Origin of the sequence: Rubrivivax sp. JA1026, from assembly GCF_011065555.1 — a bacterium.
Classification (GTDB): Bacteria; Pseudomonadota; Gammaproteobacteria; order Burkholderiales; family Burkholderiaceae_C; genus Rubrivivax; species Rubrivivax benzoatilyticus.
The window spans coordinates 1-111,545 of sequence record NZ_JAALCQ010000011.1; the positions used below are offsets into that span (position 1 = coordinate 1).

Consider the following 111,545-nt stretch of genomic DNA (forward strand, 5'->3'; position numbering starts at 1 on the left):
ACGGTGAGCGCCGACGACAAGTCCAAGATCGCCGGTGAACGCGACCCGGTGCTGAGCTACACCATCGACATCGGCCAGCTGCATTACACCGACACCGTGGCGGTCGTCAGCGGGGTGCAACTCACCGCGCCGGGCGGCGCCGGGCTGACGCCGGGGCAGTACGCCATCGTCGCCTCCGGTGGCAGCGCGGACAACTACGCGCTGCAGTACGTCGACGGCACGTTGACGGTCAAGCCGTCGTCCAACGTCAACTCCGAGAAGCTGACCGACCAGGTGGCACCGGAGGCCGGCACCGGCTCGGCGCCGATCACGACGCTGCCGCCCGTGGGTGGTGCGCCGGCCCCGGCGATCGGTCAGCCTGGCTCGCTGGTCGTCGTCGGCGGCGGTGTCTCCGGTGGCGGCGACGCTCTCGGTGGCCCGGCTCCGGGCGGCTCGCCTGCCGCCGGCACTGGCACCGGCACTGGCACTGGCACTGGCACTGGCACTGGCACTGGCACTGGCACTGGCACTGGCACCGGCTCCGGCACCAGCACCGGCACCGGCACCGGCACCGGCACCGGCACCGGCACCGGCACCGGCACCGGCACCGGTACCGGCACCAGCGACTCCGGCACCGGCGTTTCGGGCTCGTCCGGCAGCACCTCGTCGGCGGGCGCGGCGCCGTCGTCCGCCGGCACGTCCTCTCTGCTCGTCGTCGAGCCGCAGAGCCAGGTGCGTGTGGCGCCGGAGACCGGCTTCCGCTTCGACGCCAGCACCAGCTTCGAGACCCCGCCCGACACGCGGCTGAGCTATAGCGCGCGGCTGGCCGACGGTTCGCCGCTGCCGCCGTGGATGTCGCTGGACACCGCCACCGGCGTGCTCAGCGGCATCGCCCCGGCCGGTGCGCCGGCGATGCTGGAGGTGGTGGTGACCGCGCAGACCGAGGCCGGCGATTCGGCGTCGACAGTCGTGCGCGTCGAGGCGGGGCGCTGAGCCTGCGCCCGTCGCGGCCCGGTGCCGCGGCGGGTGAGGGCGCGTTCAGCCGGCGAGCAACTGGCGCAGCACGTACGGCAGGATGCCGCCGTGGCGCCAGTACTCGACCTCGATCGGCGTGTCGACGCGCAGCGTCACCGCGAGCTCGCGGCGTGTGCCGTCGGCGGCGGTGACGACCAGCGTCGCGTCCGACAGCGGCTGCACCGGCACCGCCAGCCGCACGTCGACGGTCTCGTCGCCGGTCAGTCCCAGGCTCTGCCAGGACTCGCCGGGCTTGAACTGCAGCGGCAGCACGCCCATGCCGATCAGGTTGCTGCGGTGGATGCGTTCGAAGCTGCGTGCGACGACGGCCTTGATGCCCAGCAGCATCGTGCCCTTGGCCGCCCAGTCGCGGCTGGAGCCGGTGCCGTACTCCTCGCCAGCGAAGACCACCGTCGGCACGCCGGCGGCGACGTAGCGCATCGCGGCGTCGTAGATCGGCAGCAGTTCCTTCGTGCCGCGGCCGTCGCGGTACAGCGTGTAGCCGCCTTCGACACGTGAGCCGTCGTCGCGCGGCGGGATCATCAGGTTCTGGATGCGCACGTTGGCGAAGGTGCCGCGCATCATCACCTCGTGATTGCCGCGGCGCGCGCCGTAGCTGTTGAAGTCCGCCGGCAGCACGCCCTGCTCGAGCAGGTAGCGCCCGGCGGGCGTCGTCTCGCGGAAGCTGCCGGCCGGCGAGATGTGGTCGGTGGTGATCGAGTCGCCGAACAGGCCGATGATGCGGGCGCCCTGCACGCCGGGCTGCACCGGCGGTGGCACCAGCGTGAAGTCGCGGAAGAACGGCGGCTCGGCGATGTAGCTGCTCTTCGGCCAGCCGTAGACCTCGCCGCCGGCGCCGGCGATCTGCTGCCACAGCGCGCCGGGGTCGGTCTGCACGCGGGCGTAGTTCTCGCGGTAGGTCGGGCCGTCCATCGCGCTGCGCATCAGCGCCGCGACCTCGTCGCTGGACGGCCAGATGTCGCCCAGCCAGACCTCTCGCCCGTCGTGGCCGCGGCCCACCGGCTCCGTCGTCAGGTCGCGCCGCACCGTGCCGGCGATCGCGTAGGCGACCACCAGCGGCGGGCTGGCGAGGAAGTTGGCCTTCAGGTTGGGGTGGATGCGCGCCTCGAAGTTGCGGTTGCCCGACAGCACCGCGGCGCAGACCAGATCGTTGGCCGTGATGGCTTCGTTGATCTCCGGCGCCAGGTCGCCGGCATTGCCGATGCAGGTCGTGCAGCCGTAGGCGGCGACGGCGAAGCCCAGCCGTTCCAGATACGGCAGCAGCCCGGTCTTCGTCAGGTAGTCGGTGACGATGCGCGAGCCCGGCGCCAGCGAGGTCTTGACGTGCGGTTTGACCGCCAGCCCGGCCTCGACGGCCTTCTTCGCCAGCAGGCCGGCGGCCAGCATCACGCCGGGGTTGCTGGTGTTGGTGCAGCTGGTGATCGCGGCGATCAGCACGTCGCCGTCGCGCAGTTCCAGGCCGTCCTTCGTCTTCACCGCCTGGCCCAGGCGGGCGGCCGGCTGGTTGAAGCCGTTGGCCGCCACCGGCGCCGAGAACAGCTCGCCGAAGCGAGCCTTGACGTCGCCGAGCTCGATGCGGTCCTGCGGCCGCTTCGGCCCGGCCAGGCTGGGCGCGACGCTCGCCAGGTCCAGCCGGATCAGCGTGCTGTAGTCGATCGCGCCGGCCGCCGGCACGCCGAACAGGCCCTGGGCGCGGAAGTAGGCCTCGAAGGCCTCGATCTCGGCCGCCGTGCGCCCGGTGCCGGCGAAGTAGTCGACGGTCTTCTCGTCGACCGGGAAGAAACCCATCGTCGCGCCGTACTCGGGCGCCATGTTGGCGATCGTCGCGCGGTCGGGCACCGACAGCGAACGTGTGCCTTCGCCGCAGAACTCGACGAACTTGCCGACCACCTTCTCGCGCCGCAGGATCTCGGTGATCGTCAGCACCAGGTCGGTGGCGGTGACGCCTTCGCGCAGCCGGCCGGTCAGCTCGAAGCCGACGACGTCGGGCGTCAGCAGGTAGACCGGCTGGTCGAGCATCGCCGCCTCGGCCTCGATGCCGCCGACGCCCCAGCCGACGACGCCGACGCCGTTGATCATCGTCGTGTGGCTGTCGGTGCCGACCAGCGTGTCGGGGTAGAAGACGCCGTCGGCGCCGCGGTGCACGCCGCGCGCCAGGTACTCCAGGTTCACCTGGTGCACGATGCCGAAGCCCGGCGGCACGACGCCGAAAGTGCTGAACGCGCCCATGCCCCACTTCATGAACTGGTAGCGCTCGCGGTTGCGCCTGAACTCCAGCTGCATGTTCAGGTCCAGCGCCTTGGGGCTGCCGTAGTGGTCGACCATCACGCTGTGGTCGACGACCAGGTCCACCGGCACCAGCGGCTCGATGGTCTTCGGGTCGCGCCCCAGGCGCTGGGCGACGTTGCGCATCGCCGCCAGGTCGGCGAGCAACGGCACGCCGGTGAAGTCCTGCAGCACGACACGCGCGACGACGAAGGGGATCTCCTCGGTTCGCTGCGCGTTCGGCGCCCAGCCCGCGAGCTGCTCGACGTGTTCGGCCGTGACCTTGCGGCCGTCGCAGTGGCGCAGCACGCTTTCCAGCACGATGCGCAGCGACACCGGCAGCCGGGCGACACCCGGAAAACGTTCGGCCAGCGCCGGCAGCGAGAACAGGTTGCCTGCGTCGCCCGACGCCGTCTCGAAGCGGCGGATCGTCTCGGCGAACGGGTGGGCGGCGGTGCGGGGCATGCGGTTCCTCCGGTGGCGTGGACCGCAGCCATTGTCGGCACGACGGGGAGGGCGGCAGGGCGGTGGGGCGATAGACGCCCGCGCCCGCCCGGCCGGTCAGGCCAGCGCTTCCATCTCCCGCCGCAGCCGCCACGCCGGCAGTTCCGGCCGGGCGACGACGTCGTCCCAGCACAGCATCTGCCCGGCGGCGACCGGGCGCTTCAGCACCAGATCGTGCGCCAGCCCCAGCGGCAGGCCGCCATGGAAGCGCGACGCTTCGGCCGGCTGCAGGCGGCCGACCACCGTGTAGCCGCCTTCGCCGTCCAGCCGCTCGCCGACCTGCAGGTCGCGCTTGGCGGTGGCGACGACGTCGGCCACCCAGGCGGTGGCGGCGCCGGTGGCCTCGCCACGCAGCGCGACGCTGGCCACCGACCAGCCGACCTCCAGCCCGATCAGGTGCCAGCGTTTGTAGAGCGTGAAGTAGCGCCCGCTCGGGTCGGTCTTGGCGCCGTACTCCTCGAAGCAGTGGCGCACGTAGTCGGCCTCGCCTTCGACCGTCACCCAGACGCCCATGCGGATGTCGTAGTCGATCGGCGTGCCGTCGCGGCGCAGCGAGGAGATGACCTCGACCATGCCTTTGCGCTCCAGCACGCCGCCTTCGGCCTGCGGCCGCGTGACGCCGGGGATCTCGTCGATCGCCGCCGGCGGGTACAGCAGGCCGCCCGAAGGCACCGCCAGCCCGGTGGCGTTGGCCACCGCGGCGCATTCGATCGCCGGCTTGGAGCCGTCGAGGAAGCTGTTGAACATCTTCGGGTTCAGCCCGCCGCGGTCGGCCTGTTCGGGCGTCAGGCCGTAGTGGCCCCAGACGGTCTCCGGCGTCGACTGCGCGAAGTGCGGCAGCCACTTGTGGCCGCGCCCGGCGGCGACGACCGGGAAGCCGCAGGTGCGCGCCCAGTCGACGAGGTCGCAGATCAGCGCCGGTTGGTCGCCGAAGGCCAGCGAGTAGACGACGCCGGCCTCGGCCGCACGCCGCGCCAGCAGCGGGCCGCAGAAGGCGTCGGCCTCGACCGTCACGTTGACGACGTGTTTGCCCTCGGCGAACGCGGCCAGGCAGTGCTCGACCGCGGCCACCGGGTGGCCGGTGCATTCGACGATGAGGTCGATCGCCGGGTGTTGCACCAGCGCCTGCCAGTCCTCGCCGACGTGGGTGCGGCCGTCGGCCAGCGCGGCGTCCAAGCTGGGCGCGGTGGCGCGTGCCGGGTCCCAGCCGACACGCTCGAGGTTGCGGCGCGCGCCGTCCGGCGACAGGTCGGCGATGCCGGCCAGGTGCACGCCCGGCGTGTTGGGCACCTGGGCCAGGTACATCGAGCCGAACTTGCCGGCGCCGATCAGGCCGACGCGGATCGGCCGGCCTTCGACGGCGCGCTGGCGCAGCTGGGTGTGCAGGCCGGTCTTCATGCCGGGCGGCGCACGCGGCGCGCGAGGGGGCAAGACAGCATCGGGATCCTTGTTGTGGTGGCAGACGGCTTGACAAGTGTCATGTCCGGCGCGGAGTGGCGCGCTACGGGTCATCCCGGGCGGGTGCGGGAGGAGGGCGTGTTAGCACGCCCGTCTCCGCTGCGGGCTTTGGCATGGCCAAGGGCGCAAGACTGGCGTCTCGTTCGGTCTGCCATTCCGGCCTTGCACTTGATGCGTAGGTCAGGAATATTCCTTCGGTTTCGCGCACCGGCCGCCGGAGTGCGCCATGGGGCCGACGGATGTTGGCCATCGAGGAGGTTGCGGAGCTGATGCACGACCCTGGAGAGCGATGGAAGCGCAAGCCGCTGCTGGAAGAAAACCCCTGGTCTCTTCTCAGGCCTGTCGGCCTTGCCCGACGCACGGCGCTAGTCGTCATGGCGGGCTGGGTCATCGCGGCCGCCGCTGCGCTCTCGATGCATGAACCTTTCGAATGGGGCTACGCCGTCGTCGGGTTCCTCGGCCTGCTGATGCTCCGCTACGTCCTCCAGCGACTTCGGGGCGTTCCGGCCGAGTTCATCGGCCCGGGCGATGCCGTCACGGAAGACTGGGCTTTCCAGATCCGCCTCTTCACCGACATCGTTGCGCTGCTCTTGCTGGCCTGGTCCGGTGCAACGCTTGTTCTCGGCTTCGAAGCTCTACGCGCCTTGCTGGCATAGTGCCGGCGGGCCACCACAGCTGGAACGACAACTCCCATGAGCAGTGCCGCGCCGCAGTCCGAAGTCTTCGTCATGCGTTCGCTCACGCCCGCCGAGGTGGACCATCTCGCGACCCTCAGTGCGATCAGCCTTGTCGTCGGGGCGCTGGTGCAGTCCATGGGTGGCGATCTCGAAGCGACCTTCGGCCCCGTGGCGCTGCTGGTGACCTACACGGTCTGCTCGCTGTTCGCCGTGGTCTTCGCGTTCGGGTACTGGCGCATGTGCTTCGCTGTCTTCAAACAACGCGCCGCCCCGGCTGCAGACCGTGAGGTCTGATCCCTTGCCGGAAAGAGCCTCGGTCGACCGGCCGTGCTGCGGTGGTCGGTCCCCGGCGCCGCGCGTGTCATGGCGTCTGCAGTCGCTGCGCCGAGACGTTCGGCCATGAGTCCGGCCAACACACGAGCCGTGGTGCTTGCGGGCATAGGTTCGGCGGGACTCGTGCTCCTGGGCTTCCGGGCTGCACTGGAAGGCGCCGGCCCCTACCAGACGCTGCCCGGGCTGGAGACGGCTCTCGCCGCCGGATTGGGACTCGGCAAATTCCTGGTGCTGACCGTCGTCGGCCTGGCCGCATGTCGGGTCGGCAGCATCGGCCACGCGGTGCGGCGCCGGGCGGCTTTCGTCGGTCTGGTCATCGTGGCCGCAGGTGCCACCCTGGCCGCGCCTCTGCTGGCATCGTCGGCACTTGCAAGCCTCTGCGTGCGTCCGTCTCTCTGTCCGGACATCGGCAACCCTCTGCTGTGGGCTTACCTGCGAGGCTTCACCGCTCTTCCATGGGCGCCGATGCTCGTCGGGCCTCTGGTGGCCTCGGCGATGTATGTCCGCACGAGGCGTACGGTAGGCCACCTCGGGGACTCTTGACGCCAGTTTCCGCGGCGAACTCGGGAGGACCCGGGCGGATCCCGATACGAGTCCATCCCGTTTGGGATAAACTGTCGTCTCAAATGAGACGAGGTGTGGCGATGAGCGTGATGGAGAACAGGGTTCGCAGCGAGGCCGCCGCATCCGCCTCCGGCCGGCGCGCCCCGCTGCGCTCGGCGTCGTCGACGGGTGACGACTTGCTGAGCCGCCTGCTTCAGGCCGATCCGAGCCAGGAGCCCGGCTTGTTGCAGCGACTGGATGCCTTGTCGCCGCTGCAGACGGTCACGCTCGTCAAGACCGGCGTGCGCGCCGGGTGGGTGCCGCCGCTGGCCAGCAGCCTGGGCATGAGCCGCGACCGGCTCTATGCGACGCTGGGGCTGCCGCGCGCGACGATGGAGCGGCGCCTGGCCAAGGACGAGCCGCTGTCGGCCGAGCAGAGTTCACGCGTGCTCGGCATCGCGCGCCTGATCGGCCAGGTGCAGGCCATGCTGGACGAGTCGGGCACGCCCGCCGGTTTCGACGCCGGTGCCTGGGTCGGCCGCTGGCTCGGCGAGCCCGTGCCGGCGCTCGGCGGCCGCTGCCCGGCCGAGCTGATGGACACCGCCGAGGGCCAGATGATGGTCGCCAACCTGCTGGCGCGCGCCCAAAGCGGCGCCTACGCCTGAATGATCGTCTGGCGCATCGCCAGCGACACCCGCGACTTCCTCGCCGAGGACCTGTCGGGGCGCGGCGCGGAGAAGACCGGCGGCCGCTGGAACCGTGCCGGAAGCCCCGTCGTCTACTGCGCCGGCTCGATCGCACTGGCCTGCCTGGAGACCGTCGTGCATCTGCAGGTCGCCGGCCTGCCGCTGAACCGCTTCCTGGTGCGGGTCGACATCCCCGACGAAGTCTGGGCCCGCCGCCAGACGCTGCAGGCGGCCTCGCTGCCGGTCGGCTGGAGCGCGATCCCCGAAGGCCTGGTGTCGGTCGAACTCGGCCAGCGCTGGCTGGCGTCGATGGCGTCGGCGGTGCTCGAACTGCCGTCGGTCATCGTGCCCGAGGAGAACAACTGCCTGATCAACCCGCGCCATCCGGACGCGGCGGGCATCACGGCCTTGAAGCTCAGGAGCTGGAGTTATGACGGGCGGTTCGATCGCAGGGCTTAGGCGCCACCGAAGGCACGCTGGTGCGTCGGCCGGAAGCTGTTCTTCGCGGGCCATGGCGCCTGCGACTCGTCGCGTATGAAGGCCCCCACCTTGTTGGAGCTGGCCGGCCCGCGGGGTGGCACCGTGGCCGATGCACAGAGGATCCTGCGAAGCCTGCCGCGCTGGTTCGGCGTCGACTCGGCTCTCCTCCGGTACGCGCAGGACACGCAGCGATTCCCCACCTTCTGGGCTGCCGAGCGCGGCTGCGCGATCGCCTTCATGACATTGCGGGAGCATTTCCCGGCGTCATGGGAGGTCCATTGCATGGCGGTGCAAGCCGACGCACGCGCGAAAGGCGTCGGGCGACAGCTGCACCGGCACGTCGAGCACTGGCTGCTCGCGCACGGTGCGCGCCACCTGCAGGTCAAGACGGTGGCCGCCGGGTATCCGAGTCCCGAGTACGCCGAGACACGTTCCTTCTACAAGGCTCTGGGTTATGACGAGCTGGAGGTGTTTTCCGACTTATGGCGGCCGGGGCTGCCCGTTCTGCAACTGATCAAGGCCTTGCACGGCGCGGCTTGAAACTAGTCAGACCTGGAGTCCGGCATGACGTGCCCGGGTGCTGCTTTCAATCCGGTGCGCCGAACAGCGATTGAAGCAATGCCTGGGCTTTCTCCTTGCCCTGTGCCGTGAACACTACCGACCGGGCCTTTCCGGCCGGGTCGGAGATCAGACCCTTGGCGTGCAGCCGGTCCAGGGCGTCCCAGTCGAAGGACTTCCAGGCGCGCTCGCCTTCATGCAGCCCCAGCAACAGCAGAGCGAGAACGGCGTCGTCGATGCGGTCGGTGTCGAGTTTCATGGTCTCGATGTTCGCGGCATCGGTGCGTCGAACGCAAACGAGGCGCCTGCTTCGCTCGCGGGGCACGGGCTGGGGAATGTGAAGCGGCGCGGCCTTCCGTCCCGGTTGTGGCAAGCTACGCCAGTGAAGCATCCCCCGCGAGGCGCCCATGTCGAGCAAGCTTGAAGTCCTGCAGGCCGAAGTGCTCCGCCTGTCGCCCGCCGACCGCGCCCGCCTGCTCGACCGGCTGATCGCGAGCCTGGACGTGGACGCCAAGGCCGAGGCGGTGTGGGATGAACTGGCAGATCGTCGCGAAATCGAGCTCGCTGCTGGCGAGGTGGCGGCCGTTTCCCTGGACATCGCCGTCGCGCGGCTGGAGGCTCGCTTTCCGGGATGAAGGTCGTTCTTCATCCAGCGGCCGAACAAGACCTGCTGGACGCGGCCGCCTTCTACGAGCGCGAAGGGTCTCCGGCACTGGCGGCGCGTTTCGTCGCCGAGTTCAAGCGGACGGGCGCTCTGCTGGCCCGCCAGCCCGAGATTGGGACTCCCCGCAGCCGGGGACGCCGGGGATTGGCGATGACCGTCTTCCCGTACACGCTGATCTATCGCGTCGACGGCGACTTGCTCAAGATCCTCGTCGTCAAGCACGACAGCCGGCGACCCGGCTACGGCGGCTCCCGGTCCTAGGAGTCCAGCAGGAACGTCCTGCGTCCCGTCGCGCGATGCTCCCGGCGAGGCCCGCCTTCGCTCAGCTTTCGGTCCAGATCTCCGCCATCACCGCCTCGAACCGCGCCTGGATCGCCGCACGATCCGGCGCCGTCCAGCGCCCGGCCACCAGCGTGCGGCGGAACGGCGCCGCCGGTGTCCCGAACACCAGCCCGTCGAGGCGGTGACCCGGTGGCAGGCCCGCCAGCGCCGGTTCGGCCGGGTCGAGTTCGACCAGATCGGCCCGCGCGCCGACCTCCAGCCCCCAGCGCGCGAAACCCGCGGCCGTGCCGCCGCCGGCGCGCAAGCGCTCGAAGAGTCGCGCCGCGCTCGATGGTTCGACTCCGGGGGCTGCCGAGACGTTGCGCCGCCGGTGCAGCAGCCGCTGCCCCCATTCCAGCCAGCGCAGCTCCTCGGGCCAGGCGCGCACGACCTGGCTGTCCGAGCCGACCGCCAGCGGCACGCCGGCGTCCAGCCAGCGCGGCAGGTCGCAGAAACCGTCGCCGAGGTCGGCTTCGGTCGCCGGGCAGATGACGACACCCGCGCCGGACGCTGCGACGGCCTCGATCTCCCCGGGCGTCGCATGCGTCGCGTGCACCAGCTGCCAGCGCGCGTCCAGGCCGGCGTGGCGCGCCAGCCATTCGATCGGCCGGCAGCCGGTGGCCGCCAGGCAGTCGTCGACCTCGGCGGTCTGCTCGGCGACGTGCACGTGCAGCGGGCCGTCGCAGGCCGCGGCCAGTTCGGCGATCGACGCCGGCCGTGCGGCGCGCAGCGAGTGCACCGCGGCACCGACCGTCACGCCGGGGCGGCCGCGCAGCGTCGAGGCGATGTCCAGCACTTGCTGCGGCGTCGTCGCGAAACGGCGCTGGTCGGGGCGCAGTGTCTCGGCCTGGAAGCCGGCGCGTTCGTACAGCACCGGCAGCAGCGTCAGGCCGATGCCGGCGTCCTGCGCCGCGTCGGCCAGCGCCAACGACATCGCCGCCGGCTCGGCATAGGGCTGGCCGTCGAGATCGTGGTGCAGGTAGTGGAACTCGCAGACCTGGCTGTAGCCGCCGGCCAGCAGCTCGGCGTAGAGATGGGCGGCGACGGCGCGCAGCTGCTCGGGCCGCAGCTTCGCCGCGACGCCGTACATGCGGTCGCGCCAGGACCAGAAGTCGTCGTGCGCGTCGTCGCGGCGTTCGGACAGGCCGACGAAAGCGCGCTGGAAGGCGTGGCTGTGGGCGTCGACCAGCGCCGGCAACACCTCGCCGGCCAGGCGTTCGGCGCCGGGGGGCGGCGCGACGCCGCAGTCGACGGCCGCCCAGCAGCCGTCGGCGCCGACGGCCAGCCGCACCTGCTCGCGCCAGCACCCGCCGACCCAGGCGCGGGGCGCCCAGAGCTCGGTGATCACGGCCGCCATGCGAGCATCGTCTCGGCCAGCGTGCGCAGCACGGCGCGCGCGTCGGCGGCGCGTGCCGCGTCCCAGACCGGCGGCATCGCCTCGGCCAGGTAACACGGCCAGGTCATCTCCATCTGCACCGCGTGCACGCCGTCGTGCGGACGTCCGTAGTGGCGCGTGATGTAGCCGCCCTTGAAACGCCCGTCGACGACGTGGCCGAAGCGGCTCTGCGCCGCCAGCACCGCGGCCAGGCGCTCGCGCAGCGCCGGCGCGCAGGCGCTGCCGGCGGCCGTGCCGAGGTTCAGGTCGGGCAGCCGGCCTTCGAACAGCCAGGGCAGCTCGGCGGCGATGCTGTGGCCGTCGAACAGCACGACGTGGCCGTGTTCGGCCTGCAGCCGCGCCAGCTCGCCTTGCAGCGCTGCGTGGTACGGCCGCCAGTAGGTGGCGACACGGCGCTGCACCTCGGCCTCGTCGGGCGCCCGGCCCTCGCGGTACAGCGGCTCGCCGCTGAAGAAACGTGTCGGGCAGAGCTCGGTGTTGTTCTGGCCCGGGTACATCGGCGTGTTCTCGGGCGGGCGGTTCAGGTCGACGACGTAGCGGGCGTAACGCGGCACGATCAGGCTGGCGCCGAGTTCGGCCGCGAAGTCGTAGAGCCGGTCCAGGTGCCAGTCGCAGTCCTCGACGGCCAGCGCACGCGGCAGCAGCGTGGCGGCGACTTCGGGCGCGATCTCGGTGCCGGCGTGCGGCACGCTGATGACCAGCGGGCGCGTGCCGCGGTGCAGGGTGTAGGTCTCGTTCATCGTGCGATGCCTCCGACGACGGTGCCGCGGCAGGGCGCGCGGCCCATCCAGTAGGCGAGTTCGGCCGGGTGGCCCAGGTCCCAGACGGCGAGGTCGGCGCGTTGGCCGACGGCAAGCCGGCCGCGGTCGGCCAGGCCCAGCGCGCGCGCGGCGTTGACGGTGAAGCCGCGCAGCGCTTCTTCGGGCGTCATGCGGAACAGCGTGCAGGCCTGGTTCATCACCAGCGTCGGCGACAGGATCGGCGAGGTGCCCGGGTTGTGGTCGGTGGCCAGCGCGACGGGCACGCCGGCCTCGCGCAGCGCGGCCAGCGGCGGCAGCTTGGTCTCGCGCAGGCAGTAGAAGGCGCCGGGCAGCAGCATCGCGACGCTGCCGGCGGCGGCCATCGCACGCACGCCGGCCGGCGACAGCCACTCCAGGTGGTCGCAGGACAGCGCGCCTTGGCGCGCCGCCAGCGCCGCGCCGCCCTGGTCGCTGAGCTGCTCGGCGTGCAGCTTGACCGGCAGGCCCAGCCTGCGCGCGGCGGTAAAGAAACGGTCGACCTGCGCCGGCGTGAAGGCGATCGTCTCGCAGAAGGCGTCGACGGCGTCGACCAGGCCTTGCGCGTGCAGCGCCGGCAGCCAGCCGATCGCGGCGGTGACGTAGTCGTCGGCGCGGCCTTCGTGTTCGGGCGGCAGCGCGTGCAGGCCGAGGAAGCTGGTGCGCACCGTCAGCCCGGTCTCGGCGCCGAGCCGGCGCGCGACGCGCAGGCAGCGTGCCTCGGCCTCCAGCTCCAGCCCGTAGCCGGACTTGATCTCCAGCGTCGTCACGCCGTCGGCGGCCAGCGCGCGGGCGCGGGGCAGCGCGGCGGCGAACAGCGCCGCGTCGTCGGCGGCGCGTGTCGCCGCCACCGTCGAGCGGATGCCGCCGCCGGCGCGTGCGATGTCTTCGTAGCTCGCGCCCTGCAGCCGCAGCTCGAACTCGCGCGCGCGGTCGCCGCCGTAGACGAGGTGGGTGTGGCCGTCGATCAGGCCCGGCGTGACGAGTGCGCCGCCGAGGCGGTGCTCGGCCTCGGGTGCCAGCCCGGCGGGCAGTTCGGCCTCGGGGCCGGCCCAGGCGATCGTGTCGCCGTCGGCGAGCAGCGCGCCGTGGTCGATCAGGCCCCAGCCGGTGTCGCCGGCCAGCGTCACCAGGCGCGCGTCGCGCCAGAGCGTCAGCGCCATCTCAGTTCTCCCGGTTCGATGCCGACCCAGACGCCGGCCGGCGCCGCCGGCGTGTCGTCCAGGTCCCAGAACAGCGTCTGCGTGGCGGGCTCGTACAGCGCCTGCAGCGGCGCGGTGCCGCGGTCCAGCGCCAGGCTGCCGTGCAGATCACGCAGCATCAGGTTCAGCGCACGCGCCCGGCCGCCGTGCACGCGGCAGTGCGGCGGCAGCGCGCCGTCGAAGGCCAGCGGCGGGTCGCCGGGCCGCAGCGCCAGCACACGGTTGCCGAACGCCAGCTCGACCGCGTCGCCTTCGACCAGCGCCAGCCAGCGCCACACGCCGGGCAGCGCCGAGAACGGCCCGTCGGTCTCCAGCTCGGCCAGGCTCAGCCGCCAGCGCCAGTGGCCGCCACGCGGGCCGGCGACCAGCTCGCGTGTGCGCCCGCCGCCGTTGGCCCAGGGCCGCGGCGCGACCTCGGCGGCGTGCACGGTGATCACGGCCGGAACCCGCCTTCGAGGTGGTAGCGCCGGCCCGGGTGCACCAGGCGCGCGATCGTGATCGGGCCGTCGAGACGGCGTGTGCGGCGCACGACGACGAGGCAGGGGTCGCCTTCGGCGATCGCCAGCTGCCGGGCTTCGTCGGCGCTCGCGGCGCTGGCCTCGACGCTGTACTCGGCTTCCCACAGCGGCGCCACCTGCAGCAGGTAGTGCGTCGGTGTCGTCGTCGCGAAATCGACGTCCAGGTAGCCGGGCGCCGCCGCCGGGTTGACGTAGCGGTCTTCCAGCTGCAGCGGCACGCCGTCGGCGCGGTGCACGATGACGGTGTGGAACACCGGCGCGCCCGGCGCCAGGCCCAGGCGTTCGGCCAGCGCCGGCGGCGCCGATTCCTCGGCCTTCAGCAGGACTTCGGCATCATGCTGCTGGCCGCGCGCCGCCAGCTCCTCGTGCAGGTCGCGGATCGTCAGCGTCGACGCCAGCCGGTGGCGCTGCGCGGCGAAGGTGCCGACACCCTGCGACCGTTCGACCAGGCCTTCGCCCTGCAGCTCGCGCAGCGCGCGGTTGACGGTCATGCGGCTGACGCCGAAACGCGCGACGAGCTCGGCTTCGGACGGCATCAGCGCGCCCGGCGGCCACTCGCCGCGTTCGAGTCCGTCCTTCAGGAAGCGCTTGACCCGCGCGTACGGGGCCTCGGCCGTGTCCGGGGAAACCATGGCCGGATGGTAGTTGCGACGACTTGTCTAGACAAGTACAGTGCAACCCTGATCCGACCCTCCCGCGTCGCCCAGGAGCCGCCCATGTCCGAGTCTTCCGCCCGTCCTGCCGGCCCGCGCCCGGTGCGCTCGCCGCGCGGCGCCACGCTGCACTGCGCCAACTGGCTGATCGAGGCCGCCTGGCGCATGCTGCAGAACAACCTCGACCCCGAGGTGGCCGAGAACCCCGACGCGCTCGTCGTCTACGGCGGCATCGGCAAGGCGGCGCGCAACTGGCGTGCGTTCGAGACGCTGCTCTCGACGCTGGAGCGGCTGAAGCCCGACGAGACGCTGCTCGTGCAGTCGGGCCAGCCGGCGGGTGTGTTCCGCACCCATGAAGACGCGCCGCGGGTGCTGATCGCCAACTCCAACCTCGTGCCGCGCTGGGCGACCTGGGAGCACTTCGACCGCCTCGACCGCGCCGGGCTGATGATGTATGGCCAGATGACCGCCGGCTCGTGGATCTACATCGGCAGCCAGGGCATCGTGCAGGGCACCTACGAGACTTTTGCCGAAGCCGGCCGCAAGCACTACGGCGGCAGCCTCGCCGGGCGCTGGATCCTTACCGCCGGCCTGGGCGGCATGGGCGGCGCGCAGCCGCTGGCCGCCAGCTTCGCCGGCGCCAGCTCGCTGACCGTCGAGTGCCAGCAGAGCCGCATCGACTTCCGCCTGCGCAGCCGCTACCTCGACGAGCAGGCCGCCGACCTCGACGACGCGCTGGCGCGCATCGCGCGCTACACGGCCGAAGGCCGCGCGGTGTCGATCGGCCTGCTCGGCAACGCCGCCGAGGTGCTGCCCGAACTCGTGCGCCGCGGCGTGCGCCCGGACCTCGTCACCGACCAGACCAGCGCCCACGACCTGGTCAACGGCTATCTGCCGGCCGGCTGGACGGTCGAGCGCTGGCGCGCCGCGCAGGCCGACCCGGCCTTGCACGCCGAGCTGCGCGCCGCGGCGGCCGCCAGCTGCGCCGCGCACGTCAAGGCGATGCTCGCCTTCCACGCGATGGGCGTGCCGACGGTCGACTACGGCAACAACATCCGTCAGGTCGCACTCGACCAGGGTGTCGCCGACGCCTTCGCCTTCCCCGGCTTCGTGCCGGCCTACGTGCGGCCGCTGTTCTGCCGCGGCAAGGGGCCGTTCCGCTGGGCGGCGCTGTCGGGCGACCCGGAGGACATCCGCCGCACCGACGCCAAGCTGAAGCAGCTGTTCCCCGAGGACGCGCACCTGCACCGCTGGCTGGACATGGCCGGCGAGCGCATCGCCTTCCAGGGCCTGCCGGCGCGCATCTGCTGGCTGGGCCTGGGTGAGCGCCACCGCGCCGGCCTGGCCTTCAACGAGATGGTGCGCACGGGCGAGCTGAAGGCGCCGATCGTCATCGGGCGCGACCACCTGGACAGCGGCTCGGTCGCCAGCCCGAACCGCGAGACCGAGGCGATGAAGGACGGCAGCGACGCCGTCAGCGACTGGCCGCTGCTCAACGCGCTGCTCAACACCGCCGGCGGCGCCACCTGGGTCAGCCTGCACCACGGCGGCGGCGTCGGCATGGGCTACTCGCAGCATTCGGGCGTGGTCATCGTCTGCGACGGCAGCGAAGCCGCCGACCGCCGCCTGGAACGCGTGCTCTGGAACGACCCGGCCACCGGCGTGATGCGCCACGCCGACGCCGGCTACGAGGAGGCGCAGGCCTGTGCCCGCGAACAAGGTCTGGACCTGCCGATGCAGGCACTAGGAGTCTGACGATGCTGCTGCGACCCGGAGAACTCTCGCTCGAACAACTGCAGGCGATCCACGCCGGCGGCCACCCACTGATGATCGACCCGCAGGCGCTGCCCGGGCTGCGCGCCAGCGCCGCCGTCGTGCACGCCGCGGCCACCGGCGAGGCGCCGGTCTACGGCGTCAACACCGGCTTCGGCAAGCTGGCCAGCACGCGCATCGGCGAGGCCGACCTGGACACGCTGCAGCGCAACCTGATCCGCTCGCACAGCGTCGGCGTCGGCGAGCCGCTGCCGGCGCCGGTGGTGCGGCTGATGCTGGCGCTGAAGGCGGCCAGCCTGGCGCGCGGCTTCTCCGGCGTGCGCCCGGTGGTCGTCGACACGCTGTTGGCGGTGCACGACGCCGGTCTCGTGCCCTGGGTGCCGGCGCAAGGCTCGGTCGGCGCCTCGGGCGACCTGGCGCCGCTGGCGCACATGACGCTGGCGCTGCTCGGCGAAGGCGAGTTCCTCGTCGACGAAGGCGGCCGCGCCCTGCGCCGCCCGGCCGCCGAGGTGCTGGCCGCGGCCGGCATCACGCCGCTGACGCTGGCCGCCAAGGAAGGCCTGGCGCTGATCAACGGCACGCAGACCAGCACCGCGCTGGCGCTGCACGCACTGTTCTCGTTCGAGCCGGTGCTGGAGTCGGCGCTGGTGATCGGCGCGCTGACGGTCGACGCCGCGCGCGGCAGCGACGGCCCGTTCGACCCGCGCATCCACGCGCTGCGCGGCCAGCCGGGCCAGATCGACGTCGCCGAGGTCTACCGCCGGCTGCTCGCCGGCAGCGGCATCCGCGCCAGCCATGTCGACGGCGACGACCGGGTTCAGGATCCCTATTGCCTGCGCTGCCAGCCCCAGGTCGTCGGCGCCTGCCTGGACCAGCTGCGCCACGCCGCGCTGGTGCTGCTGCGCGAAGCCAATGCCGTGACCGACAACCCGCTCGTGTTCGCCGAAGACGGCGCGCTGGTCTCGGGCGGCAACTTCCACGCCGAGCCGGTGGCGCTGGCCGCCGACGCGATGGCCACCGCGATCGCCGAGGTCGGCGCCATCGCCGAGCGCCGCATCGCGATGCTGATCGACGCCAACGTCTCGCGCCTGCCGCCGTTCCTGGCGCGCGAGCCGGGGCTCAACAGCGGTTTCATGATCGCCCACGTCACCGCCGCAGCGCTGGCCTCGGAGAACAAGTCGCTGGCCCACCCGGCCAGCGTCGACAGCCTGCCGACCAGCGCCAACCAGGAGGACCACGTCTCGATGGCGACCTTCGCGGCGCGCCGGCTGCAGCCGATGATCGCCAACGTCGCACGCATCCTCGGCATCGAGTGGCTGGCCGCGGCGCAGGGCATCGAGTTCCTGCGCCCGCTGTCCAGCTCCGAGCCGCTGGAGGCCGCGCACGCGCTGCTGCGCGCCGGCTGCCCGTCGATCGACGTCGACCGCTACCTGGCGCCCGACATCGAGCACGCCAGCGCGCTGGTCGCCGAAGGCGCGCTGGGCCGCATCCTGCACACGCTGCGCGGCCTGCCGCCGCTGTGGACGCCGGCCTGAGCCCGGCGCCCGGCCGCGGCTCAACGTTCGTCCTTGGCGGCCGATAACCTGGGGTAATGCCGGCTGCCCGGCGGGTGGCGGCGTGCCCCCCGCGGCGGCTCGCGCCCGGAGACCCGTACCCGTGTCCCAGCCACGCCGCCTCTCGTTGTCGCCCGGTGCCCGCTCGCCGGGGCGTCAGCGTTCGCCGGGCTGTCCTTACCCGGACACGCCTTGCGCGCCGGCCTCGCTGGAGCCGCTGGACCTGCTGCGGGCGCCGGTCTGGATCTTCGACATCGACCACCGCCGCGTCGTCTGGGCCAACCGGGCGGCGCTGGAGGTCTGGCGCGCCGACAGTCGCGAGGCCCTGGCCGCGCGCGACCTGAGCCGCGACATGTCGGCCACCGTGGCCGCGCGGCTGGCGCAGTACCAGGCCGACTTCGTGGCGCACGGCGCGGTCTTCAACGAGCAGTGGACGCTGTTCCCCGACGGCCAGCCAGTGCCCTTGCAGATGCAGCTCAGCGGCTGGCGCCTGCCCGACGGCCGCATGGCGATGCTCTGCGAAGGCCGGCCGATCGAGCACACGACGCCCGAGTCGCTGCGTGCCGTCGACGCGCTGCTGCACACGCCGATGATGATCTCGCTGCACGCGCTGGACGGGCGGGCGCTGTACCGCAACCCGGCGGCGCGTGCCTCGGTGCGCCGCCACGACGAGCCCCTGTGTGAACGTTTCGCCGATGCCGAGGCGCTGGCGGCGCTGCAGTGCCAGCTCGAGTGTGACGGCGAGGCGACGCTGACGATGGCCGTGCACACCGCCGCCGGGCCGCGCTGGCACGAGGTCTCGGCGCGCCGCCGCCGCGACGCCGTCACCGGCGCCGAGGTGCTGCTGCTCGGCGAGACCGACGTCACGCCGCTCAAGCAGAGCGAGGCCCAGGCGCGTTTCCTGTCCGAGCACGACGGCCTGACCCGGCTGCCCAACCGCGCCGCGGCCGAGGCCCACTTCCGCCGCCTGGCCGACGCCGTGCGGCAGGCCCCGCCGGAGCGGCCGCTGAAGGCCGCCGTCGTGCTGATCGACCTGGACCACTTCAAGGACGTCAACGACTCCTGGGGCCACGCCGCCGGCGACGAGCTGCTGGTGCAGGTGGCCGAACGTTTTGCCGGCGCGGTGCGCCGCGACGACCTCGTCGCGCGTTTCGGCGGCGACGAGTTCCTGATCCTGCTGGCCGCCCCCGACCCGCGGCGCGAGGTGGCGCGCATCCACGCCCGGCTGCGCGAGCGCCTGGCGCGGCCGTTCGAGCTGGGCAGCGTGCAGGCGCGTGTCGCGGCCACCGTCGGCGCCAGCGTCTTCCCCGACGACGGCGAGGACTTCGAGCGCCTGCTGCAGCACGCCGACCTGGCGATGTACCGCGGCAAGGCCGAGGGCCGCGACGCGCTCGCGTTCTACGACGCCGGCATGAGCGTGACGCTGCAGGCGCGCACGCGGCTGGAGCAGGAGCTGCGCCCGGCGCTGGCGCGCCACGAGTTCGAGCTGTTCTACCAGCCGCGTGTCAGCGCCGGCGTGCCGCGCATCGTCGGTGCCGAGGCGCTGCTGCGCTGGCGCCATCCGGCGCGTGGCTGGGTGATGCCGGGCGAGTTCATCCCGGTGTGCGAGGCCACCGGGATGATGCGCGAGCTGGGCCGCCGGGCCTTCGAGATGGCTGCGCGCCAGCAGGCCGGCTGGTGGGCGGCGGGGCGGCGGCTGAAGCTGTCGGTCAACCTGTCGCCGTGCGAGTTCGAGGACCCGTGGCTGCTGGAGGAGATCGAGGCCGTGCTGCGCGGCACCGGCTGCCCGCCGCAGGCGCTGGAGATCGAGGTCACCGAGTCGATGCTGGTCGCCGAGGGCGAACGCACGACGCGGGTCGTCGAGGGGCTGCGTGCGCTCGGGCTGTCGGTCGCGCTGGACGACTTCGGCATCGGCTACTCGCACCTGGCCTATCTGCAGCGGCTGCCGTTCACGTCGCTGAAGATCGACCGGCGTTTCGTGCAGGCGCCGCTGCAGGAGCGGCCGGTGGCCGAGGCCATCGTCGGGCTGTGCCGGGCGATGAAGCTGCACCCGGTGGCCGAGGGCGTCGAGACCGAGGCCCAGCGGCGCTGGCTGGAGGAGCTCGGCGTGGCCGAGTTCCAGGGCTGGCTGTTTGCGCCGGCGCTGCCGCGCGAACGTTTCGAGGCGCTGCTCGACGGCGGCACGCTGTCGCCCGGCGCTTCCCCCGCGGACCCGGTGTAACCGCCAGGCGGTTTGCTTCGTATGGCAGGGAGCGCCGCTTCGGCGCCCCGTGCCAACCCCCGACGAAGGAGACCCGATGAACCCGACCGTTTCGCTGCCCGCCGCCACGCTCGCCCTCGCGCTGGGCGCCGCGCTGACCCTCGCCGCCGCCCCGGCCCAGGCCGCCGAGGCCGGCGCCAAGGAGAAGTGCTACGGCGTCGCGATGAAGGGCCACAACGACTGCGCCGCCGGCCCCGGCACCACCTGCGCCGGCACCTCGCGCACCGAGCACCAGGGCAACGCCTGGTCCTACGTGCCTGCCGGCACCTGCGAGAAGACGGTCTCCAAGACCTCGCCCACCGGGTTCGGCCAGACCCTGCCGTTCAAGGAGAAGGCCAAGGAGATGGGCAAGGCCTGAACGCGCCATGCCCGCCCGCCTGGCCGGCCTCGGCTTCAAGCCCCAGCACGCCGACGCGCTGCTGGCCGGCGAGGCCGTGGTCGACTTCCTCGAGGTGCACGCCGAGAACTACCTGGTCGACGGCGGCCCGCGGCTGCGCCTGCTCGAGCGCCTGCGCGAGCGCTGGCCGCTGTCGGTCCACGGTGTCGGGCTGTCGCTGGGCGGGCTGCAGCCGCCCGATGCGGCGCACCTGGCGCGGCTGGCGGCGCTGGTGCGGCGTTTCGAGCCGCGCTGGGTGTCCGAACACCTGGCGTGGTCGGCGCACGGCGGCACCTGTTTCCCCGACCTGCTGCCGCTGGTCTACGACGAGGTCGCGCTGGCGCGGGTCGCCGCGCACGTCGACCGGCTGCAGCAGGCGCTCGGCCGGCAGGTGCTGATCGAGAACCCGAGCACCTATCTGGAGTTCGAGGCCAGCGCCATCGGCGAAGGCGAGTTCCTCGCCGAGCTCGTGCGGCGCACCGGCTGCGCGCTGCTGCTGGACCTGAACAACGCCTGGGTCAGCGCCGTCAACCACGGCCGCGACGCGTGGGCGCTGGTGGCCGCGCTGCCGCCGGCGGCGGTCGGCGAGATCCACCTCGCCGGCTGCAGCCGGCAGCACGACGCCGCCGGCGCGCCGCTGCTGATCGACGACCACGGGTCGGCCGTCGCCGATCCGGTCTGGGCGCTGTACCGGCGCACGCTGCAGCGCCTGGGGCCGGTGCCGACGCTGATCGAACGTGACCACGACGTGCCGCCGCTGGTGGTGCTGGCGGACGAACTGCTGCCTGTGCGCCGTGCGCTGGCCGAGGCACCGGTGGCGCCTGCGGTGGACGCCGGCGCACCACGCCGCCTGGCGATGCCGGCCACGGCACCGGCCGACCGGCCGCAGCCGGCCATCGCCGCCGCGCTGCTGGACCCGGCTGCGCCGGTGCCGCCGGGCCTGCGGGCCGGGAACGGTTCGGACCCCGCGGCGCGCCTGGCGGTGCACCGCCACAACGTCGATGCCGCCTGGGCGAGGGCGCTGGCCGACGGTTTCCCGGTCGTGCGCCGCCTCGTCGGCGAGGCCTTCTTCGACACGATGGCGCTGGCCTTCGCGCGCCGCCAGCCGCCGCGCGGCCCGGTGCTGGGCGACTGGGGCGACGGCTTCGCCGCGGCGATCGCCGGCTACGCCCCGGCGCGCGGGCTGCCCTGGCTGGCCGAGGTCGCGCGGCTGGAGCGCGCGCGGGTGCGCGCCGCGCTGGCCGCCGACGCCACGCCGCTGGACGCCGCCGCCGTGCAGTCGCACCTGGTGCCCCCGCAGCGGCTGCCCGGCGCCCGGCTGCGTCTGCATCCGTCGCTGGCCGCGCTGAGCTTCGAGCATGCGGCGCTGTCGATCTGGGCCGCGCACCAGCTCGACGAGCTGCCGGCCACTCTCGCGACCGACGGCGCCGAGGCGGCGCTGGTGCTGCGCGATGCCGGCGACGCGGTGCTGACGCTGGCCGTCGACCGGCCGACCGCCGCCTTCTGCGCCGCCCTGGCCGCCGGCCGGCCGCTGGGCGCCGCGGCGGCCGAGGCCGGCGAAGGCCTGGACCTGGCGGCGGCGCTGGCGCTGCTGCTGCGCCACGGCGCGCTGGTCGGCTGGGAGCCGGCGCTGGAGGCCGCATGACCCCCCGCGAAGCGGCCGAGGCCGCGCTGCAGCTGCTGGCGCGGGTCGCGCTCGCCGGCCTGTTCTGGCGCTCGGGCCAGACCAAGGTGGAGGGCTTCGCGCTCGACCTGGCCGAGGGCCGCGTCGAGCTCGGCTGGCCGCGGCTGGCGCCGCAGGCCGTCGACCTGTTCCGCGACGAGTACCGGCTGCCGCTGCTGCCGCCCGAGGCGGCGGCGGTGCTCGCCGCCGGCGCCGAGCACCTGCTGCCGCTGCTGCTGCTGTTCGGGCTGGGCACACGCGGCGCGGCGCTGGGGCTGCTGGTGATGACCGTGGTGATCCAGGTCTTCGTCTATCCGGGGGCCTGGCCGACGCACGGCACCTGGGCCGCGGCGCTGGGCGGGCTGCTGCTGCGCGGCGGCGGCCCCTGGTCGCTGGACGCCTGGCTCGTGCGGCGCGGGCCGGCCGCCGGCCGGGAGGTGCCCCGGTGAGCGCGTCCGACCTGATGCATCCGGGCTGGCCCGGCACCGAGAATCGCGCCGTGTCGCCGTCCGCCGATCCGCCTGCCGATGCCGCCGCGCCGCCCGACGACGAGTTCGAGCGCCGCATCGCGCCGCCGTGGCGGCGTGCGCACGACGGCGACGAGGCCGCCTACCGCGAGGCGCTGACGCTGGCCGCGGCGCGGCTGCGGGCCTATCTGCGCCGGCGGCTGGCGGCGCGGCCCGACGAGGTCGAGGACCTGGTGCAGGACACGCTGCTGGCGCTGCACCTGCACCGCGGCACCTGGGACCCGACGCTGCCGGTCGCGGCCTGGATGCTGGCCATCGCGCGCCACAAGCTGATCGACCACCTGCGCCGTCGCGGCCGGCGCGAGGCGCTGCACGAGCCGCTGGACGAGGTCGGAGACGAGCGGCTGGCGGCGCCGGACGCCGAGGCCGGCACCGCGCGCGACCTGCAGCGGCTGCTGCAGGCGTTGCCTGCGGCGCAGCGCTCGGCGATCGTGCTGACGCGGCTCGAGGGGCTGTCGGTGAACGAGGCGGCGCAGCGCACCGGCGCCAGCGAGTCGGCGATCAAGGTTCAGGTGCACCGCGGGCTCAAGCGGCTCGCGGCGCTGGTGAGGAGAACGGGATGAAGACCGAGCAGTGGATCGAGCTGCTGGCGAGCTCGGCCGGGCCGGCGCCGCGGGCGGTCGCGGCGCGGCGGCTGGCGGTGGCGCTGGGCGCCGGCCTGGTGGCCAGCGTCGCCGTCGCCGTGCTGGGGTTGGGCCTCGTGCCGGGCGCGATGTTCGCGACGCCGGCGCCCTGGTTCAAGCTGAGTTATGCCGCGGCGCTGGCCGCGGCGGCGGCCTGGCTGGCCGCGAAGCTGGGGCGGCCGCTGGCCACGGGCCTGCACACGCCGGCCATGGCGGTGGCGGCCGTGGTGGCGGCGGCGGGCATGGCGGGGCTGGTGAACTGGTTCGACACGCCGGTGGCAGCGCGCCTGCCGGCCTTGTTCGGCCACTCGTCGTGGTCGTGCCCGGCGGCGGTGCTGGGGCTGTCGTTGCCGGCGCTGGGCGCCGTGCTGTGGGCCTTGCGAGGGCTGGCGCCGACGCGGCCACGGGCCGCGGGCGCCGCAGCCGGCCTCGCGGCCGGGGCCGCGGGCGCGTTCGGCTACGCGCTGTCGTGCACCGAGGCGGCGATTTCGTTCTCGGCGCTGTGGTACACGCTGGGCATTGCGGCCAGCGCCGCGCTGGGTGCGCTGGTGGGCGCGCGCGCGCTGCGCTGGTGAGGCCGCCGCCGGGAGGCGGCGGCGTTCAGGCCGTCAGATGGCGCGGATGCGCGAGGCTTGCGGGCCCTTCTGGCCCTGCGTCACCTCGAACTCGACGCGCTGGTTCTCGGCCAGGGTCTTGAAGCCCGTGCCCTGGATTTCCTTGAAGTGGGCGAACAGGTCCTTGCCGCCGGCGTCCGGCGTGATGAAGCCGTAGCCCTTGCTCTCGTTGAACCACTTCACGGTTCCGGTTTCGGTCGTCATGTCTTCAGTCCTTTCGGTTGGTCAATGCAGACGGGGCGCGCTCAGCGACGCGACCCGTGATTCTGGGAAGGGGCCGGGGCCGGGGTCGTGCGCCGCTCGAGGTGGCGGAACGTGATGCGGCCCTTGCTGAGGTCGTAGGGCGAGAGTTCCAGCGACACGCTGTCTCCCGCGAGGATGCGGATATGGTGCTTGCGCATCTTGCCGCCGGTGTAGGCCACGAGGCGGTGGCCGTTGTCCAGCGTCACGCGAAATCGCGAGTCCGGGAGGATCTCGTCGACCACGCCGCGCATCTCGATCAGTTCTTCCTTGGCCATGGGTGCTCCTGTTCCGTGTCGATGGCGGCGTTCCGGCCCTCGGTCCGGGCCACCCAGGCCAGGCCTTCGGTGGTCGCGTGGCGGGCGGCAGCGTCGCGTGTGGTGAATCGGGGCAGCAGTCGCAGCACGCGGTCATGCGTGGCGCGGCCGATGCCGCTTCGGATGGACACCGAAGCGGCAAAGCCGTCGGTGTCGTGGCGGGTCAGGGGCGACACGGTGTATCGCCCGACCTGGATCGGTGTGTGGATGAAGGTCCTTCGGTGGGGCGGGAGGTGCCGCCCCGGGTATTGCAGATGCCGCGCAAGGCGCGCGACGACGAACGATCGGGGGTGAGCTTGCAGGGGTGTTCGCTGCGTGCTCGGCGCGGTCCGCGGGGGACTCGGCGGCGGGAGGAGGATCAGGCCTCGGTCTCGGCGCAGCGTGTCGGCTTCGGGGAAGCAGGAACACGTTGGGGCGAGGCGCACCCGGCATTGTCGCATACCTGGGAACCGGGCGTGGCATCCATCGTCCACCGAGCTCCGGGGTGTGTGCGCCGGGCGCCACGGCAGGGCCGCGGCGTGACGCAGTTCACGGCGCTGCGCTGAAGCCGCCGGGCCCCGGGGCCGAAAACAGGCTTTACGGCGTGGAGTGCATGCGCCGGCCATGCCGCTGCCTCCGATGCCCGCCGATCCACCTGTCCACTCGAGCTACCGTGCCGGCGCTCTCGCCGCGGTGCGCGACGCCTACGTGGTGCTGCTGCCGATCACGCTGTTCGGTGTCGCGGCGACGCTGCTCGGCAACTTCCCGATCCCGGCCGGCCGCGCCTGGCTGGAGGCACGTTTCGGCCTGGGCTGGGCCGACGCGGCCGAGGCCGTGGTGCAGTCCACCTGGGGCGTGCTCGGCCTGGCGCTGGCGGTGACGATCGCGTCGATGGTGGCCCAGCGAGCCCCTCGAGGCACGTCGCGCGAGCCGCTGCCGCCGATCTGGGTCGCGATCGGGGCGATGGTGAACTTCACGCTCTGCGCCAGCGCCACCGGGCCGGTCACGCTGCAGTCCTTCGGAACGGGCTCGATGCTGACCGGCATCGTCGTCGGGCTGGCGACGCCCGCGCTGCTGCGTCCGCTGGCCGACTGGGCGCCGATGCGCCGCCTGGCGATCGGCTACGACAGCAACCCGGTCTTCTATCACGCGACCCGGCTGACGCTGCCGCTGGTGCTGCTGGGGCTGCTGTCCAAGGCCGTCGCCGAGCTGGTGTGGCGCCTGCCGCGCCCGGACGCCCAATGGCTAGCCGAGGCCGGCGCCCGGCTCGACGCCGAGTGGCTGCTGACGCCGCTGGCCGTCGCCGTCAACCAGTGCCTGTGGTTCTTCGGCGTGCACGGCGGCAAGGTGCTGGACGCTCACTTCGGCTTCCTGTTCACGCTGGCCGGCGAGCCGGCCGTGCCGGGCCGCGTTCCGCGTGTGCTGGTCGACAACTTCGTGCACCTGGGCGGCTCGGGGGCGACGCTGGGGCTGCTCGTCGCGCTGTTCATCGTGGCGCGCCACGGGCAGAACCGGCGCCTGGCGCAGCTGTCGTGGCTGCCGGCGCTGTTCAACGTCAACGAGCTGCTGCTGTTCGGGCTGCCGCTGGTGCTGAACCCGCGTTTCCTGCTGCCCTTCCTGCTCGGGCCGCTGGTGCTGGTGCTGCCGCCGCTGCTGGCGCTGCACCTGGGCTGGATCGAGCTGCTGCCGGTGCAGATCCCCTGGACGACACCGGTGCTGCTGTCGGGCTGGTGGCTGACCGGGTCCTGGGTCGGCGCCGCGCTGCAGGCGCTGGGGCTCGTGATCTCGACCGCGATCTACCTGCCCTTCGTGCGCCGCCACGAAGCCGAGCGCCGCGCCGAGCGCCTGAGCGCCTTCCAGCACGCCAGCGCGGTCATCGTCAGCGAGGCGCCGCGCAGCGACACGCCGCTGCGCCGCAGCGACCACGTCGGCGTCATCGCTCGTGGCCTGCTGCACGATCTGGAGCGTGCGATCGGCACGCCGGCGCTGGCGCTGGTCTACCAGCCGCAGCACCGGGCCGACGGCGCGGTGGTCGGCGTCGAGGCGCTGCTGCGCTGGCAGCACGCGGGCTATGGCGCGGTGCGCACCGACGTCGCGATCGCGCTGGCCGAACAGGGCGCGGTGATCGCGCCGCTGGGCGCCTGGGTCATCGACCGGGCCTGCGCGTGCAAGGCGCAATGGAACACGCAGGGCCTGGGCGCGCTGACGATGTCGGTCAACGTCTCGCCGCTGCAGCTGTCGCAGCCGGGGCTGCACCTCGTCGTGGCGCAGGCGCTGCACCGCCACGGCCTGCGCCCCGACGAGCTGGAGCTGGAGATCACCGAGAGCCGCGGCATCCCGGTCGGCGAGGTTGCCGACGCCAACCTGGCGCGCCTTGACGCGCTCGGCGTCGGCCTGGCGATGGACGACTTCGGCATGGGGCACGCCTCGCTGCTGCACCTGCGGCGATTTCGGGTCGCGGCGATCAAGGTCGACGGCTCGCTGAGCCGCGACGTGATGACGCATCCGGTGAGTGCCGACATCATCCGCGCCATCGCGACGCTGGGGCATGCCGGCGGGGCCCGCGTCATCGCCGAGTTCGTCGAGACGCGCGAGCAGCGCGACCTGCTCGCGACCCTGGGCTGCAACGTGTTCCAGGGTTACCTCTACAGCCGAGCACTGCCGGCTTCCGAGTGCCTGGAGTACCTGCTGCAGGCCCGGGGGGCGGTCGCCGAGGCGGCCGCCGCCGAGCTCAGATGAACATGCCGCCCGAGGCCTCGATGCGCTGCCCGGTGACCCAGCCGGACTCGTCGGCCAGCAGCGCGGCGACCGCGCCGCCGATGTCCTCGGGCCGACCGACGCGTCCCAGTGCCGTCTGCGCCGCGACGTAGGCGTTGAGCCGGGTGTCGTCGCGCACCGCGCCGCCGCCGAAGTCGGTCTCGATCGCCCCCGGCGCCAGCGTGTTGACGCGGATGCCGCGTGCGCCCAGTTCCTTGGCCAGGTAGCGCGTCAGCACCTCGACCGCGCCCTTCATCGTCGCGTAGGCGGCGTAGCCGGGCAGGCTGAAACGTGTCAGCCCGCTGGAGACGTGCAGGATGCGCGCGCCGTCGGCCAGCAGCGGTAGCAGCGCCTGCGTCAGGAAGAACGGGCCCTTCAGGTGCACGTTCATCAGCGCGTCGAAGTCGGCTTGCGTTGTCTCGGCGAAGGCCGCGTGCACGCCGAAGCCGGCGTTGTGCACGACGGCGTCCAGCGCCGGCCGGCCGATACCGTCGGCGAGCGCGCCGCGCAGCGCCTCGACGAAGGCCGGGATGGAGGCGACCGCGCCGGCGTCGAACTGCAGCGCCACCGCACGCCGGCCCAGCGCACGCACCTGCGCGGCCACCGCCTCGGCCTCGGCGGCGCGGCTGTGGAAGGTGAAGACCAGATCCCAGCCGGCTCGGGCCAGGTGCAGCACCGCGTCGCGGCCGAGGCCGCGGCTGCCGCCGGTGACGAGGGCGGTACGGGGGGGGGCGAGCGTGTTCATCGGATCGTCCTGTTTCGTGGAAGCGGCATGGCGCCGCGGTGCAGGCACTTTAGGAGTTCGGCCTGGCTGGATAAACGGGGCTGATTCGGCAACACTGGTCGACGTTTTCGATCAATCGAGCCACCATGTCCCCCGAAGACCTGCGCATCGTGCTGCGTGTCGCCGAGCTCGGCAGCTTCACCGAGGCCGCCCAGCGCCTGGGCCTGCCACGTGCCACCGTGTCGACCGCGGTGCGGCGGCTGGAGGAGCGTCTGGGCGCGCGACTGCTGCAGCGCACGACGCGGCGCGTCAGCCTCACCGACGACGGCCGGCTGTTCGTCGAACGCTGCCAGGACGTGCTCGCCGACCTGGACGAACTGCGCACGATGTTCCAGCAGCAGCCGCAGGCGCTGACCGGGCGGCTGCGTGTGGACATGCCGCTGGCGATGGCGCGTGCGCTGGTGCTGCCGCGGCTGCCCGAGTTCCTGGCGCTGCACCCGGGGCTCGCGGTCGAGATCGGCGCCGCCGACCGCCGCGTCGACCCGGTGCGCGAAGGCTACGACGCGGTGATCCGTGTCGGTGCCGTCGTCGCCGAGCAGCTCGTCGGCCGGCCGCTGGGTGCGTACACGATGGTCAACGTCGCCAGCCCGGGCTACGTCGCGCGCCACGGCGAGCCACGCTCGGTCGAGGACCTGGCGGCGCACCGGCTGGTGCACTACCAGCCCAATCTGGGCGACCGGCCGGCGGGCTTCGAGTACCTGGCGGCCGACGGCTCGCTGCGCAGCGTGACGATGGCCGGTGTCGTCACCGTCAATGCGACCGACGCCTACCTCGCTGCCTGCGAGGCCGGGCTGGGCATCATCCAGATTCCCGAGGCCAGTGCACGCCCCGGCCTGAACGCCGGGCGACTGGTGGCGCTCTTGCCGGCTTTCGTGCCGCCGCCGATGCCGGTGACGCTGCTGCTGCCGCACCGGCGCCACCTGCCGCGGCGCGTGCGCGCCTTCGCCGACTGGGTGGCGACGCTGTTTCCTGCACCGCGCTGACGCCGGCCGGCGGCACCGGGCCGCCGCCGGCAGCGACAATGCGGGCCGAGACGGCACGACATGCCGTCCAGATCGAGGGGTGGGGAATGCAAGCCGGGGGAAGAAGGACGCCCGGCGGGATGCCGCGACCCGGGGTCGTGGCGCTCGCGATGGCGCTCGCGCTGGGCCTGGGCGTCGTCGCGGCGTCTGCCGAGCCGCGCCTGCCGCCTGAAGGCCGTGTCGGCCCCGAGGAGCGTGTGCTCGACGAGCTGCTGCGCGCCGACATCGCCCGTGCGCCCGCGCTGCGCATCGAGCGCATCGACGCCTTGCGCGCCGACCCGCGCTGGGCTGCGCCACCATGGCAGGCGCTGCTGGCCGTCGAGCGCTGCGCCGCGTCGCAGGGCGCGAGCCCGGCGCTGCTCGCCACGCTGGAGACGCGCGCCGGCGACAGCGCCGATCCCCACCTGCAGGTCGCCCTGCTGAAATGCCGCCAGTGGGCCGCCGATCACGCCGGCAACCCGAGCGACAACTATCGCTACGCGCGCCAGGCCTGGGGCCTGATCGACCGCCTCCGGCTGCCGACGCTGGCCTTCCGCGTCGCCCGCGACTACGCCGACGAAGCCACCTACGCCGGCGCCGTCGACGACGGCCTGACGGCGATCGGCCGTGCGCTGGAGATCGCGCGCCTGGCCGGCGACGCGCCGCGCGAGGCCGACGCGCTGACGACGCTGGCCATGATCCAGGGAGAACTCGGCCAGCACGCCGATGCGCTGCGCAACAGCGACCGCGCGCTGCAGCTCGACCCCGAGATCTCGCGCAGCGACGACAAGCTGCTCGCGCGCAGCGCGCTGCAGATCGGTGCCGGCCAGTACGACGCCGCCCGGGCGACGCTGCTGCGGGCGCTCGAGCTGGCCGAGCGCGAGGGCGACGCGGAGACGCGGCTGGCGGTGCGCATCAACCTCGCCGACGTCTACTACCGCACCCGCCGCGTGCAGCAGACGCTGGACCTCACCGCCGAGCTCGTCGTCGAGGCCGACCGCATGGGCATCGAGTACCTGAAGGCCTACGCCTGGATCGGGCGCGGCTTCGCGCTCGCGGCGGCGGGCCAGATGCAGGCCGGGACCGAGGCCTTCGACCGCGGCCGCGTCTGGTTCGAGCGCGGCGGCCAGGTCGGCGAGGTCGCGCGGGCGCTGCGCGACTGGGCGGCCATGATGGCCCGCGCCGGGCGCTGGGAGCAGGCCTACCAGGCCTCCGAGCGGGCCGCCGAGCTGCGCGAGCGCACCCAGCGCGAGGCGCGCGAGAAGAACGCCAGCTTCCTGGCCGCGGTGCTGGAGAGCAGCCGCAAGGACCTGGACATCGAGCGCCTGCGCCACCAGAGCCAGACCGCCGAGCTGCAGCTCGAGGCCGAGCGCCTGCACCGGCGCACGACGATCGCCGTGGCCGCCGCGGTGCTGCTGTCGACGGCCTCGCTGCTGTTCGTGCATCTGCGCACCCGCCGCGTGAACCACCAGCTGCGCGACGCCAACGCCGCGCTCGACTACGAGAGCACGCACGACCCGCTGACCGGCGCCTACAACCGCCGCCACTTCGAGCGTTTCTTCGCCCAGCGCCTGGCGCGCGGCGGCGGCCGCGTGCTGCTGGTGCTGCTGGACATCGACCACTTCAAGGCCATCAACGACCGCCACGGCCATGCCTGCGGCGACCGCGCGCTGCGCGAGACCAGCCGCCGCCTGGCCGACTGCGTGCGCAGCGACGACTGCATCGTGCGCTGGGGTGGCGAGGAGTTCCTGCTCTTCATCGACGACCCCGACGATGCCGAGGCCGAACGCGGCTTCGTGCTGCGCCTGCTCGATGCCGTCGGCGCGCGGCCCATCGAGCTGGACACGGCCCGCCGGCAGGTGACGGCCTCGATCGGCTTCGCGTCGATCGAGCTCGTGCCCGACTTCGACCTGGACGCCGCGCTGGCCGACATCGACTCGATGCTCTACCGCGCCAAGACCGGCGGCCGCCACCGCGCGGTGGGCCGGCTGAACGGCGGCGACGAGCCGGTCGTGCTGCTGCCGACGCCGCCGACGCCGGTGGCCGGGGCCGTGCCGGCCTGACGTTCAGGCGCTGGCGCGTGTCGCCGGCACCATGCCCGACAGCGTCGGCATCGCCGCTCGCATCGCGGCGATGAAGGCGCGCAGCCGCGCCGGCTGCAGCCGCGCCGGCGGGTGCAGCAGGACCACCGGCAGCGGGGCCGCGCGCCAGTCGGGCGCCAGATGCACCAGCCGGCCGGCGGCCAGGTCTTCGGCCACCAGCCACGACGAGATGATCGCCGCGCCGGCGCCGCCGCGGGCCGCTTCGCGCAGCGCGTACAGGCTGTCGGTCGTCAGCCGCGGCTGGATCGCCAGGCGCCGCCATTCGCCGCTGCGGCGGTCCTGCAGTTCGATCTCGTCGCGGTAGAAGCTGCCGGCGGCCAGCCAGGGCAGGGCGGCCAGCGCCTCGGGTTCGGCCGGCGGCGGGCCGTCGCCCCAGAGGCCCGGCGCGGCGACGACTAGGCGCGGCACCTCGGCCAGCCGCACCGCCACCAGCCCCGGCTCGTCGACCGCGCCGACGCGGATCGCGCAGTCCACGCCCTGGCCGATGAAGTCGGGCAGGCGGTCGTGCAGCAGCCATTCGACCGAGACCTCGGGGTGGCGGCGCAGGAAATCCAGCAGCGGCACGACCAGCTGCTGCTGGCCGAAGGCGTGCGGCACGACGACACGCAGCCGGCCGCGCGGCAGCTCCTGCACGCCGCGCAGGTCGGCCTCGGCGGCGTCCCAGCGTTCGAGCAGCGAACGCGCGTGTTCGTAGCAGCGCTGGCCGTCTTCGGTCGGCGCCATCGAATGCGTCGAGCGCTGCAGCAGGGTCAGGCCCAGCGAACGTTCCAGCTGCTGCAGCCGGCGGCTGATCGTCGGCTGCGTGGTGCCCAGCGCGATGGCGGCCGCCGACAGGCTGCCGGCGTCGACGATGCGCACGAAGGTCTGCAGCAGTTCTAGGCGGTCGGTGCCGGCAAAGGCTTTGGTCATGCGCTGAGCGTATGACAGATGTGAATCCGGCGCTACTACAACGCCTGTCGATGCGCTGGAAGAATTTCAGACATCGAATCCCACGCTGGAGTCCACGATGTCCGCCCTTCCCGCTCCCGCTCCGCTGTCGCCGCTGCCCACCGCCTCGCGCCCCGCCTCGCCGCCGGTCGTGCTGATGGCCGCCGGCGCCGGTTTCGCCGTCGCCTCGATCTACTACGCCCAGCCGCTGCTGGCCGCGCTCGGTGCCGACCTCGGCGCCGGCGCCGCCGGCGTCGGCCTGGTGCCGACACTGACCCAGTTCGGCTACGCCGCCGGCCTGCTGCTGCTGGCGCCGCTGGGCGACCGCAGCGACCGGCGCACGCTGATCACCGCCAAGGCCGCACTGCTGACGCTGGCGCTGCTGGCCGCGGGCCTGGCGGCCGGGCTGCCGGCGCTGCTGGCGGCCAGCCTGGTCATCGGCCTGGCGGCGACGATGGCCCAGGACCTGGTGCCCGCCGCCGCCGCGCTGTCGGCGCCTGAACGGCGCGGCGCCACCGTCGGCAGCGTGATGACCGGCCTGCTGCTCGGCATCCTGCTGTCGCGTGTCGCCAGCGGCCTGCTGGCGGCGGCGTGGGGCTGGCGCAGCGTGTTCTTCGCCGCCGCCGCGGCGGTCGCGGTGATCGGCCTGGCGGTCTGGCGCGGCCTGCCGCACATCGCGCCGACGACGCGCCTGGGCTACGGCGCGCTGCTGGCGTCGATGGTCTCGCTGTGGCGGCGCCACGCGGCGCTGCGCCGCGCGGCGGCCGTGCAGGCGCTGCTGTCGGTGGCTTTCAGCGCCTTCTGGTCGACGCTGGCGCTGGCGCTGCAGGCCCGCCACGGCCTGGGCGCGGCGGCGGCCGGGGCCTTCGGCCTGGCCGGGGCCGCCGGGGCGCTGGCCGCGCCGCTGGCCGGCCGCCTGGCCGACCGCCGCGGGCCGGTCTTCGTCACCCGCCTGGCGGCGGCGCTGGCGGTGGTCTCGTTCGCCGTGCTCGCGGCCGAGCCGCTGCTGCCGACGGTGGCGGCGCTGGCGCTGATCGCAGTCGCCGCGGTCGGCTTCGACTTCGCGATCCAGGCTTCGCTGGTCTCGCACCAGACCCTGGTCTACGGCCTGGAGCCCGAGGCGCGCAGCCGGCTCAACGCGCTGCTGTTCACGACGATCTTCGTCGGCATGGCGGCCGGTTCGGCGCTCGGCGGCCTGGCGCTGACGCACGGCGGCTGGCTGGGCATGGTCGCGCTGGCGAGCGCCGCTTCGCTGGGTGCGCTGGTGCTGCGCCTGCGCCCGCTGCGCTGAGTCAGCGCAGCAGCCGCGCGCCGGCGCCCAGCGCCAGCGCCGCGGCGACCAGCGTCGCCATCGCCAGGTTCAGCGAGCTCGCATGGGCGATGGCGCCGACCAGCGGCGGCCCGGCGAGCAGGCCGACGTAACCCAGCGAGGACACCGCGGCGATGCCGTCGGCCGGCGTCACACCCGGCTGGCGGCCACCGGCGACGAACAGGATGGGCACGACGTTGGCGAGCCCGGCGCCGACCAGCGCCATCGACGCAATGCCGACCACCGGGTGGTGCAGCAGCAGCGCCGCGCTCATCGCCAGCGCCGCCAGCCCGGCGCTGGCGGCCAGCAGCGTGGCGGCGTGGAAGCGGCTGCGCAGCGCATCGCCGCCGAAACGCGAGGCCGCCATCGCCGCCGCGAAGGCCGCGTAACCCAGGCCGCCGACGGCCTGCGTCTGGCCCAGCGAATCGGTGAACCAGAGCACGCTCCAGTCGTAGATCACGCCTTCGGCCAGCAGGCCCAGCGCCGCCAGCGTGCCCAGCAGCAGCAGGCGCGGCGGCGGCAGCCGCCAGCGCCGCGGGCCGTCGGGCACCGGCGGGTGGTCGGGCAGCAGCGAACGCGCGGCGACCAGCGACAACGCCAGCACCACGATCGCCAGCGCACCGAGCTGCCAGGCGGCCGGCACGCCGGCGGCGAGCAGCGCCGAGCAGCCGCCGGCGCCGGTCATCGCGCCCAGGCTCCACATGCCGTGAAAGCCACTGACGACCTTGAAGCCGCTGCGTTCCTCCAGCAGCGTGCCTTCGGCGTTGATCGAGACGTCGTAGAACGCGCCGGCGGCACCGAACACGAGCATCGTCGCCACCAGCGCGGCGAAGCCGCCGTGCAGCAGCAGCGTGCCCAGCGCCGCGGCGATGACGACCGCGGCCACCGGCACGACACGCCGCGGGCCGTGCTCGCCGATGACGCGCCCGGCGACGAGCAGCGCGCCGACGGCACCGACCGCCGCCGCCAGCAGCGCCAGCGAGAGTTGCGCTTCGTCCAGCCCGTAGCGCGCCTTGGCGCTGGGCACGTGCGCGCCCCAGGCGCCGGTGACGGTGCCGAAGGCGAAGAAGAGGGAGCGGACGGCGAAACGCGCCGGGCGCAGCGCCCGGGCGGGAGCAGGGGACATCGGGATCATCGGCGGCAGGCACCGGATGATGCCCGCCCTTGTTTCAGCTCGCCCAGCGCAGCCGGCCGACGTCGAGGCCGTTCCAGTTGGCCAGCGGCTGGTCGGCGAAGGCGTGCACGAAGCCGCGTTCGGCCTCGTCCAGGCGCACGAAACGCTCGATCAGCGCCGCCATCACGACTTCGCAGGCGCGCGAGGCGCCGTCGTCCATCTTCACCGCGACGCCCAGCCCGGCCTTCGGGAACGCGGCGCAGAACACGCCTTCGGCGCCGACCTTGCAGAACACCCGTTCGCCCAGGCGCTCGATGATGCGGGTGTCGAAGCGCCCGCTGCCGCCGACCATGAAGGGCTCGGCGGTGACCGCGGCCATCAGCCGCTTCGCGGCGCGCGCGCGGCCTTCACGCAGGCCGATGCCGCTGCCGGCGCGTGCGAAGGCCAGCGCCAGGTGGCGCAGCGGGATCGCGTAGGTCGGGATCGAGCAGCCGTCGGTGCCGCGCGGCGTGTCGGCCAGGCGCCAGCCGGTCGCGGCTTCGATCGCGTCGCCGACTTCGCGCATCACCGGGTGCTCGGGTTTGACGTAGCCCGAGAGGAAGGCGCGTTTGTCGGCGTCGCCGGCGAGCAGGCAGCCCAGGCAGACGAAGCCGGCGTGTTTGCCCGAGCAGTTGTTGTGCAGCGCGCCCGGCGTCTGGCCGGCGGCGGCCATCTCGCGCTGCACGAGGTCGCGGTAGGGCCAGTGCGCGCCGCACTCCAGCGCTGTTTCGTCGACGCCGGCGGCGGCCAGCATCGAGGCCGCGACGGCGACGTGGCGCGGCTCGCCGTTGTGCGAGGCGCAGGCGATCGCCAGCTGTTCGTCGTTCAGGCCATAACGTTCGGCGGCGCCACTCTCGACCAGCGGCAGTGCCTGCAGCAGCTTGACCGCCGAACGCGGGAAGATCGGCCGGTCGATGTCGCCGGCCGAGGCGACGACGTCGCCGTCGGCGTCGACGACGGCCCAGGCGCCGCGGTGGGTGGATTCGACGGCGCCGCCACGCAGCGCCTCGACGAGGGTCGGATTGGCAGTCATGCGCCGACTGTAGCGGCGGCCCCGCGACAATCGCCGCGATGACCCCGACCGCTTCTTCGCTGCCGCTGCTCGGCGTGGACTTCAGCTGCGCGCCGTCGCGGCGCAAGCCGATCACCGTCGCACGCGGCACGCTGCACGGCGCCGTGCTGCGTCTCGAACGGGTGGACGAGCTGCCGACGCTCGCCGGCTTCGAGGCCGTGCTCGCCGAACATCCCTGGTTCGGCGGCTTCGACTTCCCGTTCGGCCTGCCGCGCGCCTTCGTCGAGGCGCAGGGCCTGGGCACGAGTGCTGCCGAAGTCGTCGCCGAACTGCGCCGGCGCTGCCCGGCGCGCATGGACTTCCGCGCGCTGGTCGACGCCTGGGGCAACGGCCGCCCGGCCGGCCAGCGCCTGGTGCACCGCCGCACCGACGTCTCGCTGCCCGGCACGACGAGTTCCAGCCCGCTGCAGACGCGCTACGTGCCGGTCGGCTTCATGTACTACGAAGGTTTTTCCCGCCTGGTCGCGGCCGGCGTGCAGGTGCCGGGGCTGGTGGCCGGCGACGCCGAGCGCCGCGCCGTCGAGGCCTATCCCGGCCTGCTGGCCGCCGAGATCCTGGGCCGGCGTTCGTACAAGAACAGCGAGGCCGCCGACCGCCTCATCGCACGCAAGGACCTCGTCGACGCGCTGGAGCAGGGCCGCACGCGGCTGGGGCTGCGGCTCAAGCTGACACACGCCCAGCGCGACGCGCTGGTCGCCGACGCCTCGGGCGACCGGCTCGACGCCGCGCTGTGCCTGCTGCAGGCCGGCTGGGCCAGCTTGCGCGACGGCGCCGGCATCCCGGCCGACGTCGACCCGGTCGAAGGCTGGATCGTCACCGCATGATCGAGGTGGCCGGCCTCGTGCACGCCGAATCCTGGTTCGGCGCACGCGGCTGGTTGCCGTTCGAGTTCCAGCGCGCCGTCTGGGCGGCGATGGCCGGCGGCGACAGCGGCCTGCTGCACGCCACCACCGGCAGCGGCAAGACCTACGCCGTCTGGTTCGGCGCGCTGGCGCGTGCGGCGCCGCGGCGCGGGCTGCAGGTGTTGTGGCTGACGCCGATGCGCGCGCTTGCCGCCGACACCACGCGCGCGCTGCAGGCCGCCGCGCCGCCGGGCTGGGACGTCGCCCAGCGCACCGGCGACACCGGCAGCGCCGAACGTGCGCGCCAGGACCGGCGCCTGCCCGAGACGCTGGTGACGACGCCCGAGTCGCTGTCGCTGCTGCTGACACGCGACTCGGCACGTGCCGAACTGGCCGGCGTGCAGACCGTCATCGTCGACGAATGGCACGAGCTGATCGGCAGCAAACGCGGCGTGCAGGTGCAGCTGGCGCTGGCGCGGCTCAAGCGCTGGAACCCGCAGCTCGCCGTCTGGGGGCTGTCGGCGACGATCGGCAACCTGGCCGAGGCGATGGCGACGCTGGTCGGCCACGAACACGGCCGGCTGGTGCAGGGCCGCATCGAGAAGCGCCTGGTCGTCGACACGCTGCTGCCGCACGAACCGGGGCGTTTCTCCTGGGGCGGCCACCTCGGCGCGCAGATGCTGCAGCCGGTGCTCGACGAGATCGAGTCCTCGTCGACCTCGCTGGTGTTCACCAACGTGCGCTCGCAGGCCGAGATCTGGTACCGGCTGATCCTCGACGCGCGGCCCGACTGGGCCGGCCTCGTGGCGCTGCACCACGGCTCGCTGGACCGCAGCGTGCGCGACTGGGTCGAGGCCGGGCTGAAGGACGGGCGGCTGAAGGCGGTGGTCGCGACGTCCAGCCTGGACCTGGGCGTCGACTTCCTGCCGGTCGAACGTGTGCTGCAGATCGGCAGCGCCAAAGGCGTCGCGCGCCTGCTGCAGCGCGCCGGCCGCAGCGGCCACGCACCCGGCCGCGCCAGCCGCGTGACCCTGGTGCCGACGAACACGCTGGAGTTGGTGGAGGCCGCGGCGGCGCGGCGTGCGGCGCTGGCCGGGCGCGTGGAGTCGCGGCGCACACCCGACAAGCCGCTGGACGTGCTGGTGCAGCACCTCGTGACGGTGGCGCTGGGCGGCGGGTTCGAGGCCGACGCGCTGTACGACGAAGTGCGCAGCGCGCCCGCCTACCGCGGGCTGAGCCGCACCGAGTTCGACTGGGCGCTGGCCTTCGTCGAACGCGGCGGCGACAGCCTCGGCGCCTACCCCGAGTACCACCGCGTGCAGTGTGTCGACGGCGTCTGGCGCGTCGTCGACCGCGGCATCGCACGCCGCCACCGGCTGCAGGTCGGCACCATCGTCGCCGACGCGACGATGCAGGTGAAATGGCTGTCGGGCGGCACGATCGGCAGCGTCGAGGAAGGGTTCATCGCGCGGCTCAAACCCGGCGACGTCTTCGTCTTCGCCGGCCGGCTGCTGGAGTACGTGCGCACCCAGGACCTGGCGGCCTACGTGCGCAAGGCGACGAAGCCCAAAGGCCTGGTGCCGGCCTGGAACGGCAGCCGCATGCCGCTGTCCTCGGAGCTGGCCGACGCGGTGCAGGCGCTGCTCGACGAGGTCGCGGCCGGCGTTTTCGCCGAACCCGAGCTCGAAGCCGCGCGGCCGATGCTGGAGGCCCAGAGGCGGCTGTCGCGGCTGCCGCAGCGTGGCCGGCTGTTGGTCGAGCGGCTGCGCACGCGTGAAGGCTGGCACCTCTTCCTGTACCCGTTCGCCGGCCGCAACGTGCACGTCGGCCTGGCCCAGCTGCTGGCCTGGCGGCTGGCGCAGGCGCGGCCCAACACCTTCTCGCTGTGTGTCAACGACTACGGCCTGGAGATCCTGGCCGCCGAGGCGCCGGATCTCGCGCTGCTGGAGGACAAACGCCTGTTCGCCACCGACACGCTGCTGGCCGACGTGCTGGCCAGCCTGAACTCGGGCGAACTGGCGCAGCGGCGTTTCCGCGAGATCGCGCGCATCGCCGGGCTGGTGTTCGGCGGCTACCCCGGCGCGCCGAAGAGCCTGCGCCAGCTGCAGGCGTCGAGTTCCCTGTTCTGGGGCGTGTTCCGGCGCTACGACGCCGGCAACCGCCTGCTGGCGCAGGCCGAACGCGAGGTGCTGGCGCAGGAGCTGGAAATCGGCCGCCTCGCCACCACCTTGCAGCAGATGGACACCCTGGACCTGGAGATCGTCGAGCTGAAGGCCGCGAGCCCGTTCGCGCTGCCGCTGCTCGTCGAACGGCTGCGCGAGCGCCTGTCGACCGAGCAGATGAAGGACCGGCTCGAACGCCTGCTGGCGTCGTCGAACGCGGCGCTCGACAAGCCGGCGCCCCAGCGCCGCCGCGCGGCGTCATGAAGCGCGTTCGCCGCCTCTTCGCCGCCGGCAACGCCGCGCGCCTGGGCACCTACCTGCTCGCGCTGTGGAAGCTGTTCAAGCACCGCGACACGCCGCGTGCGGTGCGCTGGATCGCCATCGCGGTGCTGGCCTACGCGCTGTCGCCGATCGACCTGATCCCGGACTTCATCCCGGTGCTGGGCCTGCTCGACGACCTGATCCTGGTGCCGCTGGGCATCGCGCTGGTCGTCAAGCTGACACCGCCCGAACTCTGGCAGGCGCGGCTGCGCGAAGCCGAGGCCGGGCGCGAGCAGCTGCCTCGGCTGGTCTGGGGCGCGGTGCTGGTCGTCGCACTCTGGCTTTTGTTGCTGGCGGGCTTTGTCGCGGGGATCATCGCGCTGGCGTTCTGACACTGTTCCCGCACGACATGAAGACACTCCCGGGCCTGGCGCTCGCACTGCTGGCCGGCGCCGCGTTCGCCGCGCCGCCCAAAACGCCGATCGAAGGCCGCGTCACCCAGGTCATTGACGGCAACACCGTCGTCGTCACGCCGGCCGACGGCGCCCCGGTGCGTGTGCGCCTGGCCGGCGCCGATGCGCCGCTGGCCTGCCAGGACTGGGGGCCCGAGTCGCGCCGTGAACTCGCCGAACGGGCCCAGGGCCATCTCGTCACCGTCACCCGGCCGGTGAGCGGCCGCGACGGTGTCGTCACCGGCTCGGTGCTGCTCGACGGCCAGGATCTGGCGCGGCACATGGTGTCCGAGGGCCACGCCTGGAGCTCGCGTGTGAAGTGGGACCGCGGCCCCTTCGTCAAGGAGGAGCGTGTCGCGCACGCGCTGCAGCGCGGGTTGCACGCGGCGCGTGGCGCGCTGCGGCCGGCCGACTTCCGCCGCCAGCACGGCCCCTGCTGATCAGCGCTTGCGTTCGCGCGCCGCGGCCAGGAAGTCGGCCAGCAGCCGCGAGTCGTCGAAGGTCGCCGGGTCGCCCGGCACGTGGAACTCGGGGTGCCACTGCACCGCGGAGATCCAGGCCGGGCCCTCGTGGCGCACGGCCTCGATGGTGCCGTCGTCCGGGCATCGCGCCTCGACGGCGAAGCCCGGCGCCAGGCGCTCCACCGCCTGGTGGTGGATGCTGTTGACGGTGGCGCGCGCCAGCCCGCCGTAGAGCTGCGCCAGGCGTGTGCCGGGCACGATCTCGACGTCGTGGAAATGGCGCTCGTAGTTCGAGCTGTCGCGGTGCGCACGCGCCGCCGGCCGCTGCGTCGGGATGTCCTGCACCAGCGTGCCGCCGTACATCACGTTGAGCAGCTGCATCCCGCGGCAGATGCCGAACACCGGCTTGCCGGCGGTGACGAAGGCGTCGACGAGCTCGATCTCGTAGAGGTCGCGCACGCGGTCGCCGTGCCAGTCGGGGTGCAGCGGCGTCTGGCCGTAGGTCTCGGGCGCGACGTCGTTGCCGCCCTGCAGCACCAGGCCGTCGAGCGCGTCGGCGTAGTGGCGCAGGTTCAGGTCGCCGCGCGTGACGACGCTGTCGGCGGTGACCGCCGGCACCATCAGCGCCACCGCGCCGCCGCGCAGCACCCAGTGCGCGACCGACTGCTCCAGGTAGTGCAGCGTGCGCGTCCAGACACCGTCGAGGTGGATGCCCGGCGTGCCGGGCGTGTAGATGCGAGCCGAGAAGCCGATCAGCAGCGGGGACTGCGGCGGGGATGCTCCTGCCATGGTGCCCATGCTATGCAAGAACGGTTCCCCCCGGGTGCCGCGGGGCGCTGATACGCTCGGCGGATGACGTTGCAAAGGAGTGCACGCGCGCCGTGGGCGCGCTGGCTGGGGCCGTGGGTCGAGGACGTGAACCGCACGAGCCTGCGCGCCGATGCCGCCGCCGGGCTGCTGGGCGCGGTGCTGGCGCTGCCGCAGGCCATCGCCTTCGCGGCGCTGGCCGGGCTGCCGCCGACCTGGGGCCTGTACACCGCGATCGTGCCCTGCATCGTCGCCGCGCTGGCCGGCTCCAGCCGGCTGGTGGCCACCGGGCCGACGAACGCCGTGTCGCTGGCGCTGGCGGCGATGCTCGCGCCGCTGGCGTTGCCGGGCAGCCCCGAGTACCTGCGGCTGGCGCTGGTCGCGACGCTGGGGGTCGGGTTGATGCAGACCGCGATCGCGCTGCTGCGGCTGGGCTCGCTGGCGCACTTCATCTCGCCGTCGGTGCTGCTGGGCTTCACCAGCGGCGCGGCGCTGCTGATCGCCTGGCACGCGCTGGAGTCGGTCGTCGGCGACCTGCCCGGCATCGTGCTCGCCTGCGGCACGCTGGTCGTCGCCTGGGCGCTGCGCCAGGTCTGGCGGCGCGGGCCCTTCCTGCTGGCGACGCTGGCGCTGGCCGCGCTGGCGGCCTGGCTGGCGATGCGTGAAGGCGTGGCGCTGGACTTCGTCGGCGAGCAGCGCATCGACCATCTCTCGTGGGGCCCGCCGCCGCTGGCCTGGGCCGACCTGCCGCGGCTGGCCGGCGTCTCGCTGGCGCTGACCGTCGTCGCGACCGGCCAGAGCATCGCCATCGCCAAGGCGCTGGCCGCGCGCACCGACCAGCCGCTGGACGTCAACCGCGAGTGCCTCGGCCAGGGTCTGGCCAACCTGGCCGGCGCCTGCAGCTCGGGTTTCGTCGCCAGCGGTTCGCTGAACCGTTCGATGCCCAACCTGGAAGCCGGCGCGCGCACGCCGCTGGCGGCGGTGTTCTCGGGCCTGTTCGTGCTGCTGCTGGCGCTGCTGGCGGCGCCGGCCATCGCCTGGATCCCGACGGCGGCCATCGCCGGCCTGCTGCTGTGGGTGGCGGCGACGCTGATCGACCGCGAGCAGTGGCGCGAGCGCCTGCAACAGGACCGCGCCGAAGCCGCGGTGGCGGCGGCGACCCTGGCCGCGACGCTGGCCTTGCCGCTGGAGCAGGCCATCGTCGGCGGCGTCGGGCTGTCGCTGGTGGTCTACCTCTACCGCACCTCGCGCCCGGCGCTGCGCACGATGGGCTTCGACCGGCCGCCGCCCGACCGCGCGATGGTCGTCGTCGACGACGCGCCCGGCGCCGAGTGCCCGCAGCTGAAGATGCTGCGCATGGAAGGTTCGGTCTGGTTCGGCGCCGTGGCCCACGTCGGCGAGCGGCTGCAGGCGCTGCGCGCCGCGCCCGGCGCCCCGAAGCACCTGCTGGTGATGGCCAAGAGCATGAACTTCATCGACCACGCCGGCGCCGCGCTCTGGGAGCAGGAGCACACGCGGCGGCTGGCGCTCGGCGGCGACCTGTACTTCCACCGCCCGCGCCCCGAGGTGCTGCAGACCTGGCAGCAGCGCCGGTTCCTGGACCGCCTGGGCGAGGACCATGTCTTCGCCGACAAACACAGCGCGCTGGCCACCATCGTGCCGCGCCTGGACCCGGCGGTGTGCGCCGGCTGCCGCGTGCGGCTGTACGCGGAGTGCGCGAGCCGGCCGGGGCCGCCCCCGGCTGGCGCCTAGCCTCGCAGCCTGGCCGGCGACATCGCGCCCGGCTCGACGCCTTCGCGCGCCAGCGCCTCGGGCAGCGGCGCCTCGAGGATCAGCGACTCGGCCAGCAGCGCCGCGCCCGGGGCGCTCTGCACGCCGTAGCCGCCTTGGCCGGCGAGCCAGAAGAAGCCGTCGGCGGTCTCGTCGAAGCCGATGACCAGCTCGCCGTCGGGCGCGAAGGTGCGCAGGCCGGCCCAGGTGTGCCGCGGCCGGCGGATGGTCATCGTCGTGCGCTCCTCGATCGCGGCGATGCCGGTCGCCACGTCGAGCTCCTCGGCGACGACGTCGTGCGCCGGCACCGGGTCGGCGTTGCACGGCGAGCCCAGCAGCTGGCCGGCGTCGGGCTTGATGTAGAAGCTCTCGTCGGCGGCGGCCACCAGCGGCCAGCCGCGGTGCTCGACGCCGGCCGGCGCATCGAAGGTGAAGGCGCTGCGGCGCTTGGGCTGCAGGCCCAGCGGCGCGATGCCGGCGCGCTCGGCGACCCGGTCGGCCCAGGCGCCGGCCGCGTTCACGAGCACCCGGGTGTTCGCCGTGCGGCCGTCGGCCAGCGTGAGCTGCCAGGTGTCGGCCTCGCGGCGCGCCGACGCCAGCTCGGCGCCCGTCCACAGCGCGGCGCCTTGAGCGCGCGCCACCGCCAGCCAGCCCTGCAGCGCGGCGTGCACGTCGATGTCCATCGCGTCGGGTTCGGCCACCGAGCCGATCAGGCCCTCGGCGCGCAGCACCGGCACACGGGCCAGCGTCTGCGCGGCGTCCAGGCGTTCGGTCCCCGGGCCGGCCAGCGCGTCGAGCAGCGCCTGCTGGCCCTGCCAGGCGACGTAGAGCACGCCGCGCGGCGACAGGATCGGCACGATCGACGGCGCGGCGTAGCTGGCGCGGCTGGCGCGGGTCAGCGCACGCGCCTGCGGCGGGCCGTAGCTCTCCATGAACATCGCCGCGCTGCGGCCGCTGGACTGCGTGCCGGGCTGGCTCTCGCGTTCGAGCAGCAGCACGCGGCCGTGGCCGGCCAGGCGTGCGGCAAGCGAGACGCCGGCGATGCCGGCGCCGACGATGGCGACGTCGAAGGCGGTGTCGGATGTCATGGCGATCAGCGCGGTGCGCGCATCAGCGTGCTCTTGCCGAACAGGCTCTCGATCAGGTCGACGGCGAGCACGGCGGTCTTGTTGCGCACGTCCAGCGCCGGGTTCAGCTCCATCACGTCGAGGCTGGCCAGGCGGCCGGTGTCGGCGATCATCTCCATGCAGAGCTGGGCTTCGCGGTAGGTCGGGCCGCCCGGGATCGTGGTGCCGACGCCGGGCGCGATCTCGGGGTCGAGGAAGTCGACGTCGAAGCTGACGTGCAGATGGGTGTTGGCGTCCAGCGTCGCCAGCGCCAGCTCCATCGTGTGGCGCATGCCCATCTCGTCGATGTAGCGCATGTCGAAGACCTCGAGCCCGACCTCGTGCACGAAACGTTTTTCGCCCGGGTCGACGCTGCGGATGCCGATCTGGCGCACCCATTTCGGGTTCAGCGCCGGCACCTGGCCGCCGATCTCGACGAGATCCTTCGGGCCGTGGCCGCAGAGGCAGGCCACCGGCATGCCGTGGATGTTGCCGCTGGGTGTCAGCAGGCTGGTGTTGAAGTCGGCGTGGGCGTCGAGCCAGAGCACGCGCAGGCGTTTGCCGGCTTCGCGGCAGTGGCGCGCGACGGCGCTGATCGAGCCGATCGCCAGGCAGTGGTCGCCGCCGAGCAGGATCGGCATGCGGCCGTCGGCCAGCTCGGCGTGCACCGCGTCGTGCACGGCCCGGTTCCAGGCGACGACCTGCTCCAGGTGGCGGTAGCCCTCGACCGGCGGCAGCCACGGGTTGGACGGGCCGCCGAGGTTGCCGCGGTCCAGCACCTCGACCTCGTGCGACTCCAGCGTCGTCTGCAGGCCGGCGACACGCATCGCCTCGGGGCCCATGCTGGCGCCGCGTGCGCCGGCGCCGATGTCGGTGGGCGCGCCGATCAGGCTGACGCGGCGGACGGGGTCAGACATCGCGGGTCTCCTCGTTCGGGAGGGTGTCGAAGCCGTAGAACGAAGCCAGGTGGTCCCAGGCCTCCTCGGCGGTCTCGACGAAGCGGAACAGGTTCAGGTCGCCGGCACCGATCATGCCGGTCTCGACCAGGTGCTCGAAGTTGATCAGCTTCTCCCAGAACGCGCGCCCGAACAGCAGGATCGGCCGCGGCCGGCTCTTGCCGGTCTGGATCAGCGTCATCGTCTCGAAGAGTTCGTCCAGCGTGCCGAAGCCGCCGGGGAAACACACCAGCGCCTTGCTGCGCATCACGAAGTGCATCTTGCGCAGCGCGAAGTAGTGGAACTGGAAACACAGCTCCGGCGTGATGTACGGGTTGGGCGCCTGCTCGTGCGGCAGCACGATGTTCAGGCCCAGACTCTTGCCGCCGACCTCGAAGGCGCCGCGGTTGCCCGCCTCCATGATGCCGGGGCCGCCGCCGGTGACGACGTAGATCGGCGCGGCCAGCTTCGCCGAACGTTCGGTGACGATGGCCGCGAAACGCCGCGCCTGCTCGTAGTAGGCGCTCATCGCCAGCGCCGCCTCGGCGCGGGCGACGGCCGTGGTGTCGCCGGTCGCACGCGCGGCGTCCAGGCGCTGGCGGGCGACGTCCTCGGGCAGGATGCGGGCGCTGCCGAAGATGACGATCGTCGACTCGATGCCCTGTTCCTGCTGCACCAGCTCGGGCTTGAGCAGCTCCAGCTGCATGCGCACCGGGCGCAGCTCCTCGCGCAGCAGGAAGTTGGTGTCGGTGAAGGCCAGTCGATAGGCGCTCTCGGGGCCGGCGTAGCGCTGGCCCTCCATCGTGCGCGCGTCCTCCTCGGCGGTCGGGAAGTTGCGGGTCGAGAGGATCGGGTGGCGGGGATCGTTCATGGTGGCGAGCTTAAACGGCAGACGGGGCAGGCTTCGGCGCGCGCGACGCGGATCTCGTCGAAGCGCATGCCCATCGCGTCGACCAGCAGCAGCCGCCCGGCGAGCGGCTCGCCGATGCCGGCGAGCAACTTCAGTGCCTCGGCGGCCTGGGCGCTGCCGACCAGGCCGACCAGCGGCGCGAACACGCCCATCGTCGCGCAGGCCGCGTCCTCGTGGCCGGCATCGGGCGGGAACAGGCAGGCGTAACACGGGGCGTCGTCGCGGCGGGGGTCGAACACCGAGACCTGGCCGTCGAAGCCGATCGCCGCACCCGAGACCAGCGGCCGGCGGTGCTGCACGCAGGCGGCGTTGACGGCGTGGCGGGTGCGGAAGTTGTCGCTGCAGTCGAGCACGACGTCGGCCTGCGGCACCAGTTCGTCGAGCAGCGCGGCGTCGGCGCGCTGCACACGCACGTCCAGCTGCACGTCGGGGTTCAGCGCCGCGATGCCGGCGGCCAGCGACGCGGCCTTCGGCGTGCCGATGCGGTCGAGCCGGTGGGCGATCTGGCGCTGCAGGTTGGTGGCGTCGACCGTGTCGTCGTCGACGACGGTGATGCGGCCGACGCCGGCGCTGCCCAGGTACAGCCCGACCGGCGAACCCAGGCCGCCGGCGCCGATGACGAGGGCGTGCGCGGCCAGCAGCCGCTGCTGGCCCTCGATGCCCAGCGCGTCGAGCAGGATGTGGCGCGAGTAGCGCAGCAGCTGCTCGTCGTTCACGTGATCGTCCTGGCGGCGCGCGTGCCGGCGGGCACGCGCGTCAGGCTCACTGCTTGTCGTCGGCCGCCTCGGCCTGGCGCTCGACAGCGGTCTTGCTGACGATCACCGGCTTGCCGCGCAGCTGGTTGAAGGCCTGCACCAGCGGGAAGTCCTCGGCGCTGCCGAACTCGGGCAGCGGCTTGGGCGTCTCCTTGTTCTTGGCGAACTGCTCCTCGAGCTTCTGGCGCGCTTCCTCGCGCGCCTTCTCGCGTGCGTCGTCCTTCTTCTCGTCGGCACCTTGCAGGTGCTTCTCGAGGTCGGCCTCGCGCATGCGCAGCGCGGCGAAGACGTTGCCTTCGGCGGTCTCGTCGAGCCAGATGTCGGGCACGATGCCCTTGGCCTGGATCGAGCGGCCCGACGGCGTGTAGTAGCGCGCCGTCGTGATCTTCAGCGCGGTGTCGGCCGACAGCGGGCGCACGGTCTGCACCGAGCCCTTGCCGAAGGTCTGCGCGCCCATCACGGTGGCGCGCTTGTGGTCCTGCAGCGCGCCGGCGACGATCTCGCTGGCCGAGGCCGAGCCTTCGTTGACCAGCACCACCAGCGGCACCGTCTTCAGCGCCGCCGGCAGCTTGCGCAGCGGGTCGGCGCCGGCGCGGCGCAGGTAGTACTCGGGCGCGGCCTTGAAGGTCGCCTTGGAGTCGGCGATCTGGCCGTTGGTCGAGACGACGACGACGTCCGGCGGCAGGAAGGCCGAGGCGATCGCCACCGCACCGTCGAGCAGGCCGCCCGGGTCGTTGCGCAGGTCGAGCACGATGCCCTTGATGTTCGGGTCCTGCTTGTACAGCTCCTCGACCTTGCGCGCGAAGTCGTCGACGGTGCGGTCCTGGAACTGGCTGACACGGACCCAGGCGTAACCCGGCTCGAACATCTTCGCGCGCACGCTCTGCACGCGGATCTCCTCGCGCGTGATCGTCACCGGGAAGCTGCGGTTCTCGCTCTTGCGCAGCACCGTCAGGCTGACCTTGGTGTTGGGTTCGCCGCGCATGCGCTTGACGGCCTGGTCGACCGTCAGGCCCTTGACCGCGGTGTCGTCGATGCGCGTGATCAGGTCACCCGGCTTCAGCCCGGCACGGAAGGCCGGCGAGCCCTCGATCGGCGAGACGACCTTCACGAGGCCGTCTTCCATGCCCATCTCGATGCCGATGCCGACGAACTTGCCGCCGGTGCTCTCGCGGAATTCCTTGAAGCTCTTCTTGTCGAAGTACTGCGAATGCGGGTCCAGCCCGGCGACCATGCCGCCGATGGCGTCGGAGATCAGCTTCTTCTCGTCGACCGGCTCGACGTAGTCGCTCTTGATCATGCCGAACACCGCGGCGAGCTGCTGCAGCTCTTCCAGCGGCAGCGGCGCGAGCGTCTCGCGCGCGTTGGCCTGCAGCTGCAGCGTCGTCATCGCGCCCGCGAGGGCCCCCACCGCCAGCAGCCCGGCAACTCTCAGTTTTGCACCCATGACGTCCTGCTCCGAAGCCGACTTTCTACTGCGGCGCAGTATAGGGTGCGGGGTTGTGCTGCCACGGGGCAGGGGGATGGGTGAGGACCCTCACCCGGCGTGGCGTGCTGCACGGCGACGGCCACGGCGGCGGGCCGGACATGTCTGGCGCATCCGATCAAGCTTCCCGCCACGGCCCGGCTTTGCCGGTCCGTTGGCGGACGGCCCCCTCGGGGGTAGCGAGCGTCAGCGAGCTTGGGGGCGCGCAAAGGTCACGACGTGGTCGACCTCGGCGCGGATGCCGATCCATTCGCCGATCTGGTGGTCGTGATGCGAGGGCACGTGCGCCAGCAGGCGCTCGCCGCCGGGCAGGCGCAGCGTGTAGAGGAACTCCGAGCCGCGGAAGGCCTTGCGCTCGATGCAGGCCTTCACCGGGCTCGTGTCGTCGTGCACGACGTCGTCGGCGCGCAGCAGCACCTCGCACTCGTCTCCGGGGTAGGCGCCCGGCAGCGGGCATTCGGCGACGTCGGCCAGCGCGCCCAGCGGCGTGTGCACCGCCGGCGTGCCGCCGTCGGCGGCGATGCGCGCCGGCGCGAACACGCCGTGGCCGATGAAGCCGGCGACGAAACGGCTCGCCGGGCGGTGGTACAGCGTGTAGGGCTCGTCCCACTGCTCGAGCCGGCCGTCGTGCATCACGCCGACGACGTCGCCCAGCGCGAAGGCCTCGAGCTGGTCGTGCGTGACCAGCAGCGCCGTCGTGCCGCTGTCCTTGAGGATCGCGCGCAGCTCCTGCGCCAGCGACTCGCGCAGGTCGGCGTCCAGGCTGGAGAAGGGCTCGTCGAGCAGCAGCAGCTCGGGCCTCGGCGCCAGCGCCCGCGCCAGCGCGATGCGCTGCTGCTGGCCGCCCGACAGCTGGTGCGGCGCGCGGCGCGCCGCGTGGCCCAGGCCGACGAGGTCCAGCATCGCCGCCACGCGCGCCTCGCGCTCGGCGCGCGCCAGCGCCTTCAGCCCGAAACCGACGTTCTCGGCCACCGTCAGGTGCGGGAACAGCGCGTAGTCCTGGAACACCATGCCGACGCGCCGCGCCTCCGGCTCCAGGTGCACGCCGGCCGAGGCGTCCGACAGCGTGCGCCCGTCCATCGTGATGCGGCCGGCGGCGCAGCGCTCCAGCCCGGCGACGGCGCGCAGCAGCGAGGTCTTGCCGCAGCCCGAAGGCCCCAGCAGCACGCCGATCTGGCCCGCGGCCAGGCCCAGCGACACCGCCTCGACGGCCGCCCGCGCCGTGCCCCGCGTGTAGCGCACGGAGACCGAATCCACGTTCAGGAACATCGGTCCATGATAATTGTTCGTATTACCACGCTGCCCCGCCGGACACCCGGCGCGAACCGCCGCCATCGCCGGCGGTTCCCGGGCCGACTGCGATGCGACTGCTGCTGACAATCCTCTGCGTGCTGCTGGCGCTGCCGGTGTTCGGCGTGCTCGGCGCCTGGGCGACGCTGGACGCCGGGGCGCTGGAGGTCCTGCGCCACCAGGCCTCGACCGTGATGGCCGGCTACGCCGCGCAGTCGCTGCTGCTGGTGCTGGGTGTCGGCGTCGGCGTCGCGCTGGTCGGCACCGGCGCGGCGGCGGCGGTGACGCTGTTCGACTTCCCCGGCCGGCGCGTGCTGGAATGGGCGCTGCTGCTGCCGCTGGCGATGCCGGCCTACGTGCTGGCCTATGCCTGGACCGACGCGCTGCAGTACAGCGGCCCGATCCAGGTGGCCTTGCGCGCGCTGACCGGCGCGCAGGGCGCGTTGTGGCCCGACGTGCGCAGCCTCTGGGGCGCGGTGCTGCTGTTCGTGCTGTGCCTCTATCCGTACGTCTACCTGCTGGCGCGCACCGCGCTCGGCGAACGCGCGGCGCCGATGATGGAAGCGGCGCGCCTGCTCGGCGCCGGCCTGCGCCGGCGTGTGCTGGAGGTGGCGCTGCCGCTGGCGCGCCCGGCGATCGCCGCCGGCATCGCGCTGGCGCTGATGGAGACGCTGGCCGACTACGGCGTCGGCAGCTACTTCGGGCTGACGACCTTCAGCACCGGCATCTACAAGGCCTGGCTGGTGATGGACGACCGCGTCGCCGCGGCGCAGCTGGCCTCGATGCTGCTGGCCGTCGTCGCGCTGCTGCTGGTCGTCGAACGCCGGGCGCAGAAGCGGCTGCGTTTCGCCGCTTCGCGTCCGGGCGGCGCCGGTTCGGCCGATGCGCGGCCGCTGGTGCTGCGCGGCGGCGCGGCCGCCGCGATGCTGGCGCTGTGTGCGCTGCCGGTGCTGCTCGGGTTCGTGCTGCCGGTCGGCTGGCTGGGCTGGCTGGTGTGGCAGGAGGCGACGGTGTCCGAGTTCGGCCTGCCGCTGCCGCGTTTTGCCGAATGGGCGCGCAACAGCTTCGAGCTCGCCGGGCTGGCCGCGCTGGCGGCCACCGCGCTGGCGCTGGCGCTGGGTTTCGCGCTGCGCCGCGGCGGCGGCGGGCCGCTGCCGCTGGCCGCGCGTGTGCTGTCGCTGGGTTACGCGGTGCCCGGCGCGGTGATCGCCGTCGGCCTGCTGCTGCCGGTGGCCTGGGTGCAGCGCGTCTGGCCCGAGGCGCCGCTGGGCGCGCTGTTCACCGGCACCGCCTTCGGCCTGGTCTACGCCTACCTGGTGCGCTTCTCGGCGGTGGCGCTGCAGTCGGTCGAGGCGGGTTATGCACGCGTGCCGGCTTCGGTCGACGAGAGCGCGCGCCTGCTGGGCGGCGGTGGCTGGCGGCTGTGGCGCGAGCTGCACCTGCCGCTCTTGCGGCGCTCGGCGCTGGCCGCAGCGCTGCTGGTCTTCGTCGACGCGATGAAGGAACTGCCGGCGACGCTGGTGCTGCGCCCCTTCGGCCGCGACACGCTGGCCGTCGTCGCCTACAACTTCGCGCGCGACGAGCGCCTGGCCGAGGCGGCGCTGCCGTCGCTGGCCATCGTCGCCGTCGGCCTGCTGCCGGTGCTGCTGCTGTCGCGCGCGCTGCGGCGCTGAGGCGGCGGCCTGCCTCAGGCGCGCGCCGGGCGCGGCAGGCGCCGCCAGTCGGCCGCAGCCGAGCGCCGCGGCAGCGGCGGGATCTCGAAACGCGGCATCTCCTGCAGGCAGAAGCTGAGCGCCAGCACCAGCGTCGGCAGGTGATAGAAGACGAACCACAGCCCCGGCGTGTTGCGGTCGTCGCCGCCGTGCGGCATCAGCGCCACGGTGGCGACCAGCGCGACCGCGGTCAGCGACGGGATCGCGCGCCGGAAGGCCGCGACCCAGCGCGCCGCCGCCAGGCGTTCGTGATACCGCGCCGGCGGCTCGGCCAGCGTCTGCGCCAGGTGGGCGGCGGCGCGGTCCAGGTCGGCTTCGGCGCGGCGGCAGCGCTGGGCGATGCCGCCCGGCACACGCAGCCGGCTCTCCCAGCCGCCGGGCTTGCGCGCCAGCGGCGCCCAGTTCCAGCCCAGCACCGCGAGCACGTCCTCGGGCAGCTCCAGCTCGTGGCCGCCGGTGGCCGCCAGCGTCAGCTCGGCCGACATGCGGCGCACCGCCGGCAGCGACAGCGTCAGCGTCAGGCCGCCGGCGATGCGCGCGACGCCGCGCTGCAGGATCAGGCCGTCTTCGCCGTCGCCGTCGACCGTGTAGTCGCGGGCCACCGCCCAGCCCTGGCCGGCGCTGAAGGCGCGCTGCGGCGTGACGGCCGTCAGCCGGTCGTGCAGCGCGCCGGCGTCGGGGCCGGCGGCTTCGAGGCGGGCGCGCGCGCCGGCCATCGTCAGCACACGGGTGAGCTTGAAGCGGCCTTCGGCGCTGCAGTCGAGTTCGAGCTGGTCGTGGATCGCCGGCAGCGCGTCGGTGGCGGCGTGTTCGGTGGCGCGGAAGACGAGGCGGCGCGCGAGGCGGTCGCTGGCCGCCAGCTCGACGCGGCAGCCGCGGCGCGACAGCGGCGCGACCAGCGTCAGGATCTCGTGGTGGGACAGCGGCGGCAGGGACATCGGCCGCGAGCATCGCGCAAAGCGCGCCGCGTTGCCCGCGGCAGCGTCAAGGCCGAGTCCGGGGAAGCCTGGAAGCCTGGGGTCAGGTCTCGAGAGACCTGACCCCGACCTACTACGGTGCCGACCGCCCTGGGGTCAGAAGCCTGGGGTCAGAAGCCTGAGAAGCCTGGGGTCAGAGAAGCCTGGGGTCAGAGAAGCCTGGGGTCAGAGAAGCCTGGGGTCAGGTCTCGCGAGACCTGACCCCGACCGCCCTGACCCCGACCGCCCCCGCGAGACCTGCCCCCCGCATCGTTGCCCCCGCGTCTACAGCCGCCGCACCGGCACGCCGAGGTCGCGCCACTGCGCGGGATGGCAGCTGAAGACCAGCAGCTGGTGGCGCTGCGCGGCGTCGAAGACGATGCGTTTCATGCGCTCCAGCCGTTCGGCGTCGGTGTGCACCAGCGCGTCGTCGAGGATGACCAGCGTCGGCTGGCCGGCTTCGCGCAGCAGGTCGGCGTAGGCCAGGCGGCAGACCAGGCCGAGCTGCTCGCGCGCGCCGAAGGACAGCGTCTCGAAGGCGCCGCGCTCCTCGCCGCGTTGCCCCGGCCGCGCCAGCACCTCGGGGCGCAGGCTCTCGCCGACCTCCAGCCGCCCGGCCGGGAACAGCAGCGAGGCGTAGTGGTCCAGGTGTTTCTGCAGCGGCGCCTGCAGCCGGCGCGTCAGCGCCTGGCGGTGCGACTCCAGCTTGCCCAGCAGCAGCTCCAGCGCGTCGGCGCGGCGCTGCAGCTCGTCGCGGCGGCGCGCCGCGTGCTCGGCGGCGGCCCGTTCGCCGGCCAGCTGTTCGTCCAACCCTTGCGCGCCGACGGCGGCCAGTTCGGCGGCCAGACGCGCGACTTCGAGTTCGCGGGCGCGGTGGGCGCGTTCGGCCTCCTCGGCGCTGCGGCGCAGGCGCTCGACGTCCTGGCGCAGGATGTCCGGGCGTGCCGCGGCGATGCGTGCCTGCACCGCTTCGAGCCGGGCCTGGGCCGCGGCCTGCTGGGCTTGCGCGTCGGCCAGCGCGAGCGGCTGGCGGCGCTGGGCTTCGGCGCGTTCGGGCGCGGCCAGCGCCTCGGCCAGCGCCTGGTGCTCGCGCACGGCGGCCTGGTGTTCGGCTTCGGCCGTCGCACGTTCGCGCTGGCGCGCCTCGGCCTGGCGTGCGGCGTCGGCACGCGCCTGTTCGGCGGCCGTGGCTTCGGCTTCGGCGGCGGCGACGGCCGGCGGTGCGGCCTCGGGTGCTGGCGGCAGCGCGGCCAGCGCCTGCTCGGCTTCGGCGTGGCGCGCCTGTGCGCGCGAGCGTTCGGCTTCCAGCGTGTCCAGCCCTTGCGGCGCCAGCAGCGCCAGGGCCTGCCGGGCGCTCTCGGCTTCCTGCGACTTCAGCGCATGCGCCGCGGCACGCGCCTCGGCCTCGTCGGCCGAGGCCAGCCCCAGGCGCTGCAGCAGCGCCGCACGTTCGTCGGCCAGGCGCGCGTGTTCGCGCACCAGCGCGGCCAGGTCCTCGCCGCCGGGCACGACGGTGACCGTGCCGCCGGGCAGCGTCAGCGTCGCGGCCTGGGTCAGCCGGCGTTCGCCCTGGCCCACCAGCGGCGCGCCGTCGAGCGCGACGCCGGCGTCGGCCTGCAGCTCGAAGGCCAGCCTTGTCGCCACCGCGTCCTGGCGGATGCCGAGTTCGTGCAGGCGCTGGCTCTGCTGGCGCAGCGTCTTCAGCTCGGCTTGGGGAACGGCCAGCGCATCGGCCTCGCGGCGCAGCGTCGCGGCGCGGGTGGCTTCGGCGCGCGCACGCTCCAGCGCCGCGGCCGCGCTGTCGGCGGCCTGGCGGGCGGCGGCGAGGTCGCGGCCGAGCTGGGCGCGGGTCTGCTCCTGGCGGGCCAGCACCAATGCAGCGCGGGCGGCGGCGAAACGGCTCTCGGCCGTGGCCAGCGCCTGGCGGGCTGCGGCTTCGGCGCCGGTGGCCGCTTCGTGCCGGCGCTGAGTGCCGGCGCGGGTGCTTTCGCGCGCTGCGAGTTCCTGCTGGCGCCGGGCCTCGTCGGCGATCTGCTGGCGCAGCAGCCCGGCCAGCCCGTCGGCCTGGCGCAGCGCGGCGGCGGCGGCGTCATGCTCTCGCTGCAGGCCCTCGGCGGCGGCCAGCGCGGCTTCGGCCTGGGCGAGCTGCTGGCGCAGCGCCGTCCACGGCGCTTCCTTCGTCTCAGCTTCGTGTTCGTCGCGCAGGCGCTTGAGCCGGTCGACCTGCTCGGCGTGGCGCTGCACCGCGGCCTCGGTCTCGGCGACACGCGCGGCGCTCTCGTCGGCCAGGCGCAAGGCTTCGGCCAGCGCGCCGGTGGGCCGGCCGGTGGCGGTCAGCAGTTCGCGGCGCAGGTCGCGCACACGCGCCAGCACCTCGTCGCCGCCGGTGGCCGCGACCTCGCCGAGCGAGGCGTTCAGCGCGCGCTGCAAGTGCGCCGCGGCGTGTTCCACCGGCTCGGCGATGGCCTGCGTCGTGCCCTGCTCGACCCACAGCAGCCCCGGGATGCCCCAGTGCTTCTGGCCGCTGGCGCCCTTCAGCGCGTACTCGAAACCCAGCAGTTCGGCCAGGTGGTCCTCGGCTTCGGCGCCTTCCCAGCGCCGCGCGCCGGCGACCAGCTCGCAGCGTTTCTTCTGCAGAAAACTCTTCACCAGGCGGTAGTCGCTGCAGCCGAGCGTGAAGTCGAGTTCGACGGTCGGCGCCGCGGCCGAGTCGCCCCAGGGCCGCAGGTCTTCGGCGCCGCTGGAGCGGTGGCGCTCGAAGAAGGCGGCGCGGATCGCCCGCACCAGCGTGCTCTTGCCGCTTTCGTTGGGTGCCGCGAAGACGTTCAGGCCGGGCGCGAAGTCGCTGATCTCGAAAGGCTCGCGGAAACGCCGCAGCTCGGCGACACGCAAACGGGTGAGCTTCATGCCGCAGCCTCCTCGCGGCCGGCCAGCAGGCCGGCGAGCAGCGCCAGCGCCTCCTGTTCGACCGGGCCGTCGGCTTCGCGCAGCTCGGCCAGCACCTCGCCGAGGTAACCGTCGGCGTGCAACGCGGCCAGGTCTTCGGCGGTCGGCGCCAGCCGCAGGCCGCCGCGCTCGCAGCGCAGCGCACGCACACGCGCTTCGGCGGCGGCAATCGCTTCGTCCAGGCGGGCGCGGCCGGCCAGGTCCAGCGTGCCGGTGAGCGTCAGTTGCAGTACCTCGTCGGCGCCGCAGGCGGCAAGTTCGGCGACCAGCGCCTCGACGTCCGACGGCACGGCCAGCCGGCGCTCCAGCGTGCGCCAGCGGTGGCGGCCCAGCGGCAGCGCTTCGACTTCGGGCACGGCGCCGGGGCCGGCGATGCGCACACGCAGCACCTGGCCGGCGCCGTTGTCCTTGAAGCGGTCCTGCTCGGGCGTGCCGGCGTACCAGCAGCGTTCGCCGATGCGTTTGGCGCCGTGCCAGTCGCCCAGCGCCAGATAGTCCAGGCGCGCACGTTCGGCGCGATCCGGTGCGACCGGGTTGGCCGAGTCGATGTCCTCGGCCAGCAGGCCTTGCACCGCGCCGTGCGCCAGCCCCAGGCGCAGCCAGCCTTCGGGCGTGGCCCAGCCGTCGAACGCCTCGGTGAGGTCGGTGTAGGTGTGGCGTTGGGTCAGCGGCGCGCACAGCACCGCGGCACGCGCTTCGGGCAGCTCGACGACACCCGGCTCCAGCGCCAGCTTCACGTTCGCCGGCACGACATTCAGGCGCAGCGCGTGGCGCCACACGCCTTCGGCCAGCGCCGCGTCGTGGTTGCCGGGGATCAGCACCCAGGGGCCGGCGAAAGGCGCCATCGCGTTGAACATCCGGCGGATCGTGCGCGCCGAGACGCCTTGCGCGTCGAAGACGTCGCCGGCGACGAGCACCGCGTCGGCCTGCTCGTCGGCGGCCAGCCGGGCGATGCGCTCGACGGCGGCAAAACGCGCGTCGGCCAGCGCCGCGGCGTCCTCGGGTTCGAAGCCGCCGTACTGGCGGCCGATCTGCCAGTCGGCGGTGTGGATCAGTGTCGTCATCGGGTCTCGAGTTCGTGCAGGCGGGCGGCGAGGCCCGAGCGGCGCCGCGTCGGCGACCGCACCGCGGCCGCCAGCGCCGCGGCCGGGCCGGCCAGCGTGACACGCTGGCGGGCGCGGGTGATGCCGGTGTAGAGCAGCTCGCGTGTCATCGCGCGCAGCGGGCGGTCGGGTGTCAGCAGCAGCAGGTCGGTGAACTCCGAACCCTGCGACTGGTGCACCGTCATGCCGAAAGCGGTGTCGTGCGGCGGCAGGCGTGCCGGCGCGACGCGGCGCCAGCCGCCGCCGGGCGCCGGGAAGACGACGTCCAGCCGGCCCTCGGCGTCGGGCAGCACCAGGCCGATGTCGCCGTTGAACAGCCGCAGCACGTAGTCGTTGCGGCGCACCATCACCGGCCGGCCGGCGTACCAGAGGCCGGGCGCGACGCCGAGCGCGCGGCGCAGCTGGGCCGCGGCCAGGGCATTGACGCCGGCGACACCGCGCGTGCCCTCGCGTGTCGCGCAGAGCACGCGGAAGGACTCGAAGGCGTGCATCGCCGCGGCGGCGTCCTGCGGGTCGCGGCGCAGCGCCTCGACGTACGGCGCGAAGCCGGCGGCGATCGCGTCGCGCACCGCCGCGCCGGGCTCGGCGCCGCGGTCGTCCAGCCACTGCACCGAGTCGTCGCCGCCGGCGCCCAGCCAGGCCAGCGCCTCGTCGGCACGGCCGCCGTTGACCAGCGCGGCCAGCCGGCCGATGCCCGAGTCGGCGGCGAAACGGAAGGTGCGGCGGAACCAGACCACGCTGTCGGCCAGCGCCGGCGCGGCGGCTGGCGGCGGCTGCAGCGCCTCGGGCGTGACGCCGCAGGCGGCGGCGAGTTCGGCGCGGCAGCCGGGCGTCAGCGTCGTGTCGGCGCTCAGTTCGGCGAAGACGGCGCCGCTCTCGACCGCGGCGAGCTGGTCCTTGTCGCCGAGCAGCACGATGCGCGCGTGCGCCGGCACCGCGTCGAGCAGCCGGCGCGCCAGCGCCAGGTCCAGCATCGAGGCTTCATCGACGACCAGCGCGTCGATCGCCAGCGGCCGCTCGGCGCCGTGGAAAAAGCCGTCGGGCCCGGCGCGCAGCAGCCGGTGCACGGTGCTGGCTTCCTGCGGCAGGCGTGCGCGGATCGCTTCCGGCAACTGCGCGGCACGGCCGCGGATCGCCTCGGTCATGCGTGCCGCGGCCTTGCCGGTGGGCGCGGCCAGCGCGATGCGCGCCTCGGGGTCGTCGGCCAGCAGGCAGGCCAGCAGCGCGACGACGGTCGTCGTCTTGCCGGTGCCCGGGCCGCCGCTGATGACGGCCAGGCGCTGGCGCAGCGCCAGCGCGGCGGCGGCCCGCTGCCAGTCGGGCGCCTCCTCCGTGCTGGTGTTGGCGGTGAAGAGTTCGGCCAGCCGCGCGCGCGCGCCGGCGTCCAGCGCGCCGGGCACCGGCCGCGCTGCGGCCTTCAGCCGTGCGGCCAGGCGGCGCTCGTGGTCGAAGTCGCGCTGCAGGTACAGCCGGCCGTCGGCGTCGAGCACCAGCGGCGCGGCGCCGGGCGCGTGCGCCGGGCCGACGACCCGCGAGGCTTCGAGCCGGGCACGCCAGTCGGCGGGCTCGCCGTCGAGTTCGTCGAGCATCAGGCAGACGTGGCCGGCGGCGGTGGCGCGCGACAGCGCCTCGGCGGCGCGGCTGGCGGCGCGGGCGTCGTCGGCGTCGGCGCCGAGGCGGCGCGACCAGGCTTCGACGTGTGCCGCCAGACCGGCGGCCAGCGCTTCGGCGGGTGTCTCGGGACGGGTTGGTGTCTCTTCGACCGCCTCGGTGGTTTCAGGCTCGGTTTCGGCGTCAAGCACGCCGCCGTCTTCCTCGAAGAAGACGTCGAGGTCAGGCAGATCGTCGGTCCAGCCGGCGTCGGCCGCCGGCTCGGGCGTCGGCGCCACGACCGGCGGCGGCGCCGGTTCGTCGTCGAACAGCGGCAGCGTGGCCTCGTCGGGCGTGCGGCGGCGGCTCATCAGGGGTTCTCCACGGCGTCGAACAGCGCCGACAGGCGCTCGATCAGCGCGACGCTGGGCTTGTAGGCCCAGACGCCGGCGGGGCTGCCGTCGGCGTTGCGCCAGCCCGGGCGCACGCCGCGCACGAACAGCACCATCGCGCCGCCGAGGTGGCGTTCGGGGTCGTAGCCGGCGCGGCGCGCACGCTGCCAGCGGTGCAGCGCGACGAGGTACAGCAGCGCCTGCAGCTGGTAGCCGTGTGCGGCGACCTCGCGTGCCACCGGCTCGGGGCCGTAGTCGGCGGCGGTCCAGCCCAGGTGGTTGGACTTCCAGTCGAGCACGTGGCAGCGGCCGCGGTGCTCGAAGACCAGGTCGATGAAACCGCGCAGGTAGCCGCGCAGCATGCCGAAAGCCAGCGCCGGCACCGGCAGGCCGGCTTCGCGCAGCACGGCGGCCAGCGCGTCGGCGGCCAGCGCCGGCGACGGCAGCGTGAACTCCAGCTCGGCCAGGCGTTTGCCCGGCGGCACGTCGCCGAGCACGACGCCGCCCGGCAGCCGCGTCGCCAGCACGTCGGCCAGCAGCGTCTCCAGCATCGGCGCCAGCCGGCCGCTGTCGGCCTCGGCTTCGGGCGGGTGCAGGGCGAGCGCCCGCGCCGCGGCCTCGGGCCAGCGTGCGGCGTCGGCGAAGTCGGCGTGTTCGAACAGCGCGTGCAGGCATTCGCCGGCCACCGCGCCACGCGGGAAACGCAGCACGTCGTCGGCGGCCAGCGTCGCCGGGGCGGCGCGGCGTGCCGGGCGCTGGGCCTCGTCGCGGTCCTGGGCCGCGCCTTCGTGGCGCAGGCCCTGGGTCAGGCTGCTGTAGCTGCCGATCCACCAGGCCGGCGGCACGGCCGGCGCCGGCAGCGCGACGATGGCCTCGGGGTCGGCGGCCTGCACGGCCAGCGGCGTGCCGGGCGTGTCGGGCAGCGTGCGCAGCGCGACCGTCTGCGGGTGCAGCGCGGCGAAGGCCTGCCAGGCGGCGTCGACTTCTTCCGGCTCGCGTTTGCCTGTCAGCCAGGCGGCGGGCTCTTGCTGGCCGTCGGCGACGAACCAGTTCAGCAGCGCACGCGCGCTTTCGGTGGCCGACTTGCGCACCGCGTACGGCCCGACGACCAGCACCAGCCGGTGCACCGCACGTGTCAGCGCGACGTAGAGCAGGCGCAGCGTCTCGGCGGCCTGCTCGACCTTGGCGCGGTCGTCGCTGCCGGGCTCGACCTCGGCGTCGCCGAAGACCCACAACTGCTGCCCGGCGGTGTCGTGCAGCTCGCGGCCTTCGCCGTCCGAGCCGCCGCCGCCGGCGTGGCCGTCGAAGACGAAGGGGCAGAAGACGACCGGGTACTCCAGGCCCTTGCTCTTGTGGATGGTGACGATCTGCACCAGGTTGCGGTCGGACTCCAGGCGCAGCTGCGCCTCGTCGTCGCCACCCGGCGCGCGGCGCTCGTCGTGCAGCCAGCGCTGCAAGGCCTCGGGCGAGGTGGTGGTCTCGGCGGCGCGCTGCAGGCATTCGGCCAGGTGCAGCCAGTTCGTCATGCGACGTTCGCCGTCGGGGCGCGACAGCAGGCGCGCGGCGACGCCTTCGTCCTGCATCCAGCGCCGCAGCATCACCGCGACGCCGCGCGTGAACCAGGTCTCGCGGTAGGCGGCGAAACGCTGCACGAGTTCGGCCAGCGCCGCCTCGTCGTCGGCCAGCGCGGCGATGCGCGCGGCGTCATAACCCATCGCCTCGGTGGCCAGCGCGGCGCGCAGGCGCGCGGCGTTGGCCGGCTCGAGCACGGCGCCGAGCAGGCGTTCCAGGTCTTCGGCGTCGCGGCTGGCGAAGACGCTGGCCTGCGACAGCTCGACGCTGGCCACGCCCAGCGCCGCCAGCGCCTGGCGCATGCGCGCGCCCTGGCGGTGGCTGCGCACCAGCACCGCGATGTCGCCGGCGGCGAGACCCCGGCCGGCGAGCGTCGCTTCGCCGCGCCGGCCGGCGTCGACCAGGCGCGCGATCTCGGCGGCGCAGGCCGCGGCGGCGGCGGCCATCGCGGCGCTCTTGGCCAGCGGCTGGCCTTCGTCCTCGCGCGGCAGCGACCAGAGTTCGAGTGCGGCGCGTTCGGCGCCGCGGTCGGCGAAAGGCGCGCGCGGCTTGGCGCCGTAGCCCACCGGCTGGTAGTCCAGCCCGTCCTGCATGAAGGCGCGCGGCTGGTGGCCGAACAAACCGTTCAGCGCCCCCAGCAGCGGCTCCGACGAACGCTGGTTCTGCGCCAGCGTCCAGCTCGCCGCCGCGCGCTGCCGCGCCGCGAGATAGGTGTTCAGGTCGGCGTTGCGGAAGCTGTAGATCGCCTGCTTGGGGTCGCCGATCAGGAACAGCGGCGCGTCCCCGGCGCCGTAGACGGTTTCGAAGATCGCCCACTGCAGCGGGTCGGTGTCCTGGAACTCGTCGATCAGCGCCGCCGGGAAACGTGTCTTCAGCGCCGCGGCCAGCTGCGGGCAGGCGCCGCCGGTCAGGCGCTCGTGCAGGTTCTGCAGCATGTCGTCGAAGGCGAGCACGCGGCGTTCACGCTTCAGCGCACGCAGGCGTTCGGGGGCCTCTTCGAGCAGGCGGCGCAGCAGGCGCAGGCGTTCGACTTCCAGTGCCTGGCGTGCGGCGGCCAGTGTTTCCAGCAGCGCATCGGCGGCGTCGAAGAACGGGTGCGGCGCCGGCGGCGCCAGGCCCTTCTTCGGCTGCAGCTTGGCCGTGCCGAGCAGCGCGGCCTTGCCTTTGTCCAGCAGCTTGTCGGACGGCGCCAGCAGCGCCGACGGCGCGGCGGTGATCTCGTCCCAGCAGCGCGCCGCGGTGGCGACGCTGTCGGGCTTGTAGCGGTTGGCGGGCAGGCGCGGCAGCGCCTCGTGCACGGCAGCGAGCACGGCCTCGCGCTCGCTGCGCCAGAGCCGGCGGGCGTCTTCGAACACACGCTCCAGCGCCGTCGTGTCGGCGGCGACGGGTTCGTCCAGCAGCGCTGGCCAGACCAGGCGCGCCAGCGGCTTGGCACTGCGCCGGCGCACCAGCTCGACCCAGGCGTCGGGCGTGTCGCCGCGCGACAGCAGCAGTTCGGCGACACCCGCCGGCAGCGTGCCGCCGGCGACGTGGCGGCGCCAGAAGTCGAACACCACCTCGCGCACCAGCGCCGCGTCGTCGCCCAGCTCCTGGCGCAGCGGCATCGCCGAGGCGAACGGCGCGTCGGCCAGCGCGCGCTGGCAGAAGCCGTGGATCGTGAAGATCGCCGCTTCGTCGAAGGTCTGCAGCGCGCGGTCGACGCGGGCGCGCATCTCGGCGTCGGTCAGGCCGACTTCGGGCCGGCGCAGCGCGTCCAGCAGCCCGGAAACGAAGGGGTCGGCCAGCGCTGCCGGGCGGCCGTCGAGCGCGGCCAGCACGTCGACCAGGCGCGCGCGGATGCGTTCGCGCAGCTCGCCGGTGGCGGCGTTGGTGAAGGTGACGACCAGCACCTGCTGCACCTCGAGCCGGCGTTCCAGCAGCAGGCGCAGGAACAGGCCGCAGAGGTTCCAGGTCTTGCCGGTGCCGGCCGAAGCCTCGACCAGCGCGATGCCGTCCAGCGGGCAGGTGAAGACGTCCAGCGCACGCGCGACGGGGGCGTTCATTGCAGCGCGCTCCCTTCGGCGTGGGCCAGCAGCGGGCCGAAGACGGCTTGCGCGACCGGCTCGAAGTCGCCCGCCAGCGCCTCGGCTTCGCGGCCGCGCCAGGCCAGGCGGATCGATTCGTCGCCACCTTCGGCGAACGGCGTGCGTTCGCCCGGTGTCCAGCACTTCAGCGCCGCGGCGGCGCCGTCGCGCACCAGCGCCAGCGAGGTCTTCGGGTACAGCCGCAGCGGCTCGGCCAGGCCGCGGCGGTACAGGCGCAGCAGCGTGGCCAGGTGTTCACGCGGGGCCTCGGGCGTGCGCAGCACGAGTTCGCCGTTCGTCAGCAGCCAGCGGGTGCGTGTCGCGACGCCGGCCGGCGCCGCGGCGGCCAGCACCAGGTGCTGCAGCCAGGCTTCGAGCAGGTCGGCGCCACGCAGCACGCCCCAGCGCCAGCGCACCAGGCCACTGGCGCGCAGGTCGGCGAAGCCGGCGGCGACGGTCCAGCGTTCGCCGTCGAGCTCGAAGTCGAGTTCGGCGCCCTGGGCGTCGAGCACCGGCTCGGCCAGCGCGTCGCGCACCCGGTCGGCGAACGCGGCGACACGCGCGAACTCGGCCTGCATCTGCTGCTGGCCGATGGCGCCCGACGGCAGTTCGGTGCCGGCTTCGGCGCGCCGCCACGCGGTCTCGGCGTCGACGCCGGCCAACAGCGGCGGCAGCAGGCGATCGGCGAAAGCGCGGCGCGCCAGCGCGTCGGCGACCAGCGGTTCGTCGTCGTCCAGCGCGGCTTCGTCGAACTGCAGCGCGATCTGCAGCCGGCGGCGCAGCCAATAACGCGTCGGCTGGCGGAAGAACTCGACGAGCTGCTGCAGCGTCGGCGTGCGCCACTCGGGGCCGGGCGGCGGCAGCGGCGTGGTGAAGAAGGGCAGGGCGGGGTCGGACGCGGCTTGCAGTTCTTCTTCCTCTTCGTCGTCCTCGGCGCTTGCGGCCACCGGTGGCAAGGCCGCGGCCACGGCACCGGCGCGCAGCGCGGCGGCGAGTTCGGCGTCGTGGCTGCGGCGGCGGGCGTCGGCCCCGGCGTCGAAGAGTTCGGGCGCGAAAGACTGCAGCGGGTGTTCGACGACCAGGCGCTTGCGTGCCGCCGCCACCGAGGCCGGCTCGTCGGGGTCTTCGGCGGTGGCCGCGGCCAGCAGCTCCAGCAGTTCGGCGACCAGCACCGACGGCGGCAGCGGCGCGTTGTCGCGCACGCTGCGGCCGCGCCAGCTGAGGTGCAGGTGCTCGCGCGCGGCCAGCAGCAGGTCGAGGAAGACGTTGCGCTCGTCGTGGCGGCGCTGGCGGTCGCCGCGCCTCGGCGCCAGCGCGATCAGGTCGAACTCGGGCGGGCGGGCGGTCGTCGGGAAGGCGCCGTCGTCCAGGCCGATGGCGCAGACGACGCGGTAGGGCAGGCCGCGCAGGCTGCTCATCGCCGAGAAGGTCACGGCGCCCGAGGGCACGCCGCCACGCGCCGGGTCGTCCAGCCGGGCTTCGAGCGCGCGGCGCAGCACGGCCAGCGGCAGCGCCGTCGCGGCGCCGGCGCCGGAGGCGACGTCGTCGGCCAGGCGGGCGATCGTCGCGCGCAGTTCGCGCAGCGCCGGCTGTTCGTCGCCAGCGGGGGCGACGAAACGGTCGAGCGCGGCGTGCAGCAGCCGCGCCCAGGCGGCGGCCGGGCGCGGGCGCACGCTTTCGGCCTGCAGCCAGCGCAGCGCCTCGGCATAACGCCAGAAGGCGCCCAGCGTCGCCGCGGCCGAACCTTCGGCGTCGCCGGCCGGCAGCAGCCCGGGCAGCGGCGACTCGGCGCCGGCCGGCAAGGCGTGGCCGAGGAACAGCCGGTCCAGCGCGTCGGCCAGCGTGTGGCGTGTTTCGGCCGGCAGGTCGAAGCCGGCGCGGTGCGCGGCGTCCAGGCCCCAGTGCAGGCCGCTGGCGAGCAGCCAGCCGTGCAGGCGTTCCAGCGCCGCTTCGTCGAGGCCGAAACGCCGCGCGACCGCCGGCTGCTGCAGCAGCGCGAACAGCTCGCTGGCGGCGACGCGCGAACTGGTGAGCGACAGCAGCGCCAGCAGTGCCCGCGCCGCCGGGTCCTGGCCGCTGCGCGCGCGGCCGGTGACGGCGTACGGGATGCGGCGCCCGGCCGGCACGGTGCCGAAGACGGCGTCGACCAGCGGCGCGGTGGCTTCCAGGTCGGGCGTGACGACCAGCACGTCGCCGGGCGTCAGCGTCGCGTCGGCGGCGAACAAGGCCAGCAGCCGGTCGTGCAGCGCTTCCAGTTCGCGGGTGCGCGAATGCGCGACGTGGAACTCGATGCTGCGTTCGCCGGTCAGGTCGGCCGCCGAGCCCGCGTCGAGTTCGACCGAGTCGAGGATCGCCGTCTGCAGCCGGCCGAGCAGCGTGTGTTCGGGCGGCTGGATGAACAGGTGCTCGTCGACGACGGCGTCGCCGGCGGCATCGAGCAGGCCGTCGATCTGGGCCTGGGTCTGCTTGCCCCAGCCGGCCAGCAGCCGGTTGCCGACCTCGTGGCCGGCGTCGCGCCCGGCGGCCTGCAGCCATGCCAGGCGGCGTGCGTCGACGAGCTCGAACCAGTATTCGCGGCAGGGGTTGAGCAGGTAGACCTCGACGTCGATCGCACGCCCCAGCGCCGCCAGCAGGCGGGCGTGCAGCGGCGGCATCGTCGGCAGCGCGACGACGTGCACTCGTTCGGGCAGCCCGGCTTCGCGGGCGCGTGCGGCGCCGCCGGGGCGCGACAGCGTGTCGATGAAACCTTCGATCGGGTGCCGGCCCGAGACGCCGGTCTCGGCGACGATGCGCCGCCACAGTTCGGCCTGCCAGCCGGCGTCGGCCGGCGCCGCGCCGCCGGGGAAGGCCACCGGCCGCCCGGCCAGCCACTCGGCCAGCCATTCGGGGCGGTAGGTGACGTACTGCTCGACGGTGGCGGCGATGCGTTCGGCCAGCTCCCAGCGCATCACCTCGTCGGCCTGCGCCAGGTAACCCGCCAGCCGCGGGTGGGCGGCCACCCCCTCGCGGTCGCCGAGCGCGCGCCAGACACGCCAGGCCAGCACCTCGGGCGCGAACGGCGAACGTTCGGCGTCGATGCCGGGCACGACACCGGCGATCTGGCGCCACAGCCATTGCGCCAGGTAGTCGAAACGCAGGTGCGCGCAGACGCCTTCGACCTGGGCGAACTCCAGCGTCAGCCGGCGGCGCACGGCGGCGCTGGGCACGACGATCTCGTCGGCGACGAACAAGTCCTCGCGCGGCGCGGCCAGGTGTGCGCCCAGCAGCGTGGCCAGGGCTTCGAAACGGTTGGAGAAGTGCAGCGACAGCATCGGCGCGGGGAGTCTAGAGCGTGGCGCGGCCCCGGAGACCGGCGCATCCGCCGACAGTGTGAGCCCGATCAGGCTCAGGGCCTGAGCCAGTGGACCGGCCGTCGAACGAGAACTTTTCTGCGTCCGCAGGCCTGGATTGATTCAAGTTCAGACTGAATCCAGCCGAAGTTCCGTCGATGCGGCCCAAAGAAGCCGCCACACGAAAGGTTCCCGGCATGCGATTGAACGAACCCGTGACCCAGCGCGAGGTTGAAATGGACAACGGCAGCGTGCTGGTGTCCACGACCGATGCCCAGGGCCGCATCACGCACTGCAACAACGCATTCGTGCGCATCAGCGGTTTCGACTACGCCGAGCTGATCGGCCAGCCGCACAACATGGTTCGCCACCCGGACATGCCGCCGGAAGCGTTCAAGGACATGTGGCAGACGATCGGCCACGGCCGGCCGTGGACCGGTGTCGTCAAGAACCGCTGCAAGAACGGCGACCACTACTGGGTCGTCGCCAACGTCACGCCGGTGCTGGAGAACGGCAAGCCCGTCGGCTACATGTCGGTGCGCCAGAAGCCCACGCGCGAGCAGATCCGCGGCGCCGAGGCGCTGTACGCACAGCTGAAGGCCGAGCGCGAGTCGGGCCGCCACACGATCCGGCTGCATGCCGGCGGCGTGCGCTACCACGGGCTGCGCGACCTGCCGTACCGCGTCTTCCGGATGTCGCTGACGGTGCGGGTGGTCGGCGCCCTGTTCGCGCTGTTCGCCGGCGCGTCGCTGGCCGGCTGGTATTTCGACGCACTGTGGGCCGAGATGCTGGCGATGGGCGTGGGCTGCACGGTCATCGGCACCTGGTTCCACCTCTCGGTCGGCAAGCGCCTGGACGAGTGCACGGCGACGGCCGCCCAGATCGCCGGCTGCAACCTCACCGGCCACATCGATTACGACCCGCGCCACCCGCTGGGCAAGCTGACGCGCAACATCTGGCTGGCCAACCTGAACATGCAGGCCATCGTCGCCGACGTGCGCGCCGAAGTCACCGGCGTGACCTCCGCGTCCAAGGAGATCGCGCAGGGCAGCAACGACCTGTCGCAGCGCACCGAGACCCAGTCCTCCGAGGTGCAGCGCACGGCCTCGGTGATGGAGCAGCTCACCGGCACCGTCAAGGCCACGGCCGGCACGGCGCAGCAGGTGGCGCGGGTCAGCGAGGACGCACGCGGCGTCGCCAGCCGCGGCGGCGAGGCCGTCGTCGAGCTGGTGAAGACGATGGACGCGATCGAGGCCTCGTCCAAGCGGGTCGCCGAGGTCATCCAGGTCATCGAAGGCATCGCCTTCCAGACCAACATCCTGTCGCTGAACGCCGCCGTCGAGGCCGCGCGTGCCGGCGAGCAGGGCCGCGGCTTCGCCGTCGTCGCCAGCGAGGTGCGCGCGCTGGCGCAGCGCAGCAGCCAGGCGGCCAAGGAGATCCGCGAGCTGATCGGCAGCTCGGTCCAGCAGGTCACCGACGGCGCGCGCCGCGTGCAGACCGCCGAGAGCGTGATCGCGGATGTCGTCGAGTCGGTGCACCGTGTCGGCACGCTGGTCGCCGAGATCACGCATGCCACCGGCGAGCAGTCGCAAGGTATCGCCGAGGTCAACGGCGCGATCGCCACGATCGACCAGTCGACGCAGCAGAACGCGGCGCTGGCCGAGCAGGCCGCCGCGGCCTGCGTGTCGCTCGAGGCGCGTGCGTCGACGCTGGTGCGCGCGGTGCAGATCTTCCGCGTCGGCGCCTGATCAGGGCGGCCCTGCGGGCCGCACGATGACGCTGCCTTCGCGGCGCGCGTCGGCGGCGCCGTCCTGGCGCCCGGTGGCCGCGCCCGGGGTGCGCCCCGATGTCAGAACGTGACCTTGCCGGTCTCGGCGTCGACCTTGACCCTGTCGCGCGCCAGCGCCGCCGAGGCCGCACGCGCGAAGTCCATGCGGAAGACCTCGTCGTCGTGAAAGCCCTGCAGGCCGATCGCCCGCGCGATGGCGGCCAGCTTGTCGGCCACCAGCACCTTGCCCAGCGCACGCAGCGGCTCGCAGTCGTTGGCGACGAACTGGTCGTCGAGCCAGCGGCGCGCCTCGTCGGCGGCCCAGGGCTTGTCGTGGTCGGGCAGGTTCACCGTCAGTTCGTCGGGGCCGAACACCAGGCGCACGGTTGATCTCATCGCGGCTTTCTCCAGGAACTGCCGCCGCAGTCTACGGGCGCAGGCAACGCCGCGGGATGGGGCCATCCCGGGCGCCGTGTCGTGGTGCGTCGCCGTGTCGAATTTGCCGTTTCAAATCCGATGAAAGCATCGAATTTTTCATATTGAAAATGGCTTCGTGACTTAATGCCCGTGTCGTCGAACGGGCATTTGGCTTCTGCTTCATTCCGGTCGCCCAGAGACGATAGGCGTATGCATACGGCAAACAAGCCAAACGGCCTGATCGCTCTCCACTCCCGCACTGCGCGACAACCCCATGACAGAACTCTCCTCGCCGCAGTTGCAGGCACCGATGAAGGCGCTGCCGCGCTTCAGCCGTCTGCAGTGGCCGGCGACCGCGTTCGCGTTGCCGGCAGCGTTCGTGCAGGCCTGGGCATCGGCAGGAGAGCTGTGGGCCTGCGTCGCAGCGGTGGCGATGGTGGCCCTTGCCGCTGTCGGTGACCGGCGTGTCATCGCGGCCCGCAGCGAGCACGATCGACAGGTCCAGACCTGGGCGGCGGCGCAGCATGCGCTGGGGCAGGACCTGGCGCCGCTGTGGGCAGCCCACGTCGAGGGTGCCCGCGGCCAGACCGAAGCCGCCGTCTGCGCGTTGACCGAACGTTTCGGCGCCATCGTCTCGCGGCTGGACACCACGCTGGCCGCGGCCGGAGGCGGCGGCGACCACGGTGCCGGCGAGGTGCATCTGCGCAGCCGCCACGACCTCGACGGCATTCTCGAGTCGCTGCGCCGCGCCACCGGCGGCAACAGCGAACTGCGCCAGGCGGTGCAGCAGCTCGGGCCTTTCGTCGCCGAGCTGCGCGAGATGGCCGCCGAGGTCTCGGCGATCGCCTCCAAGACCAACCTGCTGGCGATCAACGCCGCGATCGAGGCCGCACACGCCGGGCCCGAAGGCCGCGGCTTCGGCGTGTTGGCGCAGGAGGTTCGCAAGCTCTCGGCACAGTCGGCCTCGACCGGCGAACGCATGGCGCGAGACGTGGACGCGGTCTCCAGCGCCATCCTGAAGGCTTGCGGCGATGCCCGCCAGTCCGAGGCCACCGAGGCCGAGATGCTGTCGGCCTCGGGCGATGCGATCCAGCGTGTGCTCGCCGACTTCGAAGGCGTGACACGTTCGCTCGAGGGCGCCGCGATGCGGCTGCAGGCCGACAGCCAGGGCATCCAGGCCGAGGTCGTCGAGTCGCTGGTGCAACTGCAGTTCCAGGACCGCGTCAGCCAGCGCCTGAGCCACGTGCGCGACAGCCTGCAGCACCTGAACCGCGTCGCCGCCGAGGCACAGGCGCGCCTGGAACGCGAGGGCCAGGCCCTGCCGCTGGACACCGCCGTGCTGCTCGATGAACTGCGCCGCAGCTACGCGATGGCCGACGAACACGCAGCCGAGACGGGACGCTCGGCAGCCGCGCCACGGCGCACCCCCGAGCCGGCCGAAGAGGCCGTCACCTTCTTCTGATCACCACGGCATCACAGGATCCGCCGACATGGCCAAGACCATCATGATCGTCGACGACTCGGCTTCGCTGCGCCAGGTCGTCGCCATCGCCCTCAGGGGCGCCGGCTACGACGTGCTCGAGGCCTGCGACGGCGCCGACGCGCTGCGCAAGCTGACCGGCGCCAAGATTCACCTGATCGTCAGCGACGTGAACATGCCGAATCTCGACGGCATCGGCTTCGTCAAGGCAGTCAAGCAGCTCGCCGCCTACCGCTTCACGCCGATCGTCATGCTGACCACCGAGTCGGCCGCGAACAAGAAGGCCGAAGGCCAGGCCGCCGGCGCCAAGGCCTGGGTCGTCAAGCCCTTCAGCCCGCCGCAGCTGCTCGCGGTGGTGCAGAAGCTCGTGCTGCCCTAGAGCGCCGGAGATCACGACGATGGACTCCACGACGCTCGCCATCGAAGGCGAACTGACGATCTACCGCGCCGCCGAGCTGCGCGAGACGCTGCTGGCCGCGCTCGCGGCGGCCCCGGACGGCGACCTGACGCTCGATCTGTCGGCCGTCACCGAATTCGACAGCGCCGGCGTGCAGCTGCTGATGGCCGCCAAGAAGAGCGCCGAGGCGCGCAGCCGCGCCTTGCGCCTGGTGCGCCACAGCCCGTCGGTACTCGACGGGTTCCAGGTGCTCGACCTCGCCGGCCATTTCGGCGACCCGCTGACCCCGCCGCCGTCGCACTGACGCCGGTATCCAGGGAGAAGACCGTGGACATGGACGACGCGCTGAAGACCTTCTTCAGCGAAGCGCGCGAACTGCTCGCCGACATGGAGACCGCGCTGCTCGGCGCCGACGAGGCGCCCGGTGCTGCCGTCGACGTCAACGCGATTTTCCGCGCCGCGCACACGATCAAGGGCTCGGCCGGGCTGTTCGGGCTGGACGGCGTCGTGCGCTTCACGCACGTGCTGGAGAGCGTGCTCGACGAGGTGCGTGCCGGCGCCGTGGCGATCCACGGGCCGCTGCTGCCGCTGTTGCTGCGCTGCTGCGACCACGTCGAGGCGTGGGTCGACGCGCTGGAGGCCGGCGTCGAACCCGGGGCCGGCCACCGTGCCGCCGAGGACTCGCTGCTGGCGCAGCTGCGCGCCTTCCTGGGAGCGCCGGCCGCCGAGACGCCTGTGGCTGCCGCCGCGACGCCGGTGCCGGCCGAAGGCCAGTGGCACCTGTCGATCCGCTTCGGCGCCGACGTGCTGCGCAACGGCATGGACCCGCTGGCTTTCGTGCGCTATCTGTCGACGATCGGCCGCATCGAGCGCATCGTGACGCTGCCCGACGCCGTGCCGGCGCTGGAGGATCTCGACCCCGAAGGCTGCTGCCTGGGCTTCGAGATCGCGCTCGTCACCGCCGCCGACCGCGCGACGATCGAGAGCGTGTTCGAGTTCGTCATCGACGACTGCGAACTGCGCCTGGTGCCGCCGCGCAGCCGCGCCGGCGAGTACATCGACCTGATCCGCGCGCTGCCCGAGCAGCCCGAGCGCATCGGCGAGATCCTCGTGCGCTGCGGCAGCATCACCGAACGCGAGCTGGAAGAGGCGCTGGGCCGCCAGCGCGCCGCCGACCCGGCACCGCGCCTGGGCGTGCTGCTGGCCGAACAAGGCCAGGTCGCGCCCGAAGTCGTCGAGGCGGCGCTGGACCGCCAGCGCCGGGTGCGCGAGACGCGTTCGGGCGAGGCGTCGACGATCCGCGTCGACGCCGCCAAGCTGGACCGGCTGATCACGCTGGTCGGCGAACTCGTCATCGCCGCGGCCGGCGCGCAGCAGGCCGGGCGCCGCGTGCGCGACCTGGAGCTGCAGGAGGCCCACGCGACGCTGGACGCCCTGGTTCAGGACGTGCGCGACAGCGCGCTGAACCTGCGCATGGTGCGCATCGGCGCCACCTTCTCGCGCTTCAAGCGTGTCGTGCACGACGTCGCGGCCGAGCTCGGCAAGGACATCGAGCTCGTCGTCAGCGGCGAGGACACCGAACTCGACAAGACCGTCGTCGAGAAGCTCGGCGACCCGCTGATGCACCTGGTGCGCAACGCGATCGACCACGGCATCGACTCGCCCGAGCAGCGCGCCGCGCGCGGCAAGCCGGCACGCGGCGTCGTCGGCCTGAACGCCTACCACGACTCGGGCGCCATCGTCATCGAGGTCAGCGACGACGGCGGCGGTCTGAACCGCGAGCGCATCCTGGCCAAGGCGCGCGAGCGCGGCATCGTCGATGCCGACCACGTGCCCGCCGACCACGAGATCGATCAGCTGATCTTCGAAGCCGGCTTCTCCACCGCCGAGCAGGTGACCAACCTGTCCGGCCGCGGCGTCGGCATGGACGTCGTGAAGCAGAACATCACCGCTTTGCGCGGCAGCGTCGAACTCGCCAGCCGGCCCGGCGAAGGCACGACGGTGACCGTCAGGCTGCCGCTGACGCTGGCGATCATCAACGGCTTCCAGGTCGCCGTTGGCCGCTCGATGTTCGTCGTGCCGATGGAGATGGTCGACGAGTGCGTGGCCTACAGCTGCGCCGACGGCCACGACTACACCGACCTGCGCGGCAGCGTGCTGCCGCTGGTGCGACTGCGTGAGCTGTTCCACCTCGGCGGCACGCCGCCGGCACGTCAGAACATCGTCGTCGTGCAGGCCGGCGGCGCACGCTGCGGCCTGGTCGTCGACGCGCTGCTCGGCGAGAGCCAGACCGTCATCAAGCCGATGTCGCGCATGTTCCAGAACGTGCGCGGCGTCAGCGGGTCGGCACTGCTCGGCTCGGGCGAGCTCGCCCTGATCCTCGACGTTCCCGCCCTGTCCAAGCTCGCGCTGGCGCGCCACGCCGGCCGGGTGCAGTCCACCGAATCCCGAAGCCGCGTCGCGACGGTCTGACCGTCCACGGCCGACACCACCTCATCGAAGGAAATACCGTGTTCAAGAACATGAAGCTGGCGACGAAACTCTTCGGATCGTTCGTCGTCGTGCTGCTGCTGATGGCAGCGCTGGGCGTCTACTCCATCACCCGTCTGGCCGTGGTCAACGGCTCGACGGTCGACCTCGCCGACAACTGGTTGCCCAGCGTGCGCCTGGTGATGACCGCCAAAGCGCAGCTGAACCGCGCGCGTGTGCTGGAGTACCGCGCCGTTGTTTCCGACGACCGCCAGGAGACCGAGGTCACGGAGAAGGAATACGCCGAGAACCTCGATCTGCTGAAGAAGTCTCTTGCCGACTACCGCAAGCTGCTCTCCAGCCCCGAGGAGCACAAGCTGTACGAGGTCTTCACGACCGCGTTCGAGGCCTATGTCGCACAGCATCCGCGCATCGCCGAACTGGCGCTGAAGAACGCCCAGACCGAAGCGCGTGCGGTGCTCAACGGCGAGAGCCGCACCCACTACAACACGATGCGCGCCACCGCCGACAAGCTGGCCGACATCAACGTCGCCGGTGCCGGCGAAGCCGCCGCGATGGCCGCGGCGACCTACGACAGCGCACGCCTGTGGACCATCGGCATCATCGCCGGCTGCTCGCTGCTGGCGCTGGGCATGGCGCTGATCATCACGCGTTCGATCACCCGCCAGGTGGGTGGAGAGCCGGCTTACGTCGTCGACATCGCCAACAGCGTCGCCCAGGGCGATCTGACGCCGGACATCCGCGTGCGCCAGGGCGACGACAACAGCATCCTGGCGGCCGTGAAGTCGATGGTCGGCCGCTTGTCGCAGGTGGTGACCGAAGTGAACCAGAGCGCCGAGGCGCTGGCCGGCGCCTCCGAGGAAGTCAGCGCCACCGCGCAGTCGCTGTCGCAGGCCGCCAGCGAGCAGGCCGCCGGCGTCGAGGAGACCAGCGCGTCGATGGAACAGATGACCGCGTCGATCGCTCAGAACACCGAGAACGCCAAGGTCACCGACGGCATGGCGACCAAGGCCTCCACCGAGGCCCAGGAAGGCGGCGAGGCGGTCAAGTCCACCGTCTCGGCGATGAAGCAGATCGCGCAGAAGATCTCGATCATCGACGACATCGCCTACCAGACCAACCTGCTGGCGCTCAACGCCGCGATCGAGGCCGCGCGTGCCGGCGAGCACGGCAAGGGTTTCGCCGTCGTCGCCGCCGAGGTGCGCAAGCTGGCCGAACGCAGCCAGGTCGCGGCGCAGGAGATCGGCGACGTCGCCAGCTCCAGCGTCGAGCTGGCCGAACGTGCCGGCCACTTGCTCGACCAGATCGTGCCGAACATCCAGAAGACCTCCGACCTGGTGCAGGAGATCGCCGCCGCGTCGCAGGAGCAGTCCACCGGCGTCGGCCAGATCAACGCCGCGGTGACGCAGCTCAGCCAGACGACGCAGCAGAACGCCTCCAGCTCCGAGGAACTGGCCGCCACGGCCGAGGAGATGAGCAGCCAGGCCGAGCAGTTGCAGCAGGCGATGGCCTTCTTCAAGCTGCCGGGCAATGCGGCGAGCGTCGTGCGCGCCCGTCCGGCGGGCGGCGACGGCCACAAGCGCAAGGCGGCGGCGGTGATCCGGCGCGCGGCGAACGGCACGCCGGTGGCTCGCGCCACCGCCGAGTCGGTCGACGAATCGCAGTTCGTGCAGTTCTGAGGCCGCCGCGATGAGCGCACTTTCCACCTCCGCCGCGGCCGCCGCGGTGCGTCGCGCGCCGCCGCCGGTGGCGGCGGCCGAGCCCAGCCTGGTCCTGACCTTTCTGCTCGGCGGCGAGCTGTTCGCGATCACGATCCGCACGATCAAGGAGATCATCGAGTACCGCCAGCCCACCGAGGTCCCGGCGATGCCGGCCTCGGTGCTGGGAGTCATCAACCTTCGCGGCGCCGTCGTGCCGGTGATGGACCTGCCGGCCCGCCTGGGCCGTCCGCCGGCGACGGTGGGGCGGCGCACCTGCATCGTCATCGTCGAGTTCGCCGACGGCGACGAAACGCAGACCGTCGGCGTCGTCGTCGACGCGGTCAGCGAGGTGCTGGAGATCCCGCCCGAGGAGATCGAACCGGCGCCGACCTTCGGCGCCCGCGTGGCCACCGAGTTCATCGCCGGCATGGGCAAGGTGCGGGGCCGCTTCGTCATCCTGCTGGACGTCGCGCGCGTGCTCGCGATCGACGTGCAGGCCGAGGCGCTGCCGGCGCTGTCCTGAGTCCAGGGGTCCTGCCACCATGCCGGCGCCGCGCGACCTCGTCGCCTCGATCCTCGTCGTCGACGACAGCGAGGTTCAGCGCCGGCACATCGCCGATGTCTGCCGCGAGTTCGGCTTCGGCCGCGTCGACGAGGCCGCGAGCGGCGAGTCGGCGCTCGAGATGCTCGCGACGCGGCCGCCGCCGCAGGTCGTCGTCGTCGACCTGGAGATGCCCGGCATGGACGGCGTCGAGCTCATCGAGGCGATGCAGCGCTGCGGCCTGTTGCTGCCGCTGGTGGTCGTGAGCTCGCACGAAGGTTCGCTGATCCACACCGTGGAGGCACTGGCGCGCGACATGGGCATGCCGGTGCTGGCCGCACTGCGCAAGCCCTTCGACGCCGAAGTGCTGGCCGAGGCACTGAGCCATGCCGACAGCGTCGCGCCGCCGCCGCGTGCGGAGCCGGTGGTCTTGCCGCCGGCCGAACACCTCGCCCGGGCGCTCGCGCGCGGCGAGGTCGCGGTGCACTACCAGCCCAAGGTCTGCCTGCGCACCGGGCTGCTGCGTGGTGTCGAGGCGCTGGCGCGCTGGCGCCACGCCGAGGCCGGTGAGGTGCCGGCGGGCCGTTTCGTCGAGCTGGCCGAGGCCAACGGCCTGATCGTCGCGCTCAGCTTCTCCGTCATCGACACCGCGCTCGGCCATCTCGCGCACTGGTGCTCGCGCGGGCTGCGGCTGTCGCTGGCGCTGAACCTGTCGCCGAGGCTGCTGACCACCACCGACCTCGTCGGCGAGCTGCTCGCGCGCGTTCGCGACCACGGGCTCGAGCCCTCGCAGCTCGTGCTCGAACTGACCGAAGGCTCGGTCGTCGCTGCCTACGACGGTGGCATCGGCGTGCTGACGCGGTTGCGGCTCAAGGGCTTCGGCCTGTCGATCGACGATTACGGTACCGGCTACGCGTCGATGAGCCAGCTCGCCCGCATCCCGTTCAGCGAACTGAAGGTCGACCGCCAGTTCGTGCACGGCGCCTCGAAACGCCATTCGCAGCGCATGCTGCTGGAATCGGCGCTGGAGACCGCACGCCGTTTCGACCTCGTCAGCGTCGCCGAGGGCGTCGAGCGCCTCGCCGACTGGCGCCTGCTGCAGAGCCTGGGCTGCGATGTCGTGCAGGGCTATTTCATCGCCCGGCCGATGGCGCCCGAATGTCTGCAGCCCTGGCTCAAGCTCCACCAGTCGCGGCTCGCCGCGCTGCGCCCGCCCACGATGCCGGGCCCATCCGACACATGATGCACGACCCTGTCATCACCGAACGCGAGTTCGAGCGCTTCCAGCGTTTCATCCACGAGACCGCCGGCATCCGTCTGTCGCCGGCGAAGAAGGCCCTGGTCAGCGGCCGGCTGTCGCGCCGCCTGCGCGAACACGAGCTCGGCAGCTACGAGGAGTACTACCGGCTGCTCGCCAGCGGCGAGCAGCCGGACGAGGTGCAGGCCGCGATCGACCTGCTGACCACCAACGAGACCTACTTCTTCCGCGAGCCTCGCCACTTCGAGCTGCTCGGCCGCCTGGCGGCCGAGGCGGCGGCCGCCGCCCGGCCGCTGCGCGTCTGGAGCGCCGCCAGCTCCAGCGGAGAGGAGTGCTACACGATCGCGATGGTGCTAGCCGAGGCGATGGGCAGCACGCCCTGGGATGTACTGGGCACCGACATCAGCTCCCGGGTGCTGGAGCGCGCGCGTCGCGGTCTGTACCCGCTGGAGCGCACCGAAGGCATCCCGCCTGCGTTGCTGAAGCGCCATTGCCTGCGTGGCACCGGCAAGGCCGAAGGCACGCTGCTGGTCAGCCGCGCGCTGCGCGAGCGCGTGCGTTTCGCCCAGGTCAACCTCAACCGGCCGCTGCCGGCGATCGGGCGTTTCGACGTCGTCTTCCTGCGCAACGTGATGATCTACTTCGATGCCGAGACCAAAGCCCAGATCGTCGCGCGCGTGCTCGGCCAGCTCGAGCCCGGCGGCCACCTGATGATCGGCCACTCCGAGACGCTGCACGGCGTCAGCGACGCGGTGCGCCAGGTCGCGCCGTCCACCTACGTCAAGCGCTGAGCCGCGACGGCCAATGAAGTCCATCCGCGTGCTCGTCGTCGATGACTCCGCCGTCGTGCGCCAGGTGCTGGGCGCGTTGCTCGGGGAGGTGCCCGACTTCGAGGTCACGACGGCATCGGACCCGCTGATCGCGATGGAGCGCATGCAGCGCACCTGGCCGGACGTCATCGTGCTCGACGTCGAGATGCCGCGCATGGACGGCCTGACCTTCCTGCGCAAGCTGATGCACGAGCGGCCGACGCCGGTCGTCATCTGCTCGACGCTCACCGAGAAGGGCGCGCGCACGACGATGGAGGCGATGGCCGCCGGTGCGGTGGCCATCGTCACCAAGCCCAAGCTCGGGCTCAAGCAGTTCCTGGGGGAAGCGGCGGCCGAACTCGCGGCCACGGTGCGCGGTGCCTCGCACGCGCGCTTGCTGCCGCGCCGCGCGCCCTTGGAGCCGCCGGCGGTGGTGGCCAAGCTGAGCGCCGATGCGGTGCTGCCGCCCGGCGGCACGAGGGCGATGTCGCAGACCACCGAACGCATCGTCGCGCTGGGGACCTCCACCGGCGGCACCCAGGCGCTGGAGCAGGTGCTGAGGGCGCTGCCGCGGGTCTGCCCGGGCATCGTGCTCGTGCAGCACATGCCCGAACGTTTCACCGCCGCCTTCGCCGAGCGTCTGGACCGAATCTGCGAGGTCGAGGTGCGCGAGGCGCGCCACCAGGACCGCGTGATCCCGGGCCGGGTGCTGATCGCGCCGGGCGGGCGCCATCTCGTGCTGCGCCGCAGCGGCGCCTACTACCACGTCGACGTCGTCGACGGCCCGCCGGTCAATCGCCACCGGCCCTCGGTGGACGTGCTGTTCCGCTCGGTCGCCCGGGCGGCCGGCGCCAACGCCACCGGCATCATCATGACCGGCATGGGCGACGACGGCGCCGCCGGCCTGCTGGAGATGCGCCATGCCGGCGCACACACGCTCGCGCAGGACGAGGCGAGCTGCGTGGTCTACGGAATGCCCAAGGAAGCGGTCCGGCGCGGGGCAGTCGAACGCTCCGTCGGTCTGGACCAGATCGCGCGCGAGATCGTCGCGGCGGGTTGACACGACATAAGCCCCTTCCGTCGACGATGACGGAACGTGACGGATCGTGCCCGTATCGGCCTGGCCATCGGGCCGCCGGTCCATCGAACCCTGGAACACCCCATGGCCGCCTCTCCGCCTGTTGTCCCGAGGCGCCGCCGCAGCGCCAAGGCGCGCGCCGAGTTCCGCAGTGCCCTCGTCCGGGAAGCCGGCCGGCTGCTGCGCGAAGGCGGCGCCGCGGCCGTCACGATCCGCTCGGTCACAGAAGCACTGGGCGTGTCGCAGATGGCTTTCTACACGTACTTCGAGAGCAAGGCGGCGCTGCTTCGGGCCTGCTGGCGCGACTCCCTCCTCGAACTCCAGCGTGCGCTTGTCGCCGCCGCCGCGCCGGGCGACGAACCATCGGCCGTGCTGCACGCACATGCCATGACCTTCCTGCGCTATTGGGAGACTCAGCCCGATCTCTACAGCCTTGTCTACAACCCTCGCCAGCCCGCGCGGCCGTCCGGCGAGACCGTCCGTGCAGAGGCCGTCTACCTGGAGATGCAGGCGCTGGCGCAGCGGCGCATTGCGGCCGTGCTCGGCTCCGGCGTGGCGTTCGACGACCCGTTGGTCGTCGAGTTGACTGCCCACGCTTTCACCAAGGTCGTCGGCTACCTGCACACCGTCATCGAGTTGCGGCGCCACGAGGGTGCCGAGCTCGACAGGCTGCGCGAGCGGGTTGTCAGTGACATCGTCGATGCCGTGCGGCGTTGCCGGGCCCCACGCATCGAAGATCGAATTTGAAACAACAAAAACACAGAAAACGCACCGATTGACAGCAGGATTCCTGCCTGGCGGTCGTCACGTCCCGTGACGGATTTCACGCCGACGCGGCTCGTGTGCGCCGCCCCGGTCGGCCGGACGCAAGACCCTGCCGGGTATGCCGACATCCAGCCCAGGGACCGTTGCGCGCCGCGCCCGGTCCGGCGGCTCGCCCACGAGGGGCGGGCACGATGGCGCGCCCACGACAAAGAGACCGATGCAACCCACGATCAACCGACTCGCCGTCGCCTTGTCGGCCTGCGGCCTGCTGTCCGTCGCCCAGGCCCAGGGCGCGCCCGAGTTCAAGTTCAGCGGCTTCGGCACCGTCGCCGCGGTGCATTCCAGCGAGGACCAGGCCGACTTCGTCGCCACCGTGTTCCAGCCGCGTGGCGCCGGTGCCAGCGACAGCTGGTCGTTCAACCCGGACAGCAAGCTCGGCGCCCAGGCCTCGGCGGTGTTCGGCCCGCAGTGGTCGGCGGTGGTGCAGCTGGTCTCGCAGCAGAACCACGACAACGACTGGGTGCCGCACCTGGAGTGGGCCAACGTCAAGTGGCAGGCCACGCCGGACCTCGCGCTGCGCGTCGGCCGCACCGCGCTGCCGGTGTTCCAGCTCAGCGAGACCCGCCTCGTCGGGTACGCCAACGCCACCGTGCGCCCGGCGCCGGAGATCTACCGCATCCTGCCGGTCACCAGCAACGACGGCGTCGACCTGAGCTGGCGCCACACGCTGGCCGGCGGCCGCAACACCGTGCAGGCCTTCTTCGGCACGACCAAGGTCGACCTGCCGACCGGCACCATCGAGAGTGACCGCAGCTGGGGCCTGGCCAGCACCTTCGAGACCGGCGACCTGGCGCTGCGCCTGGGCTACAGCTCGTTCAACGTTAAGATCGACGCCGACGGCGTGAACACGCTGAACGCCGGCATCGCCGCCTTCGGCACCGCCGCGGCGCCGCTGCCGACGGTGGCCGCACGCGCGGCCGTGCTCGCCGACCGCTACCGCACCGAGGACATGGCCACGCGCGTGCTCGCGCTGGGCTTCAGCTACGACCCGGGCCAATGGTTCGTCAGCGGCGAGGCGATGCGCTTCGACACCGAGAGCGTGCTCGCCGACACCACCGGCTGGCAGCTCGTCGGCGGCTGGCGCTTCGGCACGCTGACGCCTTACGTCGGCTACGCCCGCATCAAGGCCGACATCGACGAGGAAGCGGCGTTCGCCGCCACCGGCTCGGCGCCGCTGGATGCGGCCGCGGCCAACGTCGTCGGCGGCATCAACCGCACGCTGCAGGTGCTCAACGGCTCGCAGAAGACGGCCACCGTCGGCCTGCGCTGGGACTTCATGCGCAACACGGCGCTGAAGCTGCAGTGGGACCACACCCGCATCGACGAAGGCTCCTGGGGCCGGCTGACGAACTTCGAGCCCGGCTTCGAGCCCGGCGGCAAGGTCGACCTGGTCACCGTCGCGGTGGACTTCGTGTTCTGAGGGCGCAACGAAAAATGAAGAACCGTCATCTCCCGCTCGTCGCCGGCCTGCTGCTGGCCGCCTGCGCCGCGCGAGCCGAACTCGTCGTCATCGCCAACCCCGCCGTCGGCCCGCTGAGCAAGGAGCAGATCGCCGACCTGTTCCTCGGCAAGAGCAACGCCCAGACGCCGCTGGACCTGCCCGACGCGTCGCCGCAGTACGCCGAGTTCTACAAGAAGGCCACCGGCCGCGACGTCGCCCAGGTGAAGTCGACCTGGTCGCGCATCGTGTTCTCCGGCAAGGGCCAGGCGCCCAGGCAACTGCCCGACTCGGTGGCGGTGCGCAAGGCGGTCGCCGCCGATCCGAAGGCCGTGGGCTACGTCGAGAAGTCGGCCGTCGACGGCAGCGTCAAGGCCGTGCTGACGCTCGACTGACCCGTCGCCGGAGGGCTGCGATGAAGTTCAGGACCAAGATCTGGGCGCTGCCGATGAGCGCTGCGGCGGTGTTCGCCGTCGGCCTGCTGCTGAGCTGGTGGGTCGGCACGTCGACCTCGGCGTCGCTGCTGCAGCTGCGCGACGTCGACGGCCCGGCGCTGGAGCGTGTGCTGGCCGTCGACCGTGGCGTCGAGCAGTTCCGCATGACGCTGCAGTCGGCCGCCGCCGAGGGCGACGCCGACAAGCTCGACGAGGTGAAGGCGATCGTCGCCCGGGTGCACGCCGACTTCGACGCGCTCGGCGCGCTGGCCGGCCAGGCGGCCGCGGCCGGCGAGCTGAAGGCCGCGTTCGACGCCTACCAGGCGGCGGCGCTGGGTGCCACGCGGGCCATGCTCGGCCAGGGCGAGATGGGCGACCAGGTCACGCGCATGCAGGCTGCGCAGGCGGCGCTGGACAAGGCGCTGAAGGCGCGCACCGACGCCGCCCGCGCGGCGACGACGGCGCGCCAGGACGAGGCCGCACGCGGCACGCAGAACGCGGTGTGGCTCAACCTCGTCACCGGGCTGGTGGTGCTGGGCGTGCTCGGCGGCGTCTCGGCGGTGGTCGTGCGTTCGGTCTGGCGCGACCTCGGCGAGGAGCCCACCGAGCTCAAGCGCCTGGCGCGCAGCATCGCCGACGGCGACCTGCGGGTGCGGCCGGTGGTCGCTGCCGGCGACACCAGCTCGCTCAACGCCGACCTGGCCGCGATGGCGCTGCGGCTGCGCGACACGGTGGGCACGATCCGCGTCGCCACCGACTCGATCTCCACCGCGTCCGACGAGATCGCCACCGGCAACCAGGACCTCAGCCAGCGCACCGAGACCACGGCTTCGAACCTGCAGGCCACGGCCTCGTCGGTCGAGCAGCTCACCGGCAGCGTGCACCAGAGCGCCACGGCGGCGCAGCAGGCCGACCGGCTGGCGCACGAGGCGGCCGAGGCGGCACGCTCGGGCGGCGGCGTCGTCGCCCAGGTCGTGGCCAGCATGGACGAGATCAACGCCGCGTCGCGGCGCATGAGCGACATCATCGGCGTCATCGACGGCATCGCGTTCCAGACCAACATCCTGGCGCTCAACGCCGCGGTCGAGGCGGCACGCGCCGGCGAGCAGGGGCGCGGCTTCGCGGTCGTCGCCAGCGAGGTGCGCAGCCTGGCGCAGCGTTCGGCGCAGGCCGCGCGCGAGATCAAGGCGTTGATCACCACGTCCGGCGAGAAGCTCGACGGCGGCACCCGCCTCGTGCAGGAGGCCGGTGCGGCGATGCAGCAGATCGTCGACGGCGTGCAGCGCGTCAGCGCCATCATCGGCGAGATCAGCGCCGCCAGCAGCGAGCAGTCGGGCGGCATCGGCCAGGTCAACCAGGCTGTGGCCGAGCTCGACAAGATGACGCAGCAGAACGCCGCGCTGGTCGAGCAGAGCGCCGCGGCGGCGGCCAGCATGCGCCAGCAGGCGGCGACGCTGGCCCAGGCGGTGGCGGTGTTCCAGCTCGGCGCTGCCGATCGCGCCGGGGCCTGACCCTCGCTTGCCGACGCCCCGGGCCCGCGAGGGTGCCGGGGCGTCGCCGTTGTCGGCGGCGCTGCAACCGTTCCCCGCCCGCGCCGGGGCGATGTCGAGCCCCATAGTAGACTTTGGCGCGGTTTCCACCTTGCGCGTCGTCCGGCAGCGCGCCCGCCGCGTCGTCGTCCGTTCCCGTGTCCATGTCCGTTTCGCCGGCTTCCCCCCTGTTCGACCTGAAGAGCACCGCCTGGTGGCTCACCGCCCTGCGCCTGCACGTCGCCGACGCCGCCGCGCTGGGCGCCGCGCTGGACGAGCGTTTCGCCGACAGCCCGGGGCTGTTCGACGACGAACCGCTGGTGATCGACCTGAGCCCGCTGCGCGACGGCGAGGCCGTGCCCGACTTCGGCGCGCTGCTGCGCCACCTGGCGCGCCACCGCATGCGCGCGGTGGCCGTGCAGGGCGGCAGCGAGGCGCAGATGGCCGCCGCCCGCGAGGCCGGCCTGCCGCCGGCGACCGAACCCGAGACCCGCCCCGAGCCGCGCCCCGAGCCCGAACTGCGCGAGGTCGAGGTCGTGCGTGATGTCGTGCGCGAGGTCGAGGTGATCCGCGAGGTCGAGGTGCCGGTGCCGGCGGCCGCGGTGCCGACGATGATCGTCGACAAGCCGCTGCGTTCGGGCCAGCGTGTCTACGCGCGCGGCGGCGACCTCGTCGTGCTGTCGGTCGTCAGCTTCGGCGCCGAGGTCATCGCCGACGGCAGCATCCACGTCTACGCGCCGCTGCGCGGCCGCGCCATCGCCGGCGCGCGCGGCGACGTCAACGCCCGCATCTTCAGCACCTGCATGGAGCCGCAGCTCGTCTCGGTGGCCGGCATGTACCGCACGACCGAGACGCCGCTGGCCGACGACATCGTCGGCAAGCCGGCGCAGGTGAGATTGGAAGGCGAGCGGCTCGTCGTCGAGCCGCTGGCCGTGAATTGAGAGGGCGCGCCGAAGCGCCCGCCACCCCAGAGGAACCCCCAGCGATGACCAGAATCATTGTCGTCACGTCCGGCAAGGGCGGCGTGGGCAAGACCACGACCAGCGCCAGCTTCGCCTCGGGCCTCGCGCTGCGCGGCCACAAGACCGCGGTGATCGACTTCGACGTCGGCCTGCGCAATCTCGACCTGATCATGGGCTGCGAACGCCGCGTGGTCTACGACCTGATCAACGTGATCCACGGCGAGGCCAAGCTGCAGCAGGCGCTCATCAAGGACAAGAACTGCGAGAACCTGTTCGTGCTCGCCGCCAGCCAGACGCGCGACAAGGACGCGCTGGTGCAGGACGGCGTCGAGCGCGTGCTCGCCGAGCTCGCCGAGATGGGCTTCGACTACGTCGTCTGCGACTCCCCGGCCGGCATCGAGACCGGCGCGCTGATGGCGATGCACTTCGCCGACGAGGCGCTGGTCGTCACCAATCCCGAGGTCTCGTCGGTGCGCGACAGCGACCGCATCCTGGGCATGCTGTCGTCCAAGACGCGGCGCGCTATCGAAGGCCAGGAGCCGGTCAAGGAGCATCTGCTGATCACGCGCTACGACCCCGAGCGTGTCGAAGGCGGCCAGATGCTGTCGCTGAAGGACGTGCAGGAGATCCTGCGCATCCCGCTGCTCGGCGTGGTGCCCGAGAGCCAGTCGGTGCTCGACGCCAGCAACCAGGGCCTGCCGGCGATCCACCTGAAGGACACCGACGTCGCCCAGGCCTACCAGGACGTGGTCGCGCGCTTCCTCGGCGAGGAACGCCCGATGCGCTTCGTCGACTACCAGAAGCCCGGCTTCTTCAAGCGCCTGTTCGGCGGGAGGTAACCGCGATGTCCTTCCTCTCGTTCTTCCTCGGAGAGAAGAAGCAGACGGCGTCCGTCGCCAAGGAGCGGCTGCAGATCATCCTCGCCCACGAGCGCTCGGGCCGCGGCACGCGCGCCGACTACCTGCCGCAGATGCAGCAGGAGCTGATGGCCGTGATCGCCAAGTACGTGAAGATCGCGCCCGAGGACGTGAAGGTCAGCGTCGAACGCCAGGACAACTTCGAGGTCCTGGAAGTCAAGATCGAGCTGCCCGACGACATCCGCTAGGAGTCCGTGCGGCTTTCGCCGCACAGACTCCTAGCCTGCGGCTCTACGCACAGCTCCCCCGAGCCCCCTCCGGGAGGGTGCTCCAGCGTGTTCGACGGCACCCTCCAGCCTCCCTCCACGAGGGAGGCTCCAGTCAGTCCGACGAGCGGTTCTGCCCTTTGGGGCCGCGCAGAGCACCGCCATGTGCCGCCTCCTAGTCGTCTGCCGCGTCGAGGTCGCGCGCTTGGCGCGGCGGAACGCCGGCCAGCGGCGGCGGCAGGTCGTCGCCGGCGTGGCGGCGGCGGAACAGCGCCGCGCGCGCCAGCACCACGGTCGTCACCGGCGCGGTGATCGACAGCAGCACGACGGTCAGCCAGACGTGCAGCGACAGCTCGCCCTCGCGCGCCGTGAAGTGCACGATCGACGCCGCGGCCACCAGCCAGGCGGCCAGCGTCGAGGCCAGCGCCGGCGCGTGCATGCGGGCGAAGAAGTCGGGCAGCCGCCACAGCCCCAGCGCCGAGGTCAGCACGATGCCGCCGCTGGCCAGCAGCAGCAGCGCGACGACGAGCTCGGTCCAGACGATCGTCATTCGATGGCCTCCCCGCGCAGCAGGAACTTGGCCATCGCCACCGAGCCGACGAAGCCGAACAGCACCATCAGCAGCGCACCCTCGAAGTACATGCGGCTGTCGTAGCGGATCGCCAGCACCAGCATCATCAGCATGCCGACGACGTAGAGGAAGTCGAGCGCGAGCACGCGGTCCTGCGCGCTCGGGCCGCGCATCAGGCGGGCCAGCCCCAGCGCCATCGCCAGCGCGTACAGCGCCAGCGTCGCGGCGACCGCCCAGACGAGCAGGGGCGTCATCCGAAGATCTCCTTCAACGGTTGTTCGTAGCGCTGCTTGAAGTGCGCCACGAACTCGGCCTCGCCGACGAGGTCGAAGACGTGCAGCCGCAGCGCGCTGCGGTCCGGGGCCAGTTCGCACCACACGGTGCCGGGCACGACGGTGGTGATCATCGCCAGCGCCGCCAGGCCGTGCACGTCGCGCAGGTCCAGCGGCACGACGACGAAGCTGCCGCGCGGCGGCCGCCGCCGCGAGGACAGCACGCCGCGCGCGACGTCCAGCGCCGACAGCACGACGTCCACGCCGACGATGGCCACCAGGCGCATCACGACGAGCGGCCGGCGCACCGGGCCGCCCGCCGGGCGCAGCGGCGCCATCAGCACCGGCAACACCAGCGCCAGCAGCGCGCCCAGCAGCAGCGAGCCGGTCGACAGCGAGGGACGCAGCAGCAGCCACATCGCGAACAGCCCCGCCGACAGCAGCGGGGCGGGCAGCAGGCGCTTCATCGTGCGGCCTCCAGCGTCGGCTGCGGCAACGGCTGGGCGCGCAGCACGGCGTCGATGTACAGCGACGGCGTCTGCAGCGCGTCGGTCGCGGCGCGCGTGTACTCGAGCATCGGCTCGCCGAGCACGACCAGCGTCACCAGCGCGCCCAGCAGTGCCGCGACCGGCAGGCCCTCGGCCAGGCGCAGCGTCGGCGGCTGGCGGTCGCCCGGGGTCCAGAAGTGGCGGATGCCGATGCGCACCAGCGCCGTGGCGGCCATCAGCCCGGAGGCGATCAGCGTGCCGAACAGCACCCAGGCCGCCGGCTCCTGGCGCGGCAGCAGCGCCGACAGCATCGCCAGCTTGCCGACGAAACCCGACAGCGGCGGCAGCCCCGACAGCGCCAGCCCGCAGACGCCGAAGGCCACGCCGACGAAGGCCAGCGCCGCCGGGATCGCGCGGCCGATCAGCACCTGCTCGTCGTCGTCGAGGTTGACGATGGCCGGCGGCGCGGTGTCGACGAAGTCGGGCAGCGTCTCGTCGCCGGGGTCGGCCTGCGGCGGTGCGGTCTCGACCTGGCGCGAGCGCTCGAGCAGTTCGACGAGCAGGAACATAGCCGCGCCGGCCAGCGTCGAGCTGGCGAGGTAGTACAGCGCGCCGGCGGCGAGCGCCGTCTCGTGCAGCCCGATCGCCGCGATCAGCGTGCCCGAGGAGGCGATGACGCTGTAGCCGGCCAGCCGCCCCGGCTGCTGCGAGGCCAGCATGCCCACCGAGCCGTAGGCCAGCGTCGCGATGCCGCCCCAGGCCAGCAGCTCGGCGCCGTAGAACGCCGACGGGCCGGCGCTGTCGGGGAAACACAGCGTCCACAGCCGCAGCACGGCGTAGACGCCGACCTTGGTCAGGATCGCGAACACCGCCGCCGACGGCGCGCCGGCTGCGGCGTAGGCCGGCGGCAGCCAGAAGTTCAGCGGCCACAGCGCGGCCTTGGCGAGGAAGGCCACGCCGAGGATCGACGCGCCGGCCAGCAGCAGGCCGCGGTCGGAGTCGGGCACCAGCGCCAGCTTGCGCGCGATGTCGGCCATGTTCAGCGTGCCGGTCACGCCGTAGAGCACGGCCACGCCGATCAGGAACAGCAGCGACGCGAACAGGTTGATCGCGATGTAGTGCAGCCCGGCGCGCACGCGCTCGGGCCCGCCGCCGTGCAGCAGCAGCGCGTAGCTGGCGGCCAGCAGCACCTCGAAGAAGACGAAGAGGTTGAACAGGTCGGCGGTCAGGAAGGCGCCGTACAGCCCCATCAGCTGCAGCTGGAAGAGCACGTGGAAATACACCCCGGCGCGGTGCCAGCGGGCCAGCGAGAACAGCAGCGCAGCCAGCGCCACGCTGCCGGCCAGCACCATCATCAGCGCCGACAGCCGGTCGGCCACGAGCACGATGCCGTAGGGCACCGGCCAGTTGCCCGGCAGGTAGACGGCGTAGGCCGAGGGCGCGTCCCGGGCGTGCACGTGCATCAGCAGCACGATCGCGATGGCCAGCCCGGCGGCCGTGGACAGCGTGTTGACGACGGACTTGATGCCGCGGCGCTGTTCGCCCAGCAGCAGCATGCCGGCGGCCGTGGCCAGCGGCAGCAGCACCGGGGCGACGATCAGGTCGGCGGCGTTCATCAGCGCTCCTCCTGGCCGTCGACGTGGTCACCGCCGGACAGGCCGCGCAGCGCCAGCAGCACGACGAGGAAAAGCGCCGTCGTCGCGAAGCCGATGACGATGGCGGTGAGCACCAGCGACTGCGGCAGCGGGTCGGTGTAGTTCAGCAGGTCGGGCGTGACGCCGGGCACGACGATGGGTTCGCGGTCCACGGCCAGGCTGCCGACGCTGAAGATGAACAGGTTGACGGCATACGACAGCAGCGACAGGCCGATCAGCACCTGGAAGGTCCGTGGCCTGAGCAGCAGCCAGACGCCGGCGCCGCCGAGCACGCCGATGGCGATCGAGACGACGACTTCCATCAGGCCTCCTCCCGCGCCGCGCCAGGGCGGCGCTGCGCACGCAGCGACTGGTGGGCGATGGCCGTCAGCAGCAGCAGCGTCGAGCCGACGACGACGGCGAAGACGCCGAGGTCGAACAGCGCCGCGCTCGGCAGGTGCAGCGCGCCGATCCACGGCAGCGTCGGGTGCGCGGTGTGCGTCGTCAGGAACGGGTAGCCGAACCACAGCGAGCCGAGCCCGGTGCACAGCGCGACGAGCAGGCCGACGGCGATCCAGCGCGGCGGCTTCAGCGCCATGCGCTCCTCGACCCAGCGTGTGCCCGAGACCATGTACTGGGCGATGAAGGCGATCGACACCACCAGCCCGGCGACGAAGCCGCCGCCCGGCTCGTCGTGGCCGCGCAGGAACAGGTGCGCGGCGAACAGCGCCGCCACCGGCAGCAGCAGCCGCACCAGCACCGCCGGCACTTCCAGGTAGCGCTGCGCGGTGCCGCCGCCGTCGTGGTCGTCGGCCAGGTCGCTGGGGCCGTCGGGCGCGACGAGCTGCTGCTGCGTCGGCCGGTGGATCACCTCGCGCGGCGGGCGGAAGCGCCGCAGCAGCGCGTAGACCGTGATGCCGACGATGCCCAGCACCGTGATCTCGCCCAGCGTGTCGAAGGCGCGGAAGTCGACCAGCATCACGTTGACGACGTTGGTGCCGCCGCCCAGCGGCAGCGCGTTCTCGAGGAAGTACGGCGAGATGCTGAGCGGCGCGTGGCGCGTCAGCAGCGCGAAGGACAGCGCCGCCAGCCCGGCGCCGATGGCCAGCGCGATGACGAAGTCGCGCCGGCGGCGCCAGCGCGCGCGGGCGCCGATGCCCGGCCCGTCCTCCTCGAGCCGCTTGGGCAGCCAGCGCAGGCCGAGCAGGAAGAGCACGACGGTGACCACCTCCACCGCCAGCTGCGTCAGCGCCAGGTCGGGCGCCGAGAACCAGGCGAAGGTGATGCACAGCGCCAGCCCGACGACGCCCAGCATCGTCAGCGCCGCCAGCCGGTGGTACTTGGCCTGGAAGGCCGCGCCGACGGCGCAGGCCGCGCCGACGGCCCACAGCAGCACGAAGCCGGGCGTGGCCGGGATGCGCGCGCGGTCGCCCCACTCCAGCGGCACGACCAGCGCCGAGGCCAGCCCGGTCAGCCCGGCGGCGGCGACCATCGCCAGCAGCTGCGGCTGCAGCCGCTGCGTGCCGGTCAGGCGCAGCGCCCGGCGTGCCAGCGAGGTCACCCAGGCCAGCGTGCGCTCGAAGACGACGCGGCCGTCGTAGCGCCCGACCAGCGGTGCGCCGCGCCGCGGCCGGCGCTTGAAGGCCTCGGCATAGGAGATGTAGATGACGATGCCGCCGGCCATCGCCACCGCGCTCATGATCAGCGGCGTGTTCAGTCCGTGCCAGATCGCCAGGCTGTAGTCGGGCAGCGTGCCGCCGACGACCGGCCGCGCGGCCGTCTCCAGCAGCGGCCCGATGACCAGCGCCGGCAGCGTGCCCACCGCGATGCAGGCGAAGACCAGCAGCTCCACCGGCACGCGCATCCAGCGCACCGGCTCGTGCGGCTCGCGCGGCAGGCCGCGCGGCGCCGGGCCGAAGAACACGTCGTGGCCGAAACGCAGCGAGTAGACGACCGCGAACACGCCGGCCAGCGTCGCCGCCAGCGGCAGGCCGTAGCGCACCGCCGCGTTGTCGCCGACGTGCACCGTCTCGGCGAAGAACATCTCCTTGGACAGGAAGCCGTTGAGCAGCGGCACCCCGGCCATCGCCGCGCAGGCCACGATGGCCAGCGTGCCGGTGATCGGCATGCAGCGGTACAGGCCGTCGAGGCGGCGCATGTCGCGGGTGCCGGTCTCGTGGTCGATGATGCCCACCGACATGAACAGCGAGGCCTTGAAGGTCGCGTGGTTCATCATGTGGAACACCGCCGCGACCGCCGCCACCGGGCTGTCCAGCCCCAGCAGCAGCGTCACCAGCCCGAGGTGGCTGATCGTCGAGTAGGCCAGCAGCCCCTTCAGGTCGTTCTGGAACATCGCCGCCCAGGCGCCCAGCAGCAGCGTGGCCAGCCCGGCGCCGCCGACGATCCAGAACCAGGGCTCGGTGCCCGACAGCACCGGCCACAGCCGCGCCAGCAGGAACACGCCGGCCTTGACCATCGTCGCCGAGTGCAGATAGGCCGACACCGGCGTCGGCGCCGCCATCGCGTGCGGCAGCCAGAAGTGGAACGGGAACTGCGCGCTCTTGGTCAGCGCGCCGGCCAGCACCAGGCCGAGGATCCACGGGTACAGCGCGTGGCCGCGCACCGTGTCGCCGGCGGCCAGCACCGCGTCGAGCTCGTAGCTGCCGACGACGTGGCCCAGCAGCAGCACGCCGGCCAGCAGCGCCAGCCCGCCGGTGGCGGTGACGGTGAAGGCCATGCGCGCGCCGCGGCGGGCGTCGCGGCGGTGCGTCCAGTAGCCGATCAGCAGGAAGGAGAAGACGCTGGTCAGCTCCCAGAACACCACCATCTGCAGCAGGTTGCCGGAGACGACGACGCCCAGCATCGCGCCCATGAAGCCCAGCAGCAGCGAATAGAAGCGCGCCGCCGGGTCCTCGGGTGACAGGTAGTAGCGCGCGTAGACGATGACCAGCAGCCCCATCGCCGCGACCAGCATCGCGAACATCCAGGCGAAGCCGTCGAGGCGCACGACGATGTCCAGCCCGAGGCTGGGCAGCCAGCTCAGGCGCTCGACGACGACGCCGCCGGCGGTGACCTCGGGATACAGCAGCGCCAGCGGCACCGCGACCGCCAGCGCGACCAGCGCCGCCCACAGCGAGTCGAGGTTGCGCGCGTTCGTCGGCAACAGCGCGGCGACCGCGCTGCCGACGAAGGGCAGTACGAGCAGGATCAGCAGGGACATTGGGGCCCGAGTCTAGGGGCGAAGTGCCCGCGATCTGCGGTCGACGCCGGAAAACGGCGCGGATTCAAGGACTTGCGAGAAGTTCCGCGAGCCCGCTTGAAAGCCGCGCCGCCTTGACGCGGCGCACAGGCAAGCCCCCATCGAACGTCGGGCCGGCACGTGTTTTCCCAGAATGAAGCCGGCCCCGTCGCGTGGAGCGGGGCGTTGCCGAGGACGCGCGCATGCACCCGACCGCTCCCGTGATCGCCGCCACCGACTTCTCGCCGCAGGCCCGCCAGGCCGCCGAACGCGCCGCGCGGCTGGCGCACGAGACCGGCGCGCCGCTGACGCTGGTGCACGTGCTGCCTGGCGACGCGCTGGAAGCCTTGCGCGCCTGGCTGGGCAGCGACACCGTGCCCGAGCAGGCGATGCTGGCCGAGGCCCGCGCCGCGCTGGCCGCCCAGGCCGCCGAGCTGAAGGCGCGCCGCCACGTCGAGCCGGCCACCGTCTGCACCTCCGGCCCGGTGCTCGACGAGATCCTGCGCGAAGCCGACGAGCGCGACGCCGGGCTGCTGGTGCTGGGTGCACGCGGCAGCGGCTTCCTGCGCCGGCTGGTGCTGGGCAGCACCGCCGAACGGCTGATGCGGCGCAGCGCGCGGCCGCTGCTCGTCGTGCGCCAGACGCCCCACGAGCCCTACCGCCGTGCCCTGGTCGCGGTCGACTTCTCGCCCTGGTCCAGGGCGGCCGTGGCGCTGGCGCACCGCGTCGCGCCGCATGCGCAGCTGGTGCTGCTGGCGGCCTACGAGGTGCCGTTCGGCGAGAAGCTGCGTTATGCCGGCGTCGACGACGCCACCGTCGAGCGTTACCGCGAGGCGGCGCGGCTGGAGGCGACGCGCCGCGTGCACGCGCTGGCCGAGGACTGCGGGCTGCGCGCCGCGCAATGGACGCCGCGGGTCCTGGAGGGCGACGCCTCGCTGCGCATCGTCGAGCAGGAGGCCGAGCTGGGCTGCGACCTCGTCGTGCTCGGCAAACACGGCCGTTCGGCCAGCGTCGACCTGCTGCTGGGCAGCACGACGCGGCACGTGCTGGCCGAAGGCAGCAGCGACGTGCTGGTGTCGACAGCGCGCGACTGACCGTGGAGGTTCGGTCGCATCTACAGATGTTCACTCCAAATCTCGCAAAATAATCCGCGACAACTTGCGATATTCATAGGTGAAATGGATCGACTAGAATCTCGCAGATGAAGTCGCAGAAGATCGCCTGCTACGACGCGCCGCAGCACTTCGAGCCGCTGATGCCGGGGGCTTTGAAGCTGGAGCCGCTGCTCGAACTGGCGGGGGATCTGGTACGCGAGTCCGCCTCCCTTGGTGCTGCTGCAGCGCCGGCGGCGCGCAGCGAGCTGCGTGCGTTGCTGCGCAGCATGAATTCGTACTACACGAACCGCATCGAAGGCGAGCACACCCGCCCGTCGGACATCGAGCGTGCGCTGCTGCAGGACTACTCCGGCGACGCCGACCTCGCGCGCCGCCAGCGCCTGGCCGTGGCCCACATCGAGACCGAGCAGCAGTGCGAAAACCGGCTCGACGGCATGTTGGCCGAAGACCGTGACGCCGTTCCTCGCTGGCTGTATTCGGCCGAGTGCGTCCAGTGGCTGCACGAGAGCCTGTTCTCCGGGCTGGGCGAACAAGACCTGCGTCTGGCCGACGGCTCGCTGATGGTCCCCGGCCGTTTCCGCGAGCGCCAGGTCGCCGTGGGGCAGCACGAAGCGCCGCTGCACACCGCGCTGGACGCTTTCGTGAACCGCTGGGCCCAGGTCTACGGCAGCGTGCGCCGCGGTGAAGCCAGCATCGTCGCGGCGATGGCATCGCACCACCGTCTGGCCTGGGTCCACCCTTTCGCCGACGGCAACGGCCGCGTCTGCCGTCTGCACACCCATCTGGTGCTGCACGCCGCCGGGCTGACACACGGCTTGTGGTCGCCGCTGCGCGGCTTTGCGCGCAGCCAGGCCCGCTACAAACAACTGCTGCAAGCCGCCGACGAACACCGCCAGGGCGACCTGGACGGGCGCGGCAATCTCACCGAGGCCGGCTTCGTCGCCTGGATCGGCTACGCGCTGGAGACCTGCCTGGACCAGGCGCGTTTCATGCGCCAGATGCTGGACGTCGCCGACATCCAGGGCCGCATCGACGCCGCGCTGACCTTCGAGCAGTCGGCGCGCCAGTCCGGCGTGCGGCGCGAAGCGCTGCGGCCTCTGCATTACCTGTTCGTCACCCAGGCAGAACTGGCGCGTGCCGACTTCAAGGCGATGACCGGCCTGGGCGACCGCCTGGCGACCGGGCTGGTGTCGGCGCTGATCAGCCGCGGTTTCCTGCGGTCGGACACGCCGTACGGCAAGCTGCGTTTCGCCGTCCCGCAGCACGCGCTGCGTTTCTACTTCCCGAACCTCTGGCCGGAAGCCGAAGCCGAGGTTTGAGCGGGTTGCCTCAGGTTTGCGCCAACCCGGGGCGCGCATGACCTTGCTCAAGCTAGAGTCTCGCCTTTCGTCCGACTCCCGAGAGCGCATGAGCACGACCGAACTGCCGCCCATCCCCGCCTGGACCGCCGTCGCCGGCTATGGCGACATCGTCTACGAGAAGTGCGACGAGGGCATCGCCAAGATCACGATCAACCGCCCCGAGGTGCGCAACGCCTTCCGCCCGGAGACGGTGCAGGAGATGGAACGCGCCTTCGCCGATGCGCGCGACGACGAGAACGTCGGCGTGATCATCCTCACCGGCGCCGGCAAGGACGCCTTCTGCTCCGGCGGCGACCAGCGTGTGCGCGGCCACGGCGGCTATGTCGGCGGCGACGGCGTGCCGCGCCTGAACGTGCTGGACCTGCAGCGCCAGATCCGCACGCTGCCCAAGCCCGTCGTCGCGATGGTCGCCGGCTACGCCATCGGCGGCGGCCACGTGCTGCACATGATCTGCGACCTGACGATCGCCGCCGACAACGCGCGTTTCGGCCAGACCGGCCCGCGTGTCGGCAGCTTCGACGGCGGCTACGGCGCCAGCTACATGGCGCGCATCGTCGGCCAGAAGAAGGCGCGCGAGATCTGGTTCCTGTGCCGCCAGTACGGCGCGCAGGAGGCGCTGGACATGGGCCTCGTCAACTGCGTCGTGCCTTACGAGCGGCTGGAAGAAGAGACCGTGCAGTGGTGCCGCGAGATGCTGGCCAACAGCCCGATCGCGCTGCGCTGCCTGAAGGCGGCGCTGAACGCCGACTGCGACGGCCAGGCCGGGCTGCAGGAGCTGGCCGGCAACGCCACGCTGCTGTACTACCTCTCCGAAGAAGGCAAGGAAGGCAAGAACGCCTTCCTGGAAAAGCGCAAGCCGGACTTCCGCAAGTTCCCGCGGCTGCCGTGAGCGGCGCCAGCGCGCCGGAGACCGCCGCCGGTCGCGGCGCGGCGGCGGGTGGCGCGAGCGCCGGGCGCGGCGATACGCCGCTGGCCGGTGCGGTGGCCGACGTCGGTGCGCTGTCGATCCGCGCCGCGGCGCGCGAGGCCGGCGCCGCGCCGGCCGTCGTCGCCGAGGACGGCCGGGTCTGGACCTGGGCCGACCTGGCCACCGCGGCCGCACCGCGCATCGGGGCGCTGGCGGGCCATGCCGGCGGCGCGGTGCCGGTCGTCGGCCACAACGCGGTCGCCACCGTCGTCGAACTGCTGGCGCTGCTCGAGGCCGGCGTGCCGGCGCTGCTGCTGCACCCGCGTGCCACGGCCGCTGAACACGCCGCCGAGACTGCCGCCTGCGAAGCCGCCGGCGCCTTGCCGGCCGACGCCGCGGCGGTGATCTTCACCTCGGGCACCACCGGCCGCGCGCGCGGCGCGGTGCTGACCCGCGCCGCCTTCCGTGCGTCGGCCGCCGCGCACGCTGCCAACGTCGGCTGGCAGCCCGGCGACCGCTGGCTGCTGGCGATGCCGCTGGCGCGGGTCGGCGGGCTGTCGATCCTGACGCGCTGCCTGGCCGCCCGCGCGACGCTGGTGCTGGCGCCGCGTTTCGACGCCGCACGGCTGCCGGGGCTGATCGAACACGAACGCATCACGCTGGCGTCGCTGGTGCCGACGATGCTGGCGCTGACGCTGGACGCGCACCCGGGCTGGGTGGCGCCACCGTATTTCCGCACGCTGCTGCTGGGTGGCTCGGCGGCGTCGCCGCGGCTCTTCGCCCGGGCGCGTGCGGCGCGGCTGCCGGTCGTCGTCACCTACGGCTGCACCGAGACCTGCTCGCAGATCGTCGCCACGCCGTACGAAGCGCGTTTCGACGCCGAACCCTGGGGCTGCGGCACCGTGCTGCCCGGCGCCGAACTGCGTGCCGACGGCGAGCGCCTGCAGGTGCGCGGCGCGATGCGCATGCACGGCTACCTGGGCGAGCCGGCGCTGGACCCCGAGGCCTGGTTCGACACCGGCGACCACGGCCGCATCCACGCCGACGGTCATGTCGAACTCTTCGGCCGCCGCCACGACCTGATCGTCAGCGGCGGTGAGAACGTCTACCCGGCCGAGGTGGAGCGCGTGCTGGAAGCGCTGCCCGGCATCGCCGCCGCGGCCGTCTTCGGCGTGCCCGACGAAACCTGGGGCCAGACCGTCGCCGCGGCGCTGGTGGCCGACGGCACGCCGCCGGACGACGCCACGATCGTCGCCCACCTGGCCGCGCATCTGGCACGCCACAAGCGGCCGCGGGCGGTGGTCTGGGTCGATGCGTTGCCGGTCACGGCGGCCGGCAAGCCGGATCGAGGCGCGCTGGGGGCGAGGGTGGGGGAGTTGCGGGGGTTGAAGGCCTGATCCTGCTGGCGGGGCTCACGGCCTGTGGATCAACGGTGCGATGCGTTGCCGCTGTCCAGGCGGGCCGCCGCATACCGATCGGCAGCCACCGCCAGGCCGAGTAGAACACCGCCGACCAGCGCCACTCTCGGCGACGTTTCAAACCCGTGCACGAGGATGAACGTCCCGGCGAAGCCGAAGACGTACCCGGTCAGCCGCAGTGCGAGCCATCGGTGGCGGTTGCCGGTTGGCCGATAGATCAACCAGATGCCCGGAGCGGTCTCGGTCGCGGCGAACTCGTAGGCCTTGCCATCGGCCTCGACGAAGTACTGCGTCAGCCGCTGTGGCTTGCTGCCCGCCACCGGATCGTCGACCACCAGAGTTTCTTCGCCTCGTGTCTTCCACGGCCGGGACCACAGATCCGTGCCTGCGATCAGCAAGGATTGCGTCCGGGGGCCGTGGTGGATCAGCTTCCAGTCCATGACGAGACTTTCTTCAGGCCTGCGGCGGAAGACGAATCAGACGATTCAGGTCGTGATGGGGCGCGATGCGCGGGCCTCCGCGGGAAGTTGATTTGCCGAGCCATCGCGTCCTGACTCGCTGGGAAGTCTCTGTTGACGCGTTATGCCGAACCTGTGCCTGCTGACCAGGTGATACCAGCAGGGCTCACTACTGCGTCCATCTCGCCGGTGTCCGGTTCGATGCCCTGCTCCTGAAACCCTAGGCTTGCATAGAAGCGCTTGGCGGCCTCATTGGCAGGTTTGTAGCAGATGTGGATTTCTCTGGCAGACGCATCTGCGCAGATCTCTCGAAGCACGAGTTCGAGCGCTTGTCTGCCGTAGCCGCGGCCTTGATGGTCCGCGTCGATCATCAGCCTCCAGATGCCAAAGGTTCCCGGCTTCTCGTCAGTTTCCTCGGGCCGGCAGTACAAGATGAAGCCGATTACCTGCTCGTCGCCATAGATCGCGTGCGTTCGCAGTGCCGGATTCAGGCTTGCCTCGGCAATAGAGTAGGCGTTGCTGGCGAGGAAGTCGATCTGATGGTCAAGGAGTTTCAGACTGACAACGTCGTCGAGGTTCTGAATCGTGACTGGTCTTAGCGAGATTTTCATAGGGACAGAGAGTCAGCGATGTTTTAAGTGCCATCCCCGGTCTCGAAGGCCGCAGCAGGCACAAGACCATTCATAAATTCCGAAAAGGATGGCGAGATCTGAACGTCTTCCCCGCAGTCAACGTCCATCCAGGCGACGCTAGGCGCTGGGCCGCGCCGATAGTCCAGGGTGATCCACCAGTGCCCGTTTCCCGAAAGCAACACCTGCTTGGGCGGTAGGTCCCACTCCTTGGTCATATACGCGGTGCTCAGGATGTTCTGAGCGGTTTGTACGCTCTCGTCGGTGACGACTCCGAAGAGTTCATCCAGAGGAACGTGATCCGCTGCCCAGCTCGTGCGCGCCGGCATCGGATGTGCAAAGCCGTTGGTGTAGCCACCGTTCTGAATACGCAAGAGCGATATGAGCGCCTTTGGAAGCTTCACCTGCAGAACTTCCTCCGCTCTTCGTAGCATGTTGTCGGTCAGCGGCGGATGCCCGTAGTAATTTGTTCCCCAGAACGAAGCGGTCGGTATGGCCATGGGTGACACCTCGGGAGTGAAAGGGACAGTGCGTTTGCCGCCTTCCGAGTCGCTGGTATGGCGGAAGGGGGCAGGTCAATCCAGCCCGGCAAACCCAACCAGAACGCCTTCATCGAGCGATTCAACCGCAGCTTCCGCGAGGAAGTGCTCAACGCCTGGCTGTTCAACGCCGTCAGCGAGGTCCAGCTCGCGGCCGACGACTGGCTGACCGACTACAACGAATACCGTCCCCACGAGTCTCTGGGCGACCTGCCGCCGGCAGCCTTCAAGCCCAGGGTGTTCAACCAGGATGTCTCTACTTCTGAGCTGTCTACTTGACGGGGGAGCTTACGTCTGCACGCGGTCAGCGAACGTGTCGCTCAAGCCCGGGACATGATCGGTGTGGCAGGCTTGCGAGACGGGACAGCGTAAATCGACCTAGTTCAGTACTCGCCAAGGGCCAGCGCTTCGACGCCGATCGCGTCAGTAGCAAACCCGGTGGCGACGTCGCCGCAGCCTGCTGACGCGACCTACCCTGAACTCACCGACTTCCTCCAGGCGTGCGGCAGGAGATGCATCACACAGGTCGGACTAGTCCCATGTCGTGCCACAGGCTACGACGGATAGTGAACGGAGCCCCGCCGAGCGGTTCGTCTCTGGGCCCGCACGGCCAAGCCGTGCAACAAGGCCGTCTGTAGATGTGCAGTCTGTTCTCTGAGCCGATGCGGCCTTTCGGCGCACGCCTCAGCTGGAAGACGATTTACCGGAGCCTCCGCGTGTTGACTCGGCGGGACCTCCTGTAGATGGCTTAGGCAGCACCGGCTGAGCCTCGGCTGAGCTGTTGTGCTGCAGTGCAGATTGAATCGCCTCTTCAAGTGCGACGGCAAAAGAAGCGAATGGGCATGCAACAATCGTTCGATCCGCCCGATACCATCCGGACTGCACACCGATAACGCCGTACTTCCACTTGCCATCTTCATGCTTGAGCATGAAAACAGGCCCGCCGCTCATTCCGTCAATGTCGCGGACCGCCTCCTCGCCGCCATCGGCGAGGAGGGCGTAGAACTGGTTCTGCGAACGTGGGCCAGCAAGCGGTGGGGCAGCTGTAGAAGACAATGGCGCAGCGACAAAGCGTGCGGCTATGTTGGTTATGCCATCATAGGATACGCTTTCGGAAGGAATCCCCGCCAGCACCCAGTGATCGTGGTTCATGTCGGGCGTCGCCCATGCCGCCTTTTTTAGGGGTGAGATACCTCCGACTTCAAGTTGACGACGATAAAGCCCGCCAATGTGGACGGCGGCGTAATCTAAGCCTTGGTCCTCGTCTTCAATGACGCACCATTGGTCAAGCTGGAAATCATACGGAACGGCCATTCCATTGAACTTGTTGCCTGCCGTATGGTCCCCGAGGCGCCAGGCATCAAAAGTCGAGCCTGTTTTCTGCGCTGTGCGGATCCGGCGAAGAATGTGACCCGCAGTAATGTAGAACCACTCATCTGCTATTTCTACAACGAAACCGGAGAAGACCAGAACTTTCCGTATTTCGGAATCCGGCAAATCCTGAACACACGAGAGCGAGACAAAGTGCTGTCGGACGGAGTCGGCAACGCGAGTGGCAAGGTCAGACATCGTAATTTGAGCGGGGCGAGCCCGCGACAGTGTGGGTTGTGCGGCCTCACGCCAAAACTCGACCGCGTTATTGCCTCCGTTTCGCTACAGCAAGAACGGCGGCTGAAGAGCCTAGTTGGAACTCATGTGTAACCCATGATTTTGTTGAGTAGGTCAGCGAACCCGTTGGTGGCGGTGCCCACGAAGCACATAAGCGGGCCAAGCCAGCCAACCGCAGTACGAGACTTGATGTCTTCTTCGACGTAAGGCGGAGGTGGTTCTCCGAGTTTTTTCCAGTGCTCTGGGTCGAGGTGACTGAGGCCGGTGTCAGCCATGATGACGTGGCCCTTTATGTCTTTCCCAAGAATGCTGGGACGTGTCAGCGTAATAACGCCCTTGCAGATGACCAAGGCGCCGAAGCGGCTAAGCCACTGAAAGTTCTTGCAGCTCACGCTAAGGCAAACGCCGAAAACTAGTAGCGCGAGAGCAAGGCCGGCCATAAGCCAGTTGTTGGTTAGGCACTTTCTCGGCATTGGTTACAACGTTCGAGGTGAGTCGGGGCTGCCTTGCCGTTGGACCTCGCCTCGACCGGAGGGCTTAGGCGTCAGCGCGCCGATTCTGAATGCGTCGTCATTTACGCATACGCATATCGCCAGCAGGCGGTCAGCGCCGCATGCACGATAGGCATGTCGGCCTCGAATGACTCGCGTGTAATGTTTTGGCCAATGAATCTCGCGAGCTTAACCTTCTGGCGCAACTCTGCCCGTTGTTGTCGAAGTGCGGCTGGGTAGTAGTCTTCGAGAGTCAACGTGGGCAGCGTGTGGGCTCGCCCGCCATCTCGAATGTCCCGGTGCGCATCCAGGAAGTTGGCCAGCCGCTGAACCTTGTCTTCTCCGGTAGGTTTGTCGAACAGCAGCACAGCCTTGCTCTTGTATATTGCCGAATCGCCAAGCGGGGCGTAGGCCTTCATGATGGCCGCGAGATAGTTGGCTTGGCGCTCATCATCGCCATCTGCGGCCACAATCTGAATGCGTGGCATGTCCGGATAGTGGCGTGAGCACACCAGTTCTAGAAAGGCCACCTCACTAGGACCTTCAACAACGAGAAAGTTTGCCGGCAGTAAGAGGTCGGTTGGGCTTCCGCCTAGTAAGTCATAGACCGTTCTCATCCGCGTTCGGGCTGTCATAGGACTAACGGTAGTCGTCCCGTCTTCCTTCTCAACGACGAACTCGGCCTGATCGGTGATCATGTCGGACAAGAAGACAGAAGAGTGTGTCGTGATGAAGACTTGGTCGACGCCGTCCGCTAGGGAACCAAGTGCACTCTTGAGCTGGCGCTGTGCAGTCGGATGAAGGTGTAGCTCCGCCTCGTCGATGAAGAAGAGGAACGCTTTGCCCAGTGCGTCCGCGCGCCTTGAGTCGGCATGTGCCTTGATGATCGCGAGCATTAGCGCGCGTTGCATGCCATCGCCCTTGGCGTGAGCGTCGGTGGCTACCCCATCATCCACCGTCGTCGTATAGCTCTTCAGAAACTCTTCAAATGCGGGAATTTCTACCTTGAATTCGACGGAACTGCAGTCCGGGAACTGAAGTGTGAGGTGGGAGCGAACACGCTCGCTGGTTTCTTGCAGTAGCTTGCGAACGCTGGATTCCGGCGACTGAAATAGTTCTTCAAACTTGGCCTTGAAGTCCAGATACTTCTCGTCCTTCTCCAGTGCTTCGGATACCACGCTGCTGAGCATCTGCCCGATCGGTGTTGTCGCTTTGAATGCTGAGACCTCCTTGAGGCTCTTGTCGGTCAGCACAAACTCAAAGCGCGGTATGCAGTTGTTGAACGCGCTATCGGCGCCAGTGGGCTGCTTCTGCCACTTGTCCTCCTTGACGTTGAAGACATAGCGGCTCTTTGCATCCTTGCTCGTCCTGCGCACCCGGAGGCTGTCTGAGTCACCGACGACGTTTCGCAGCTTTTGCTGGTTCTCGGCGTTGGAGATCAGCGCGATGCCCGCCTGAACACCTGAAAACTCAATCTCTACTGCAACATCTTCGGCTGCGGGCGCGCCTGCCAGCTTGATGTCAGTAATCTCGCCCTTGCCAGAGTAAAACCACTCGACTGCCTCAAATATGTTGGACTTCCCATGGTTGTTTCTGCCAACTAGAATGTTAAATGCCCTGGGCCGAAAGTCGATGGACTTTAGCGAGCGAAAGTTCTGTACCGCGAGCCTGGATATCTTCATCGTCTCCCTCTCGTTGTAGTGGTTCCGCAGCGCGCTTGTTTTGGCTGGGAAGTGGCGATAGGTGAAGTTCTGATGCCTAACCCTTGTTATATGCGGCGTCCGAACGCTGCGTATAGCATCCAACGTTCGCGTAACAGACGCCACGGACGGAGACTCAGCCCTTGTCGCGCTTGAGATTCCCGTCGCCGATCGCTCAGGTCCACAGGCGTAAAAAAGACGCCGAAAGTGGCGTTGGTCGCGCACGATTCTGCGCCGCTCAATCTTGTCCGCCAAGCCTTCCGCCCGCCCTCGAGGGGAGGTCGGCCATGCTGAGCGCATAGACCCCGCACCGCCCTGCCGCGGGCGCCGGGTGGCCGGTGGAGTGAAGTAAAGGAGGAGGGCGGGCGCAGCCCGCCCGGGGGACATGAACGGAGCCGGCCACCCGGTGGCCGCGGCACGCTACGGCGGTGGCGTGCTCGATGGCCGAGCCCAAATGCCGGCGCAGCGAGATCGTTCACGGGCTCTCCTGAGAGCCCTTCCTGAACGGTAGGCGCACCTCGCGAACGACCCCGAGGGCGCTACTCGACGCCCTCGTTCAACAGCACGTAATGCTGATGATCTTCCCAGACGCCGTTGATCTTCAGATATTTCCGGCTGCTGCCTTCCAGCTCGAAACCGAGCCGTTCCAGCACCCGCTTCGACGCCAGATTGCGCGGCATCACGTTCGCTTCGATGCGATGCAGCGCGAGTGAACCGAACACCCACCGGATCGCTGCCCTCAGCCCTTCCTGCATCAACCCCTGGCCCTCGTTGCCCTGGCTCGAGCGATAACCCAGGAAGCACGACAGGAAGCAGCCGTAGACGATGTTGGAGAAGCCGATGGTGCCGATGACCTCCGTGCTCCCCTGCCGCGTGAGGTAGAAGTTGACGCCCGTGCGCGCGCGGAACTGTTCCTGCTGCGTCTCGACCATCCTCGACATCGTCGGGAGATCGTAGTAATCGTCCGACCGTCTCGGTTCCCATTCGGCCAAGAACGCCCGGTTGGCGACGAAGTACTGTTGAACCGCCTCGGCGGAGACCTCCTCCGGCGTCAACAGATTCAAGCGCGGGGTTTCGATCGGCATCGGCTCACTCCAACGAATCTCTCAACCGAGGCATCGGTGTCGCCGTGGATACGCCTCGGTGCCGAGGATGTTCAGAAGAACGTCCTCACCCCACCCGTCACCCGATACCCGTCGTCGACCGTGTAGAGCAGCCCCCAGCGGTCGAAGGTCGTGCACGGATGGCCGACGCCGAAGCCGACCAGATCGCCCACCCGCCACGGCATCGCGCCGTCGGCTGCGTCCACCCAGGCGTGCTGGTCCGACAGCGCCACGGTCTTGATGCCTGACGGCAGGGCGCGCGGCGTCGCCTCGCCCGCCGGCCACCACCCCACCGGCTGCGGCAGCATCAGGTCGTGCGACAGGTCGCGTTTGCCGGCGGCGCAGATCGCGCGGCCGGGTTCGGGCACCGACTGCACGACGGTCCAGACCTCCAGCGCGTTGCGCAGCCCCGGGCCGCGGCCCCACAGCGCGCCGGCGCGCTGGCGCAGCCGGGCCTGCATGCGTTCGTAGTGCAGCGCGTCGTGCGACAGGTAGCAGCCGCTGCGCAGCACCGGGCGCACCGCGGGGCCGCCCGGGCGCGCGTCCACTGCCGCCAGCACCTGGGCCGCCAGGTCGAAGAACTGCGAGCCGCCGGCCGAGACGATGACCTCGCCCGGCGCGAACCAGGCTTCGGCGACGCCGGCCGCGGCGATGTCGCCGATCTGCTCGATCAGCGTCAGCGCCGCCAGTTCGACCGCGGCTTCGCCGTCGCCCGGCACGACGCCTTCGTAGGCTTCGATGCCGCGCAGCACGACGGCCGGCGCGGCGGCGCGGATCGCGCGGCCCAGCGCCAGCGCGGCGTCGCGCCCGCGCACGCCGGTGCGGGCGCCCGGGGCGCCCAGTTCCAGCAAGACTTGCAGCGGCCGGCCCATCGGCCGTCGCGCCAGCCCGGCCAGCAGTTCGGCCAGCGCGGCTTCGGAGTCGACCAGCGTGTAGAAGTCGAACGCCGGGTCGGCGGCCAGTTCGGCCAGCACGAGGTCGACGTTGGCCGCGCCGACCAGCTGGTTGGCCAGCAGCACACGCGGCACGCCGAAGTGGCGATACGTTCGCACGTGGGCGGCGGTGGCGGCGGTGATGCCCCAGGCACCATCGGCAAGCTGGCGCTCGAAGAGCTGCGGCGCCATCGTCGTCTTGCCGTGCGGGCACAGGCTGACGCCGGCGCGGGCGCAGAAGTCGCGCATCCAGGCGCTGTTGTGCGCCAGCGCAGAGTCTTGCAGCACGGCCACCGGCCACGGCAGCTCGCCGCCGGCCAGCGTCAGGCCCAGCGCGCCCAGCTCGGCCAGCGGCCGGCCCACCGCGCGGGCGGCCAGGCCTTTGGTCGTGGCGGGCAGCGCTTCGGCCAGCAGCGCGGCAAGGTCCAGCGCCATCGGCGGCTCCTTCAGGCGGCGGCCTGGATCGCCGCGCGGTGGCCGTCGAACTCGACGACGTCGCCGGCGCGCAGCTTGCGCCCGCGGCGCGTCTCGGCCTCGCCGTTGACGACGGCGCGGCCGTCGGCGATCGCGGCCTTGGCGTCGCCGCCGCTGGAAGCCCAGCCGGTGGCCTTGAGCAGCGCGTCCAGCGTGATGTAGTCGCCGCGCAGGGCGAAGTCGGTCGTGTCCATTGCGCCGATTGTCCCCCCGAGGTGTCCATTCGGCCCTGAGACAATGCGCGCCCCGCCGTCGCCCGACGGCCGACGCGCGCGGCCGCGCCTCCTCGATCCGACTGCTCTCCCCGCCTGCTGGGCCGCCGCTTCCCGATGGACCTCGCTCTCGTCACCTTCGCCTCGTTCTTCGCCGGCCTCGTCGACTCCATCGTCGGCGGCGGCGGGCTGATCCTCGTGCCGGCCTTGTTCGCCGCCTACCCCACGGCGCCGGCGGCCACGCTGTTCGGCACCAACAAGAGCGCGTCGGTCTGGGGCACCTCGTTCGCCTGCTGGCAGTACGCGCGGCGCGTGGACCTGCGCTGGGCGGTCATCGGCCCGGCTGCCGGCGCGGCGCTCATCGGCGGTCTGCTCGGCGCCTGGGCGGTGACGCTGGTCGACCCGGCTTTCCTGCGCAAGGCGCTGCCGCTGATCCTGCTGGCGGTGCTGATCTACACCGTGGCGCGCAAGGACCTCGGCAAGCACCACGCGCCGATCGCCTCGCGCGCCGTCGAGACCGCGGCCGCGTCGGCCATCGGCCTCGTCATCGGCTTCTACGACGGCTTCTTCGGCCCGGGCACCGGCAGCTTCTTCATCTTCCTGTTCGTGCGCCTGCTGGGCTACGACTTTCTCAACGCGTCGGCCTCGGCCAAGCTGCTGAACGTGGCGACCAACCTGGCGGCGATCGGCCTGTTCGCCGCCAAGGGCCACGTCTGGTGGCACATCGGGCTGACGATGGCGGTGGCCAACGTGCTCGGCAGCCTGGTGGGCTCGCGGCTGGCGCTGAAGCACGGCGCCGGCTTCGTGCGCCACGTGTTCATCGTCGTCGTCGGGGCGCTGATCCTGAAGACGGGGTACGACGCGTTCATGCGCTGAGCGTGATCGCCGGGCGCGGCCGCCCCGCTTCATCGGACAATGCCGCCATGAACCGCGCGACGATCGTCGAACTGCTGCAGCGCCGCCTGCCCGGCTTGCTGGCGGTCTACGCCTTCGGCAGCCGCATCGACGGGACGGCGGGCCCCGCCAGCGACCTGGACCTCGCGGTGCTCGTCGCCGGTTATGCCGATCCGATGGCCTTGTTCGAGCTGTCCGGCGAACTGGCCGACCTTGCCGGCTGCGATGTCGACCTGCTCGACCTTCGTGCCGCCTCGACCGTCATGCAGTACCGCGTGATCACGACCGGCGAACGGTGGTGGGCGGCCGACACGCGCGCCGGCCTGTTCGAGGCGGCGGCGCTGAGCGAGAAGACGGCCCTCGACACGGCACGGGCCGGGCTGCTGCAGGACATCCGCCGAACGGGGACCATCCATGGCCGATGACGTGTTGCTGAACAAGGCGGCGGTGATCGAGCGCTGCGTCGGCCGTGCACGCGAGGAGTACGCCGCCAACCCGGCCGGCTTCGCCAGCGACTACACGCGCCAGGACGCCGCGATCCTGAACATCCAGCGCGCCTGCGAGGCGGCCCTCGACATGGGCCAGCACCTGATCCGCCGCGAACGGCTCGGCGTGCCGCAGAGTGCACGCGACGTCTTCGCCCTGCTGGCCCGGGCCGGCTGGATCGATGCCGGTCTGGCCGATGCGCTCAAGCGCATGGTCGGCTTCCGCAACATCGCGGTGCACGAGGATCAGGCGCTGCAACTGCCGATCACGGTCGCGATCATCACCTCGCACCTCGACGAGTTCCTGCAATACAGCCAGGCCCTGTTGCTGCGCGACGGTGGGGGCGTGGCGGGCTGAGCGAGGCCCGCCCACCCGGCGTTCAGGCCAGCGCTGCCGCCAGCGCCGTCTGCCAGTCGGCCGGCGCATCCAGATAGGCCAGGTGGCCGGCCCTGGGCAGCACTTGCAGCGTGGCCCCGGGCAGCATCGCGTGCGCAGCCCGGGCCGCTTCGACGGCAAAACGTGCGTCGTGTTCGCCGTGCACCAAGTGCACGCGCCCGTCCAGCGCTCTCAGCGACTCGATCGTGCCGCGCGCGCCCTTCAAGCCGTGCCGGCGCACGGCACCCAGCCACTCGCCGGAGAAGGCGACCGCGCCGACCAGCCGGCGTGCGGCGTCCAGCGCCTCGGGGCGGTGCACGTCGAGTTCCAGCGTCTCCAGCGCCAGCCGCCGGGTCGCGGCGAGCGAGTCGGGCTCGGTGTCGAAGATCTGCTTCCACAGCGCGCGCAGCTCGGGCCGGGCCGGGGCGCGCGTTGCTTCGGCGGCCACCGGGTAGGCGGTCGACGCCAGCACCAGGCGCTCGATGTGCTGCGGCTGCCGGGCCGCCAGCGCCTGCGCGACGACACCGCCGAAGCTGAAGCCGAGCACGTCGGCCTGCGCCAGGCTCAGCGTGTCCATCAGCGCGCCGATGTCGCCGACGACGGCGTCGACCGTGTAGCCGGTGTCGTCGGCGCAACGAAACGAATGCCCGCAACCCCGCAGGTCGAACAGGACCGGCCGGATGCCGTGGCCGCAGAGCCCGGCGACGGCCGGCAGCAGATAGCTGTGGTCCCAGTCGGGGCCGCCGTGGATCACCAGCAGCGGGCGGCCCGGCATGCGCGCCTGCACGACGTGCAGACTGCCGTCGGGGGTGGCGACGTCGAAGTGCTCGAACACTGCTCCTCCTGTCGACTTCAGCCGCCCCGCCGCACCCACCACCACCCCGGCAGCAGCGCGCGCACCTCGGCGCGGCCGAAGCGGTCGTCGACGAGGTGCAGCACGCCGCGGTCTTGCGGCGTGCGGATCACGCGGCCGGCTGCCTGCACCACCTTCTGCAGCCCGGGCACGAGGTAGGTGTAGGCCCAGCCGGCGCCGAAACGCGCTTCCAGCCGCGTCTTCATCGCCTCCTGCACCGCGTCCACCGGCGGCAGGCCCAGCGTCGCGACGAAGGCGCCGACCAGGCGCGAGCCCGGCAGGTCGATGCCTTCGCCGAAAGCGCCGCCCAGCACCGCCAGGCCGACCTGGCGCCCGCCTTCGGCGAAGGAATCGACGAAGGCGCGGCGTTCGGCTTCGTCCATGCGGCGCTGCTGGCAGCGCAGCGGCAGCTCGGGCGCGGCCGCCTGCAGCGCGGCGGCGGTGCGTTCCAGGTAGTCGAAGCTGCTGAAGAAGGCCAGGTAGTTGCCCGGCATCTCGGCGTACTGGCGCGCGATCAGCGCCGCCAGCGGCGCCAGCGAAGCCTCGCGGTCGGCATAACGCGTGGACAGCGGGGCGATGCGCACCGCCAGCTGCGCGGCGTCGAACGGCGACTCGCAGTCCAGCCAGGCCGCGCCCTCGCCCAGGCCGAGCAGGTCGCGCTGGTAGGGCGCCGGTGCCAGCGTCGCCGAGAACAGCACCGTGGTGTGCAGCGCCTCGAACCGCGGTTTGAGGAACGGCGCCGGCACGACGCAGCGCACGCAGGCCACGGCCTCGGGCTTGTCGCGCGGGCCGGGGCGGCGCGTCAGGTCGAACTGGCTGGTCGCCGGGTCCAGCAGCTCGGCCAGTTCGGCGAAACGCAGCGCGTCGAAGTGCAGCTGCAGCGCGTCGCCGGCCAGCGCGGTGGGCTGCTGCACCGCGAGCTCGCTGGCCGCCGAGATGTAGTTTCGCAGCGCGTCGAGCAGCTTGTCGGGTGCCGCGTCGGCGACCTCGAACGGCGCGTCGCCGGCCTTGGCCAGCGCGCCCAGCGCCCGCGCGACGCGTTCGACCGGGCGCTTCAGCGCCGCCGGCGCGCTGCGCTTGGCGGCGCGCACCGCGGCGGCGTCCAGCGTCGCGCTGTACATCTCGCGTGCCCGCGAGACGAGGTTGTGCGCCTCGTCGACCAGCGCGACCGCGCGCCAGCCGTTTTCCTGCAGCAAGGCGTGCAGCAGCGCGCCCGAGTCGAAGACGTAGTTGAAGTCGCCGACGACGACGTCGGCCCAGCGCGCCATCTCCTGCGCCAGGTAGTAGGGGCAGACGGCGTGTTCGGCGGCGACGGCGGGCAGCGCCTCGGGGTCGTGCTCCAGTGCGCCCAGCGCCGCCTGGCGCGCCGCCGGCAAGCGGTCGTAGAAGCCGCGTGCCAGGCGGCAGTCGTCGCCGTGGCAGGCCCGGCCGGGTTCGGCGCAGGCCTTGTCGCGTGCGACGAGCTGCAGCACACGCAGCGGGCGCGCGCCGCCGGCGCGCAGCGTGGCCAGCGCGTCCAGCGCCAGGCGCCGGCCGGGCGTCTTGGCGGCGAGGAAGAAGACGCGGTCCAGGCGCTGGCCGGGCAGGGCTTTGAGCGTCGGGAACAGCGTCGCCATCGTCTTGCCGATGCCGGTGGGCGCCTGCGCCAGCAGCGGCCGGCCGGCGCGTGCGGCGTTGTAGACCGCGGTCGCCAGTTCACGCTGGCCGGCGCGGAAGGCGTCGTGCGGCCAGGCCAGCGCCGACAGCGCGGCGTCGCGCGCGGCGCGGTGCGCGAGCTCGGCGTCGGCCCAGGCGGCGAAGCGGCTGCACAGCGCCTCGAAGTGGGCCTGCAGCTCGGACGCGGTCAGCGTCTCGTCGAAGACGGTTTCGCTCTCGCGGTCGATGTTCCAGTAGAGCACGCGCACCGTCACACGCGGCAGCTCGTGCGTGGCGGCCAGCAGCGCGCCGTAGACCCGCGCCTGGGCGCGGTGCAGCGCGCGGTGGTGCTCGGGAATGCGCTCGACCGGGCCACGGTGGGTCTTCACCTCCTCGACCAGCGCGCGCCCCAGGTCGACGCCGTCGGCGCGGCCGCGCACGCGCAGCTGCTGCCAGCGGCCTTCCAGCGCGACCTCGCTCTCGTGCCCGGGGCCGCGGCGCGCGGCGACGCGGCGGTGGCCGGCGATGCCTTCGGCGGCCGTCGGTGCCGGCGTGAAACGCAGGTCCAGGTCGCCGGTCTTGGCCGCGAAGGCACACAGCGCGCGCACCGGCACGGTGTAGGCGGGCGCGTCGGCCGGTGTGTCTGCGGGCGTGTCGGTCACGGCTGTATTTTCGTCCAGTGGCAGGCCGGGTTTGCGCCTTTGCAAAGGTGCCGCGGCTGACCCTGGTTAAGGTGCCGGCACCGCCGCGCCGCCGGCAACGAGACCTGCCGATGTCCTGGGACACCGCCTCCGCCGCCCACGCCGATCTGCCCGCCGGCGACGACCTCGACTTCTACCGCGCGCTGCACCGCGCGTTCGACACCACGCTGCACGGCGGCCGCGGCAGCACCGCCGGCGTCGAGCGCCTGATGGCGCAGGCGGTCGACACCTTCGACGGCAACGTGCGCCTGCGCTGCGGCGACGAGCCCCCGCTGGCCTGCCGCAAGGCCTGCGCCACCTGCTGCCAGCTGCGTGTCGTCGCGACGATGCCCGAGGTGCTGCTGGCCGCGCACTTCCTCGCCCGCGTGGCGCCACCGCTGGCCGACCGCGGCATCGACCTCGTCGGCGCCTTGCGTGCCGCAGAGGCGAAGACCCACCGCCGCAGCGAGGCCGAACGTGCCGCCGACCCGGTGCGCTGCCCTTTCCTGGCGCAAGGTGTCTGCGTCATCTACCCGGTGCGCCCGCTGGCCTGCCGCGGCCACGCGTCGACCGACGCCCGTGCCTGTGCCGAAGCCGCCGCCGGCCGCCGCGCCGAGGTGCCGTCCAGCGCCGGCCACCGCCAGGTGCGCGCGCTGGTGCAGGGGGCGCTGCAGTCCTCGCTGCGCGACGCCGGCCTGGCCTGGGGCGTCTACGAGTTCAACGAGGCGCTGGTGACGGCGCTGGACCACCCCGGCCCCGCCGCCGCCTGGTGGGCGGGCGAGGACCCGCTGGCCGGCGCACGCTGCGACGAGCTCGCGCCGGGCGAGCAGGAAGCGGTGTTCGACCGCCTGCGGCCGGGAGCTGGCTGAACGCCGCGGTGTCGAAGCGGCTTGCCGGTGTAAACAATATTGTTTGCATTGGGTGCCTCCATGTCGAAGTACCCCGCACTCTTCAGCCCCGACACCGACGGCGGTTACGTCGTCACGTTCCGCGACATCCCGGAAGCGATCACGCAAGGCGACACGCTGGCCGAAGCCGAGCAGGCCGCAGCCGACGCCTTGCTGACCGCGATGGACTTCTATTTCGAGGATCAGCGCCCCGTGCCGCCGCCCAGCGCGCTGCAGCCGGGCGAAGCCTGGGTGGCGCTGCCCTTGTCGGTGGCGGCCAAGGTGGCGCTGCTCAACGAGCTGTGCCGGCAGCAGCTGCGCCCGGCCGAGCTGGCGCGCGCGATGGGTGTGCGTCCGCAGGAGGTGACACGCCTGCTGGACCTGTCGCACGCGACCAAGATCGACACCATCGGCCGTGCCTTCTCGGCGATCGGCAAGGACCTGGCCTTGGTCGTCAGCTGAGCTTCAGCCGACTTCGTCCGCCAGCTCCAGCAGCATCTTCGACGGCGGCCCGTAGCTGACGAGGTGCAGCTCCAGCCCGGCTGCGGCGGGCGAGGCGAAGGCGCGGCGCATCGCCGCGCCGATCCAGGCTTCGTCGTTGCCGAAGGCGCCGCCGCCGAGTTGCGTCAGCAGCACCCGCGGCGGTTTGCCGGCGGCGGCGGCCAGGCGCGCTTCCCAGAGCGTCGCTTCGTAGGCCGCTTCGAGCACCAGCGTCGCGAAACGCGCCCAGGGCGCGCCGCGGTGGCGCGAGTAGGCGACCGGCAGCGCCGAGCAGAAGGCTTGCGAGACCACCGGCCCCGGTGGCGCGGTGACGTCGGTCACCTCGACGTCGCGGTGCACGCCGATTGCCAGCCGCGTACGCAGCGTGTCGAGGCCGGCTTCGTCCAGCGCCGCCAGATGGGCGTCGATGGCGGTCAGGCCGTCGGCGCTGGGCAGTGCGTAGCCGTTGCGCATCTCCCAGAGCGCTTCGCGTGGCCGCCCGGTGGCCGCGGCCAGCGCCTCGCCCAGGCCGGCCAGCGTGTCGAGCTGGCGCGCTGCGGTCTGGCCGGGGAGGCCGTCGACCGGCACGAAGTAGTGGCGCACGAGGGTCGCCGCGCCGCAGGCCATCGCGCAGGCCGGGCCTTGCGTGCGGTCGTGTTCGTAGCGCGTCACGCCGTCGTCGGGCGTGACGTGCGGGCCGATCATCTCCAGCAGGTTGAACTGCGACGCCACCTGGAACAGCGCGCCGGCCAGCGCCGGGTCGCGGTGCAGTGCACGCACGTCGCCCTGCACGACGCGGCAGCGGGGTGGCGGCGCCGGCGGCAAGGCTGCGGCACGTTCACGCAGCGTGCCCAGCGTGACGAGTTCCAGCTCGCCGACGGCCCAGCTGCGGCCGGTTTCGGGCGCGTGCAGCCGGCCGTCGCGCCAGTGCAGGCGCCGACGCAGCTCGTCGGCGGCGGGCTCGGCAAAGCCGGTCAGGCGCTGGAACCAGTCCATCGTCAGCCGGCGGCCAGCGTGGCGTCGATCGCCGCCAGCCCTTCGAGCGCGCCGCAGGCCAGGCCGACGTGCAGCGGGTTGGGCACCGCGTGTTCACGCGGGTTCAGCCGCAGCAGCCGGGCGTCGTGGGCGTGCAGCAGATGCTGGCCGAAACGCCGCACCGAAGGCACCGCGGTGCCGGCGCCGATCTCGACGACGACCGGGCGGCGCAAGCCTTTCAGCCACTGCGTCAGCGCGCCGATCTGGGCTTCGGTGCGCGTCGCCAGCCATTGCGCGTCGCCGAACATCAGGATGTTGGGCCGCGCCAGCGCACCGCAGCGCGGACAGCGCGGCAGCTCGCCGCGCCAGCGGCAGGCGGCGGTGTCGACGTCGACCACCAGTTCGTCGGCCGGCCACAGCGCATCGCCGCACGGGCGTGCGCACTGCAGCCAGTGGATGGTGCCGTGGCATTCGGCGATGCGGTCGGCGGCGATGCCGGCACGCTGGAACTGGCCGTCGACGTTGCTCGTGAAGACGAAGCCGCCGGCCGGCGCACGGTCCATCCAGCGTTTCAGGATCGCGAAGCCGGCGTGCGGCACGGTGCGGCGGTACAGGTCCAGCCGGTGGCCGTAGAAGCCCCAGGCCAGCGCCGGGTCGCGCTCGAAGCTGTCGGGGCAGGCGATCTCGGTGAAGTGCAGCCCGGCGGCGCCGAGCGCCGGGTAGGCGGTCCAGAAGCCGCTGTCGCCGCGGAAGTCGGGCAGGCCCGAATCGACGCCGATGCCGGCCCCGGCGGCGACGATCACCGCATCGGCCTGGTCGATCAGTTCGGCGGCATGGGCGAGGGCGCTGGGATCCATCAAGTTCGGCATTCGTGCGGGCGGGAGAATAGCCCGATGATCTGCGAGCCCGACGACCGAGCCCACGGCATCCTGCCGCTGTACGGCCAGCCCGAGCGTGTGCTGGCGCGCGCCCGCGGCTGCCGCCTCGTCGACGCGCAGGGCCGGCCTTACGTCGATTTCGAGTCCGGCGTCTGGGCCGCCAACCTGGGCCATGCGCACCCGGCGGTGAACCGGGCGATCCGGCGGTCGCTGAACGCCGTGATGCACCAGGGTTACGCCTTCCGCAGCGCCGAAGCCGAGACGCTGGCCGCACGGCTGGCGCGGCTGCACGGCCTGCCGGGCGGGCGCAGCGTCTTCCTGTCCTCGGGCTCGGAGGCCGTCAACCTGGGGCTGCAGATCGCGATGCACCTGTCGGGCCGGCGGCGCTTCGTGCGCCTGGACAGCAGCTATCTGTCGGCCTTCGGCTTCGGCCGCCTGGCCGCCGACAACGAGCGCCGCATCGACCTGCGCTGCGACGACCTGGCCGCCATCGACGCCTTGCCCTGGCACGAGGCGGGGGCGCTGGTGCTGGAGGTCGGCGGCGCCTCGCTGGAGGTGGTGCGTTTCCCGCGCGAGGACTTCGTCGCCCGCGCCGTCGAGGCTGCACGCCGCGCCGGCGCCCGGCTCGTCTGCAACGAGGTGACGACCGGCTTCGGCCGCACCGGGCGCTGGTTCGGCTACCAGCACTACGGCCTGGCGCCACAGCTGGTGGCCTGCGGCAAGGCGCTGGGCAACGGCTACCCGGTCAGCGCGCTGACGGTCGACGCCGCGGTGGCCGCGGCGCTGGACGCGCAGCCGCTGCGTTATGCCCAGTCGCACCAGAACGACCCGGGCGGCTGCGCGGCGGCTCTGGCCGTCATCGAGGCGCTGGAAGCCGGCGACTGGGTGGCACGCGGCGCGGCCGTCGGCGAACACTTCGCCGCCCGCCTGGCCGCGCTGCAGCAGCGCCGGCCGCAGCAGGTGCTGGACGTGCGTGGCCGCGGGCTGATGCTGGCGCTGCAACTGGCCGACGAGGCGCTGGCGCAGCGGGTCGCACGCCGGCTGTTCGAGCGTGGCCAGGTTGTCGGCCAGCGTGGTGCCAGCCTGCGTTTCATGCCGCCGCTGACGGTGACGAAGGCGATGGTCGACACGCTGGTGCGTGAGATCGGCCAGACGCTCGCCGCCGAACCCGGAGCCCCGCGATGAGCACCACGATGCCGCCCCAGCCCGTCATCGAAGCCCGCCACCTGCGGCTGCGGCCGTTCATCGCCGGCGACGCACCCGAGGTGCAGCGTCTGGCCGGCGACCGGCGTGTCGCCGAGATGACGCTGGCGATCCCGCACCCGTATCCCGACGGTGCTGCTGCGGCCTGGATCACGACGCACCCGTTCGGCTGGCTGGCCGGGCGCGAGATCACCTACGCGATCGAACGCCGCCGCGACGGCGTGCTGCTCGGCGCGATCGCGCTGCTGAACGTCAGTGCCGCGCACGCGCACGCCGAGGTCGGCTACTGGATCGGCCACGAGCACTGGGGCCAGGGCCACGCCACCGAGGCGACACGTGCGCTGCTCGACTTCGCCGAGAACGAGCTCGGCCTGACGCGTTTCGCCGGCCGCTGCCTGGCGCGCAACCCGGCTTCGGCGCGGGTGCTGCAGAAAGCCGGGCTGCGGCCCGAGGGCTGTCTGGTGCGCCACCTCCAGATCGGCGGCGCCTACGAAGACGTGCTGCTGTTCGGGCGGGTCGCGCCGTCTAGGCTGGCGCCCTGAACGTCCGGGGCAGATCGGCCAGCAGCCGCCGCACCACCGCCGCGCCGTAGTGCGAGCAGACGGCCGACAGGAAACGTTTGAAGTCGCCGTGCGCGGCGTCGTCGGCGCGGTCGGAGATCGCGCGGATCGCGACGAAGGGCAGGCCCCATTCGTGGCAGACCTGGGCGACGGCCGCGCCTTCCATCTCGACGGCCAGCGCGTCGGGCAAGGCGGCGCAGAGCGCGTCGCGGTCTTCGCGCGTGCGCACGAAGCGGTCGCCGCTGACGATGAGGCCGGTGTG

General features: G+C 72.3%; 103 protein-coding genes and 2 pseudogenes (1 of these 105 running past the window's edge). 56 read left to right on the top strand and 49 right to left on the bottom strand.

Annotated features, from left to right (window positions below; translation table 11 throughout):
* On the top strand, positions 1-972 hold a 972-nt coding region (locus G5B56_RS20105), incomplete at its 5' end, for an MBG domain-containing protein (protein WP_310733810.1).
* Positions 973-1,017: 45 nt separating this feature from the next.
* Here the strand turns inward: G5B56_RS20105 and acnA are convergent.
* Complete coding sequence (gene acnA / locus G5B56_RS17145) at positions 1,018-3,744, bottom strand: aconitate hydratase AcnA (RefSeq protein ID WP_164964001.1); 2,727 nt, start codon at positions 3,742-3,744, stop codon at positions 1,018-1,020.
* A 96-nt stretch (positions 3,745-3,840) separates the two neighbouring features.
* Positions 3,841-5,181 carry an NAD(P)H-dependent oxidoreductase gene (locus tag G5B56_RS17150; RefSeq protein WP_164964002.1) on the bottom strand — a complete coding sequence of 447 codons (1,341 nt, stop codon included), beginning with the start codon at positions 5,179-5,181 and terminating at the stop codon, positions 3,841-3,843.
* A 299-nt stretch (positions 5,182-5,480) separates the two neighbouring features.
* Between G5B56_RS17150 and G5B56_RS17155 the strand changes: the two genes are divergently transcribed.
* The 6 genes from G5B56_RS17155 to G5B56_RS17180 all read left to right on the top strand — a co-directional run bounded on the left by G5B56_RS17155 (position 5,481) and on the right by G5B56_RS17180 (position 8,500).
* Positions 5,481-5,897, top strand: a complete 417-nt coding sequence (locus G5B56_RS17155) for a hypothetical protein (protein ID WP_164964003.1) — start codon at positions 5,481-5,483, stop codon at positions 5,895-5,897.
* Between the two features lie 36 nt (positions 5,898-5,933).
* Positions 5,934-6,212 (top strand): hypothetical protein, encoded by a 279-nt coding sequence (locus G5B56_RS17160; RefSeq protein WP_164964004.1) that lies wholly within the window; start codon positions 5,934-5,936, stop codon positions 6,210-6,212.
* Between the two features lie 105 nt (positions 6,213-6,317).
* Complete coding sequence (locus G5B56_RS17165) at positions 6,318-6,794, top strand: hypothetical protein (protein ID WP_164964005.1); 477 nt, start codon at positions 6,318-6,320, stop codon at positions 6,792-6,794.
* Positions 6,795-7,036: 242 nt separating this feature from the next.
* Positions 7,037-7,459, top strand: a complete 423-nt coding sequence (locus G5B56_RS17170; RefSeq protein ID WP_240920833.1) for an antitoxin Xre/MbcA/ParS toxin-binding domain-containing protein — start codon at positions 7,037-7,039, stop codon at positions 7,457-7,459.
* Positions 7,460-7,939: an RES family NAD+ phosphorylase gene (locus G5B56_RS17175; RefSeq protein WP_164964006.1), complete on the top strand. Its 480-nt coding sequence runs from the start codon at positions 7,460-7,462 to the stop codon at positions 7,937-7,939. It begins immediately after the preceding gene.
* Positions 7,940-8,014: 75 nt separating this feature from the next.
* Complete coding sequence (locus G5B56_RS17180; RefSeq protein ID WP_164964007.1) at positions 8,015-8,500, top strand: GNAT family N-acetyltransferase; 486 nt, start codon at positions 8,015-8,017, stop codon at positions 8,498-8,500.
* A gap of 46 nt (positions 8,501-8,546) precedes the next feature.
* On the opposite strand, the gene G5B56_RS17185 is transcribed toward G5B56_RS17180, so the two are convergent.
* Complete coding sequence (locus G5B56_RS17185) at positions 8,547-8,777, bottom strand: DUF6429 family protein (RefSeq protein ID WP_164964008.1); 231 nt, start codon at positions 8,775-8,777, stop codon at positions 8,547-8,549.
* Positions 8,778-8,925: 148 nt separating this feature from the next.
* Between G5B56_RS17185 and G5B56_RS17190 the strand changes: the two genes are divergently transcribed.
* Positions 8,926-9,153, top strand: a complete 228-nt coding sequence (locus tag G5B56_RS17190) for an addiction module protein (protein WP_164964009.1) — start codon at positions 8,926-8,928, stop codon at positions 9,151-9,153.
* Complete coding sequence (locus G5B56_RS17195) at positions 9,150-9,443, top strand: type II toxin-antitoxin system RelE/ParE family toxin (protein WP_164964010.1); 294 nt, start codon at positions 9,150-9,152, stop codon at positions 9,441-9,443. Before G5B56_RS17190 ends, G5B56_RS17195 begins: the two co-directional genes overlap by 4 nt.
* Positions 9,444-9,504: 61 nt before the next feature.
* Here the strand turns inward: G5B56_RS17195 and hutF are convergent, their stop codons facing one another.
* Genes hutF through hutC form a run of 5 tightly spaced genes read right to left on the bottom strand, consistent with a single transcriptional unit; the run spans position 9,505 to position 14,027 of the window.
* Positions 9,505-10,860, bottom strand: coding sequence for a formimidoylglutamate deiminase (hutF, locus tag G5B56_RS17200; RefSeq protein ID WP_164964011.1), 1,356 nt, complete (start codon positions 10,858-10,860; stop codon positions 9,505-9,507).
* Entirely contained in the window at positions 10,848-11,639 is a 792-nt protein-coding gene (gene hutG / locus G5B56_RS17205) for an N-formylglutamate deformylase (RefSeq protein WP_164964012.1), read from the bottom strand. Before hutG ends, hutF begins: the two co-directional genes overlap by 13 nt.
* Entirely contained in the window at positions 11,636-12,838 is a 1,203-nt protein-coding gene (gene hutI, locus G5B56_RS17210) for an imidazolonepropionase (RefSeq protein WP_164964013.1), read from the bottom strand. The genes hutG and hutI overlap by 4 nt, the downstream gene beginning before the upstream one ends.
* A complete protein-coding gene (locus G5B56_RS17215; RefSeq protein ID WP_164964014.1) occupies positions 12,829-13,314 on the bottom strand; it encodes a HutD family protein in 486 nt (161 codons plus the stop codon). Before G5B56_RS17215 ends, hutI begins: the two co-directional genes overlap by 10 nt.
* Entirely contained in the window at positions 13,311-14,027 is a 717-nt protein-coding gene (gene hutC, locus G5B56_RS17220; RefSeq protein ID WP_164964015.1) for a histidine utilization repressor, read from the bottom strand. The genes G5B56_RS17215 and hutC overlap by 4 nt, the downstream gene beginning before the upstream one ends.
* 84 nt (positions 14,028-14,111) lie before the next feature.
* Between hutC and hutU the strand changes: the two genes are divergently transcribed.
* The 8 genes from hutU (at position 14,112) to G5B56_RS17260 (ending at position 23,398) form a co-directional block, all read left to right on the top strand.
* Complete coding sequence (gene hutU, locus G5B56_RS17225; protein WP_164964016.1) at positions 14,112-15,803, top strand: urocanate hydratase; 1,692 nt, start codon at positions 14,112-14,114, stop codon at positions 15,801-15,803.
* A 2-nt stretch (positions 15,804-15,805) separates the two neighbouring features.
* On the top strand, positions 15,806-17,356 hold the full coding sequence (hutH, locus tag G5B56_RS17230) for a histidine ammonia-lyase (protein ID WP_164964017.1): 1,551 nt from the start codon (positions 15,806-15,808) through the stop codon (positions 17,354-17,356).
* A 121-nt stretch (positions 17,357-17,477) separates the two neighbouring features.
* Positions 17,478-19,595, top strand: coding sequence for a bifunctional diguanylate cyclase/phosphodiesterase (locus tag G5B56_RS17235; RefSeq protein WP_240920834.1), 2,118 nt, complete (start codon positions 17,478-17,480; stop codon positions 19,593-19,595).
* 76 nt (positions 19,596-19,671) lie between these two features.
* Complete coding sequence (locus tag G5B56_RS17240; protein ID WP_009855527.1) at positions 19,672-19,992, top strand: DUF2282 domain-containing protein; 321 nt, start codon at positions 19,672-19,674, stop codon at positions 19,990-19,992.
* A 7-nt stretch (positions 19,993-19,999) separates the two neighbouring features.
* Positions 20,000-21,655, top strand: coding sequence for a DUF692 family multinuclear iron-containing protein (locus G5B56_RS20110; protein ID WP_164964018.1), 1,656 nt, complete (start codon positions 20,000-20,002; stop codon positions 21,653-21,655).
* The gene (locus G5B56_RS17250; protein WP_164964019.1) at positions 21,652-22,122 is read left to right on the top strand and encodes a DoxX family membrane protein; all 471 of its coding nucleotides are present in this window, start codon (positions 21,652-21,654) and stop codon (positions 22,120-22,122) included. The genes G5B56_RS20110 and G5B56_RS17250 overlap by 4 nt, the downstream gene beginning before the upstream one ends.
* On the top strand, positions 22,119-22,763 hold the full coding sequence (locus G5B56_RS17255; protein ID WP_164964020.1) for a sigma-70 family RNA polymerase sigma factor: 645 nt from the start codon (positions 22,119-22,121) through the stop codon (positions 22,761-22,763). The genes G5B56_RS17250 and G5B56_RS17255 overlap by 4 nt, the downstream gene beginning before the upstream one ends.
* Entirely contained in the window at positions 22,760-23,398 is a 639-nt protein-coding gene (locus G5B56_RS17260; RefSeq protein ID WP_009857821.1) for an NrsF family protein, read from the top strand. The genes G5B56_RS17255 and G5B56_RS17260 overlap by 4 nt, the downstream gene beginning before the upstream one ends.
* A gap of 33 nt (positions 23,399-23,431) precedes the next feature.
* On the opposite strand, the gene G5B56_RS17265 is transcribed toward G5B56_RS17260, so the two are convergent.
* The 3 genes from G5B56_RS17265 to G5B56_RS17275 are packed head-to-tail and all read right to left on the bottom strand — an operon-like array spanning position 23,432 to position 24,170.
* Positions 23,432-23,641 (bottom strand): cold-shock protein, encoded by a 210-nt coding sequence (locus tag G5B56_RS17265; RefSeq protein ID WP_009857822.1) that lies wholly within the window; start codon positions 23,639-23,641, stop codon positions 23,432-23,434.
* Between the two features lie 41 nt (positions 23,642-23,682).
* Entirely contained in the window at positions 23,683-23,955 is a 273-nt protein-coding gene (gene infA, locus G5B56_RS17270) for a translation initiation factor IF-1 (protein WP_009857823.1), read from the bottom strand.
* On the bottom strand, positions 23,937-24,170 hold the full coding sequence (locus G5B56_RS17275; protein WP_206026815.1) for a hypothetical protein: 234 nt from the start codon (positions 24,168-24,170) through the stop codon (positions 23,937-23,939). The genes infA and G5B56_RS17275 overlap by 19 nt, the downstream gene beginning before the upstream one ends.
* Positions 24,171-24,597: 427 nt before the next feature.
* On the opposite strand from G5B56_RS17275, the gene G5B56_RS17280 reads away from it, so the two are divergent.
* Positions 24,598-26,712, top strand: coding sequence for an EAL domain-containing protein (locus tag G5B56_RS17280; RefSeq protein WP_164964021.1), 2,115 nt, complete (start codon positions 24,598-24,600; stop codon positions 26,710-26,712).
* Here G5B56_RS17280 and G5B56_RS17285 read toward each other — a convergent pair.
* Positions 26,705-27,475: an SDR family NAD(P)-dependent oxidoreductase gene (locus G5B56_RS17285; RefSeq protein WP_164964022.1), complete on the bottom strand. Its 771-nt coding sequence runs from the start codon at positions 27,473-27,475 to the stop codon at positions 26,705-26,707. The two genes, G5B56_RS17280 and G5B56_RS17285, sit on opposite strands and share 8 nt — an antisense overlap.
* A gap of 125 nt (positions 27,476-27,600) precedes the next feature.
* On the opposite strand from G5B56_RS17285, the gene G5B56_RS17290 reads away from it, so the two are divergent.
* Both G5B56_RS17290 and G5B56_RS17295 read left to right on the top strand, forming a co-directional pair.
* Positions 27,601-28,497 (top strand): LysR family transcriptional regulator, encoded by an 897-nt coding sequence (locus G5B56_RS17290; RefSeq protein ID WP_164964023.1) that lies wholly within the window; start codon positions 27,601-27,603, stop codon positions 28,495-28,497.
* Positions 28,498-28,616: 119 nt separating this feature from the next.
* On the top strand, positions 28,617-30,578 hold the full coding sequence (locus tag G5B56_RS17295) for a tetratricopeptide repeat-containing diguanylate cyclase (RefSeq protein WP_164964024.1): 1,962 nt from the start codon (positions 28,617-28,619) through the stop codon (positions 30,576-30,578).
* 3 nt (positions 30,579-30,581) lie between these two features.
* On the opposite strand, the gene G5B56_RS17300 is transcribed toward G5B56_RS17295, so the two are convergent.
* Positions 30,582-31,526: a LysR family transcriptional regulator gene (locus G5B56_RS17300; RefSeq protein ID WP_164964025.1), complete on the bottom strand. Its 945-nt coding sequence runs from the start codon at positions 31,524-31,526 to the stop codon at positions 30,582-30,584.
* Positions 31,527-31,623: 97 nt separating this feature from the next.
* Between G5B56_RS17300 and G5B56_RS17305 the strand changes: the two genes are divergently transcribed.
* On the top strand, positions 31,624-32,835 hold the full coding sequence (locus G5B56_RS17305) for an MFS transporter (protein WP_164964026.1): 1,212 nt from the start codon (positions 31,624-31,626) through the stop codon (positions 32,833-32,835).
* A gap of 1 nt (position 32,836) precedes the next feature.
* On the opposite strand, the gene G5B56_RS17310 is transcribed toward G5B56_RS17305, so the two are convergent.
* Both G5B56_RS17310 and G5B56_RS17315 read right to left on the bottom strand, forming a co-directional pair.
* Complete coding sequence (locus tag G5B56_RS17310) at positions 32,837-33,979, bottom strand: MFS transporter (RefSeq protein WP_240920835.1); 1,143 nt, start codon at positions 33,977-33,979, stop codon at positions 32,837-32,839.
* 43 nt (positions 33,980-34,022) lie between these two features.
* On the bottom strand, positions 34,023-35,039 hold the full coding sequence (locus tag G5B56_RS17315) for an asparaginase (RefSeq protein ID WP_164964028.1): 1,017 nt from the start codon (positions 35,037-35,039) through the stop codon (positions 34,023-34,025).
* Between the two features lie 38 nt (positions 35,040-35,077).
* On the opposite strand from G5B56_RS17315, the gene G5B56_RS17320 reads away from it, so the two are divergent.
* The 4 genes and pseudogenes from G5B56_RS17320 (at position 35,078) to G5B56_RS17335 (ending at position 39,235) form a co-directional block, all read left to right on the top strand.
* On the top strand, positions 35,078-35,902 hold the full coding sequence (locus G5B56_RS17320) for a DUF429 domain-containing protein (RefSeq protein ID WP_164964029.1): 825 nt from the start codon (positions 35,078-35,080) through the stop codon (positions 35,900-35,902).
* Positions 35,899-38,346, top strand: a complete 2,448-nt coding sequence (locus G5B56_RS17325; RefSeq protein WP_164964030.1) for a ligase-associated DNA damage response DEXH box helicase — start codon at positions 35,899-35,901, stop codon at positions 38,344-38,346. The genes G5B56_RS17320 and G5B56_RS17325 overlap by 4 nt, the downstream gene beginning before the upstream one ends.
* A 122-nt stretch (positions 38,347-38,468) precedes the next feature.
* Positions 38,469-38,574, top strand: a pseudogene (locus G5B56_RS20155) (YkvA family protein); the annotation flags it as partial.
* 178 nt (positions 38,575-38,752) lie between these two features.
* Positions 38,753-39,235: a thermonuclease family protein gene (locus G5B56_RS17335; RefSeq protein ID WP_009858238.1), complete on the top strand. Its 483-nt coding sequence runs from the start codon at positions 38,753-38,755 to the stop codon at positions 39,233-39,235.
* On the opposite strand, the gene G5B56_RS17340 is transcribed toward G5B56_RS17335, so the two are convergent.
* Entirely contained in the window at positions 39,236-40,045 is an 810-nt protein-coding gene (locus tag G5B56_RS17340; RefSeq protein WP_029718689.1) for a gamma-glutamyl-gamma-aminobutyrate hydrolase family protein, read from the bottom strand.
* 63 nt (positions 40,046-40,108) lie between these two features.
* Between G5B56_RS17340 and G5B56_RS17345 the strand changes: the two genes are divergently transcribed.
* A complete protein-coding gene (locus G5B56_RS17345) occupies positions 40,109-41,815 on the top strand; it encodes a SulP family inorganic anion transporter (RefSeq protein WP_164964031.1) in 1,707 nt (568 codons plus the stop codon).
* Here the strand turns inward: G5B56_RS17345 and G5B56_RS17350 are convergent.
* The 6 genes from G5B56_RS17350 to G5B56_RS17375 form a co-directional block, all read right to left on the bottom strand.
* Entirely contained in the window at positions 41,812-42,921 is a 1,110-nt protein-coding gene (locus G5B56_RS17350; RefSeq protein WP_009858241.1) for an FAD-binding oxidoreductase, read from the bottom strand. The two genes, G5B56_RS17345 and G5B56_RS17350, sit on opposite strands and share 4 nt — an antisense overlap.
* 5 nt (positions 42,922-42,926) lie before the next feature.
* Positions 42,927-43,856: an arginase gene (gene rocF / locus G5B56_RS17355; RefSeq protein WP_164964032.1), complete on the bottom strand. Its 930-nt coding sequence runs from the start codon at positions 43,854-43,856 to the stop codon at positions 42,927-42,929.
* Entirely contained in the window at positions 43,849-44,745 is an 897-nt protein-coding gene (locus tag G5B56_RS17360; RefSeq protein WP_164964033.1) for a TIGR00730 family Rossman fold protein, read from the bottom strand. Before G5B56_RS17360 ends, rocF begins: the two co-directional genes overlap by 8 nt.
* Complete coding sequence (locus G5B56_RS17365; RefSeq protein WP_009858244.1) at positions 44,742-45,500, bottom strand: molybdopterin-synthase adenylyltransferase MoeB; 759 nt, start codon at positions 45,498-45,500, stop codon at positions 44,742-44,744. The genes G5B56_RS17360 and G5B56_RS17365 overlap by 4 nt, the downstream gene beginning before the upstream one ends.
* Before the next feature lie 46 nt (positions 45,501-45,546).
* Complete coding sequence (locus tag G5B56_RS17370) at positions 45,547-46,986, bottom strand: S41 family peptidase (protein ID WP_009858245.1); 1,440 nt, start codon at positions 46,984-46,986, stop codon at positions 45,547-45,549.
* A gap of 225 nt (positions 46,987-47,211) precedes the next feature.
* Positions 47,212-48,294: an ABC transporter ATP-binding protein gene (locus G5B56_RS17375; protein WP_009858246.1), complete on the bottom strand. Its 1,083-nt coding sequence runs from the start codon at positions 48,292-48,294 to the stop codon at positions 47,212-47,214.
* A 92-nt stretch (positions 48,295-48,386) separates the two neighbouring features.
* On the opposite strand from G5B56_RS17375, the gene G5B56_RS17380 reads away from it, so the two are divergent.
* On the top strand, positions 48,387-49,988 hold the full coding sequence (locus G5B56_RS17380; RefSeq protein WP_164964034.1) for an iron ABC transporter permease: 1,602 nt from the start codon (positions 48,387-48,389) through the stop codon (positions 49,986-49,988).
* A 14-nt stretch (positions 49,989-50,002) separates the two neighbouring features.
* Here G5B56_RS17380 and G5B56_RS17385 read toward each other — a convergent pair whose 3' ends face one another.
* The 6 genes from G5B56_RS17385 to recC form a co-directional block, all read right to left on the bottom strand.
* Positions 50,003-50,965: a hypothetical protein gene (locus G5B56_RS17385; protein ID WP_164964035.1), complete on the bottom strand. Its 963-nt coding sequence runs from the start codon at positions 50,963-50,965 to the stop codon at positions 50,003-50,005.
* Positions 50,966-51,268: 303 nt separating this feature from the next.
* Positions 51,269-53,890 (bottom strand): ATP-binding protein, encoded by a 2,622-nt coding sequence (locus G5B56_RS17390; protein ID WP_164964036.1) that lies wholly within the window; start codon positions 53,888-53,890, stop codon positions 51,269-51,271.
* Positions 53,887-54,993 (bottom strand): DNA repair exonuclease, encoded by a 1,107-nt coding sequence (locus G5B56_RS17395; RefSeq protein ID WP_164964037.1) that lies wholly within the window; start codon positions 54,991-54,993, stop codon positions 53,887-53,889. The genes G5B56_RS17390 and G5B56_RS17395 overlap by 4 nt, the downstream gene beginning before the upstream one ends.
* Positions 54,990-56,993 (bottom strand): exodeoxyribonuclease V subunit alpha, encoded by a 2,004-nt coding sequence (gene recD / locus G5B56_RS17400; RefSeq protein WP_206023544.1) that lies wholly within the window; start codon positions 56,991-56,993, stop codon positions 54,990-54,992. Before recD ends, G5B56_RS17395 begins: the two co-directional genes overlap by 4 nt.
* Positions 56,993-60,628 carry an exodeoxyribonuclease V subunit beta gene (gene recB / locus G5B56_RS17405; protein WP_164964038.1) on the bottom strand — a complete coding sequence of 1,212 codons (3,636 nt, stop codon included), beginning with the start codon at positions 60,626-60,628 and terminating at the stop codon, positions 56,993-56,995. The genes recD and recB overlap by 1 nt, the downstream gene beginning before the upstream one ends.
* Entirely contained in the window at positions 60,625-63,960 is a 3,336-nt protein-coding gene (gene recC / locus G5B56_RS17410; protein ID WP_164964039.1) for an exodeoxyribonuclease V subunit gamma, read from the bottom strand. Before recC ends, recB begins: the two co-directional genes overlap by 4 nt.
* 215 nt (positions 63,961-64,175) lie before the next feature.
* Here recC and G5B56_RS17415 point away from each other — a divergent pair, with 215 nt between their 5' ends.
* A complete protein-coding gene (locus G5B56_RS17415; protein WP_164964040.1) occupies positions 64,176-65,726 on the top strand; it encodes a PAS domain-containing methyl-accepting chemotaxis protein in 1,551 nt (516 codons plus the stop codon).
* A gap of 101 nt (positions 65,727-65,827) precedes the next feature.
* On the opposite strand, the gene G5B56_RS17420 is transcribed toward G5B56_RS17415, so the two are convergent.
* Complete coding sequence (locus G5B56_RS17420; protein ID WP_404947964.1) at positions 65,828-66,142, bottom strand: hypothetical protein; 315 nt, start codon at positions 66,140-66,142, stop codon at positions 65,828-65,830.
* A 295-nt stretch (positions 66,143-66,437) separates the two neighbouring features.
* Here G5B56_RS17420 and G5B56_RS17425 point away from each other — a divergent pair, with 295 nt between their 5' ends.
* From G5B56_RS17425 to minE, 16 genes are all read left to right on the top strand, one after another.
* Positions 66,438-67,625 carry a methyl-accepting chemotaxis protein gene (locus G5B56_RS17425; RefSeq protein ID WP_164964041.1) on the top strand — a complete coding sequence of 396 codons (1,188 nt, stop codon included), beginning with the start codon at positions 66,438-66,440 and terminating at the stop codon, positions 67,623-67,625.
* A gap of 28 nt (positions 67,626-67,653) precedes the next feature.
* Positions 67,654-68,022 (top strand): response regulator, encoded by a 369-nt coding sequence (locus G5B56_RS17430; RefSeq protein WP_009858027.1) that lies wholly within the window; start codon positions 67,654-67,656, stop codon positions 68,020-68,022.
* A gap of 19 nt (positions 68,023-68,041) precedes the next feature.
* Positions 68,042-68,344, top strand: coding sequence for a lipid asymmetry maintenance protein MlaB (locus G5B56_RS17435; protein ID WP_164964042.1), 303 nt, complete (start codon positions 68,042-68,044; stop codon positions 68,342-68,344).
* Positions 68,345-68,367: 23 nt separating this feature from the next.
* Positions 68,368-70,512, top strand: coding sequence for a chemotaxis protein CheA (locus G5B56_RS17440; protein ID WP_164964043.1), 2,145 nt, complete (start codon positions 68,368-68,370; stop codon positions 70,510-70,512).
* Positions 70,513-70,562: 50 nt separating this feature from the next.
* Positions 70,563-72,209 carry a methyl-accepting chemotaxis protein gene (locus tag G5B56_RS17445; protein WP_164964122.1) on the top strand — a complete coding sequence of 549 codons (1,647 nt, stop codon included), beginning with the start codon at positions 70,563-70,565 and terminating at the stop codon, positions 72,207-72,209.
* A 10-nt stretch (positions 72,210-72,219) separates the two neighbouring features.
* Complete coding sequence (locus G5B56_RS17450; protein WP_164964044.1) at positions 72,220-72,753, top strand: chemotaxis protein CheW; 534 nt, start codon at positions 72,220-72,222, stop codon at positions 72,751-72,753.
* Between the two features lie 19 nt (positions 72,754-72,772).
* The gene (locus tag G5B56_RS17455) at positions 72,773-74,014 is read left to right on the top strand and encodes an EAL domain-containing protein (protein ID WP_164964045.1); all 1,242 of its coding nucleotides are present in this window, start codon (positions 72,773-72,775) and stop codon (positions 74,012-74,014) included.
* Positions 74,014-74,820 (top strand): protein-glutamate O-methyltransferase CheR, encoded by an 807-nt coding sequence (locus G5B56_RS17460; protein ID WP_164964123.1) that lies wholly within the window; start codon positions 74,014-74,016, stop codon positions 74,818-74,820. Before G5B56_RS17455 ends, G5B56_RS17460 begins: the two co-directional genes overlap by 1 nt.
* A 13-nt stretch (positions 74,821-74,833) precedes the next feature.
* Positions 74,834-75,898, top strand: a complete 1,065-nt coding sequence (locus tag G5B56_RS17465) for a chemotaxis response regulator protein-glutamate methylesterase (protein ID WP_164964046.1) — start codon at positions 74,834-74,836, stop codon at positions 75,896-75,898.
* A 102-nt stretch (positions 75,899-76,000) separates the two neighbouring features.
* The gene (locus G5B56_RS17470) at positions 76,001-76,663 is read left to right on the top strand and encodes a TetR/AcrR family transcriptional regulator (RefSeq protein WP_164964047.1); all 663 of its coding nucleotides are present in this window, start codon (positions 76,001-76,003) and stop codon (positions 76,661-76,663) included.
* A 235-nt stretch (positions 76,664-76,898) separates the two neighbouring features.
* Positions 76,899-78,161 carry a hypothetical protein gene (locus tag G5B56_RS17475; protein WP_164964048.1) on the top strand — a complete coding sequence of 421 codons (1,263 nt, stop codon included), beginning with the start codon at positions 76,899-76,901 and terminating at the stop codon, positions 78,159-78,161.
* Positions 78,162-78,175: 14 nt separating this feature from the next.
* Positions 78,176-78,574, top strand: coding sequence for a hypothetical protein (locus G5B56_RS17480; RefSeq protein WP_009858017.1), 399 nt, complete (start codon positions 78,176-78,178; stop codon positions 78,572-78,574).
* 20 nt (positions 78,575-78,594) lie between these two features.
* Positions 78,595-80,124 carry a methyl-accepting chemotaxis protein gene (locus tag G5B56_RS17485; RefSeq protein WP_164964049.1) on the top strand — a complete coding sequence of 510 codons (1,530 nt, stop codon included), beginning with the start codon at positions 78,595-78,597 and terminating at the stop codon, positions 80,122-80,124.
* A gap of 182 nt (positions 80,125-80,306) precedes the next feature.
* On the top strand, positions 80,307-81,083 hold the full coding sequence (gene minC, locus G5B56_RS17490) for a septum site-determining protein MinC (RefSeq protein WP_206023545.1): 777 nt from the start codon (positions 80,307-80,309) through the stop codon (positions 81,081-81,083).
* A 44-nt stretch (positions 81,084-81,127) separates the two neighbouring features.
* Positions 81,128-81,943 carry a septum site-determining protein MinD gene (gene minD, locus G5B56_RS17495; protein ID WP_009858014.1) on the top strand — a complete coding sequence of 272 codons (816 nt, stop codon included), beginning with the start codon at positions 81,128-81,130 and terminating at the stop codon, positions 81,941-81,943.
* A gap of 5 nt (positions 81,944-81,948) precedes the next feature.
* Positions 81,949-82,209, top strand: coding sequence for a cell division topological specificity factor MinE (minE, locus tag G5B56_RS17500; protein WP_009858013.1), 261 nt, complete (start codon positions 81,949-81,951; stop codon positions 82,207-82,209).
* Positions 82,210-82,402: 193 nt separating this feature from the next.
* On the opposite strand, the gene mnhG is transcribed toward minE, so the two are convergent.
* From mnhG to G5B56_RS17530, 6 genes are read right to left on the bottom strand one after another with little or no spacing between them, the layout of a single operon-like run.
* A complete protein-coding gene (gene mnhG / locus G5B56_RS17505) occupies positions 82,403-82,777 on the bottom strand; it encodes a monovalent cation/H(+) antiporter subunit G (protein WP_009858012.1) in 375 nt (124 codons plus the stop codon).
* A complete protein-coding gene (locus G5B56_RS17510) occupies positions 82,774-83,052 on the bottom strand; it encodes a K+/H+ antiporter subunit F (RefSeq protein ID WP_009858011.1) in 279 nt (92 codons plus the stop codon). Before G5B56_RS17510 ends, mnhG begins: the two co-directional genes overlap by 4 nt.
* Positions 83,049-83,537, bottom strand: coding sequence for a Na+/H+ antiporter subunit E (locus G5B56_RS17515; protein ID WP_009858010.1), 489 nt, complete (start codon positions 83,535-83,537; stop codon positions 83,049-83,051). Before G5B56_RS17515 ends, G5B56_RS17510 begins: the two co-directional genes overlap by 4 nt.
* Positions 83,534-85,174: a monovalent cation/H+ antiporter subunit D gene (locus tag G5B56_RS17520; RefSeq protein WP_206023546.1), complete on the bottom strand. Its 1,641-nt coding sequence runs from the start codon at positions 85,172-85,174 to the stop codon at positions 83,534-83,536. Before G5B56_RS17520 ends, G5B56_RS17515 begins: the two co-directional genes overlap by 4 nt.
* A complete protein-coding gene (locus G5B56_RS17525; RefSeq protein WP_009858008.1) occupies positions 85,174-85,515 on the bottom strand; it encodes a Na+/H+ antiporter subunit C in 342 nt (113 codons plus the stop codon). The genes G5B56_RS17520 and G5B56_RS17525 overlap by 1 nt, the downstream gene beginning before the upstream one ends.
* Complete coding sequence (locus G5B56_RS17530) at positions 85,515-88,412, bottom strand: monovalent cation/H+ antiporter subunit A (protein WP_164964051.1); 2,898 nt, start codon at positions 88,410-88,412, stop codon at positions 85,515-85,517. Before G5B56_RS17530 ends, G5B56_RS17525 begins: the two co-directional genes overlap by 1 nt.
* A gap of 221 nt (positions 88,413-88,633) precedes the next feature.
* Between G5B56_RS17530 and G5B56_RS17535 the strand changes: the two genes are divergently transcribed.
* From G5B56_RS17535 to G5B56_RS17550, 4 genes are all read left to right on the top strand, one after another.
* Positions 88,634-89,524 carry a universal stress protein gene (locus G5B56_RS17535; protein ID WP_164964052.1) on the top strand — a complete coding sequence of 297 codons (891 nt, stop codon included), beginning with the start codon at positions 88,634-88,636 and terminating at the stop codon, positions 89,522-89,524.
* A 107-nt stretch (positions 89,525-89,631) separates the two neighbouring features.
* A complete protein-coding gene (locus G5B56_RS17540) occupies positions 89,632-90,864 on the top strand; it encodes a Fic family protein (RefSeq protein WP_164964053.1) in 1,233 nt (410 codons plus the stop codon).
* An 88-nt stretch (positions 90,865-90,952) separates the two neighbouring features.
* A complete protein-coding gene (gene menB, locus G5B56_RS17545) occupies positions 90,953-91,795 on the top strand; it encodes a 1,4-dihydroxy-2-naphthoyl-CoA synthase (protein ID WP_132647874.1) in 843 nt (280 codons plus the stop codon).
* Positions 91,792-93,210, top strand: a complete 1,419-nt coding sequence (locus G5B56_RS17550; RefSeq protein ID WP_164964054.1) for a class I adenylate-forming enzyme family protein — start codon at positions 91,792-91,794, stop codon at positions 93,208-93,210. Before menB ends, G5B56_RS17550 begins: the two co-directional genes overlap by 4 nt.
* Positions 93,211-93,239: 29 nt before the next feature.
* Here the strand turns inward: G5B56_RS17550 and G5B56_RS17555 are convergent, their stop codons facing one another.
* From G5B56_RS17555 to G5B56_RS17565, 3 genes are all read right to left on the bottom strand, one after another.
* The gene (locus tag G5B56_RS17555) at positions 93,240-93,671 is read right to left on the bottom strand and encodes a hypothetical protein (RefSeq protein ID WP_164964055.1); all 432 of its coding nucleotides are present in this window, start codon (positions 93,669-93,671) and stop codon (positions 93,240-93,242) included.
* 140 nt (positions 93,672-93,811) lie between these two features.
* On the bottom strand, positions 93,812-94,300 hold the full coding sequence (locus G5B56_RS17560; RefSeq protein WP_164964056.1) for a GNAT family N-acetyltransferase: 489 nt from the start codon (positions 94,298-94,300) through the stop codon (positions 93,812-93,814).
* Between the two features lie 23 nt (positions 94,301-94,323).
* Complete coding sequence (locus tag G5B56_RS17565; RefSeq protein WP_164964057.1) at positions 94,324-94,818, bottom strand: SMI1/KNR4 family protein; 495 nt, start codon at positions 94,816-94,818, stop codon at positions 94,324-94,326.
* Positions 94,819-94,896: 78 nt separating this feature from the next.
* Between G5B56_RS17565 and G5B56_RS17570 the strand changes: the two are divergent.
* Positions 94,897-95,136, top strand: a pseudogene (locus tag G5B56_RS17570) (transposase); the annotation flags it as partial.
* Positions 95,137-95,541: 405 nt separating this feature from the next.
* Here the strand turns inward: G5B56_RS17570 and G5B56_RS17575 are convergent.
* The 6 genes from G5B56_RS17575 to G5B56_RS17600 form a co-directional block, all read right to left on the bottom strand.
* The gene (locus G5B56_RS17575; RefSeq protein WP_164964059.1) at positions 95,542-96,426 is read right to left on the bottom strand and encodes a hypothetical protein; all 885 of its coding nucleotides are present in this window, start codon (positions 96,424-96,426) and stop codon (positions 95,542-95,544) included.
* A 122-nt stretch (positions 96,427-96,548) separates the two neighbouring features.
* Complete coding sequence (locus G5B56_RS17580) at positions 96,549-96,857, bottom strand: hypothetical protein (protein ID WP_164964060.1); 309 nt, start codon at positions 96,855-96,857, stop codon at positions 96,549-96,551.
* 182 nt (positions 96,858-97,039) lie between these two features.
* Positions 97,040-98,638 carry an ATP-dependent endonuclease gene (locus G5B56_RS17585; protein WP_164964061.1) on the bottom strand — a complete coding sequence of 533 codons (1,599 nt, stop codon included), beginning with the start codon at positions 98,636-98,638 and terminating at the stop codon, positions 97,040-97,042.
* Positions 98,639-99,195: 557 nt separating this feature from the next.
* Positions 99,196-99,741, bottom strand: a complete 546-nt coding sequence (locus G5B56_RS17590) for a GNAT family N-acetyltransferase (RefSeq protein ID WP_164964062.1) — start codon at positions 99,739-99,741, stop codon at positions 99,196-99,198.
* A gap of 71 nt (positions 99,742-99,812) precedes the next feature.
* The gene (locus G5B56_RS17595) at positions 99,813-101,126 is read right to left on the bottom strand and encodes an alanine racemase (protein ID WP_164964063.1); all 1,314 of its coding nucleotides are present in this window, start codon (positions 101,124-101,126) and stop codon (positions 99,813-99,815) included.
* Between the two features lie 11 nt (positions 101,127-101,137).
* Positions 101,138-101,359: an RNA-binding S4 domain-containing protein gene (locus G5B56_RS17600; protein WP_014429908.1), complete on the bottom strand. Its 222-nt coding sequence runs from the start codon at positions 101,357-101,359 to the stop codon at positions 101,138-101,140.
* A 135-nt stretch (positions 101,360-101,494) separates the two neighbouring features.
* On the opposite strand from G5B56_RS17600, the gene G5B56_RS17605 reads away from it, so the two are divergent.
* The 3 genes from G5B56_RS17605 to G5B56_RS17615 are packed head-to-tail and all read left to right on the top strand — an operon-like array spanning position 101,495 to position 103,114.
* Complete coding sequence (locus tag G5B56_RS17605; protein ID WP_164964064.1) at positions 101,495-102,253, top strand: TSUP family transporter; 759 nt, start codon at positions 101,495-101,497, stop codon at positions 102,251-102,253.
* Positions 102,254-102,300: 47 nt separating this feature from the next.
* Positions 102,301-102,696 carry a type VII toxin-antitoxin system MntA family adenylyltransferase antitoxin gene (locus G5B56_RS17610; protein ID WP_164964065.1) on the top strand — a complete coding sequence of 132 codons (396 nt, stop codon included), beginning with the start codon at positions 102,301-102,303 and terminating at the stop codon, positions 102,694-102,696.
* Positions 102,686-103,114 (top strand): type VII toxin-antitoxin system HepT family RNase toxin, encoded by a 429-nt coding sequence (locus tag G5B56_RS17615; RefSeq protein WP_164964066.1) that lies wholly within the window; start codon positions 102,686-102,688, stop codon positions 103,112-103,114. Before G5B56_RS17610 ends, G5B56_RS17615 begins: the two co-directional genes overlap by 11 nt.
* A gap of 22 nt (positions 103,115-103,136) precedes the next feature.
* Here the strand turns inward: G5B56_RS17615 and G5B56_RS17620 are convergent, their stop codons facing one another.
* The gene (locus tag G5B56_RS17620) at positions 103,137-103,967 is read right to left on the bottom strand and encodes an alpha/beta fold hydrolase (RefSeq protein ID WP_164964067.1); all 831 of its coding nucleotides are present in this window, start codon (positions 103,965-103,967) and stop codon (positions 103,137-103,139) included.
* A gap of 17 nt (positions 103,968-103,984) precedes the next feature.
* Entirely contained in the window at positions 103,985-106,282 is a 2,298-nt protein-coding gene (locus G5B56_RS17625; protein WP_164964068.1) for a helicase C-terminal domain-containing protein, read from the bottom strand.
* Positions 106,283-106,392: 110 nt separating this feature from the next.
* On the opposite strand from G5B56_RS17625, the gene G5B56_RS17630 reads away from it, so the two are divergent.
* Together G5B56_RS17630 and G5B56_RS17635 are read left to right on the top strand one after the other, a co-directional pair.
* Positions 106,393-107,169, top strand: a complete 777-nt coding sequence (locus tag G5B56_RS17630; RefSeq protein ID WP_164964069.1) for a YkgJ family cysteine cluster protein — start codon at positions 106,393-106,395, stop codon at positions 107,167-107,169.
* A gap of 60 nt (positions 107,170-107,229) precedes the next feature.
* Positions 107,230-107,649 carry a type II toxin-antitoxin system HicB family antitoxin gene (locus G5B56_RS17635; protein ID WP_164964070.1) on the top strand — a complete coding sequence of 140 codons (420 nt, stop codon included), beginning with the start codon at positions 107,230-107,232 and terminating at the stop codon, positions 107,647-107,649.
* 3 nt (positions 107,650-107,652) lie between these two features.
* Here the strand turns inward: G5B56_RS17635 and G5B56_RS17640 are convergent, their stop codons facing one another.
* On the bottom strand, positions 107,653-108,663 hold the full coding sequence (locus G5B56_RS17640) for a hypothetical protein (protein WP_164964071.1): 1,011 nt from the start codon (positions 108,661-108,663) through the stop codon (positions 107,653-107,655).
* A gap of 2 nt (positions 108,664-108,665) precedes the next feature.
* On the bottom strand, positions 108,666-109,499 hold the full coding sequence (locus G5B56_RS17645; protein WP_164964072.1) for a Sir2 family NAD-dependent protein deacetylase: 834 nt from the start codon (positions 109,497-109,499) through the stop codon (positions 108,666-108,668).
* A 36-nt stretch (positions 109,500-109,535) separates the two neighbouring features.
* Between G5B56_RS17645 and G5B56_RS17650 the strand changes: the two genes are divergently transcribed.
* Positions 109,536-110,705, top strand: a complete 1,170-nt coding sequence (locus tag G5B56_RS17650) for an aminotransferase class III-fold pyridoxal phosphate-dependent enzyme (protein ID WP_164964073.1) — start codon at positions 109,536-109,538, stop codon at positions 110,703-110,705.
* Positions 110,702-111,265: a GNAT family N-acetyltransferase gene (locus G5B56_RS17655; protein WP_164964074.1), complete on the top strand. Its 564-nt coding sequence runs from the start codon at positions 110,702-110,704 to the stop codon at positions 111,263-111,265. Before G5B56_RS17650 ends, G5B56_RS17655 begins: the two co-directional genes overlap by 4 nt.
* On the opposite strand, the gene G5B56_RS17660 is transcribed toward G5B56_RS17655, so the two are convergent.
* Positions 111,249-111,545, bottom strand: the 3' portion of a protein-coding gene (locus tag G5B56_RS17660; protein WP_164964075.1) for a 5'-methylthioadenosine/adenosylhomocysteine nucleosidase. 492 nt of this gene lie beyond the right edge of the window; the window shows 297 of its 789 coding nt (coding positions 493-789); the start codon falls outside the window, past its right edge; the stop codon is at positions 111,249-111,251. The genes G5B56_RS17655 and G5B56_RS17660 overlap by 17 nt on opposite strands.

Coding starts and splice junctions, on each gene's coding strand:
- acnA (WP_164964001.1), bottom strand. CDS start 3,744: ATGCCCCGCACCGCCGCCCACCCGTTCGCCGAGACGATCCGCCGCTTC.
- G5B56_RS17150 (WP_164964002.1), bottom strand. CDS start 5,181: ATGAAGACCGGCCTGCACACCCAGCTGCGCCAGCGCGCCGTCGAAGGC.
- G5B56_RS17155 (WP_164964003.1), top strand. CDS start 5,481: ATGTTGGCCATCGAGGAGGTTGCGGAGCTGATGCACGACCCTGGAGAG.
- G5B56_RS17160 (WP_164964004.1), top strand. CDS start 5,934: ATGAGCAGTGCCGCGCCGCAGTCCGAAGTCTTCGTCATGCGTTCGCTC.
- G5B56_RS17165 (WP_164964005.1), top strand. CDS start 6,318: ATGAGTCCGGCCAACACACGAGCCGTGGTGCTTGCGGGCATAGGTTCG.
- G5B56_RS17175 (WP_164964006.1), top strand. CDS start 7,460: ATGATCGTCTGGCGCATCGCCAGCGACACCCGCGACTTCCTCGCCGAG.
- G5B56_RS17180 (WP_164964007.1), top strand. CDS start 8,015: ATGAAGGCCCCCACCTTGTTGGAGCTGGCCGGCCCGCGGGGTGGCACC.
- G5B56_RS17185 (WP_164964008.1), bottom strand. CDS start 8,777: ATGAAACTCGACACCGACCGCATCGACGACGCCGTTCTCGCTCTGCTG.
- G5B56_RS17190 (WP_164964009.1), top strand. CDS start 8,926: ATGTCGAGCAAGCTTGAAGTCCTGCAGGCCGAAGTGCTCCGCCTGTCG.
- G5B56_RS17195 (WP_164964010.1), top strand. CDS start 9,150: ATGAAGGTCGTTCTTCATCCAGCGGCCGAACAAGACCTGCTGGACGCG.
- hutF (WP_164964011.1), bottom strand. CDS start 10,860: ATGGCGGCCGTGATCACCGAGCTCTGGGCGCCCCGCGCCTGGGTCGGC.
- hutG (WP_164964012.1), bottom strand. CDS start 11,639: ATGAACGAGACCTACACCCTGCACCGCGGCACGCGCCCGCTGGTCATC.
- hutI (WP_164964013.1), bottom strand. CDS start 12,838: ATGGCGCTGACGCTCTGGCGCGACGCGCGCCTGGTGACGCTGGCCGGC.
- hutC (WP_164964015.1), bottom strand. CDS start 14,027: ATGGTTTCCCCGGACACGGCCGAGGCCCCGTACGCGCGGGTCAAGCGC.
- hutU (WP_164964016.1), top strand. CDS start 14,112: ATGTCCGAGTCTTCCGCCCGTCCTGCCGGCCCGCGCCCGGTGCGCTCG.
- hutH (WP_164964017.1), top strand. CDS start 15,806: ATGCTGCTGCGACCCGGAGAACTCTCGCTCGAACAACTGCAGGCGATC.
- G5B56_RS17240 (WP_009855527.1), top strand. CDS start 19,672: ATGAACCCGACCGTTTCGCTGCCCGCCGCCACGCTCGCCCTCGCGCTG.
- G5B56_RS20110 (WP_164964018.1), top strand. CDS start 20,000: ATGCCCGCCCGCCTGGCCGGCCTCGGCTTCAAGCCCCAGCACGCCGAC.
- G5B56_RS17250 (WP_164964019.1), top strand. CDS start 21,652: ATGACCCCCCGCGAAGCGGCCGAGGCCGCGCTGCAGCTGCTGGCGCGG.
- G5B56_RS17260 (WP_009857821.1), top strand. CDS start 22,760: ATGAAGACCGAGCAGTGGATCGAGCTGCTGGCGAGCTCGGCCGGGCCG.
- G5B56_RS17265 (WP_009857822.1), bottom strand. CDS start 23,641: ATGACGACCGAAACCGGAACCGTGAAGTGGTTCAACGAGAGCAAGGGC.
- infA (WP_009857823.1), bottom strand. CDS start 23,955: ATGGCCAAGGAAGAACTGATCGAGATGCGCGGCGTGGTCGACGAGATC.
- G5B56_RS17280 (WP_164964021.1), top strand. CDS start 24,598: ATGCCGCTGCCTCCGATGCCCGCCGATCCACCTGTCCACTCGAGCTAC.
- G5B56_RS17285 (WP_164964022.1), bottom strand. CDS start 27,475: ATGAACACGCTCGCCCCCCCCCGTACCGCCCTCGTCACCGGCGGCAGC.
- G5B56_RS17290 (WP_164964023.1), top strand. CDS start 27,601: ATGTCCCCCGAAGACCTGCGCATCGTGCTGCGTGTCGCCGAGCTCGGC.
- G5B56_RS17295 (WP_164964024.1), top strand. CDS start 28,617: ATGCCGCGACCCGGGGTCGTGGCGCTCGCGATGGCGCTCGCGCTGGGC.
- G5B56_RS17300 (WP_164964025.1), bottom strand. CDS start 31,526: ATGACCAAAGCCTTTGCCGGCACCGACCGCCTAGAACTGCTGCAGACC.
- G5B56_RS17305 (WP_164964026.1), top strand. CDS start 31,624: ATGTCCGCCCTTCCCGCTCCCGCTCCGCTGTCGCCGCTGCCCACCGCC.
- G5B56_RS17310 (WP_240920835.1), bottom strand. CDS start 33,979: ATGTCCCCTGCTCCCGCCCGGGCGCTGCGCCCGGCGCGTTTCGCCGTC.
- G5B56_RS17315 (WP_164964028.1), bottom strand. CDS start 35,039: ATGACTGCCAATCCGACCCTCGTCGAGGCGCTGCGTGGCGGCGCCGTC.
- G5B56_RS17320 (WP_164964029.1), top strand. CDS start 35,078: ATGACCCCGACCGCTTCTTCGCTGCCGCTGCTCGGCGTGGACTTCAGC.
- G5B56_RS17325 (WP_164964030.1), top strand. CDS start 35,899: ATGATCGAGGTGGCCGGCCTCGTGCACGCCGAATCCTGGTTCGGCGCA.
- G5B56_RS17335 (WP_009858238.1), top strand. CDS start 38,753: ATGAAGACACTCCCGGGCCTGGCGCTCGCACTGCTGGCCGGCGCCGCG.
- G5B56_RS17340 (WP_029718689.1), bottom strand. CDS start 40,045: ATGGCAGGAGCATCCCCGCCGCAGTCCCCGCTGCTGATCGGCTTCTCG.
- G5B56_RS17345 (WP_164964031.1), top strand. CDS start 40,109: ATGACGTTGCAAAGGAGTGCACGCGCGCCGTGGGCGCGCTGGCTGGGG.
- G5B56_RS17350 (WP_009858241.1), bottom strand. CDS start 42,921: ATGACATCCGACACCGCCTTCGACGTCGCCATCGTCGGCGCCGGCATC.
- rocF (WP_164964032.1), bottom strand. CDS start 43,856: ATGTCTGACCCCGTCCGCCGCGTCAGCCTGATCGGCGCGCCCACCGAC.
- G5B56_RS17360 (WP_164964033.1), bottom strand. CDS start 44,745: ATGAACGATCCCCGCCACCCGATCCTCTCGACCCGCAACTTCCCGACC.
- G5B56_RS17370 (WP_009858245.1), bottom strand. CDS start 46,986: ATGGGTGCAAAACTGAGAGTTGCCGGGCTGCTGGCGGTGGGGGCCCTC.
- G5B56_RS17375 (WP_009858246.1), bottom strand. CDS start 48,294: ATGTTCCTGAACGTGGATTCGGTCTCCGTGCGCTACACGCGGGGCACG.
- G5B56_RS17380 (WP_164964034.1), top strand. CDS start 48,387: ATGCGACTGCTGCTGACAATCCTCTGCGTGCTGCTGGCGCTGCCGGTG.
- G5B56_RS17385 (WP_164964035.1), bottom strand. CDS start 50,965: ATGTCCCTGCCGCCGCTGTCCCACCACGAGATCCTGACGCTGGTCGCG.
- G5B56_RS17390 (WP_164964036.1), bottom strand. CDS start 53,890: ATGAAGCTCACCCGTTTGCGTGTCGCCGAGCTGCGGCGTTTCCGCGAG.
- G5B56_RS17395 (WP_164964037.1), bottom strand. CDS start 54,993: ATGACGACACTGATCCACACCGCCGACTGGCAGATCGGCCGCCAGTAC.
- recD (WP_206023544.1), bottom strand. CDS start 56,993: ATGAGCCGCCGCCGCACGCCCGACGAGGCCACGCTGCCGCTGTTCGAC.
- recB (WP_164964038.1), bottom strand. CDS start 60,628: ATGAACGCCCCCGTCGCGCGTGCGCTGGACGTCTTCACCTGCCCGCTG.
- recC (WP_164964039.1), bottom strand. CDS start 63,960: ATGCTGTCGCTGCACTTCTCCAACCGTTTCGAAGCCCTGGCCACGCTG.
- G5B56_RS17415 (WP_164964040.1), top strand. CDS start 64,176: ATGCGATTGAACGAACCCGTGACCCAGCGCGAGGTTGAAATGGACAAC.
- G5B56_RS17420 (WP_404947964.1), bottom strand. CDS start 66,142: ATGAGATCAACCGTGCGCCTGGTGTTCGGCCCCGACGAACTGACGGTG.
- G5B56_RS17425 (WP_164964041.1), top strand. CDS start 66,438: ATGACAGAACTCTCCTCGCCGCAGTTGCAGGCACCGATGAAGGCGCTG.
- G5B56_RS17430 (WP_009858027.1), top strand. CDS start 67,654: ATGGCCAAGACCATCATGATCGTCGACGACTCGGCTTCGCTGCGCCAG.
- G5B56_RS17435 (WP_164964042.1), top strand. CDS start 68,042: ATGGACTCCACGACGCTCGCCATCGAAGGCGAACTGACGATCTACCGC.
- G5B56_RS17445 (WP_164964122.1), top strand. CDS start 70,563: ATGAAGCTGGCGACGAAACTCTTCGGATCGTTCGTCGTCGTGCTGCTG.
- G5B56_RS17450 (WP_164964044.1), top strand. CDS start 72,220: ATGAGCGCACTTTCCACCTCCGCCGCGGCCGCCGCGGTGCGTCGCGCG.
- G5B56_RS17455 (WP_164964045.1), top strand. CDS start 72,773: ATGCCGGCGCCGCGCGACCTCGTCGCCTCGATCCTCGTCGTCGACGAC.
- G5B56_RS17460 (WP_164964123.1), top strand. CDS start 74,014: ATGCACGACCCTGTCATCACCGAACGCGAGTTCGAGCGCTTCCAGCGT.
- G5B56_RS17465 (WP_164964046.1), top strand. CDS start 74,834: ATGAAGTCCATCCGCGTGCTCGTCGTCGATGACTCCGCCGTCGTGCGC.
- G5B56_RS17470 (WP_164964047.1), top strand. CDS start 76,001: ATGGCCGCCTCTCCGCCTGTTGTCCCGAGGCGCCGCCGCAGCGCCAAG.
- G5B56_RS17475 (WP_164964048.1), top strand. CDS start 76,899: ATGCAACCCACGATCAACCGACTCGCCGTCGCCTTGTCGGCCTGCGGC.
- G5B56_RS17480 (WP_009858017.1), top strand. CDS start 78,176: ATGAAGAACCGTCATCTCCCGCTCGTCGCCGGCCTGCTGCTGGCCGCC.
- G5B56_RS17485 (WP_164964049.1), top strand. CDS start 78,595: ATGAAGTTCAGGACCAAGATCTGGGCGCTGCCGATGAGCGCTGCGGCG.
- minC (WP_206023545.1), top strand. CDS start 80,307: ATGTCCGTTTCGCCGGCTTCCCCCCTGTTCGACCTGAAGAGCACCGCC.
- minD (WP_009858014.1), top strand. CDS start 81,128: ATGACCAGAATCATTGTCGTCACGTCCGGCAAGGGCGGCGTGGGCAAG.
- minE (WP_009858013.1), top strand. CDS start 81,949: ATGTCCTTCCTCTCGTTCTTCCTCGGAGAGAAGAAGCAGACGGCGTCC.
- mnhG (WP_009858012.1), bottom strand. CDS start 82,777: ATGACGATCGTCTGGACCGAGCTCGTCGTCGCGCTGCTGCTGCTGGCC.
- G5B56_RS17510 (WP_009858011.1), bottom strand. CDS start 83,052: ATGACGCCCCTGCTCGTCTGGGCGGTCGCCGCGACGCTGGCGCTGTAC.
- G5B56_RS17515 (WP_009858010.1), bottom strand. CDS start 83,537: ATGAAGCGCCTGCTGCCCGCCCCGCTGCTGTCGGCGGGGCTGTTCGCG.
- G5B56_RS17520 (WP_206023546.1), bottom strand. CDS start 85,174: ATGAACGCCGCCGACCTGATCGTCGCCCCGGTGCTGCTGCCGCTGGCC.
- G5B56_RS17525 (WP_009858008.1), bottom strand. CDS start 85,515: ATGGAAGTCGTCGTCTCGATCGCCATCGGCGTGCTCGGCGGCGCCGGC.
- G5B56_RS17530 (WP_164964051.1), bottom strand. CDS start 88,412: ATGTCCCTGCTGATCCTGCTCGTACTGCCCTTCGTCGGCAGCGCGGTC.
- G5B56_RS17535 (WP_164964052.1), top strand. CDS start 88,634: ATGCACCCGACCGCTCCCGTGATCGCCGCCACCGACTTCTCGCCGCAG.
- G5B56_RS17540 (WP_164964053.1), top strand. CDS start 89,632: ATGAAGTCGCAGAAGATCGCCTGCTACGACGCGCCGCAGCACTTCGAG.
- menB (WP_132647874.1), top strand. CDS start 90,953: ATGAGCACGACCGAACTGCCGCCCATCCCCGCCTGGACCGCCGTCGCC.
- G5B56_RS17555 (WP_164964055.1), bottom strand. CDS start 93,671: ATGGACTGGAAGCTGATCCACCACGGCCCCCGGACGCAATCCTTGCTG.
- G5B56_RS17560 (WP_164964056.1), bottom strand. CDS start 94,300: ATGAAAATCTCGCTAAGACCAGTCACGATTCAGAACCTCGACGACGTT.
- G5B56_RS17565 (WP_164964057.1), bottom strand. CDS start 94,818: ATGGCCATACCGACCGCTTCGTTCTGGGGAACAAATTACTACGGGCAT.
- G5B56_RS17575 (WP_164964059.1), bottom strand. CDS start 96,426: ATGTCTGACCTTGCCACTCGCGTTGCCGACTCCGTCCGACAGCACTTT.
- G5B56_RS17585 (WP_164964061.1), bottom strand. CDS start 98,638: ATGAAGATATCCAGGCTCGCGGTACAGAACTTTCGCTCGCTAAAGTCC.
- G5B56_RS17590 (WP_164964062.1), bottom strand. CDS start 99,741: ATGCCGATCGAAACCCCGCGCTTGAATCTGTTGACGCCGGAGGAGGTC.
- G5B56_RS17595 (WP_164964063.1), bottom strand. CDS start 101,126: ATGGCGCTGGACCTTGCCGCGCTGCTGGCCGAAGCGCTGCCCGCCACG.
- G5B56_RS17600 (WP_014429908.1), bottom strand. CDS start 101,359: ATGGACACGACCGACTTCGCCCTGCGCGGCGACTACATCACGCTGGAC.
- G5B56_RS17605 (WP_164964064.1), top strand. CDS start 101,495: ATGGACCTCGCTCTCGTCACCTTCGCCTCGTTCTTCGCCGGCCTCGTC.
- G5B56_RS17610 (WP_164964065.1), top strand. CDS start 102,301: ATGAACCGCGCGACGATCGTCGAACTGCTGCAGCGCCGCCTGCCCGGC.
- G5B56_RS17615 (WP_164964066.1), top strand. CDS start 102,686: ATGGCCGATGACGTGTTGCTGAACAAGGCGGCGGTGATCGAGCGCTGC.
- G5B56_RS17630 (WP_164964069.1), top strand. CDS start 106,393: ATGTCCTGGGACACCGCCTCCGCCGCCCACGCCGATCTGCCCGCCGGC.
- G5B56_RS17635 (WP_164964070.1), top strand. CDS start 107,230: ATGTCGAAGTACCCCGCACTCTTCAGCCCCGACACCGACGGCGGTTAC.
- G5B56_RS17640 (WP_164964071.1), bottom strand. CDS start 108,663: ATGGACTGGTTCCAGCGCCTGACCGGCTTTGCCGAGCCCGCCGCCGAC.
- G5B56_RS17645 (WP_164964072.1), bottom strand. CDS start 109,499: ATGGATCCCAGCGCCCTCGCCCATGCCGCCGAACTGATCGACCAGGCC.
- G5B56_RS17650 (WP_164964073.1), top strand. CDS start 109,536: ATGATCTGCGAGCCCGACGACCGAGCCCACGGCATCCTGCCGCTGTAC.
- G5B56_RS17655 (WP_164964074.1), top strand. CDS start 110,702: ATGAGCACCACGATGCCGCCCCAGCCCGTCATCGAAGCCCGCCACCTG.